Raw genomic sequence first — 107414 nt, forward strand, 5'->3', positions numbered from 1 at the left:
GCGGCAGGCACAGAAAGCCGATCCCCATCAGCACCACCGCGCCGGCGAACTGTTTCGGGATGTCGATCTTCCAGCCCTGCTCGCGCAGGCGGGCGAACCAGGCCGCCAGCAGGGGGCCGCCGATCACGATCACGATGCAATTGATGTTCTGGATCCATTGCGGTTGCATCTCGACGCCCAGCACCATGCGGTCGACGTTGTGCTCGGCAAAGATCTGCAGGCCGTTGGGCGCCATCTGGTACAGCGCCCAGAAGGTCAGCGAGCCCACCGCCAGGATCAGGTAGGCGAACATGTTCTTGCGTTCGCGGCGATCGGGGTTGCGCAGGGCCAGCCAGGCGATGATGGCGAACACGCAGGCGGAAAAGCCCTTGATCAGCGCGCCCGTCGACACCGGGTGCTGCAGCAGCAGCCACACGGCCGGCACGATCAGCGCGACGATGGCGGCGCCGGCCAGCAGGCGCAGGCGCCACTGGGGTGGCGTGGCGCTCATCAGGGGCGTGCTGATGTCGGCCAGGGTTTTCCAGTTCAGTATCGTCAGTCCGATGGCGAGCACGTTGCCGATGGCGGCGAAGATGAACAGGGCGCTGTAATTTTCGTTGGCCTGGAAGAAGCCGGCGCCCGTGAAGCCGACAAAAAAGCCGATATTCATGCCGGCGTAATTCCACAGGAACGCCGCTTCGCGGCGCTTGTCGGACGGCGCGAAGCGCTGGGTGAGCATCATGTTGACGCAGGTGACGTTCAGGCCGCTACCGGTGAGGAAGAAGGCCAGGCCGGCGTACAGCATCGCCATCGAACCGAGCGCAATGAGGGCGCAGCCGGCAATTTGCAGCAGCATGCCCACCACGAACAGGTTGCGGTTCGACATGAAGCGACCACCCAGGTAGCCGCCGAACAGGTGCAGGCCGTAGTTGAAGGCGCCGAACACGCCCATCACCACGGCGGCGTCCTTGACGGGGAAGTGGAGGTGCTTGGTGGCGTACAGCACCAGCGAGGAATACAGCACGGCGAAGGCCAGGGTGCAAAAAATCTGGATGAAAAACAGGGTGGCGGTGCCGGGCACGGCGCGCGCCAGGCGGCGTTGGATAAAAGTCAAACGGTTCTCCTGAAAGGACGCGGCCAGCCGGAAGCGAGCGCGAGAAAAAGGGGGATTCTACGTCAGCCGGCCGGGAACGCCGCCACCGCCTGCTCGGCCAGCGCCAGCAGGCGTGCCCGCGGCACGCCGTCGCGCGCCAGCACCGACATGCCCTGGATGACGCCGATGGCCAGGTCGGCCAGCGCCTGCGCATCGGTGGCGACGGGCAGGCGCCCGGTGCTGCGGTCCGCTTCGATGCGCCGGCGTACGATCTGGCCCACTTCGCCGCGCACCGCCGCCACCGCCGCCTGCACGGGCGCGGCCGCGCGCGAGCCGCTCGCGGTGGCGCTCGCCAGCAGGCAACCGGGCGGCGTGGCCGCGTCCGTAAATGCGCACGCCGAGGCGCGCAGCATGGCGGCGATGCCGTCGCGCGCGCTGGGCGCGGCCGCGAGCGCGGCGCCAATGGCCGCGCTGTCGCCCGCGTACAGGCGCATCGCTTCGAGGAACAGCGCCTGCTTGTCGCCGAACGCCGCATACAGGCTGGGCGCCGTCACGCCCATGGCCGACGTCAGTTCGGCCACCGAAGTGGTCTCGTAACCGTGGCGCCAGAAGGCATGCATGGCGCGCTCGAGGGCGGCGGCGCGGTCGAAGGAGAGGGGGCGGCCGATTTTTTTGCGGGGTTCTTTCATAACGATCTTTATAAAACATATTGACGGGTTTGCGCAAGCATGCCAGACTTTAATAACGATCACTATGAAAAAAAATACCATGGACCTCACCAGCTACCGCACCGTTGGCCGTTCCGGCCTTGTCGTGAGCCCCTTCGCCCTTGGCACCATGACTTTCGGCGCCCCGCGCTGGGGCGTGGCCGACCTCGATGCGCGGCGCCTGTTCGACAGTTATCTCGACCAGGGCGGCAATTTCATCGACACGGCCGACATTTACGCGGGCGGCGCCAGCGAGCAACTGCTGGGCCGCTTCCTCCGCGAGGGCCAGGTGCGCGAGCAGGTGGTGCTGTCGACCAAGTTCGGCTTCAATGACGCGGCCAGCCCGCTGGTAGCGGGCAAGCAGCGGGCGGGCAACCCGAATGCGGGCGGGGCCGGCGCCAAGAACATCCACCGGGCGCTCGACGGCTCCCTCAAGCGCCTGGGCACCGATTACATCGACTTGTACTGGATGCATATCTGGGACGGTGTCACGCCCGTCGAAGAAATCCTGCAGACGCTGGGCGACCTGGTGCGGCTGGGCAAAATCCGCTATTTCGGTTTTTCCGACATGCCCGCCTACCTGGCAATGAAGGCGGCCACCATCGCCGCCGAACGGCGCCTGCCGGGTCCGATCGCCATGCAGGTCGAATACTCGCTGGTGGCGCGCGACATCGAACGCGAGCACGTGCCGGTGGCGCTCGATACGGGCATGGCGGTGATGCCGTGGAGTCCGCTGGCGGGCGGCTTTTTGTCGGGCAAGTACACGCAGGGTGCGTCCCTGACCGCGGGCCGCCTGAGCGGTGCCAATCCTTTCGGCGACAGCAAATTCAGCGCCAGCAACTGGGCCATTCTTGCGCTCTTGCGCCAGGTGGCGGCCGAGCAGGAGCGCAGTTGCGCCGAAGTGGCGCTGGCCTGGACGCTGGCCCGGCCCGCGGTGGGCGCGGTGCTGATCGGTGCGAGCCGGCCGCAGCAGTTGCAGGCCAACCTGGACGCGCTGTCGTGCGTGCTCAGCGCCGACCAGGTGGCCCGCCTCGACGCTGCCAGCGCGACAGCGCCGGGATTTACTGATAGTCTTGCCAGCCCCGCCATCCGGCGCATGGTGTTTGGCGGTCACGCGGTGCGCGGCTGGGGCGAAGCTTGATGGCAGTAATGAACGAGGGAGATACAGGTGATTCGACTGGCTGCGTTATCCGACCTGGCGCCGCTGACCGCGCTCGAGCAGGCCAGCTTCGTGTGCGACGGCGTGGGCCGCCGCGCCATGGCCGGTTTCCTGCGTAGTGGAGCGGCGCTGGTGCTGCTCGACGAGGTGGGCGGGCAATTGCAGGGCCACCTGATCGTGCGCTTCAATGCGCGCCACCGGATCGCCCGCATCTATTCGATCGCGGTGGCCGCCCACGCCATGGGGCAAGGGGTGGGGCGCGCGCTGGTGGCGCGTGCCGAAGCGCTGGCGCGCGCGCGCGGCAGCGCATGCATGCGGCTGGAAATCAGCGTCGACAACGCCCCCTCGCAGGCCCTGTTCCGCGCCTGCGGCTACGCCGTGTTCGGCCACTACGATGATTACTACGAGGATGGCGGCGCCGCCTTGCGGCTGCAAAAGAGCCTGGCACAAGCGGGCCCGGCGCAAGGGGCGCTGGCCCGGTAACATCGCCTTGCAGCGCGTGCTGCGCATGTCGCGCATGCGCGATGCATCACTTCTTCGCCTGCCGAAAATGCGCTTCGAGTTCCTTGAAAGTCGGTCGCAGGTTGGCAGAAACGACCTTCCTGCCAAACTCGAGGGCCAGGGTGGGCGCATAGCCATTCATGCTGGCGATCATCGTTACTTTTACGCACTGAAACACCTTGGTCGACTCTTGCAGCTTTCGGTCGAGCAAACTTGCCAGCGGACTGAATACGCCGTACGCGAGCAAAATTCCCAGAAACGTGCCAACCAGGGCCGCGGCGATCAGATTACCAAGCTCCGAAGGGGGAATGCCAACCGATCCCATGGTATGGACCACACCCATGACTGCCGCAACAATACCAAAGGCAGGCAGCCCATCGGCGACCTTGTTTATCGCATGAATGGCAAGTTCGCCATCCTGGTGGTGCACGTCAATGTCGTTATCCATCAAATTTTCAATTTGAAATGGGTCCATGCTGCCCGATACCATTAATCTGAAATAGTCGCAAATGAACTCGATTAAATGGTGGTCCTTCATGATATTTGGATATTTCATGAACATCGCACTCTCTTCAGGCGAGTCAATATCAAATTCGATGGACATCAATCCCTCTTTGCGAACTCTGCTGAGAATGTCGTGCAAGAGCGAAAGTAAATCGATATAGAGCGCACTGGTCTGCTGTGGCGACTGGAATATGGTGCGAAGCGCTTTCACGGTTGCCTTGGTCGATTGCCCGTCATTTGCAATGGCAAATGCCCCCAGTGCACCACCTGCGATCATCAGTAATTCGTAAGGCTGGAAAAGAGCGGCAAGATGCCCGCCTTCCAAAGCAAAGCCGCCGAAAATCGCACCTAGCACGATTATTATGCCGAGAATTACCGCCACGCTGACCTCAATACATTCTTTAATAAGACATAGCGTAACATCGTGCCGTAGTGAAAGATATAGTCGAATCACGGCGGGTATTGCCGGCCATGGTCGCTTGCTCTACCATTGCCGGGCAATGCAGCCCATCCCCGTTCCCGAAAGGACCGCACTTGAAACTCCCCCCACCACTGCGCGCCGGCGTGATCGCCATCCTGTGCACCCTGGCCATCCCCGCCTTCGCCGCCGAACCGGTCTGGGTCGCCAGGAGCAATGACAACGCCAGGCTGCTGCTCACCGTCATGGCCCGGTATGCGCCCGAGAGCGCCAGTTCGCTGGGCGTGGATGGCTTCGACGAGCAGATCACCGATTATTCGCGCGACCAGTTCGAGGCGCAAAACCGCGACCAGCGGGCGGCGATTGCGGAAATGCAGCGGCGCCGCAAGGGCGAGGCCGATCCGAAAGTCCGCCAGGATCTCGATATCCTGATCGGCAGCGCGACCGACCAGTTGCGCTCGGCCGCCTTGCAGCGCAAGTATTTTGTGCCGTTCAACGACCTGACCCAGGCCATCTTCGAAGTGGTCAACCAGACCCTCGATCCGCGCATCCCCAAGCAGCGCCAGGCCAGCTTGCTGGTGCGACTGCAAAAATATGCGGGCCTGGCGCGCGGCTACCGGCCGGCGACGGAACTGGCCAATGAGCGCTTGCAAGAGCGCCTGGCCAGCCACAAGCATTTGCTGGGGCCGTTCAAGGACGAAGTGGAGCAGTCGCTCAACAACGCACCGACCTTGATTGCCGGTATCAAGGAACTGCTGGGCAAGAGCGACATCAAGGGCTGGGAAGTGCCGTTTGCCGCCCTGGAAAAGCAGCTGACCGTGTACAACCAGCAGGTGCGCGCGCAGATCCTGCCGCGCGCCCGCCCCGATCATCGCCTGCCGCCGGAAGTGTATGCGGACAATCTGCGCCAGTTCGGCGTCGACATCGCGCCGCTGGAACTGAAGGCAAGGGCCTTGACCTCGTTTGCGGAAATCCGCAACCAGATGACCATCACCGCCGGCCTGATCGCCAGCGAGCGCAAGCTGCCCCAGGCCGACTACCGCTTCGTCATGGCGGCGCTGAAAAAGCAGCAGATCGCCGCCGACCAGGTGATGCCCCTGTACGCCGCGCGGCTGGCGCAGATCGAGGCGGCCGTGCGCGAACACGGGATTGTCACGCTGCCCAACCGCAAGGCCAGCATCCGGCTGGCGACGGACGCCGAAAACGCCGCCTCGCCGGCGCCCCACATGAATCCGCCCCGGCTGATCGGCAACACGGGCGAGTATGGCGAATTCATCCTCACCACCGCGGTGCCGCCGGCCAAGGGCGGCAAGGCGCTGGTCATGGACGACTTCACCCACGACGCCGGCACCTGGTCGATCACCGCGCACGAAGCGCGGCCCGGGCACGAGCTGCAGTTTGCCAAGATGATCGAGTCGGGCGTGTCGACCGCGCGCGCCGTGTTCGCCTTTAACAGCGTCAACGTGGAAGGCTGGGCCTTGTACGCGGAAGCGGAAATGCAGGCGTATGAACCGCAGGATGGCCAGCTGTTCGCCTTGCAGGCGCGCATGATGCGCGCCGCCCGCGCCTTCCTCGACCCCATGGTCAACCTCGGCGAAATCACGCCGGAGCAGGTCAAATCGTTCCTGATGGACGAAGTGGGCTTGTCCGAAGCGCTGGCCACGCAAGAGATGCAGCGCTACACCTACCGGGCGCCGGGCCAGGCGACCGCGTATTTTTATGGCTACCAGCGCTTGATGGAAACACGGCAGGCGGCCGAAGTGGCGCTGCGCAAGAAATTCGACCGCAAGGCCTTCAATGACTTCGTGCTGGCGCAGGGCATGTTGCCGCCGGCCTTGTTGCGCAAGGCCGTGATGGACGATTTCGTGCCGGCCATGCTGCAACGCTGAGCGTGCCGCCGCCAGCACGCTGGCGGCGCTTTCGCTACAATCGGCAGTACCGGTCTTCTCGACCCGATCGACATCACGGAGCGCACATCATGTCAGGCTACAGCATCAATATCGAAGAAAAAACCCTCGCCGGCGACAACTTTCGCGAGGTGCTCTACACCACCGCGCGCAGCCAGCTCGTCATCATGACCTTGCAGCCGAACCAGGACATCGGCATGGAGCACCACACGGGGCACGACCAGTTCATCCGCATCGAGCAGGGCAGCGGCATTGCCATTCTCGACGGCGAGGAACATGCGCTGGAAGATGGCACGGCCCTGGTGATTCCCGCCGGGACCGAGCACAACGTCATCAACACCTCGCCCACGGACAAGCTCAAGCTCTATACCCTGTACACGCCGCCCGAGCATCCGGACGGCATCGTGCATGCAAGCAAGGCCGAGGCCGACGAGTACGAGCGGCAGCACGGCCATTGATGGTCAGGCGGCGCGCCGGCGCGCCGCCGCCTCGGCCAGGTACTCGCTGATCCAGTACAGCAGCGCAGCGGCGGGGAAGGCCATGCCGGTGAGCAGGGCGGCGTGCCAGCCGTGGCTGGCGTACATCCAGCCGCCCAGTGCCGAGCCGAGCGCGCCGCCGGCGAAAAACACGGCAAAGTAAAGGCCGTTCAAGCGGCTGCGCACGGCCGCGCCCAGGCTGAAAATCGCGCGCTGGCCCAGCACCAGGTTGGCGGCCACACCCATGTCGAGCACGATCGAGGCGGCCACCAGCAGCGCCAGCCCCAGCGTGCGCGCTTCGGGCGCCAGCATCGGCAGCACAAAGCCGGCGATGCCCAGGGCCAGCGCCGCCGCCGTCGCCAGCAGGGTGTGGCCGCGGTCGGCCAGTCGCCCGGCGATGGGCGAGGCCACCGCCCCGGCCATGCCGACCAGGGCAAACACGGCGATGCCCGTTTGCGACAGGTGAAAGCGGGGACCGGCCAGCATCAGCGGCGTCACCGTCCAGAACAGGCTGAAGGCGCCGAACAGGCCCGCATGGTAGGCGGCGCGGCGGCGCAGCACGGGGGTGCTCAGGAATAAATGCCACAGCGAACCGATCAATTGAAAGTAGGGCATGGGCGCGCTCGGCTGGCGCACTGGCAACTTCCAGCGCAGCACGAAGGCGAGGATGACGATCAGCACGGCGGCGCCGCCGAACACCACGTGCCAGTTGGCGTGATCGGCGATCAGCGAGGCCACGGGGCGGGCCAGCATAATGCCCAGCAACAAGCCGCTGACCACCTTGCCCACCGCCTGGCCCCGCGTGCTTTCCTTCGACAGATGGGCGGCGAACGGCACCAGCACCTGCGCCACCACGGAACCGAGGCCAATGGCCAGTGCGGCGGCCAGGAACAGGGCGGCGCTGCTGGCGAAGGCAGCCACCGCCAGGGCGGCGGCCGTCAACAGCAAGCCGGTGAACACCAGGCGGCGGTTTTCCAGCAAATCTCCCAGCGGCACGATGAACAGCAGCCCCAGCGTGTAGCCGATCTGCGTGAGTGTGACGATCAGGCCGGCGGCGCCGGGCGACAGGCCGGTGGCGACGCTGATGGGGCCGACCAGGGTCTGGGCGTAGTACAGATTGGCGACGATCAAGCCGCAGGCGGTGGCAAGCAATAACAGCATGCCTGAGGAAATGTCGGTGTCGTCCTTGGGGGCGTGCGGGTGGTGCATGGTGCTCTCCGGTGAGGTGGCGCCGCCCGCGATGGCGTCGGGGCGGCAGGGTCGGGTGCGATCGGCTCGCTTGAATTTTTTTCTTGCGTGTTTCTAAATGGATGGGGCCATTGTAAGGAATGTTCTGGCAAAGATAATTAGGGCATAATCGGCCTATACATTTCATTTTTTGTGAACAATAGAAGGCGCAGCCCGTGGACAAGCTCAAGGCCATGCAAAGCTTCGTCCGTATCGTCGAAGCGAACAGCTTTTCCAAGGCGGCCGAGACGCTCGGCTTGCCGCGCGCGGCGTTGACGGCGACCTTGAAAAATCTCGAGGCCTATCTCGGCGTACAACTGTTGCAGCGCACCACCCGGCGCCTGTCGCTGACCCAGGATGGCGCCGACTATTTCCGCCAGTGCCTGGACATCCTGGGCGCCGTCGATGCCGCCGAAGCGGGGTTCCGCGGGCCTGGCGCCCTGCACCCGAAGGGCAAGCTGCGCGTCGATTTGCCGGCGGCCGTTGGCCATGCGCTGGTGCTGCCGCGGCTGGGCGAGTTTCACCAGGCCTACCCGGACGTCGAACTGAACATCAGCATCACCGACCGCCTGGTCGACCTGACCCAGGAAGGCATCGACTGCGCCGTGCGGGTGGGCCAGTTGCAGGATTCGGCCCTGGTGGGACGCAGAATCGGCAATATGCGTTTTGTTACCTGCGCCACCCCCGCCTACCTGGCCCGGCGGGGCACCCCGCGTCACCTCGACGACCTGGCCGGACACGCCAGCGTTGTGCATTTTTCCGGCCGCACGGGGCGCGCCTTCGACTGGGAATTCGTGGTCGCCGGTGCGCCCGTCAAGGTGGCCATGCGGGGCCCGGTGGCCGTCAACGATGCCGAAGCGAACGTGTGCTGCGCCCTGCAGCACTTTGGCCTGGCCCAGTTGGGCGCCTACCAGGTCCGCCAGTATCTCGACAGCGGGGCGCTGGTCGAGGTACTGGCCGACACGCCGCCCACCCCCATGCCGATGTCGCTGCTGTATCCGCAGGGACGGATGGGTTCGCCCAAGGTGCGCGTGTTTGCCGACTGGGTGGCCGGCCTGTTTGCCGCCAATCCCGACTTGCAGGCGGCCGAACTGGCGGCGCCGGGCGCGGGAGCGGCGGCATGAACGGCACCGGCCAGCACGCCGTCGGCCATGCCGCCGATGGCGGGCAAGGTGGCGGGCATGGTAGTGGAGAAGGTGGCGGGCAAGGTAGCGGGCAAGGTAGCGGGCAAGGCGGCACTGCCGCGGGCGCGCTGGGTTTTTTACTGACCCGCCACTGGCGCGACACGGCCGCCGGCACCGAGGTCGAGTTGTGGCTGGCCACCGATGCGGGGCCCCGCTGCCTGCGCCTGCCGCCCCACGAATCGGTGGCCTTCGTGCCGGCCGAGCAGGGCGAGCGGGCGCAATCGATCATCGATGGCGAAGCCGGCTGCGCGCTGCGCCCCTTGCAGCTGATCGATTTTTCCCATCGCCCCGTGCTGGGCCTGTATTGCACGCGCTACCGCAGCCTGGGCAAACTGGCGCGCCGCCTGCGCGAGCATGGCGTCGATGTGTACGAAGCGGACGTGCGCCCGCCCGAGCGCTACCTGATGGAGCGTTTCATCACGGCGCCCGTGTGGTTTGCCGGCACGCCGGCGCCGCACGCGCCGACGCTGCTGCTCGACGCCCGCATCAAGCCGGTGACGGGCTACCGCCCGCGCCTGTCGCTGGTCTCGCTCGACATCGAGACCAGCGAAAAGGGCGAGTTGTACTGTATCGGCCTGGAAGGCTGCGGCGCACGCACGGTGCTGATGCTGGGCCCGCCAACGGCCGAACATGGCGCCCCCGCCCACGCCACCGTCAACGCCACCGCCACCGCCACCGTCACCGCCAACGGCCCCGTCGACTTCGACCTGCGCTACTACCCCAGCCGCGCCGCCCTGATCGAGGGGTTGAATGGCTGGATGGCACAGCACGACCCGGACGTCATCGTGGGCTGGAACGTGATCCAGTTCGATCTGCGGGTGTTGCAAAAGCAAGCCGAGCGCTACCAGGTGCCGCTGCGGCTGGGGCGGGGCGGGGCCGTGATGGAGGGCCGGGAGCAGGGCGGCGGTGGCCGGCAGGGCCATTATTTTGCCAGCGCCCCCGGCCGCCTGCTCATTGACGGCATCGAAGCCTTGCGCTCGGCCACCTGGACTTTTTCGTCGATGAGCCTGGAAAACGTGTCGCGCCAACTGCTGGGCGAAGGCAAGGCGATCGACAACCCCTATGACCGCATGGCCGAAATCAATCCCCTCTTTGCCGAAGACAAGACGGCCCTGGCGCGCTACAACCTGCGCGATTGCGAACTGGTGACGCGTATTTTTGCGAAGACCGATTTGCTCACCTTTTTGCTCGAGCGCGCCAGCGTGACGGGCTTGCCGGCCGACCGCAGCGGCGGTTCGGTGGCCGCGTTCGAGCATTTGTACATGCCGCTGATGCACCGCCAGGGCTACGTGGCGCCCAATCTGGGCGATGTGCGCAATGAAGACAGCCCGGGCGGCTTCGTGATGGACTCGCGCGCCGGCCTGTACGACTCGGTGCTGGTGCTCGACTATAAAAGCTTGTACCCGTCGATTATCCGCACCTTTCTGATCGATCCGGTGGGCCTGGTGGCCGGTTTGCAGGAGGCCGGCGCCGCCGGCGCCACCGTGGCCGGCTTTCGCGGCGCGCGCTTTTCGCGCACCAGGCACTGCCTGCCGGCGATTGTCACGCAGATTTCGGAGGGCCGCGACGCCGCCAAGCGCGAACGCAACCAGCCCCTGTCGCAGGCCTTGAAAATTATCATGAATGCCATGTATGGCGTGCTCGGCTCGAGTGGCTGCCGCTTTTTCGACCCCCGCCTGGCCTCGTCGATTACCCTGCGCGGCCATGAAATCATGCACCTGACGCGCAAGCTGATCGAGGACCAGGGCTACCAGGTAATTTATGGCGACACCGACTCGACATTTGTATGGCTGGGGCATGCGCACTCCGAGGAAGAGGCGGGCCGCATCGGTCGCGCCCTGGTCGCCTTGGTCAATCAATGGTTGGACCAGCATGTGCGCGAACAGTTCAACCTGGCCAGTGCCCTCGAATTGCAGTTCGAGACCCATTACCGGCGCTTTCTGATGCCCACCATCCGCGGCTCGGACGAGGGCAGCAAGAAGCGCTATGCGGGGCTGGTGCGGCGCCCCGATGGCAGCGAGCAGATGGTCTACAAGGGCCTGGAAACGGTGCGCAGCGACTGGACCGCGCTGGCGCAGCAGTTTCAGCAGGCCCTGTATCTGAAGATCTTCCGGGGCGAACCGTACCAGGAGTACGTGCGCGACTATGCGCTGCGCACGGCCGCCGGCGAATTCGACGATCTGCTGATCTACCGCAAGCGACTGCGCCGCCCGCTCGACGACTACGAGCGCAACGTGCCGCCCCAGGTCCGCGCCGCCCGCCTCGCCGACGAGTTCAACCGTGCCCATGGCCGGCCCCTGCAATACCAGAACCGCGCCGTGATCGGCTACGTGATGACGGTCAACGGGCCCGAGCCGCTCGAGGCGCGCCGCTCGCCGATCGATTACCAGCACTACCTGAGCCGCCAGTTGCAGCCCGTGGCCGACGCCATTTTGCCCTTCGTCGGCGACGATTTCAGCACCCTCACCAGTGGCCAGCGCACCCTGTTCTGAGGTGCCGGCCTGCCTGGCCGTTCAACAGTACATCCGATTGGCCGGCGCCCGCGTATAAGGTCATGGCGGGCCGTGCCGGTTCGCCGTATGCCGGGAGCGACCCGGTGCGTATCATCGGAGGCGGCACTTGTACCTGTTTCATATCGCGCCCTGGGGCGCCTGTCAAATTGACACCAACACGTCGGGCAAGCACGGCTTCGGCCTGCCCAAGCTATTCAAGATCAGCAGCCGCGAAGGCAGTTTCGTCGGCAGCTATACCGTGCGCTTCAAGAATCGTCTCGAGCAGACCCTGGCGTCGGCCGAGTGCAACAACGCGATGCTGATCCGCCTGGCCATCACCCAGTTCAGCACCTGGCAGGGCGACCACGCTGACGATGTCGAGTTTGATCTCGACGCCACGCTGGCGCCCTACACGGGCGAGGTCAGCAACCGCCACGGCCGCGTGCTGTCGGCCACCAGCCTGCTGCCGCGCGAGCGGCCGCCGCCCGCCGGCGTGTGCTGAAGACGCCCCATTCCTCGTCTGTCATTCACCTGACATATTAGAGGGTCAGAATGATTGCTTTTAAGAATCATTAACCTGGCGGGTGACGAGATGAAACAAATCAAGGTGGGCGCACGGATTGTGGCGTCGTTTGCCCTGCTGCTGGCGATTATGGCGGGCATGACGGCGGTGGCCGTGTGGCGCTTGCAGGCGGCCGATGCGGCAACGGCCAGCCTGGTGCGCGATACCCTGGCGCGGCGCCAGCTGGCCGCCGATATCCTGGCCAGCGCGCGCCTGAACGGCTTGCGGGTGGCGGCGGTGGCGCGCAGCGATTCGCTCGAGGTGGGCGACTACTTCATGAACGACCTGGCCGCCGGTGAGCGGGACCAGGCGGCGCTGCAGGGGCGCCTGGCGGGCCTGGTTCGTGCGCCGGCCGAAGCGGCCCTGCTGGCGCGCGCCGGCGCGGCCCGCGCCGCCAACCTCGAGGTGCGCGCGGCGCTGCTGAAAATGAAGGAAACGGGCCGCACGGGCGAGGTGGCGCAACTGGCCGAAGGCAAGCTCGAACAGACGTTCCAGGCCGCGACGGCGGCGCTGGCGGCGCACCTGGCGCTGCTCGACCGCGAGGCCGCGCGCCTGGCGACGGCCTCGAATGCGCAGTTCGTCGACGGCCGCAATCTGCTGCTGGGCCTGGGGGCGCTGGCGCTGCTGGCCGGCGCCGCCCTGGCCTGGGGACTGACCCGCTCGATCATGTTGCCCTTGCGCCACGCCGGCGCCGTCATCGCCCGCGTGGCGGCTGGCGACTTGCGTCCCCTGGCGGACCCGTCGCCCGCCAGGGGCGACGAATTCGGCCAGTTGACGAGCGCACTGGCGGACATGCGCGCCAGGCTGGCGCACACGGTGGGCACCGTCCGCGGCGGCGCGGTCGCGCTCGACCTGGCCAGCGCCGCCATCGCCAGCGGCAACGCCGAACTGGCCCGGCGGACCGAGCAGCAAGCGGCCGCGCTGGAAGAGACGACCGCCTCGGTCGAACAGCTCAGTATGGCGCTGCGCCAGAGCAGCGCGCACGCGCAGCACGCCACGGCGCTGGCGCACGGGGCCTCGCAGGTGGCGGCCGACGGCGGCCGCGCGGTGGCCGAGGTGGTCGTGAGCATGGCGGCGATCGGCGCGGCCGCCACCCGCATCGTCGACATCACCGCCGTCATCGACGGTATCGCGTTCCAGACCAATCTGCTGGCGCTGAACGCGGCGGTGGAAGCGGCCCGTGCCGGCGAGCAGGGACGCGGCTTCGGCGTCGTCGCCAGCGAAGTGCGCAACCTGGCCCAGCGCACCTCGGCGGCCGCGCGCGAAATCAAGCTGCTGATCGACGCCTCGGCCCAGCGCATCGACAGCGGCCGGCGCCAGACCGACACGGCCGGCGCCACGATGGATGAGATTGTCGCCCGCGTTGCCGAGGTGACGGCGGTGATCGGCGCCATCAGCCTGTCCGGCGCCGAGCAGGCCGGCGGCATCGATCAGATCAGCGGCGCCGTCGTCGACATCGATGCCATGACCCAGCAGAACGCCGCCATGGTGGCGCAGGCTGCCGACTCGGCCGCCGCGCTGCACGGGCAGGCGGCGGCGCTGGCCGCCACCGCCGCCACGTTCCTGCTCGAGCACGCACCGGCGTCGCCCCTGAAACTGGTGCCGGTGCTCGAGCCGACCGGCAAAGCTGCTGGCAGGCCGCATCCGGCCGCCACGCACAGCCATCGTAGCGCCCGTCGATGACCGCCTGATGACGGCGCCGTGCGTGCGGCCCGGACGACAGGGGCGGCGATAGCGCCGAAACCAGCACCGGGCATTGCGCCCGCACAAGCCCCGGAACGGTTCCCGCCTTCCGGGGCTTGTTTGCGCTGGCTCAAAGTATTTCCGCACGGCTAAATCAAGATGCTGGGGTGTCCGCACTGACGCGGCCCTCCTTATTGATTGGAATTGCCATGACGATCCGTGTTCATTGCCTGGCCGCCGCCGTTGCCGGCGCCCTGGCCGCCATGCCCGTGTTGATGGCGCCCGCCGCGGCGGCCCAGCTGATGAGTCCCGCCAATACCCAGGCGGGCGCCGTCACTGCCAGCCTGGCGGCCATGCTGACGGCGCAAAACGCCGCCCACGGCCTCGACGCCAACCACGGCGTGGCCTTCGTGCGCCAGCACCCGGGTGCCCAGGGCACCCAGGTCAGCCGCTTCGACCACACTTACAAGGGGGTGCGCATTTTCGGCGCCGACGCCATCGTCGTCACCGACAGCAGCGGCAAGGCGCTCAGCGTGACGCAATCGGAGCGGGGCCAGAACCTGGGCAAGGGCGCCGCCAACCGGCTGGGACCGTCAACGGCCGATTTCGACGTCACCCCGGCGCTCTCGACCAAGGCCGCCATCGATGCCGCCCTGCGCACCTTGCCGGCCGGCGCCGCCAGCGCGACGCACCAGAGTCCGCCGACGGCCGAACTGATCATCTACCCCGTGATCAAGACCGAGCGCCTGTCGACGGCGCTGACCAAGAGCGATGCCGAACTCAATGCGCTCGACGTGCGCGACGTCGTCGAATCGTACGAACTGGCCTACCTCGTGCATACCCGCATGACGCTGGGCAAGAAGCCGCTGTTCTACGACACCGTCATCAGCGCCCGCGACGGCCATGTGCTGCACCAGTGGAGCATGCTGCAAACCGTGGTCGGGGTGGGCAACAGCCAGTACAACGGCACCGTCGCCATCAACACCACCCTGGTCAAGGGCAGCTACCAGATGATCGACGCCTCGCGCGGCATTGGCGGCACCTATGGCGCCATGGCCATCACCAATGCCGACCACGGCAGCTCGGCGGGCAGCGTCTACAGCAACGCCAGCAACACCTGGGGCGACGGCAAGCAGTACATTGCCGGCGGCTCCACCACCAACGCCAACGGCCAGACCGCCGCCGTCAACGCCCTGTGGGGCTTGATGAATACCTACGACATGCTCAAGGGGACCCTGGGCTGGCTCTCGCTCGACGGCCACAACACGGCCACCTACATCGCCGCCCACGTCAACACGGGCTATGACAACGCCTATTACAGCGATACCTGCAAGTGCATGTTCATCGGCGACGGCTCAAGTTTTTACAGCCTCGGCTCGATCGACGTGATCGGCCACGAAATGGGCCACGGCGTCACTGCTGCCACCTCCAATCTGACCTACTCGGGCGAGTCGGGCGGCCTGAACGAATCGAGTTCCGACATCAACGGCGAGATGGTCGAAGCGTACGCACGCGCGGGCGGCACGGGCTCGACCATCCCGCCGGGCGGCAATGACTGGGGCATGGGCAAGGAAATTTCGAAAAATGGCACGCCCTTGCGCTATATGTTCAAGCCCAGCAAGGACGGCTCCAGCCCGGACGCCTGGAGTACCTCGCTCAAGCGCCTGGACGTGCACTACAGCAGCGGCCCCAACAATCGGATGTTTTATTTCCTGTCGCAGGGCTCGAACGCGGCCTCGAACAGCGATTTTTATTCGAAATACCTGGTCAGGAAGCCGGCGGCGATGAGCGGTATCGGCTCGGACAAGGCCTACCGCATCTGGTTCAAGGCGGCCACCACCAAGTTTACTGCCAGCACCAACTACGCCGACGCGCGCGCCAAGGTGATGCTCGCCGCGCAAGAGTTGTACGGCGCCGGCAGCAAAGAGGTCAAGGCCGTGCAGCGCGCCTACGCGGCGATCAATGTGGGGCCAGATATCGACGAGTAGCGCATGGCGCCACGCTGTCAATCGCCCATCAGGGGATACGGATTGATCGCGGTGCCCTTCCACCATTGCCTGGCGGGGGTCAGTTCGACGACGGCGAAATGCAGGTGCGGCGCGGCCGGGTCGGAGTTGCCGGTGACGCCCACGTAGCCGATCAGCTGGCCCCGCTTGAGCAGCATGCCTTCCTTGATGCCATCGGCGTAGCGGTCCAGGTGCGCATAGTAATAGGCGTGGGTGGCGCTGGGGTCGAACTGGTAGATGGTCAGACCGCCCGGCTTGCTGTTGAACAGCTTGACGAGCTTGCCGTCGGCCACGGCCAGCACCCGGGCGCCCTTGGGCGCCATGATGTCGAGCGCTTCGTGGTGGCGTTCGCTGCCGCGGGGCTGGTTGAAATTGTCTGACAGACTGGCGTACTTGATGCCTTCCACGGGCACGACCAGGCGGCCGACAACGGGTGCACCAACCGCTGCCACCGCGGGCAGGTTTTTCAGCGCCGCGGCGTCCGCGGCCGACGGTTTGAGGGGCAGATCGAGTTCATTCAGATCGGTCGGCACCACGGGCGCCGGCGGCAGCGCCGCATCGATCGCCGCCGCCGACGTGGGCGCCGGCGGGGCGGACGGGGCGACCAGGGCAGGGCCGGCGTTGTCCGGCACCACCACGGTGCTGACGGGGGCCGCATGCGGCACCTGGCGCAGGTACACGAACAGCCCGGCGGCGCCCAGTACGGCGCCGATGATCAAGGTCAGCAACCACTTCATGCAATTCTCCTGGTGTATTGTTGGTACGAAGCGGGGGCGCTCATTTTTGCAGGACCACCTGGGTGCCGGCGCCGACCGAGCCGATCAGGGCAGCGACGTCCCAGTTGGTCAGGCGAATGCAGCCGTGCGACTGGGTCTTGCCGATCGACGAGGGCACCGGGGTGCCGTGGATACCGTAGTGTTCCTTGGACAAGTCGATCCAGGCGACGCCGACCGGATTGTTGGGACCGGCCGGGATCTTCGCCTTGGCCTCGCCCGGCTTGGCATCCCAGAACAGTTTCGGGTTGTACCAGAACACCGGGTGTTCCGAGACGCCGTTGACTTTCCATTCGCCCAGCGGCAAGGGATCGTGGTCGCTGCCGGTGGACGAGGGAAACTGGGCGATGATCTTGCCGGCCGTGTCGTACAGGGCCAGGGTGCGCGCGGCGCGGCTGACGACGATCTTGCCACCCTTGGGCAGCGGTTCGGTGCCCTCGACATTGGGAACCACGATCTGTTCGCCCGCGCGGCTGAAATCCTTGCCCGGATTGAGGCGCTTGAGCAAGCTCATGCTGACGTGAAAACGTTCGCCCAGCGCTTCCTCGACGCTGGCATAGCCCAGGCTGGCCATCTTTGCCTTGGCCGCCATGGCTTCGGGGATGGGCTGGAACGGTCCGGCGACATCGGCCTCGAGCAGCGTGTAGGTGATCAGGGCGTCGCTGGGGTCGGCGTTGAGCGCAGCCCAGGTGGCGTCGTTGAGGCTGCCGTCGGCGGCGATCTCGCGGGCCTGCTGGAAGCCGGCGATGGCCGCTTTCAGGTTGCTGCCGGCGGCGCCGTCGATTTCACCGGAAGAAAAATGGGCGCGGTCAAGCAGCACTTGGGCGCGCAGGATGGCGGCGGTGGCAGGCTTGGCAGCGCTGGTGGATCTGGCTGGCGTTGCCGAACCGGCGCCAGCGCCATCCTTGCCGGCGGCGTTGACCAGTTCCGGCGCCAGCGTCGCGGCCGCCTGGCCGGCGGCCAGGGCGGGGGAAAGCGGGCTCAGGCTAGCAGCGAGCAGGGCGGCGGTGAGGGGGGAAACGGGAAATTTCAAGGCGGTGTCCTGGGAACGAATCGGTTGTCACCAGATTAGTTCCTTCAGGACAGAGAGTCTGTGCGCCAGCGTACTAAGCGCTGCCGCCTCCGGGCGCGATCAACCGTTCAGGGCCGCCATGTCCGGGGTCGACATCAGCTTGTCGATATCGACCAGGATCAGCATGCGCTCATCGAGCGTGCCCAGGCCGATCAGGTAGTCGCTGCCCACTTCGCCGCCCATGTCGGGGGCCGGGCGGATCTGGCCGGCCGTCAGGGTGGTGACGTCGGAGACCCGGTCGACCACCATGCCGATCACCTTGCCGGACAAATTGAGGACGATCACGATGGTCGAGGCGTCGTAGGTGGGCGTGCCCAGTTTGAGCTTGATGCGCATGTCGACGATCGGCACGATCACGCCGCGCAGATTCATGACGCCCTTGAAGAACACGGGCGCGTTGGCGATGTGGGTGACCGCTTCGTAACCACGGATCTCCTGCACTTTCAGGATGTCGAGGCCGTACTCTTCGTCGCCCATGGTGAAGGCGAGGAACTCCTGGCCCGATTCATCGTGGACGGGCGGGGCGTGGTGGAGGGTGGCGTTTTGGGCGGAATTATTGCTGAGCATGGTTGTCCTGCGAAGAAGTCAAGCGGGTGAGGCGCGCAAGCGATGGCTGCGGGCGGACCTGGGTCGCGTACAGCGCGGCCATACCCCAGTTTAACTTGCTCTGTAGGAATAACAACCGCGCACCCGCAATTCAATCGATCCTGTTGCGCTTCGGCAACGAATCCGCCTCATCCAGCGCCAGTGCGCGAAGAATCGCCGGCAGGATCAGGCGGAACGACGGCGAACCCGCCGCCACTTCGTCGTAGTGGCTGGCGCCGGGCAGGATGATGACCTCGGCGCGGTCGCCGGCGGCCCTGGCGCGGGCGGCGTAGTCGTGGGCCACGCGGGGTGGCGAGACGGTGTCGAGTTCGCCCGTGATCAGGGTGGTGTGGCTGCCGTTCGGGATCAGTTCGGCCGCATTGGTATCAGCAAACACATCGGGCCGCTGCGCGCTGGGCAGGCCGGTCAGGTCGACCAGGTCGCGCTCGCAACTGCTTTTGATCAGGGCCTGCTCGCGGCGCAGGTCGGCCAGGCCGCCCAGGCTGATGATCTGGCTCACTGGCACGATGGCGCTCTGGAACAGGGGGCTGGAGGCGGCGATCCTGCTCCGGCCTGCCAGCCACTGCACCAGTTGGCCGCCGGCCGAGTGGCCGATCGCGACCATGCGCCGCAGGTCGAGTTGCTGCGCCGTGGCCTGGGCGCCCAGCAGATCGAGGGCGGCATTGAGGTCCTGGTAGGTGCCGGGATAGCCGCCGCCGGCCTCGTCGACGCGGCGGTATTCGACGTTCCAGACGGCGATGCCGTGGCCCTGCAAGGCCCCGGCCAGGTTGCGCAATTGCACGATGCCGCCATATTGCCTGGTCCAGCAGCCGCCGTGCACCAGCACGGCGACGGGAAACGGTCCGGGGCCGGACGGGCGGAACAGTTCGGCATACTGGGATGGCGCCTTGCCGTAGGCCAGCGTCAGGGTGGGCGCCGGCCCGCTCAGGGCCAGGTAATCGGCCAGCTTCATGGGCTCGGCGTGGGCGAGGCCGGCGCACAGCAGCGCGGGCAGGAGGGGACGCAGGGAAGGGGGCATGGTGGGCCGGTCGAAGGAGCGTGCAGTTGTGCCAATAGCGGTATCGCACTATACCGAGCTTGCGGCCTGGCCGGCAAGCGCCTGGCGCGGCGCGCGCACGATTGGGCCGGGGGCCCAACGGGCGCTTCGTGCTAGTGTGGCCCACACCCACAGGAGCGACGACATGACATTAAGCAATGAAAACCAGGAAAACACGATGAGCAATGAATACCGTGGCTTCCGCATCGACGTCCAGGCCATGCAGGATTGCGAAGACCGCTGGGACTTCGACTACACGCTCACGCCGCTCGACGGCAAGGGCGAAGTACGGCGCCGCAGCCACACCGTCAACGGCCAGGCCACCGAGGCGGCGGCGCGCGTGGCGGCCATCGAAGTGGCGCGGATCGAGATCGACAATGTGCTGGCCATGCAGGCCGGCTGAGCGAAAACGCAACAGCGGGCAAAGCCTTGATGCTGAGCAAGTATAGGGGCAGCGCCGTTTGCTACGATTCATTACACCCGCAAGGGGACAAGAGAGTGACAATGAGCAAGCGATTTACTGAGCAGTATCAGCATGACCGCGTCGCGCCGTCGGCGCTGCGGGCCCATTCGACGCCCGATCCCGACCTGCCGCCACCGGGACCGAATCCCGATCCGGACGACGTGCCGCCACCCGATCATGCGCCCATCCAGGAGCCGACCCGGCCGGCGCCACCGATCAAGGCCTGAGCCGAGGGCGGTGTTATTTGGAATTAAAATTTTTCCATTAAACAATTGTTTTAAGATAAGTTTCGTTGCTGCGAAACTACACAATATGAATAAAGGCGGGCGCCGGCGGGCGTTGTTGTACGGCAGTCCTATAATGAATTTGTCAGATCAACCAATAAAATATGGAGACTTTCATGGGCAACTCGCTGCACAACAAGATCCGGCTGGGCCGTCCATCGCCGCTCGCCTCGCGCAAGGTGCAAGCCCTGATCGCCCTGGGCGCGGTGATTCCCTTGAGCTGGTTGATCCTGAGCGCGATGCGCTGATCCCAGCGTCTGTCGGCATTGCCGCCTTGCCGCCACCGCGCGGCGCGGTTACCATGGGCGCCGACCCTGGCTTAATGAAAGCGGCAATGAAAAACGAAAAACTGACCACCGACGAATACGACGCGCTGGGCCACCTCGAACGGGGGCCGGCGCCGGAGCGTGTGAACGCTTGCGTGGGCCGCAACGCCAAGCGTTTGTCTGGTCTGAAATTGTTGCAGTATGGTCGCGATGGCCGTGTGGGCCTGACGGAAAAAGGCCAGGAAATGTTGTTCCTGCGCCGCTGCGTGGGGGCGCTGCGCGACCTGACGACCGATCCTGCCGCCGCGGTGCCGGCGGACGTGGCCAGCTTCCTGGGCAAGAAGTCGCACATCGTGCCGCGTGCCGAGGGTGGTTTCACGATCACCGACAAGGGCCGCGAATCGCTGGCCGACATCGACGCGCGCGCCTGAGACAGGCGTGTGGCAGCAGCATAAAAAAACCGGCGCACGCCGGTTTTTTTATTTGCTTGAACCACCGTGCTCAGACCACCTGGCGGCGGCGATTCGGGTAGACCAGCGTGCGGATCGCCAGTTCCGCCGGCACATTCATCGCCGATAAGAACTCAGCCGCCCGTTGCAGTCCGACGGTGGGAATCGACGCGATCGCCTGGTTGATGACATCGCGGGTGCGGAAATCGTTGCGGATTTGCTTGACGCCGTTGCGCTGTTGCGGGGCGGTGCTGAGGGTCATGTTGATTCTCTTGGCATGTTCGTAGGATGGACTTCGCGGAAACATCTGATGCATTCCTCACGTTGACGCAAATCATAAACCAAATTGCACAAATGATGTCGAGATGCTATGCAAGTTTCAAAATAAACTTATAAATCAATTATCAAAAACCCATCCCCCCAAAAGTCCGCAGTCCGCAGTCAACCCCGCCCCCGAGGCAAACGCCGCTTCCCCTCGGGTTTGCGTCCAAAAATCATCTGGCTTCGCCAGTGATTTTTACCTGACTGTTCCTGCGCCGGTAAGCCGCCGTTGCTTTTCTTCCTGGCAGGACTGGCCTCACCGGTCCTGCCAGCAATTCAATCCACACAAAAGCAGGTTTTCACTTTTGTGTGCGCACCAGCTCCTCGAACAACGGCCCCGGCAGTGGCTTGCTGAAAAAATACCCCTGCATCTGGTCGCAATCGTGGCGCCGCAGGTAGTCGAGCTGGTCGGCCGTTTCCACGCCCTCGGCGATCACCAACAACTTCAGGTTGTGGGCCAGGCTGATGATCGAGGCGACAATTGCCGCGTCGTTCGAGTCGCGCGCGATGGCGGCGACGAAGGAGCGGTCGATCTTGAGCACATCGATGGGAAAACGTGACAGGTAGGACAGCGAGGAGTAGCCGGTGCCGAAGTCGTCGATCGACAGCTTCACGCCCAGCGCCTTCATGTTGTAGAGCAGTTCGACCGCCTCGCCGACCTCGCTCATGAACAGGCTTTCCGTCAGTTCGATTTCCAGGCAGGCGGGATTGAGCCCCGTTTCACGCAGCACGCCGCGCAGCTCGTCGAGCAGGCTGGCGGCGCCGAACTGGCGCGCCGACAGGTTCACCGCCACCCGCAGCGCGCCCATGCCGCTGTCGTGCCAGGCCTTGGTCTGGCGGCAGGCGGTGCGCAGCACCCAGGCGCCGATCGGCACGATCAGGCCCGTCTCTTCGGCCACGCTGATGAAGCGGCTGGGCGCGACCATGCCCATTTCCGGATGCTGCCAGCGGATCAGGGCTTCCATGCCGACGATACGGCCGCTCTGCAAGTCCACCTGCGGCTGGTAGTGCAGCACGAATTCGTTGCGCTCGAGCGCGCTGCGCAGGGCGCTTTCGATGCGCACCCGCTCGGTCGCTTCCTCGTTCATCGCCGCGGTGTAGAACTGATAATTGTTGCGGCCCAGTTTTTTGGCGCGGTACATGGCGATGTCGGCCATCTCGATCAGGCTGTCGGCGGGTGCGCCGTCGAGCGGATACACCGACACCCCGATCGAGCAGGTGACAAAAAACTCCTGGATGCCCAACAGCACCGGCTGGGCCACCGAATCCATCAGGCGCTGCACGATGTCGACCGACAGCGCGTCGTCGTCGTGCTCGGTGAGCAGCACCACGAATTCGTCGCCCGACAGGCGCGCCACGGTGTCGGTCTCGCGCAGGGCGCCGCGCAGGCGCGCCGCCACCGTCATCAACAGCACGTCGCCGGCCTTGTGGCCCATCGAGTCGTTGACGAATTTGAAGCGGTCCAGGTCGATCAGCATGACCCACACGGGGCGGCCGCTGCGGCCTGAATAGGCCACCGCCTGGCCCAGGCGGTCCTGCAGCAGGCTGCGATTGGGCAGGCCGGTGAGCACGTCATGCTGGGCCACGTGCTGGATCGCCTGCTCGGCGCGTTTGCGCGCGGTGATGTCGGTGCCGGTGCCGCGGTAGCCGGCGAAGCGGCCGGCGTCGTCGAACAGCGGTTCGCCGTTCACGCTGAACCAGCGCATGTCGCCGTCCTCGCCCGGCATGGCGTATTCAAAGCCGGTGTAGCCCTGGCGCGCGGCCACTTGGGCCAGGTGGGCGCGCCCGCTGTCGCTGGCGAGTTGATCGTGGGCGCTCTCCCAGTGGGTCCTGCCGAGCAAGCGGCCGGCCTTGACCCCGGCTTTTTCGCTGAAGCCGCCCGTGATCGCCGTGAAGCGGCAGTGGGCGTCCTGCTCCCAGTACCAGTCGGACGACATCGAGACCAACTGGCGGAAGCGCTGTTCGCTTTCCTGCAGCGCCTTCTCGGTGTGCTGGCGGTCGTTGACGTCGTCGATCAGGCGCTGGTTCGACAGCTTCAGGTCGACGGTACGCTCGTCGACCAGCATTTCCACGCGCCGCGAGCGCTGCGCGAGCGACTGCATCAGGACCGTCAGCAGCAGCGTGAGCATGGTGCCACCGACGGCCACCAGCAGCGCGCCCAGGTGCTCGGACACGATGGGGCGCGCGCGCGCGGCGATGTCGATGCGCCAGGTCTGGCCGCCCACATCGAGCTGCCTGACCAGTTGCCGCGGGGCCGCCATGACGGGCCAGGCGTGCTCCGGCGCCGGCATCGCCGCGCCCGGGAACACCGTCTCCAGGCGGCCATCGCTGGCGGCCGCCGCCACGCGCAAGCGCAAGCCGTCGTCCACCGGCGGGCTTGACAGGATAAGCTCCACCAGTTCGGCCGCGCGCATGCTCACGGCGCTGCTGCCGACCAGGGCGGCGCGGCGCGCCGCCGGCGTGGCCAGGTCGGCGCCGCGCCGGTACACCGGCATCACCAGCAGAAAGCCGCGCTGGGGCAGCGGCCCGGTCGACAGCGCCAGCAGACCGGTGGCGGCGGGGCGGCCGTTGTCGATGGCGCGCGCCAGCGCCGCCTCGAACGGCTTGCTGCGGCTCGAATCGAAGCCCAGCGCGACCTCGTTGCCCGCGTACGGCTCCATGTACGTGACCGGGGTGTAGGCGGCGTGCCGCAGCGCCGTCTGCAGGCGGCCGTCGCGCATTTCGACGATGCCGGCGCCGGCGCCGGGATGGGCCAGCGCCAGCTCGGTCTCGAAACCGGCCCGCTCGGCGTGGTCGATGCGGCGGTGGAAGGAGATCGACTTGATGAACGGGTTCCGGGCCAGCAGCGGGCGGGTGAAATCGTGGAACTGCTCCCGCGAGACCGCCGAGACGCTCTGGAACAGCGCGTTGGTGACGGCTGCCAGTTCGACTGCCTGATCGAGGCCGCGGCCGATGGCGGCGCTGCGGATGCCGGCCTGCTGCTCGAAGGCGAGCGCCTGCTTGTCCTGTTCCAGGTGCAGCACGCCAACAGCGAGGATGGTGGTGGCGGCAAAGCCGCCAGCGAGCGTCAGAACGGTTGAAACTGCAAGCCAGTGTGGTCGGCGGCGGTGCGGCAAGTCCAAGAAAGTCCCTGTGAAACAGGGCGCCGGCAGGCGCCCTGGGTGAGCAATGCAGCAGTGTGTCACAGTGCATGGTGATCGGCAACGATATGCGGTGTGTGCGTGCCCTGGGCCTTTAGCGGCGCGGCCGCCGCCACGCATGGCGGCCGATCAGCCAGGCCAGTACCAGCCGCACCAGCAGGCGGTTGCGCAGCGCGCCGCCCACGCCGGGGTGGCGCGCCAGCCAGCGCTGCACGGCCAGCGCGCGGACCGGCGGCGTTTCGGCGTCGTCGGCGAGCGGGGCGCGCACGGCGAACACGATGCGGTTGTTGCCGGCCACCCCGGCCAGGCGGGCCACGCGGCCGCCGAACACCAGCGCCAGCCGGCCCAGCATGGGACCGTACTGGGGGTCGTAGCTGAAGATGTTCGCCACCAGCACGCCGCCGTCGACCAGCGCGCGCCGGCAGTGGGCATAAAAGCGCGACGACACCAGCGCCGGCGGCAGGCCGGCCGCGTCGAAGCCGTCCAGCACCAGCACGTCGACGGCGCCGGCCAGGCCGGCGATGTAGGCGCAGGCGTCGCCATGGACGACCTGGAAGCGGGCATCGTCGGGCGGCACGCAAAACTGTTCGCGCAGGGCGATCACGTCGGCGCGCAGTTCGACGACGGTGATGCGGGTGTCGGGGAAATGGCGGTGGCAGAACTTGGCCAGTGAACCACCGCCCAGGCCGACCATCAGGATGTGGCGGGGGCGCGGCACGAACAGGGCGAACAGCATCATTGCCCGCACATAGGCCAGCATCAGGCGCGCCGGGCGCGACAGACGCATTTGGCTTTGCACTTCGCCGGGGCGGAAGGCCAGCGTGCGGATGTCGCCCGTGGTCGTCACCAGCGGGGCGCCAGCGGCAACCGGCCGGACGGGTGGGGAGCGCGAAGGGGACGGGGCCATTGCTGCAGTATAGGGCAAGCCGGCGCGGCGGCACCGGCGCCGCTTGTTGCGGCAGCACCGTTTCTGCTAAGCTGCTTCATCGCCTCTGGAGAAGCCATGTTCCTCGACCACCCCACTCTGACCGCCACCAACAGCCAAACCGAACCGGACCGCATCGAGCGGCTCAACCGCGTGTATGGCTACGTCATGGCGCTGGCCGACCGCGACGGTCTCCTGCGGCTGGTGGAAAAAGTCAGCCAGCTGCATGACCACAAGGGCACCCTGATCGTGTTCTGGATCGACGCCCCGGATGAGTCCGAGAAAGCCCTGTTCAGCGTGGCCTGGGGCAGCCGCATCGGCGATGGCACCAGCAACGTCGAACACGAAATCTGAGCGGGCGCGGCGTGGACATTTCGACCATGCTGCTGGCGCTGGCGCTGGGCAACCTGAGCCTGTCGGCCGCGCTGTTTTTTTTCGAGCATGGCCGCGCCCAGTCGACCGCCATGCGCACCTGGGGCAGCGCGCGCCATTTGCAGGGCGCCGCCTGGCTGCTGCTGTACCTGCGCCTGGGCGGCATCCTGCCCGACGCGCTCTGCATCCCGCTTGGCTATTGCCTGCTGTTTGTCGGCGTCGCCCTGGAGGCGGGCGCCCTGTGGGAGGCCAATGGCAAGCCGCAGTGGCGGCGTGCCACGCTGTGGGCGCTGGTGCTGGCGGTGTGCCTGTTCGTGGCCTGTTACGCCATCGATCCGGGCCCCTTGCGGCAGCTCGCCGGCACCCTGATCCTGGGCGCCGCCTACCTGTCGTCAGCGGCCGCATTTGCCTGGAACTGGCGCGGCGCCAGCCTGCTGCGCCGCTTCCTCGCCGTGACGGTGGGCGTGCTGGCGCTGCTGGTGGCCGCGCGCGCCCTGATGGTGCTGGTCGCGCCCGGTGGCTGGGGCTGGATCAGCAATGGCCTGCTGCAGCTGTGGTCCTCGGTGGCGTTCTACCTGCTCATGCTGCTGGGCGCCTTCGGCTTCCTGCTGCTGGGCCGCGAGCGCCTGCAGCAGGATCTTGATCGCCTCGAAGTGATCGACGTCACCACCGACGTGCCGAACCGGCGCGGCTTCTTCATGGCCCTGGCGCCCTGGCTGGCGCTGGCGCGCCGCCCCGGCGTGCCGACCGCGCTGGTGGTGTTCGACCTGGACAATTTCAAGCGCGTCAACGACAGTTACGGCCACGCCGCCGGCGACACCGCCCTGCGCGCCGTGATCGACGTCTGCAAGCATCACCTGCGCGAAGCCGACCAGCTGGGCCGCCTGGTCGGCCTCGAATTCGCCATTCTGCTGCCGCGCACCGAGCTGCCCGCCGCCTTGCTCGTGGCCGAGCGGATCCGCGCGGCGGTGGCCGCCACGCCGGCCAAGAGTGCGCGCGCCATGGTGGCCGTCACGGCCAGCTTTGGCGTGACGCTCGTGCGCGCCGACGACAGCACCACCAGCCTGTTCAAGCGCGCCGACGAGGCCCTGCAGGCGGCCAAGCAGGCCGGCCGCAATTGCGTGGTGGCCGCCAATGAGCAGCAAACCATTTAGTCTTTTTACGCGGTCGTCATCAAGCTGTCATCTGGCCCTGTTACAGTAATACGGTTATGACGCCACGCCCGAGCGGCGCCGCGCAGTCAAACGAGGATGCCCATGTACGCAGCAGTCGATCTAGGTTCAAACAGTTTTCGCCTGCATATCGGCAAGCACGACGGCGAGGCGATCCGCGTCGTCAAGAGCTTGCGCGAACCGATCCGCCTGGGCGCCGGGCTCGATAAATCGGGCAATTTAACGGCGCCGGCGATGCAAGCGGCATTAAATTGCCTCGCTTCGTTCCGCGCCGTGCTGGCGGGGTTTTCGCTCGACGCCGTGCGCGTGGTCGGCACGGCCGCGCTGCGCCTGGCCAACAACGCCGACCAGTTCCTGCCGCTCGCCGAGCAGGCCATCGGCCATCCCATCGAGATCATCTCGGGCGAGGAAGAAGGGCGCCTCATTTACATGGGCGTGGCCAACGCGCTGGCCGCCCCCAACGAGCGGCGCCTGGTGATCGATATCGGCGGCGGCTCCACCGAAGTCATCCTGGGAAAAGGCCTCGACATCGAGCGCGTCGAGTCATTCAGTGTCGGTACGGTGCGCCAGAGCCTGTCGTTTTTTCCCGGTGGTCGCATCGAGGCGGGCGCTTTTGAAGCGGCCATCCTGTCGGCGCGCAGCCAGTTCGAGGATGCCGCGCCGCCGTTTCACCGGCAGTTCTGGCGCAACGCCTATGGCTCCTCCGGCACCATCCGTTCGCTGGCCGAAGTCATCACCCGCAACGGTATCGGCGACGGCCGCCTGAGCCTGGTTTCCCTGCAGGCGCTCAAGCAGCGCTTCATCGCCATCGGCGAGGTCGCCCGCATCGACCTGCCGGGTCTGAAGGCAGACCGCGCCGGCACCGTCATTGGTGGCCTGGCGATCCTCATCGCGGTGATGACGGAGATGGCGGTGGAGGTGCTGCTGCCGGTCGAGGCGGGCTTGCGCATGGGCGTCATGTGGGACCTGTACGCGCGCGCCATGCACCGCGACCGCCGCGACGAATCGGTGCGCGCGATGGTGGCGCAGTTTCACGCCGATCCGCTGCGCGCCGAACAGGTGGCGGTGGAGGCGGGCGCCCTGTACGTCCAGCTCAAGCCAGCCGGCGACGGCTATGCCAAACTGCTCGACTGGAGCGCGCGCCTGCACGAAATCGGCATGCTGGTGTCGCACACGGGTTATCACAAGCACGCCGCCTACATCATTGAAAACGCCGATTTGCCGGGGTTCACCACGCGCGAGCAAAAAGCCATGGCGCGCCTGGTGGTGGCGCAAAAGGGCAATCTGCGCAAGATCGGCGACGCCCTGAGCGAGCCCGATTTCGCCAAGGCGGTGCTGGCGCTGCGACTGGCGATCCTGTTGATGCACGCGCGCATCGAGGCCGATTTCACCGAACTGCGCGTGCGCATGAAAAGCCGTATCGAGCTCGACATCCGGCGCGGCTGGGTGGTGCACCATCCGACCCTGTCGTACTGGATCGAGAAAGAGCGCGAGTGGTGGGATGAGGTGGACGTCGACTTCGTCGTCAGGATCGGTGCCTGACATGCTGGAAAATGCCGCTTGTCAAAAATAAAAAGCTATACTGTTTAATTCATTTATTGCCAACTTCCGGAGAGCCCGATGCGCAAGCCTGCAAGCCCTAAAAAAACCACTACCACGCCAGAGACCAGCGTCGCCGCCAAGCCGGTGCCGAAAGCCGTCACACCGGCCCTCAAAGCCCCTGCCAAGCCGGTGGCCAAGCCAGCGCCGAAGCCGGCCGTGAAAGCGCCTGCGGCGGCATCAGCGGCGGCACCAGCGGCGGTGGCAAAGCCGGCGCCGAAGAGCGCCGCCAAGCCAGTGGCCGCCAAAACAGTGGCCGCCAAAACGGTGGCCGCCAAAACGGTGGCCGCCAAAGCGGTGGCGGTGAAAAAAGCCGACGTGAAAAAAACCGACGTGAAAAAAGTCGCTGCCAAGCCAGTGAAAGCGGCCAGGCCGAAAGCGGCGCCCGCCGAGGAGCCTGTGCGTGCCAAGGCGGCCGCTTCGACCCTGGTGCGCGACAGTTTCACCATGCCGGCGCACGAGTACGAAGTGCTGGGCAAAGTAAAAAAAGCCTGCCTGAAGGCGGGCTTTGAAATCAAGAAAAGTGAATTGCTGCGCATCGGCGTGGCCTTGATCAGCCAGATGGACATGGCCACCTTGCAGCGCGTGCTGGGCGACCTGCCGCAGCTGAAAACCGGGCGGCCGAAGAAAGTCTGAGCGGTGCCGGCGCCATGGGCGCCAGCGCGCAGGCCGCCGTCAAAGCGGCCTGCCGGGCGTCTCAATGCATCGAGGCGCTGGCCAGTTCTTTCAGGTCACGAATACTGAGCTCCGATTTTTCATGCATGCGCAGCAAGATCGTCGCGCCCACCGCCAGCTTGCGGTGGCGGATCTTGCTGACGATCGGCGGTTGCACTTCCAGCACGCGGCACAGTTCCGCGTCATTTTTCAACTGCATTTTTTCAATCAGGGTGTCGAGCAGCCGGTTTGGCACAAAACTCGACGGTTCGAGCGCGCGCGCCCGGTTCATCGCTTCGATCAATTCCTGCTTTTTCTGTCGTACGTTCATGGTGTCCTCACTTAACTCGAGCTGGCGCTTCGATTCGGGGCGCCTGACAACATCATCACCCTGGTAGCGCATCGCCGTGCCATCGTTGCGACGTGGCGGCGAAGGCGTGCCCGTGAGTATTGTCATGCGCTTTTGATTGCATTGACCGCACGGCGTTACATTGTGTGATTATTGCAGCCGCTTGGTTAATTGCAATAATACTAGTTTCATACTCTTTCGGCAGTTTTTCGAGGTACTATAATCACAAATACCCACTTTATCGTAACTTTAAGGCAACAAACTTAAGCCGGAATGTGACAATACGAGGATTTTGTCCGCTTGCGCCGCTGCTGCGTGAGAATGTGTGACCATGATGGCGCTGGCGCCCGTTGCCTTGATCTCGCGCCGCAGCAGGGCCAGGATGGTGTCGGCGGTTTCCGGGTCGAGGTTGCCGGTGGGTTCGTCGGCCAGCACCAGGGCGGGCCGGTGCGCCAGTGCCCGCGCGATCGCCACCCGCTGCATTTCGCCGCCCGAAAGCTGGCGGGGGAAGTCGTCGCCGCGACCTTGCAGGCCGACGGCGTCGAGCATCTCGGTGGCGCGGGCGATGCCTTGACCGTTCAGCAGCAGCGGCAGGGCGACGTTTTGTGCCAGCGTCAGGTGCGGCAGCACGTGGAAAGCCTGGAAGATGAAACCCATGCGGGTGCGCCGCAGGCTGGTGGCGGCATCGTCGTCGAGTCCGGCCATGGCCTGGCCGTCGACGATGACGGCGCCGCTGTCGGCGCTGTCGAGGCCGGCAATCAGGTTGAGCAGGGTCGACTTGCCCACCCCCGACTCGCCCATGATGGCGACGAATTCGCCGGCGGCGAAGGTGTGCGACAGGCCGTGCAGGACGGGGCGGCCGTTATAGGATTTGCGTAGCTTGCGAAGTTCGAGCATGTTGGCGATCAAACAAACGTGAACCCCTACTTTTGTTTGGCTTGGTCAGGCAAAAATCCCCGGCGCAGCCGGGTTTTTTGGGGGGCACGCACACCCGGGTCGGATCACAGATCGCCTCGGGGCGTGAGTCCGGCGATCTGCGCGCTCTCCGTATCGGGGGTGTCCCTGACCGACCAGGCCAACGTAGGGGCCACGTTGGCCTGGTTTATTTCGTGAGACTTCTGCGCAAGGCAAAACTGATGCCGTCCACCAGCGCCACCAGCAGCAGCATGGCGATGATCACGGTGGCAGCGTCCTGCATCTGGAACAGGGACAGATGATACTTGAGCATCTGGCCCAGGCCGCCCGCGCCCACCACGCCCAGCACGGCGGCGGCGCGGATGTTGTTCTCCCAGCGGTACAGGGTGTACGACAGCATCTGCGGCAAGGTCTGCTGGAAGGTGGCGTAGAAAAACGCCGGCAGCGCCTGCGCGCCGTTGGTGAGCAGGGTCTGCTGGGGCAGCGGTTCGGCGTTTTCCAGGGCGTCGGCGAACAGGCGCCCCAGCACGCCACTGGTATGCAAGGCCAGCGCCAGGGTGCCGCCGAACGGCCCCAGGCCCGCCGCCACCAGCATCATCGAGGCCCACACCAGCTCCGGAATCGAGCGCAGCACATTGAGCACGGCGCGCGTGGCCGCGCGCGGCGCGGCGCCGAACTTGCCTGCCGCCGGCAAGGCCAGCAGCAGGCCGGCGCCCACCGCCAGCAGGGTGCCCAGCGCCGACATCGACAAGGTCTCGAGGGCCGCAGTGGCCGTCTTGCGCAGGAATGGCAGCGCCACTTCGGGCGGCGCGAAGCCGCCCAAAAATTCGGCCGTGCTGGCCCAGGCGCTGGCGGTGAAGAACTCGGCAAACTGCAGGGGCAGGCTGGCGAAGCTGGCCAGCACCAGCGCCAGCAGGCCCAGCATCAGGAACCAGGTCGACAGGTGGCGCCGCGGCGCCGGCGGCAGGGTTGGCTTGGCTGGCATGTTCATCCCAGCCGCCGGCGCAGCATTTTCGACACCACGTCGGCCAGCGCCACCAGCAGCACGAACACGATGAGCATCGTCGCCACTTCGCCGCCGGCCATGTTGCGGGTCGATTCATCCATGCGCTGACCGAGGCCGCCGGCGCCGACGAAGCCCATCACGGCCGAGCCGCGGATCGCGCACTCCCAGCGGTACACGCTGTAGGACACCAGTTCGGCGGCCGACTCGGGCAGGGCGCCGTACAGCAGCGTGGCCAGGCGGCCACTGCCGTTGGTAAGCAGGGTGTCGGCCGCGTGGGCGTCGGACGACTCGAGAATTTCGGCGTAGACCTTGCCCAGCATGCCGCTGTAGGTGAGGGCGATGGCCAGCACGCCGGCGGTGGGCCCCAGCCCGATGATGCGCACGAACAGCAGCGCCCACACCAGTTCGGGCACGCTGCGCAGCAGCACCAGCAGCCAGCGCACGAGCTGGCGCAGCAGGCGGGCGGCGGGGCGCATGCGGCCCGTGCCCAGCCGCGAAATGGACAGGCGCTCGGTGACGATCAGGGTGGCGGGAATGGCGCCCAGCAGGGCCAGCGTGAGGCCGGCGCTGGCCATGGCGACGGTCTGCCAGGTGTTGATCAGCACCAGGTGGAGAAATTCGGCGTCCAGTTGCGGATGCAGGAAGGCGGCGAGAAAGCGCCGGGTGGCCACCAGGCTTTGGGCGTCGAACAGCAGCCATGGCTTGAATTCGGCGTACACCAGCATGGGCCAGAGCAGCACTGCGAACAGCAGCGCCGCTTGCAGGCGCTGGCGCAGGGCGGGGTCGGGGGGCGCGCGGCGCGCCGGCAATGCGGTGTTCATGGTGTTACAGGCAGGCGCCGACGGCCAGTGGGGCGTCGGCCAGCAGCGCCGGTGGCGGCGGCGACGACAGCGCTTCGTTCTGGTACAGCGCGGCGATCTGGGCGTCGCTGACCTGCTCGCGCGGCAAATCGAACACGATACGGCCTGCGCGCAGGCCGACAATGCGGGGAAAGTGGGTGCGCGCGATGTCGACCTGGTGCAGGCTGCACACCAGCGTGGCGTTGCGCGCGCGCGCTTCCTGCTGCAGCGTGGCCAGGGTCAGCTGCGACAGGGTCGGGTCGAGCGCCGACAAAGGCTCGTCGACCAAAAATGCGGTGGCGTTCGACAGCAGCAGGCGCGCCAGGCCGCAGCGCTGGCGTTCACCGCCCGACAGGCGATCGACGCGCGCATACAGTTTGTCGCCCAGGCCAAAACGCTGCAGGGCGTCGAACGCAGCCTGCGGATCGGCCGGCTTGACGAGCGAGACCAGCGCCTGCCACAGCGTCCACTGTGGCAGGCGCGCCGCCAGCACCGCCGTCACCACGCGCTGGCGCGGGGGAAGTGGCGGCGTTTGCGGCGCCAGGCACTGGCGCGCGCGCAGGCGGTGGCGGGCCCCTTCGCTCAAGGCCCACGGGTCCTGGCCGAACACCTGCAGCACGCCGCTGTCGGGCGTGCGGGTGCACGACAAGGTCGCCAGCAAGGTGGTCTTGCCGGCGCCGGACGGGCCGATGATGGCCACCTGCTCGCCCTGGGCGACGACCAGATCGATCGCCTGCAGGGCCGGGGCGCCGTGGCCACCGGCCAGGTGACGCACGGTTAACTGCTCGAGCCGGTAGGTCATCGCGATGCCTGTCAACGCTTACTTGAGCAAGCCGGCGTTTTGCGCCGCTTTTTCGATGTCGCCGTAGTTGCTTGCCTTGGTGGGGATGAACTTGCTGGCGCGTTGCAGTTCCAGGATTTCCTTGCCTTCAGGGGTGGACTTGTCCAGCGCCAGGAAGGCGTCGGTGATTTTTTTCTGCAGCGCCGCGTTCATGTCGGTGCGCACGCTCCAGTTGTAATCGTAGTAGCCAGGGGTGGTGTAGAACACGCGCACGACGGCTGGATCGACCTTTTTCTCGGCGACCAGTTTTTCCCACACGGAGATATTGAGCGCGCCGGCATCGACCTTGCCGCCACCAACTGCGGCGACGGTGGCGTCATGGGCGCCGGAGAAGGCGATGCGCTTGAGATCGGTATCCGGGTTGATCTTTGCTGCCAGCAAGTAGTAACGGGGCATCAGGTGGCCGGAGGTGGACGACTCGGAGCCGAACGACAGGGTCTTGCCCTTGAGGTCTTCCAGCTTGTTGATGTCCTTGTTGGTGGTGACGAACACCGACTTGAATTTTTCATCTTCGGCGCGCTGCACCAGCGGCGTGATGGCGCCCTTGCTGCGCACATTCGCTTGCACGAAGGTGAAGCCGCCGAACCAGACCATGTCGATGCGCTTGTTGATCAGGCCTTCGACGGAGGCGGCGTAGTCGGTCACGGGGGTGAATTCGACTTTCAGGCCGGTGGCCTTGGCCAGGTAGTCGCCCAGCGGCTTGAACTTGCGCTGCAATTCAGTCGGGTTTTCGTCAGGAATGGCCGACACGCGCAGCACGCCCGGGGTGTTTTGCGCGGCAACGCTGGTGGCGGCAAACAGCAGGCCGGCGGCGGCGGTGGCGCCGAGCAGGTTCTTGAGGGTGCGGAAGGCGGAAAAGTGGCGCATAAGGCCTTTCTGACGAGAGGTGAATTGAAGCGCCAAAAGGTTCGCGCCGGGACTGGCACGATACGATGGGGCAGGCGCCGATAAATGTGACTATTCAGCTATCATAACAAAATCCAGCGCGAATCCGGCCGGCCCGCAGGCTCCGTGCGTGGCTGCGCGGTGCGCCCATGGCGCGTTATCGCTTGTTTGACCGCCGCTTCGACCTTCCCACTGACGTTGACTCTTCTTGATTATGCCGCCTGATACGACGACCGTTTCGCCCCATGTACAGCCAGAGCGCGCAGCAGCGCGGGGCGCCGCCGCAGTGCTCGCCGAAATCAGTGCGGGACTGGCGGCGAACCACGCCCATGTCTCGCCCAAGTTTCTCTACGACGCACTCGGTTCGCGCCTGTTCGAAGCCATCTGCGAATTGCCCGAGTACTATCCGACGCGCACCGAGGCCGGCATCTTCGCCGCCCACGGCGAGGCCATCGCGCGCGCCATCGGCCCCGGCGCCACCCTGATCGATCTGGGCGCCGGCAACTGCGCCAAGGCAGCATCGCTGTTCCCCCTGCTGCAGCCGGCCCAGTATGTGGCGATCGACATCTCCGCCGACTTCCTGCGCGAATCGATTGAGCGCCTGCAACAGCGCTTTCCCCGGATCGACATGCTGGGCCTGGGCCAGGATTTTTCCGCCGGCCTGGACTTGCCGGCCAGCGTGCGCACGGCGCAGCGCCTGTTCTTCTATCCCGGCTCGTCGATCGGCAATTTCACCCCCGATGAGGCGGGCGCCTTCCTGCGCCGCGCGCGCGCGCAGTGCGATACGGACGGCGGCTTGCTGATCGGCATCGACCTGGTCAAGGACAGCGACGTGCTCGACGCCGCCTACGACGACGCGCTGGGCGTGACCGCCGCCTTCAACCTGAACCTGCTGCGCCATCTGAACGTACTCGCCGGCGCCGACTTCGACGTGCGCCAGTGGCGCCACCGGGGCAGCTTCAACGCCGCGCAGTCGCGCATCGAAATGCACCTCGAGGCGCGCCACGATCTCACCGTCCACTGGCAGGGCGGCCAGCGCAGTTTTCAGGCGCACGAGCGCATCCACACGGAAAACAGCTATAAATATCGCCAGAGCGCCGCCGTCGGCCTGCTCGAACAGGCGGGGTTTCAGGCCAGCGAGGTGTGGACCGACCCGCAGGGCTGGTTCGCCGTCATCCACGCGCGCGCGATCGGCAACTAGCATGACGGCCCGTGACGACCTGTCGTGCCGCCAGCGCTTTGCCAGCGTGCGCCAGCGTTCCTTCGCGCTGGCGGCGCCCCTGTCGGACGAAGACTGCGGCGCCCAGTCGATGGCCGACGCCAGCCCCGTCAAGTGGCACCTGGCGCACACCACCTGGTTTTTCGAAACCTTCATCCTGGAAGCGCGCGAGCCCGGCTTCAAGCCCTACCACCCGGCCTTTCGCTTCCTGTTCAACTCCTACTACAACGGCATCGGCGCGCGCCATCCGCGCGCCCAGCGGGGCCTGCTCACGCGCCCGTCGATGGCCGAGGTGCGCGCCTGGCGCGCCGATGTCGACCGCCGCATCGACGCCTTGCTCGACATCCATGGCGACTGCGCGCAACTGGCCGCCCTGATCGAACTGGGGCTGCAGCACGAACAGCAGCACCAGGAATTGCTGCTCACCGATGTGCAGCACCTGTTGTCGCACAATGCCATGCATCCGGCCTATGCGGAAGGCGCGGTGGCGGCCGCGGTGGCCTCGCCGATGGCGCTGATCGCCTTCGACGGCGGCGTCACCACCATCGGCCACGCGGGCGACGGTTTTTGCTTCGACAACGAATTGCCCCGCCACCGCCAGTTCCTCGAGCCGTTTTCGCTGGCCGACCGGCTCGTCACGAACGGCGAATTTGCCGCCTTTATCGACGCCGGCGGCTACCGCGACGCCACGCTGTGGCTGGCCGAAGGCTGGGACGCGGTCGCCAGCGGCCAGTGGCAGCATCCGCTGTACTGGCAGCGCGACGGGCAGGGCCAGTGGTGCGAATTCACCTTGCACGGCTTGCAGGCGCTCGATCCGCACCAGGCCGTCACCAGCGTGTCGCTGTACGAGGCGGACGCCTACGCCAACTGGCGCGGCATGCGCCTGCCCACCGAGGCCGAGTGGGAACATGGCGCCGCCAGCGACGCCCTGCGCCAGTTGTTCGGTCACTGCTGGCAATGGACCAGCAGCAGCTACGCGCCGTACCCCGGTTACGCCACCGCGCCGGGCGCGCTGGGCGAGTACAACGGCAAGTTCATGCTCAACCAGTATGTCTTGCGCGGATCGTCCTCGGCCACCCCGGCCGGGCACTCGCGCCCCAGTTACCGCAACTTTTTTCCGGCGGGGGCGCGCTGGCAGATGAGCGGCATCCGGCTGGCAAAGTGATCCCCTGAACGCTCGCATGTCTCTTCACTTACCCCAACTCGCGCACCTGTCGCCGGCCAAGTTGCTCAACCGGCGCGCCAACACCTACATCCTGGCCCACCCGCTGGCCTTCGCCTGGCAAGTGCTCAAAGCCTTCCGCGCCAACCAGGGCCTGCTGCTCGCCGGCGCCGTCGCCTACTACGCGCTGCTGTCGATCGTGCCGTTCCTGATGCTGGTGGTGGTGGTGCTGTCGCACTTCATCGACCAGCAGGTGCTGCTGGCGACCTTGATGCGCTACCTCGAATACCTGGTGCCCAGCCAGAGCCGTTCGATCACCGCCGAAGTGGCCCATTTCCTCGACAACCGCGAACTGATCACGTGGGTGCTGGGCGCGACCATGGTGTTTTTCAGTTCGCTGGCGTTTACCGTGCTGGAAAACGCCATGAGCGTCATCTTCGTGCACCGGGTGTCCGTCAAGCGCCGCCATTACCTGGTCTCGGCCATCCTGCCCTACTGTTATATCGTCGCGCTGGGGGCAGGGGTGCTGCTGGTGACGCTGGTGGCCGGCTCCCTGCAGGTGATCGGCACCGAGAGCGTGCGCCTGTTCGGCGCCGACTGGTCGCTCCAGGGCGTCTCGGGGGCGCTGCTGTACCTGCTCGGGCTGGGCGGCGAAATCCTCGTGCTCACCTCGATCTACCTGGTCATGCCGGTGGGACGGCTGTCGTATGCGCATGCGCTGATCGGCGGCGTCACCGCCGCGCTGCTGTGGGAAATCGCCCGCCACGTGCTGGTCTGGTATTTCACCACCCTGTCGCAGGTGAACGTGGTGTACGGCTCAATGACGACGGCCATCGTTGTCATGTTCAGCCTGGAGATCGGCGCCACCTTGCTGCTGATGGGCGCCCAGGTGATCGCCGAGTACGAGCAGGTGGGGCGCGATGGCGGCCCCGTCGAGCCGGTGCCCCTGATCACGCCGGCGGCGAAATAAGGCAAATACTTTGCTGCATCGCACAAAACCCTGCTATACTTCGCTTTGTGGTGACGGCAATTGCTTCTAGCAACAGTGTCACCCAGCCAGGGCCTTGCGCCTCGGTCGCCGCGGGTGTAACGCGGCAGCCGTAGCAAGTCGCAAAATGCCAGGTTTTGTAATTCCGGATACGTTGGTCGATTTACATATCACCGCACCACGCAGATAGCATGGGCGCCTGAGACACGATTAAAGCATTGGTACTACATTGGAATAGAGCTCGCCTTGGCGAGCTTTTTTTTCGTGTAAATTTTCGTCTGGAGCGCACTGAGCAGTACTCAAAATAGATGAACGGTGCGCTGTGGCAAGCTCAGGGATGGTAAAGTCATCACATTTCGAACTGTCAGTGATCCCATGAAACCATACCGCGCCATCGTTTTCGATCTTTACGGCACTTTGTACGACGTCCACTCGGTGGCGGCCGTGTGCGATCAGGCCTTTCCCGGCAAGGGCATGGCGCTGTCGCAACTGTGGCGCCAGAAGCAGCTGGAATACACCTGGCTGCGCAGCCTGATGGACAAATACCTCAATTTTGAAGTGGTCACGGGCGACGCCCTCGGTTTCGCCTGCGCCGCGCTGGGCCTGCCGCTGGAAGAAGACATGGCGATCGTCCTCAACGACCATTATTTGCGCCTGGCGCCGTACGGCGACACGGAGGCAGCGCTGCACCGCCTGAAAGATGCCGGCATTCCACTGGGAATCATCTCGAACGGGTCGCACAAATCGATCGCCCAGGTGGTCAACAATTCGGGCATCGGCTGGGCCTTCGATGAACTCATCAGCGCGGAAGACGTGCAGGTATTCAAGCCCCATCCGAAGCTGTACGACCTGTGCGAACGCCGCATGGGCTTGCCCCGCGATCAGATTCTGTTCGTCTCGGGCAATGGCTGGGATGCCAGCGCGGCCAGCCTGGCCGGCTTCGGCACCTGCTGGGTCAACCGTGCGCTGGGACCGTTTGACGTGCTGGGCGCGACGCCCACGGTGGTGACGGAAGAACTGGGGTCGATGGCCGACTGGATGCTGGAAAATTTCGAGCCGGCCCAGGCGGCGCCGGCCGAAGAAGGGCCGGCGGCAGCCTGACCGACCCGCTTCAAGCGCGCAGCTTGTAGCCGGTCTTGAAAATCCACCAGATGGCCAGCATGCACACGGCCAGGAAGGCCAGGCCCATGGCGACGCTGATGCCGATGCTGACGTCGGCGACGCCATAAAAACTCCAGCGAAAGCCGCTGATCAGGTAGACCACCGGGTTGAACAGGGCGATTTTCTGCCACATGGGCGGCAGCATCGACAGCGAGTAAAAACTGCCGCCCAGGAACGACAGGGGCGTTATGACCAGCATCGGCACGATCTGCACCTTCTCGAACCCATCGGCCCAGATGCCGATGATAAAGCCGAGCAGGCTGAAGGCGACGGCCGTGAGCACCATGAACAGCATCATCCAGAACGGGTGGGCGATCTCGAACTCGACGAAGCAGCGCGCGGTGATGAGGATGAGCACCCCGAGAATGACGGATTTGCTGGCGGCAGCACCGACGTAACCGAGCACAATTTCAAGGGCCGACACGGGCGCCGATAAAATCTCGTAGATGGTGCCGGAGAACTTCGGCATGTAGATGCCGAACGAGGCATTGGCCACGCTTTGCGTCATCAGGGACATCATGATCAGGCCGGGCACGATGAAGGCGCCGTAGCGCACCCCGTCGACTTCGACCATGCGCGAACCGATGGCGGCGCCGAACACGACAAAATACAGGGACGTCGAAATGACGGGCGAAGCGATACTCTGCATCAAAGTGCGCCAGGTGCGGGCCATTTCGAATTGGTAGAGGGCGCGGATGGCGTAGATATTCATGCGGCGGTGTTCCATCTCAGTTTTCGACCAGGTTGACGAAGATTTCTTCGAGAGAGCTTTGCTTGGACTGGATGTCCTTGAAGTCGATGCCGTGTTCCCCCAGGCGGCGAAACAGGGCGGTGATGCCGGTGTCGTCGCCGGCGGTGTCGAAGGTGTACACCAGTTCCAGGCCGTCGGCGGACAGGGACAGTTCCGGCGTGTGCGCGGCCAGCGCGGCGGGAAGCGCCGCCAGCGGGCGTTGCAGGTGCAGCGTCAGCTGCTTCTTGCCCAGCTTGTGCATCAGCACCTTCTTGTCTTCCACCAGGATGATCTCGCCCTTGCGGATCACGCCGATGCGGTCGGCCATTTCCTCGGCTTCCTCGATGTAGTGGGTGGTCAGAATGATGGTCACGCCTTGCTCGCGCAAGCCGCGCACCATCTCCCACATATCGCGCCGCAGGACCACGTCGACGCCGGCCGTGGGTTCGTCGAGAAACAGGATCTGCGGTTCGTGCGAGAGCGCCTTGGCGATCATCACGCGGCGCTTCATGCCGCCTGACAGGGTCATGATGCGGGCATCGCGCTTGTCCCACAGCGACAGCTGGCGCAGCAGTTTTTCAATGTGGGCGGGATTGGGCGGCTTGCCGAAAATGCCGCGGCTCAGGGCCACCGTGGCGCGCACCGATTCAAACGCGTCCGTGGCCAGCTCCTGCGGCACCAGGCCGATCTTGCTGCGCGCGGCGCGGTAATCCTTGATGATGTCGTGGCCATCGGCCAGCACGGTGCCGCTGCTGGGATTGATGATGCCGCAGATGGTGTTGATCAGGGTGGTCTTGCCGGCCCCGTTGGGGCCCAGCAGGGCGAAGATTTCGCCCTTGCGGATGTCGAGGTCGATCGACTTGAGCGCCTGGTGCCCTGATTCGTAGACTTTCGAGAGCTGTTTTACTGAAATAATCGATTCCATTGCGCGCTTTGCCGATGAGAAGACGTCGATTGTAGACGAACTACCCATCCGGCGTTGCGCGCGCTGGCAGGCCCGCCGGGCCTGCCAGGTGCCGGTCAGGCGGCGGCGCGCTGGTCGCTCAGGGCCAGCTGGCGGTTGACGGCGCTCAGGACCGCCTTGAACGAGGCGGTGACGATATTGCTGTCGATGCCGGCGCCAAACAGGGTCGGGCCGTTGGCCAGGCGCAGCTCGACATAGCAGGCCGCGCGCGCATTCGCGCCCGAGCCGATCGAGTGCTCATGGTAGTCCATTAGCTTGATGTCCAGGCCCAGGGCGGCGACGAAAGCGTCGATGGGACCGTTGCCGCCGCCCTTGCGGCTGATCGGGGCGCCGTTTTCCAGCAGGGCGATATCGATCTGCACCGGCTCGGCGTTGTTGGTGTCTTCGACCATCTTGTGGGCGGCGTAGGCGAACGGCGTGGTCTGGTCGAAATACTCGCGCTTGAAAATGGCGTGGATGTCGCTGGCGGCCACTTCGCGGCCGCTGGCGTCGGCGACTTTTTGCACGGCGCGGGAAAACTCGATCTGCAGGCGGCGCGGCAATTGCAAGCCGAATTCCTGCTCCAGCAGGTAGGCCATGCCGCCCTTGCCGGACTGGCTGTTGACGCGGATGACGGCGTCGTAGCTGCGGCCCAGGTCGGCCGGGTCGATCGGCAAATACGGCACTTCCCACAGGGCGTCCGCCTTCTGCTGGGCAAAGCCCTTCTTGATGGCATCCTGGTGCGAACCGGAAAAGGCCGTGAAGACCAGGTCGCCCACGTAGGGGTGGCGCGGGTGCACGGGCAATTGATTGCATTCTTCCACCACCTGGCGCACGGCGTCGATGTCGGAAAAATCCAGGCCCGGGTTGACGCCTTGCGTGTACAGGTTCAGCGCGAGCGTGACGAGGTCGACGTTGCCGGTGCGCTCGCCGTTGCCGAACAGGCAGCCCTCGACGCGGTCGGCGCCGGCCATCACGGCCAGTTCGGCCGAGGCGACGGCGGTGCCGCGGTCATTGTGCGGGTGCACGCTGATGATGAGGGCGTCGCGATTGTTCAGGTTGCGACCCATCCACTCGATCTGGTCGGCGTACACGTTCGGCGTGCTGCACTCGACCGTCGAGGGCAGGTTGAAAATCATCTTGTTGTCGACCGTGGGCTGCCAGGTGGCGGAGACGGCATTGCAGATGTCGCGCGAAAAATCGAGCTCGGTGGTGGAGAACGACTCCGGTGAATATTCAAAGCCCCATTGCGTTTCGGGATGCTGCGCCACCAGGTCCTTGACGAGCTGGGTGCCGGTGACGGCGATGTTGGTGATTTCTTCGCGCGTCATATTAAAGACCACGCGGCGGAACACGGGCGCCACCGAGTTGTACAGGTGGACGATGGCGCGCTTGGCGCCGACCGCCGAATCGACCGTGCGGCGGATCAGTTCTTCGCGCGACTGGGTCAGCACGATGATGGTCACGTCGTCGGGAATGCGGTTCTCGTCGATCAGCTTGCGGACGAAATCGAAGTCGGTCTGCGAGGCCGAGGGAAAGCCCACTTCGATCTCCTTCAGGCCCACCTGCACCAGCATCTCGAAGAAGCGCAATTTCTTTTCAGGGCTCATCGGCTCGATCAGCGCCTGGTTGCCGTCGCGCAGGTCGGTGCTCATCCAGATGGGCGGATGGGTGATGGTCTTGCCGGGCCAGGTGCGGTCGTCGAGTGCGATGGCGGGGAAGGGACGGTATTTGGCGGCGGGGTTTTGCATCATCATGGTGCTGCTCCTGAAATTGGGGAAAGGGACGCGGTCGAAAGCGAATGTGGCGACAGGCTGCCGGGCGGCCACGGAACGCCAGGCCCGGCAACCGGTCGCTAGGACTAGCGGCAGGCGCGTCGGTGCGGCGGCGCAGTCCCGGTTCGGCTGGGAGCGCACGGCGAAGACGGCGAATACGGTGGGGGTGGCGGTCTGGTACATCGGGTCACACTTTCCGGGGCGGCTGAGCGGGTCGAGCCTGGGAGCTTGGGTGCCTGGCGGGTGGCCGGGCAGCGCACTGCGGGTGAATTACGCGCGGGCAGCTAGTAGCGTCGCTAGCGATAGGACGCTGGCGAGCGGTAGGGAAGTGGGCAGATGCAAAGGCGAGGACATGCAATGAATGTACGACAGGCGTGCGCATTTTGTCAAGCGCGCCGACGGTCCGCCGTGGCGCGCCGCGCACACCACGCCCTTGCGTTAAGATGGCTGTTTGCGCAAGCAGCGTTGCCATAAAGGCAGTGTTTCGGGCCTGATCCTCCATCACGTATTTTGAAGGGATTCGATGCACCACAACCTCAGCCTCATCACCACCATCGCCGCCGCCCTCGGCTTCGGCCTCCTGTTCGGCATGCTCGCACTGAAACTGCGCCTGCCCGCGCTGGTCGGCTACCTGGCCGCCGGCGTGCTGATCGGCCCCGCCACGCCCGGCTTCGTCGCCGACGTCGACCTGGCCAGCCAGTTATCGGAAATTGGCGTGATGCTGCTGATGTTCGGCGTGGGCCTGCACTTTTCCATCAAGGACCTGATGGAGGTGAAAAAAGTGGCGCTGCCGGGCGCGATCCTGCAGATCGTCGTCGCCACCGCCATGGGCGCCGGCCTGGCCCACTGGTGGGGCTGGAGTTTCGGCGCCGGCCTGGTGTTCGGCCTGGCGCTGTCGGTGGCCAGCACGGTGGTGCTGCTGCGGGCGCTGGAAGACAAGGGCATCCTCGATTCGCTCAATGGCCGCATCGCCGTCGGCTGGCTGGTGGTGGAAGACCTGGTGACGGTGCTGATGCTGGTGCTGCTGCCGGCCCTGTCGGGCGTGCTGGGCGGCGAGGGCGGCGACAGCAGTCGCCCCCTGTGGCAGACCATCGCCATCACGCTCGGGCAGGTGGGCGCCTTCATCGCCTTCATGCTCATCGTGGGCCGCAAGCTGTTCCCGTGGCTGTTGTGGCGCGTGGCCAAGACGGGCTCGCGCGAGATGTTCACCCTGTGCGTGATCGCCGCCGCCGTCGGCATCGCCTACGGCTCGTCCGAGATTTTCGGCGTGTCGTTCGCGCTGGGCGCCTTCTTTGCCGGCATGGTGCTGCGCGAGTCGGAGTTGAGCCACCGCGCCGCCGAAGAATCGCTGCCCCTGCGCGACGCGTTTTCGGTGCTGTTCTTCGTCTCGGTGGGCATGCTGTTCGATCCGATGGTGATCGTGCAAAGGCCGCTGCAGGTGCTGGCGGTGATCGCCGTGATTATCTTTGGCAAATCGCTGGCGGCCGCGCTGCTGGTGGTGGCCTTGCGCTATCCTCTCAACACGGCCTTGACGGTGTCGGCCAGCCTGGCCCAGATCGGCGAGTTTTCCTTCATCCTGGCCGGTGTCGGCATGCAGTTGAAGCTGTTGCCGGCCGAAGGGCAGAGCCTGATCCTGGCCGGCGCCATCATCTCGATTGCCGTCAACCCGCTGCTGTTCGCCGCCGTCGAGCCCCTGCAAAAATGGATACGCTCGAAGTCCGACCTGGCGCGCCGCATGGAACGCAGCGAGGATCCGCTGGCCGGCCTGCCACCGACGACCGATCACGCCAAGCTGTCAGGTCAGATCGTGCTGGTCGGCTACGGCCGCGTCGGCAAGCGCATCGCCCGCGAACTGACGGCGCGCGGCGTGCATTTCGTCGTCGCCGAGCAAAATCGTGAACTGGTCGAGGAGTTGCGGCGCCAGGGCATCGCCGCCGTGGCGGGCGACGCCGGCGAAGCGGCCGTGCTGATCCAGGCGCACATCGCGCGTGCGGCCATGCTGGTGGTGGCCACGCCCGACACCTCGCGCGTGCGGCCATGCTGGTGGTGGCCACGCCCGACACCTCGCGCGTGCGCGCCATGCTGGAAACGGCACGCGCCCTGAACCCGTCCATCAAGACGGTGCTGCGCTCGCACAGCGAACCGGAAGCCGATCTGCTGCGCAAGGAAAACGCCGGCAAGGTGTTCTTCGGCGAGCACGTGCTGGCCGACAGCATGGCCGGCTACGTGCTCACCGAACTCGATGCGCTCGACCAGAAGGCCGCGGCGCAAAGCCACTGAGACCGGGCCGACGCTGCCAAGGCTCAGTCGAAGTAATTCAGGCCCAGTGCGGCCTTGACTTCGGACAGGGTCTGCGCCGCCGTTTCACGGGCCTTCTCGGTGCCGCGGCGCAGCACGTTGAGCATTTCGCCACGGTCGGCGGCCAGGCGCACGCGCTCGGCGCGGATCGGCGCGATCACTTCCTGCAGGCGCTCGTTGAGCATTTTCTTGAGCACGCTGTCACCGAGGCCGCCGCGGCGGTAGTGGGCCTTGAGCTCGTCGATTTTCGCCGTGTCCGTATCGAACGCGTCGAGGAAGGAAAACACCACGTTGCCCTCGACCTGGCCGGGATCGTCCACCCGCAGGTGATTGGGGTCCGTGTACATCATCTTGATGGCCTTGGTGATCTCGTCGGGCGAGGCGCCCAGCGCGATCGAATTGCCCAGCGATTTGCTCATCTTCGCCTTGCCGTCGGTGCCGGGCAGGCGCGACACGCTCGAGAGCACCGCTTTTGCTTCGACCAGCACTTCGCGTCCCACGGTGGCGTTGAACTTGCGCACCAGTTCATTGGTTTGCTCGATCATCGGCAACTGGTCGTCACCCACCGGCACCAGGGTCGCCTTGAAGGCGGTGATGTCGGCCGCCTGGCTGACCGGGTAGACCAGGAAGCCCGCCGGGATGTCGCGCTCGAAGCCGCGCAGCACGATTTCGGCCTTGATGGTGGGATTGCGCTCGAGCCGCGCCACCGTCACCAGGTTCATCAGGTACTGCGTCAGTTCGGCCAGTTCGATCACTTGCGACTGGATGAAAATGGTGGACTTGTTCGGGTCGATGCCGGCGGCGAGGTAGTCAAGCGCCACTTCGATGACGTTGTCCGTCACCTTCTGGTGCTTGCCGACGTTGTCCGTCATGGCCTGGGCATCGGCCAGCAGCAGGAACTGGCGGTGGGTGTGCTGCAGTTCGACGCGGGTGCGCAGCGAGCCCAGATAGTGGCCCAGGTGCAGCGGGCCGGTGGTGCGGTCGCCGGTCAGGATGATCGGGGGGGTGCTCAAGGCAGGTACGGGTGCGAGGGACATCGTGACTCCAGTGGAGTGAGGGCGCCGGTGCCGTGTGCATGCCGCTTGATGCGACGATGCCGCCAGGTCCGGCGGCATCACGTGATTAATCGTGCGTGTGAAAACGGGCCGCCAGGATCAGGCGCGCCACCAATAGGGGATCAATTGCAAGCTGGTGAGGGCGGTTTTCATGGCGGCGAGTATAGCACGCAGCGCGGGCTCAGGCGACCGTGACGCTGGCGGCGCCGGCCGCCATCGTGCCGATCACCGCCGCCTCGCCAAAGCCTTCGCGGCGGAACAGCGCCAGCACCGCGTCGACGCTGGCCGGGTCGACCGCCACCAGCAGGCCGCCCGAGGTTTGCGGATCGGTCAGCAAGGCCTGCTGGGCCGGCGTGACGGAGGCCGCCAGCGCCACGTCGCGGCCGTAGCCGTCCCAGTTGCGCCCCGACGCGCCCGTAAAAAAGCCGTCGTGGGCCAGTTGCTCGACCCCGGGCAGCAGGGGGATGTCGGCCATGCGCAAGTGGGCCGTGAGCTGGGCGCCGCGCGCCAGTTCGAGCAGGTGGCCCAACAGGCCAAAGCCGGTGACGTCGGTCAGCGCATGCACGCCGGCCATGTCGGCCAGCGCCTTGCCGGGTTTATTGAGCTTGGTGGTGTTGGCGATCATGGCCTGGTAGCCGTCATCGCCCAACACGCCTTTTTTCAGGGCCGCCGACAACACGCCCACGCCCAGCGGTTTGCTCAGAATGAGCACGTCGCCCGCCCTGGCGTCGGCGTTGCGCTTGACCTTCGACGGGTGCACCAGGCCCAGCACCACCAGGCCGTAAATCGGTTCGCTCGAATCGATGGTGTGGCCGCCGGCGATGGGAATGCCCGCCTCGGCGCAGATCGATTCGCCGCCCTTGATGATCAGGCCGATGGTCTCGATCGGCAGTTTATCGATCGGCATGCCCACCAGCGCCAGCGCCATGATGGGCGTGCCGCCCATGGCGTAGACGTCGGAGATGGCGTTGGTGGCGGCGATGCGGCCGAAGTCGAACGGATCGTCGACGATGGGCATGAAGAAATCGGTGGTGGCGATCAGCGCCTGCTCGTCGTTGAGCTTGTAGACGGCGGCGTCATCGGCCGTCTCAATGCCCACCAGTAGTTCCTTCGGCACGGGAAAGCCGCTCGAGTTTTTCAGGATTTCGGCCAGCACGCCGGGCGCGATCTTGCAGCCGCAGCCGCCGCCGTGCGAGAACGAGGTCAGTTTGATGGGTGGGTTGGCAGGGGTGGTCATGGTGCTTCCATTAAGGGGCCGGCGCGTGCGCCTGATCCCCGGGATTATCCACTAATTGCAGCAGCGCCGCTTGCTCGGCGGCGGGCGCGAACAGGGCGGCGCGCGCCGCGCACTGGGCCAGCAGCTGTGCGTAAAACGCGGTATCGAGCACGCAGCGGTCGATCAGCGCGGCCAGCGCGGCGGCGTCGCCGACGGGGAAGTAGCCGGCATAGTCCTCGCCGAGCATGCCGCGGTTGCCCGAGATATCGCTGGCCAGCACCGGCACGGCGCTGGTGACGGCTTCGATGATGACGTTGGCGCCGCCTTCCATGGTCGAGGCGATCACCATTACGTGGCTGCCCCGCAGCAGTTCGCGCGTGCGTTCGTGCGGCTGGTTGCCCAGCCAGCGGTAGCGCGGCGAGGCGCGCGCCGTGGCGGCGGCCAGTGCGCCCAGCGCGGGGTCGAGGGCGCCGCCCACGTGCAGCAGGCGCACGCCGGGCGCCTCGATCAGGCTGGCCGCGGCCATGAAGGTGGCGGGGTCCTTTTCGGCGCGCAGGTGGCCGATCATGATGCATTGCCACACCCCCGCCGGGGCCGGCAGCGGCGCCAGCGTGGGCGCCGACTGGTAGATCACGCGCGCCTTCGGCAGCAGGTGCGCGGGCAGCAGCGCCAGGCCGGCCGGCTGCAGCAGCACCAGGTTAGTCGCGCGCTCGAGCGAGGCGCGGGCGCTGGCGTCGCAGGCGATGTCGCGGTACAGGTCGGTGCCGGTGAGCACCAGCACCGACGGACGCAGCGGCCAGGCGGCGCTGAACGCGGCCAGCGCCGGCGCGGCGCGGCGCGCGTGCAGGGCGATGAGCAGGTCGGGGGCGGCGTCGCCGGCGCACCAGTCGTGCACGATGGTGGTGGCGTGGCGCGTGCCCAGCAACTGCGCCCAGCGGCTGGCCGTCTGCCAGTTGCCGTTGTTTTCCCGGCGCGAGGCGGGGCTGACGATCGTGATGGATTTGCTGAGCACCGGTGTCCTGTTAAAAATCGCTACAATCTGGCCATGAATCCCATTCCAGAACACCCGGCATTGTTCCGCCACGCCAGGCCGCAGCAACTGGCCGCATCCCTGCAGGAGGCGAGAAATTATACGCTGGCCCTGTTCGATGCCTGCGCCGCGCAGGGCCTCGACGTGCTGGCGCGCGTGCCGCACTTAAAAATCATCAATCCGCCCCTGTGGGAACTGGGCCATATCGCCTGGTTCGCCGAATGGTTCGTCTTGCGCGAGGCGATGTCGACCCACCCGGCGGCGGCCCAGCGGCCGTCCCTGCTGTCGAAGGGCGACGACTGGTTCGATTCGAACCTGGTGCCGCACCGCAGCCGCTGGACGCTCGATCTGCCGCCCGCGGGCGCCCTGAAAACCTATTGCCGCGAGGTGCTCGACCGGGTGCTCGACAAGCTCTCGCGCGAGGCCGGCGTCGATGCCGCCCTGTATCCGTACCGGCTGGCGCTGGCGCACGAAGACATGCATGGCGAAGCGCTGCTCTATACCCTGCAGACGCTGGGGGTGGCGGCGCCGGCCCTGATCGGGGCGGGCGCGGCGCCGGCGCCATCCCGTGCCGGCGTCGACATCGGCTACCCCGGCGGCACCGTGCTGCTGGGCGCGAGGGGGGGCGCCGGCTTCGCTTTCGACAATGAACAGCCCGCCCTTGCCTGCCACGTGGCGCCGTTCCGGATGGACGCGTCGCTCGTCACCAACGCCCAGTACATGGACTTCGTCGATGACGGCGGCTACCAGCAGCGCCAGTTCTGGAGCACGGCCGGCAGCGCCTGGCTGATGGGGCAGGAGCGCTCGTCACCGCGCTACTGGCAGCGCGACGGCGACGCCGCCCAATGGCGCACGGTGCGCTTCGGCCGCCCGGCGACGCTGGTCCTGGACGAGCCCGTGCGCCACGTCTGCCTGTACGAGGCGCAAGCCTACTGCGCCTGGGCGGGCCGGCGCCTGCCGCTGGAAGCGCAATGGGAGTACGCCGCCAGTTCGGCCATTCCCGGCATGCAGTGGGGCCAGTTGTGGGAGTGGACCGCCTCGCCGTTCGAGCCGTATCCGGGCTTTGTGCCCGACCGTTACGGCGACTATTCGGCGCCGTGGTTCGACAGCCACCAGGTGCTGCGCGGTGCGTCATGGGCCACACCGGCGCGGGCGCGTGACCGGCGCTTCCGGAATTTTTACATGCCAGAACGTGACGATATTTTCGTCGGTTTCAGAACCTGCGCGCCATGATTAATTTTTATGCAATGGCGTAGACGCTGCGTAGGTACATCGATACAATAGGCCGGCACCTTTCCGAAAAATAACTACATTGGGAGACAATGACATGGAAAAGGGTTTGATTGTATTGATGGTGTTGCTGTTGTGGGGCCCGGCAGTGTTGTATCTGGGCTATCGCTTTATCAAGATGTTCAATTCGCCCGACGGCGAGCGGCTGGCCCGGCGCGCTACCCAGGGGCCGTTCGTGCCCCTCAGTAGCGCAGATATTGCCGACGACGAAGCGCGCCGGCAAGCAGGGCAGCGTCCGGCGCCGCAGCGGTAATTTGCGTGTGCCACCTGGCTACGCCCGGAACAGCAGGGCGTAGCCAATCCCCGTCGCCAGCGCCAGAAATGGCAGCGCGTAGCAGTGAAACAGCGCCCAGGCGCGTGCCTCTCCCACCATCCTCAGCGCGATCAGGCTCGCCAGCGAGCCCACGGCCGTGCCGAAGCCGCCCACGCTGACGGCGTAAGCGAGCACCTTCCAGTCCTGCGAGTACGCCGCCAGCGCAATCGCCGCGGGCACGTTGCTGATCACTTGCGAGGCGCCGATGCCGGCAAAGTACAGGTGTTCCGGCCGGTCCAGGCCCAGTTGCGCCATCGCCGCCTGCACCTGCGGCAGGCCGGCCACCAGGCGCAGGTCGATAAACATCAGCACGAACACCAGCAGCAAGCCCCAGTCCAGCCGCGCCAGCACGGCCGGGCGCAGCATGGCCATGCTCGCCAGCACCACCAGCAGCGCCCAGCCGGCCTGGTGCAGGTCGGTGGCCACCAGGAAGGGCAGGTACAGCGTCAGCGCCACCCACAGCAGTCGATGATCGAGCTTGCCGTGGGGCACCTGGCGCGCCAGCGCGATGGGGCGGGCGCCAAAGGTGAGCGCCGTCAGCGCCAGCAAGATCAGGCTCAGCAGCGCCGCCAGCGGCAGCATGTGCAGCACGAACTGGCCGAACGAGACCTGGGATAGCTGCCACAGGAACAGGTTTTGCGGATTTCCGATGGGCGTCAGGGCCGAGCCCGCATTCACCGCCAGCGCCTCGAACACCACCAGGCGCGCGGCCGGCATGCCCGTCAGCTTGCACATGCCCAGCGTCAGGGGCACCACCACGAACAGGGCGACGTCATTGGTCAGCACGGTCGAGAGCAGCAAGGCGCTGGCCACCAGCAGCAGCGCTGCGCGCCGCTCGGTGGCCATGACCGCGACCAGGCGCCGGCCCAGCCAGGCCAGCACGCCGCTCAGTTCCAGGCCCTGGGTCAGGGCCAGCAGCCCCGTCAGCGCGGCAATGGTGGGCCAGTCGACCAGCGCGCCATACGCGCGCACGGGCGTGGGGCCGCACAGCGTCAGCGCCAGCAGGGCTGCCAGCAGGAGGTGCAGCAAGCGGTCCGCGCGCAAGGCCTGCCAGGCCAGCGCGGGCAGGCCTGGCAGGGCGGGGTGAGAGGCCGGTGGTGAGGTCATGGTGGGCAGTGGGGTGTCGACAGGACGCTACTGTGCCAGTTGTTGGCCTCGCCTGCACGCGCGCATCGGCCTTGCGCGTGCCCAAGACCGCGTTTCGTCATGACGGTAGGCTGGGCATCGAACTGTCACCGGGAGTCCCTCATGCGTTTATCGCTGCACTTGCTTGTTCAGTTTTGCCTCGCTGCCAGTATCAGCGCCGCCGCGCTGGCGCAGCAGGGGCCGTCCGGCGACCTCCATCACGCCAGCCTGCGCGACTGGAACCAGGCGGGCGAGGCGAACCGCTTTGCCACCGTCAGCGACCTGGTCGAGCGCATCCTCAATCTGCACGACCCCATCGCCGTGCGCCCGAAAGCGCGCCAGGTGCAGGTTTGCATCAACCGGGTGGCCGCCGATTTCCAGCAAGGCAGCCAGGCGGTGGCCGACACCGCCGTCGCCTGCATGGCCGAACTGGGCATGTTGTCCCGTTGAACGTGGCCATTTACGCTACCATACGCTTCTTTCATTGCAAGCAGATCGCACCCACCATGACTATTTTCGCCGCTTCCGTATTCGACGCCACCGTCCTCTTTGAAGATATGGAATTGTTCAAGGGCAAGGGCGCCGCCGGCATGTGGGCGGAAAAACTGGCAAAGGAGCTCGAAGTTCCCATCACCGTCGAAAAAATCGGCACTGGCTGGGCCCTGTGCGGCAAGCGCGACGGCGTCGATTGCGCCTGGGGCATCATGGGACAGCGCCTGAAGTCCATCGAGCGCAAGTAGGCGCCCGTCCGGGGCGGCGTCCCGCCCACTGAAAACATCGGAATTTTCCGAGTTGTGTGCGGCAGCCCACTTACCGGGCGTGACGCTTGGGGCATGCTGGCGGCACGAGGTAGCTGCGCTCAAGAAATGCGCAGACTGCTGTTCCCCAGCATCGTCACAGCGAGATCGCCATGCCCAGTTTTTCCCTCCCCAAGCCCCCCGTTACCGACCGCATCGCGCGCGAGCTCGAACGCGAGCGTCAGCAGCACGCCATCAACCAGGACGCCAAACAGCACCTGGGCGATGACGATGAACGTCACAAGGATGCCCGCGAGACCGCATTCTCCTCGACGGTAAGGCGCTTCAAGTAAGGGCCGGGCGGCGCAGACGCAGAAACTACAACGGCTACCGAGGTAGCCGTTGTAGTTTCTGGTGCCGGGCGCTTATTTGTAGAACGCCTCGACCTTGCCCTTCAGTTTGAGCAGCATGGGCTTGCCCTTGCGGTCGACCGTCTTGCCGGCGGTAACCTTGATCCAGCCTTCGCTCAGGCAATATTCGTCGACGTCGGTGCGTTCCTTGTCGTTGAAGCGGATTCCGATGTCGTGTTCGAACACCTTGGCGTCATGGAAAGGGCTGCTCGGGTCGATGGAGAGCCGGTCAGGCAATGGGGGGAGGGTGGTGGTATCGTTCATAGGGTGCAATTATCCACTAACTGGGGCGGTGGGACAACGGTGGCGTGCAGGCCAGCGGGGCAATACGGGTCGAAAAAAAAGCTGCCGAGGCAGCTTTTTTCAGGACGGGACGCGCTTAACGGTCGCCGTAGGTACGACGGGCGCCGTCGGCCGAACGGGGGGCCGAACCCTTGTAGCCGCCGCCTTCGCCGCTGCGCGGGGCATTGGGCTTGCTGAAGGTGCGTTGGCCTGGCTTGGCGGGCGCCGAGCGGTTGTCGCCCGGTTTCCAGCTGCCTGGACGCGCGGCCGAGCGGGGCGCCGAGGCGCTGCGTTTTGGCTCGAAACCTTCGATGGCGCTGACAGGGATCAATTGCTTGGTGAAACGCTCGATGCGCTTGACGTTCATGCCTTCGGCGTGATTGACCAGCGAGATCGCCTGGCCGTTACGGCCGGCACGACCGGTACGGCCGATGCGGTGGACGTAGTCTTCCGGGAATTTCGGCAGATCGTAGTTGAACACGTGGGTGATGTTCGGCACGTCAATACCGCGCGCGGCGACATCGGTTGCCACCAGCACCTTGACCTGGCCGCGGCGCAGGCTGTCCAGGGTGCGGTTGCGGGCGCCCTGGTGCATGTCGCCGTGCAAGGCGGCAGCCGAGAAACCGGCGATGTTCAGGCGGTCGGCGATGGTGTCGGCGTCACGCTTGGTGGCGGTGAACACGACAGCCTGGTCGAGCGTGTCGTCGCGCAGCAGGTGGTCGAGCAGGCGATTCTTGTGCGACAGATCGTCGACGAAGTGGACGCGCTGGGTGATGTTGTCGTGACGCGACTGCGAGCTGGTGATCTGCACGACCATCGGGTCGGTGGTGATGCGGCGCGCCATGTTGCCGACCATACCGTCGAGGGTGGCCGAGAACAGCATGGTCTGGCGACCGGCCGGGGTAGCGGCGATGATTTTTTCGATGTCGTCGATGAAACCCATGTCGAGCATGCGGTCGGCTTCGTCGAGCACGAGGATTTCCAGTTCGGAGAAATCGATCTTGCCCGATTCCATGTGGTCGATCAGGCGGCCCGGGGTGGCGACGATGATTTCAGGATTGCGTGCCAGCAGTTGCATCTGTTTTGGGTAAGGCATGCCGCCCAGGATCGAGACGGCCTTGATGCGGCGAATCTGCGTGCCGTATTTTTCGGTCGCGGCGGTCACTTGCAGGGCCAGTTCGCGGGTCGGGGTCAGCACCAGCATTTTTGGCTGGGCTGCCTTGAAACGGGGACGCTCGCCACGGGCGCGCGCCGATTGCGCTTCCTGGGCAGCGGTCTTGGCGGCAGGCGATTGCTCGGCGACGGCGAATTTGTGCAGGGCCGGCAGCATGAATGCGGCGGTCTTGCCCGAACCGGTCTGCGACGACACCAGCAGGTCACGGCCAGCGATGGCGGCAGGAACAGCTTGTTCCTGGACAGGGGTAGGGACGGTGTAACCGGCTTCGGTGACTGCCTGGACGATGGACGCGTGGAGGCCTAATGCTTCAAAACTCATTGTATTGATTTCTTTCGATTATTTATCAGCGCCCGAACTCATGCTCAGGGCGCAACATAGCAACGCCAACCAACAAACGAAATGACTCGGAAATGAAAGAAATTTCGGCACAAAAGCTTTGCGCCGGGACGGTGTCAGGTGCGACACACAAGGCGGGAGGGCTTTATTGAGGGCTACGGTCAAGGGACCGGCCCTGGCTTGCGAAGCTGCTAGGGTTACTGCCTGGGTCTTGCTTACTACATGGTTGGCGCTATTTGCCAACCTGGCTGCCGATCGTTCAACACCGCACTGGCGGGGTTGGTGATTCGTATTGCAGCGCACAAACGTCACTATACAGTAGTTTCACTGGATATGACAAGCGTCTGCTGCATGGCGCGCGCAGATTGATCCGTCTTGCAGCAGGGCACACGTCAAAACGGCCAGCATGGCTGGCCGTTTTGCAACGGTTAAGACCCTTAGCCGTCGTTTTTCTGACGCCGGTTTTGCTTGTCTGCCAGCACGGTCTTGCCGCCTTTGCCGCTGACCCGGTTCTTGATGGCGGCCACCGCTTCGGCGGCGCGCGCCTTGAGTTTTTGCGCGCCCGTCAGGGGGCGGTTGGCGGCAGCGCCACGACGTCCGCTGCGTTCGGCTTCGAAGGCCATCACCGCGTTGTCGACCACCTGTTCGGCGATGTCGCCCGTGGCCGAGCTGGAAATTTTCGGCACCAGGATGGTCGAGCCTGCTTTGAGCTGGGTCGATGCGGGGATATTGTTGGCCTGACGAATCACTTCCGGGGTGGTGGAGAAGCGCGATGCCAGGCTGGCGATGCTTTCGCGGGCGCCGGAAATTTTATGCGTCGTCCAGCTCGACAGGGCGTGGCCCCAGTTGGCCAGGTTGGCGGTGAATTTTTCCGCGTTTTCTTTCGGCAGCAAGATCTTGGTCTGTTCGCCGCCCGTGATGACGGGACGATTGAACTGGGGATTCAAGGCCTTGAATTCGTCCACCGACATTTCGGCGAGTTGGGCGGCCACGGTCAGGTCGATGTCGCTGGTCTTGTCGACGGCCGTAAAATACGCTTCGTTGCTGATCGGCGGCAGGCTGACGTTGTACTGGCCCGGATTGGCAATGATGTTCTTGACCGCTTGCAGCTTGGGCACGTAGTTGCGCGTTTCGGCCGGCATCAGCTCGGCCAGGCTTTCGAAATCGGTGGGCTTGCCCAGCGCCTGGTTTTTCTTGATGGCTTTCTGGACGTTGCCTTCACCCCAGTTGTAGGCGGCCAGCGCCAGTTGCCAGTCGCCGAACATGCCGTACAGCTTTTGCAGATAGCTCAAGGCGGCATCGGTCGAGGCCAGCACGCCGCGGCGTTCGTCCTTGAACATGTTTTGCTTGAGATTGAAATCCTTGCCCGTGCCAGGGACGAACTGCCACATGCCGGCCGCGTTGGCGCTCGACAGGGCGAGCGGGTTGAAGGCCGATTCGATGACGGGCAACAAGGCCAGTTCGGTCGGCATGCCGCGCTTTTCCAGTTCGGTGACGACGTGGAACAGGTAGCGCGAGGCGCGCGCCGAGGTGCGCGCGAGCGAGTCGGGGTGGGCGGCGTAGGCGTTGACGTGCTTGGCCACCAGCTCGTTGCTGATGTCGGGGATGGCGTAGCCGGTGCGGATGCGGCCCCACAGGTCCGCTTCCTTGTAATCGTCGACTTTGAGCGCGGCGCCGATGGGCTGCGAGGCGTAGCGTGCCGTGCCTGGATTGAACACGGGCGCGGAAGGATTGGCAATATCAGTGGCCTGGGACAGGGCGGGGGCGAGCATGAGAATCAGTGCTGCCGACGTAACGGTCTTGCAAGTCATTTTTTGCATGTGCTTCCATTGTGGCGTCCGCTGATCTGGACTGACGAAGGATAAGTGCCGAGTGTACGTACCACTTCTCGGATGAGTCAAGCCTTAATGCCGTTCAAATAGCAAATATTCTGACAACATCAAGGCTGCCGCGCTTTCCCCTTGAAAGGTGGGCGGACAGGGAGTATGGACGAAACGATGATATTTCTACATTGCGGACGGGCATATATTTACGCATATACCCCCGGGAGTATCGTGCCGGCAGCGCGCTGGCGCCGCGCGCCCGGGCGGCCCCGATAGCAGGCGCCGTATTATTTACTGCCAGCAAACAATGCAATACCAGTATGGACATACTGAGCCTTGCTTCAAAAATGGGTGAACACCATTGAATTTCTGGCCGATTCCCGGCATGGTAATGGCCGCCCGCATTGTTCGATGCTTTTATCTATTTTTCCGGCACCGCGCCGACACCGCCATCCATGACCGCCACCACCCTCCACGAAAACGCCACCCTCACCCGCAGCCAACTGGAAGAATCGATCGCCGGCGGCGCCGTGCCCACGTTTCGCCATTGCGACTTCAGCGGCGAGGACTTGTCGCGCCTGAACCTGCAGGGATGCCGCTTTGAGCATTGCCAGTTTGCCGAAACCTCGTTCTACGCCGCCCGGCTGGGCGACAGCAGCTGGCGCGCCTGTCGCGGGCGTGAAGCCGATTTCGAATCGGCCGACCTGGTCGACGCCCGCTTCGTCTCGTGCGACCTGAACAACAGCAAGTGGCGCCGCGCCAAGCTGGCCTCGGCAAGCTTCGACATGTCCAAGCTCACCGGCGCCAGTTTCGAGGAGGTCAGCCACCTGGGCCTGGTTTTCAAGAATACCTTGCTGGCCGGCGCCGACCTGCGCGGCATGTCGTTTCGCAAGGCCCATTTGCTCGAACTCGATTTTTCCGGCGCCGACCTGTCCGGCTGCGATTTTCGCGAGGCCGTGTTTGAAGGGGGCAGCCTGGGCCAGATTCAGATGCGCCAGACCCGCTTCGATGGCGCCGACCTGCGCAGCGTCAACCTGGCCGGCCTGGCGCTCACCGACGTCAAGCCGTTCAAGGGCGCGATGATCTCGGCGCGCCAGGCGGCCGACTTGCTGGCCGGCCTGGGGCTGCTGGTCGGCTAGGGCCTTGTCACGCTGATTAAATGGCGCAAGGATGCTTGCCGCGCCCGACCTGCCGTACAATTTACCTTTGGCGCGGCAATCGCCGCGTCCTTCCCACCGAAAGTGTTTCATGAGCAAAAATTCCCACCTCGATGACGAGCAGATCATCGGCGCCGTCGAACGCTGGGTCGAGCGCGCCGTCATCGGCCTGAACCTGTGCCCGTTCGCCAAGGCCGTGCAGGTCAAACGCCAGGTGCGCTACGTGGTGTCGAACGCGAGCACGCCCGAAGTCTTGCTTGAACAATTGATGAATGAGTTGCAGTTGCTCTCCGACAGCGATCCCGAGCAGGTCGACACCACTTTACTGATCCACCCCTGGGTGCTCGGCGATTTCCTCGACTTCAACGAGTTTCTCGACGTGGCCGATGCCGCCGTCGAAGACATGCACCTCGACGGCGAGCTGCAAATCGCCAGCTTCCACCCCGCTTACCAGTTCGCCGATACGGACATCAACGATATCGAAAACTACACCAACCGGGCCCCGTACCCGGTCCTGCAACTGCTGCGCGAAGAGAGCATCGACCGCGCGGTCGAGGCCTTCCCCGAAGCGGAAGCGATTTTCGAGAAGAATATCGCCACCATGGAAGCGCTGGGCCACGAAGGCTGGGACAAGCTCGACGTCGGGCCCCTGCCGTGACGGCCGTGACGGACAGCCCGGACACGCCGCTGGCCGCCGCCATGCCGCCACGCCCGGACACGCCGTGCGTGGCGGTGTGCTCGACGACGTTCGACGAGATCTGCCGCGGCTGCGGGCGCAGCGTCGTCGAGGTGGCGCACTGGGTGTCGATGGACGCCGCCGCCAAGGAACTGGTGTGGCAGCGCATCCTCGCGCAGGGCTACCCGCGGCGCAACAAGTAAGCGGTCGCCAGCCCCGCTGTTGACGCGCTTAAAAGCTGCCGATGAAGTCTTTCTTGCCGATTTCCACGCCGTTATGCCGCAAAATATCGTAAGCAGTGGTCGAATGGAAATAAAAGTGGGGCAGGGCGTAGTGGACCAGGTAAGTCTGGCCCTTCCACTGCTTGGCCTTGTCGCCGCTGCCGGTGGTGATGTCGCGCCCGGCGGAGGCTTCGATGCCGTCCTGTGGCACGCTGTCGACAAACGCCAGCGTCTTGGCGATACGCTCTTTCAGGTCGGCGAACGACACTTCGGTGTCGTCATACTTGGGCACCTCGACGCCGCCCAGGCGCGCCGCGGCGCCCTTGGCGAAGTCGCAGGCGATCTGCACCTGGCGGGCGAACGGGAACATGTCGGGATACAGGCGCGCCTGCAACAGGGCGTCCGGCTCGATCTTCCTGGCCACGGCGTGGGCTTCGGCCTTGTCGATGACGGCCGACAGGCCGCCGAGGATTTGTTTGAACACGGGCGCCGAAGCGTTGTACATGGAAAATGACATGGTAATTCCTTTAAGTAAAGTGCGGCGATGATAGCAAGGCCACGCCGATCTCGCTGGCGCGCTGCAACTCTGTGTCGCGTATTTACCCATTGAGCAATGTTTTGATGACGACGCTGTGAATTTACGTGATAATTACATCTTGGCAATTCTATGTCATCATTAACAGCTCACTTCGAACAAGGATGACGCCTGCGGGCGACGCGATGATGTTCCCATCCATGCATGGCTAACAAGACCACCCGCTCGCTGCGCGCCCGGCTGGGCGCGTTCTATGGCCTGTCCATCTATGGCGCCATGCTGCTCGTGATCGCGGGTGGCCTGGTGCTGCCCGCGATCGTCGGCAGTTACCTGCTGATCGGCGTGCAGGAGCAGAAGTCGGCGCGCGCGGCCCTGAATGAAGCGCTGGCACGCAACGCCGACATTCTCGCGCTGGGCATGCAGGAGTCGCTGTGGAACATGAATGCCGATTCGGCCCGCTCGCTGGGCGACTCCGTCATGCGCGATCCGTCGATGCTGGAAATTCGGGTGACGGGCCAGAACGACACCGCCTTCATGCACGTGCGCTCGTCGCGACCGGCCAGTGGCACGGTATTGACGGCCAGTCGCGAGATCCTGGTGCGGGGCGAGCGCATCGGCCAGGTCACGGTGGCCATGGACGACGCCCGCAGCCAGCAGGAGTTGCGCGGCAAACAATCGAATTTTGCGCTGGTGCTGGCCAGCCAGATCAGCATTTCCCTGCTGCTGATCGTGGTGTTCCTCAACAAGCGCCTGCTCAAGCCCCTGCGCACCCTGACCCAGTTTTCCGACCGCCTCTCGCGGGGCGACTTCGAAACGCCGCTGGCGCCGCTCGGCTCCGATGAACTGGGCCGACTGGGCAGCCAGATGGACCAGATGCGGGTCGCCATCAGCGAACTGTTCGACGATATCGGCAAGCGCGAGGAGCGCTTTCGCACCATCGTCAACCAGATGCCGGGCGCGGTGTTTCGCTTCCGGCCCGATGGCGCCATCGAATTTCTCAGCGACGCCATCGAAGAGATCAGCGGCTACCCGGCGGCGGCGCTGATCGGCGGTCCCACCGCGCGCTGGGCCGACATCATCGCGCCGCAGGACCGCCGCCGCCAGCGCCGCGCCATTGCCGCGGCGGTGGCCGCCAACCAGGCCTACGAGATCGAATACCGGATCATCGACGCCACCGGCGTCGAGCGCTGGGTGTCGGAAAACGGCCAGCCCCAGTGCGACGCCGGCGCCGTCTGGGTCGACGGCATCGTCGCCGATATCAGCGAGCGCAAACACAACGAGATGCGCATCGAGGGCCTGCTGGCCGAACAGGGCGCGATCCTCGACAACGTCATGTTCGGCGTGATGTTCGTGCGCCACCGCCGCGTGGTGTCGGTCAACCGCCGCTGCGAACAGTTGTTCGGCTATGCCAACGACAGCATGACGGGCGGCTCGACGGCCATGATTTTCCCCGCCGACGACGGCTTTGCGGTGGCCGGCCAGGACCAGTACGCGGTGCTAGCCGAAGGCAAGTACGTTACCGAGGAGCGCCAGTACCGCCACCGCGACGGCAGCCTGTTCTGGTGCATGGTGAGCGGCTTCGCGGTCGATCCCCTGCGGCCCCAGGAAGGCAGCATCTGGGTGTTCGCCGACATCACCGAGCGCAAGCTGGCCGAGGAAAAACTGCGCCTGTCGGCGACCGTGCTCGAGCATATCGCCGACGGCGTGATGGTCACCGACACGGCCGGACACATCGTCGCCGTCAACCCGGCGTTCACCGGCATCACCGGCTACACCGAAGCGGAGGTGGTGGGCTTGCCATCGAGCCTGTCGCGCCAGGGCCGCTACGACACGCCGTTCTACCGCGGCCTGTGGGATGAGCTGACCGCCACCGGCTTCGGCCGCGGCGAAATCTGGAATGTGCGGCGCGACGGCGTCACCTACCTGGAGTCGCTGACCGTCTCGGCGGTGCGCGACACCGCCGGCAACGTGACCCATTTCGTCGCCGTCTTCAGCGACATCACCAAGGTGAGACAGTCGCAGGACAAGCTCGATCACATGGCCCACCACGACCCGCTGACGGCCTTGCCGAACCGGGTGCTGTTCAACGACCGCCTGGCCCACGCGCTGCAGCGCGCCGCCCGCCTGCACGCGCAGCTGGCGATCCTGTTCATCGACCTGGACCGCTTCAAGAACGTCAACGACACGCTCGGCCACCAGGTCGGCGACGAGCTGCTCAAGCAGGTTGCGCTGGCGCTGGCGGCCCAGCTGCGCGAGGGCGACACCCTGGCGCGCCTGGGCGGCGACGAATTCATCGTGCTGCTCGAAGACGTCGACGCCGACGGCGCCGGCCGCGTCGCCGGCAAGCTCGTCGCCATGTTCGAGCAGCCCTTCATGGTCGCCGACTACGAGCTGTTCGTCACCGGCAGCGTGGGTATCAGCGTCTATCCGCTCGACACCAGCGATGCCAACCTGTTGATCCGCAATGCCGATGTCGCCATGTACCAGGCCAAGGCGCGCGGGCGCAACGGCTACCAGTTCTACGCGCCGTCGATGTCGGGCGAAGGCGTCGAGCGCCTGCGCCTGGAAGCGCTGCTGCGCCGCTCGATCGACAAGGGCGAGATCTTCCTCAATTACCAGCCGCAGGTGGACATGGAATCGGGCCGCCTGATCGGCGTCGAAGCGCTGGTGCGCTGGCAAAGCCCGGAGCTGGGCCTGGTGCCGCCTTGCCGCTTCATTCCCGTCGCCGAGGACACCGGCTTCATCAACCAGCTGGGCAAATGGGTGCTCGAAGAAGCGTGCCGCCAGATGATCGCCTGGGAACAGCATGGCCTGGTGGTGCCGAAAATGGCGGTCAACCTGTCGGTGCGCCAGTTCGAACGGGGCAGCATCGTCGGCATGGTTGCCGCCATCCTGCGCGAGACGGGCCTGGCGCCCCAGCGCCTGCAGCTGGAAGTGACGGAGTCGGTGATCATGAACACGGGCGACGCGCTGGCCTTCGTCAACGACCTGCACGGCATCGGCGTGGGCCTGGCGATCGACGACTTCGGCACCGGATACTCGTCGCTGGCCTACCTCAAGCAGCTGCCCGTGCAGACCCTGAAAATCGACCGCAGCTTCATCGAAGACATTTCAACCGACAGTAACGACGAGGCCATTACCATCGCTATCATCCAACTTGGCAAGAGCCTGAACCTGTCGGTGATTGCCGAAGGGGTCGAAACGGAAGAGCAGGCGATCTTCCTGCAGCGCCACGGCTGCCGCCACGCCCAGGGCTATTATTTTGCCCGGCCGGGGCGCGCCGAAGACCTGCTCGAGCACTGGCTGGTGACGCCGTGAGGGCCTTGTTCCGCGGCGCGCCGAAAAACCGCGCGCGGCGCGGCTTCCTGCTGGCCGGCCTGGCCGCCGGCGGCGCCCTGATCGTCGGCGTCGGCCTGCTGCCGCCGCGCCAGCGCCTGCGCACGGCGCAGCCGCTGCCGGTCAGGGATGGCGCGGTGGCGCTCAACGGCTGGCTGGCGATCGAAGCGGACGGCAGCGTGTCGGTGGTGGTGGCGCGCAGCGAAATGGGGCAGGGCGTGCACACGGCGCTGCCCATGCTGGTGGCCGAGGAACTCGACATGCCGCTGTCGATGGTGCGCCTGATGGCCGCGCCGATCGACAAGATCTACGCCAATGTGGCCTTGATGCGCGACATGCTGCCGTTCCATCCGGACCAGCGCGGCGCCCTGCGCGACGGCGCCGAGCACCTGCTGGCCAAGGCGGGGCGCGAACTGGGCCTGATGTTCACGGGCGGCTCGACCAGCGTCAGGGACGCCTGGGGACCGATGCGCGAAGCGGGCGCGCTGGCGCGCGCCATGCTGGTGGCGGCCGCCGCCGAGGGCTGGCAGGTGGCCCCGGCCAGCTGCACCACAGAGGGCGGCTTCGTGCGCCATCCGTCGGGCCGCACGGCCAGTTACGCCAGCCTGGCGGCGCGGGCGGCAACGGTCGATATCGATGCGGACGCGGTCGCCGTCAAGACGCCGGCCCAGTTCACCCTGATCGGCCGGCCGCAACCGCGCCGCGACAGTCCCGCCAAGGTGACCGGCGCGGCCCGCTTCGGCATCGACGCCCGTCCGCCCGGCCTGCTGTATGCGGCCGTGCGCATGGCGCCGGTGATCGGCGCCGGCGTCGGCACGGTCGATGCCAGCGCCGTGCGCGCGCGGCCGGGGGTGAAGGCGGTGATCAATTTTTCGGCGGCGCTGGGCAAGCATAGCGGCGCCGGCGCCGGCCTGGCCGTCATCGCCACCACCTGGTGGGGCGCGCACCAGGCGGCCGCCGCGCTGGCCGTCAGCTGGACTGCGGGCAGCGGCGATGCCGGCCCCGCCAGGCTGTCGACCGAGGCGATTTTCCAGCAATTTCGCGCGCGCCTGGACGCCAACGGCGGGCGCGGCGACGGCCACGTCTACCACAGCGCGGGCAGCCTGGACGCGCTCTCTGGCCCCGGCCTGACAACCCTCCGCGCCGAATACCGCGCGCCCTTCCTGGCCCACGCCGCCATGGAGCCGATCAACTGCACCGCCCAGGTCAGCGGCGGCAAGGTGAAGCTGTGGGCCTCGACCCAGGTGCCCAGCATCGCCGTCGACATGGCCGCCAAGGTGGCCGGGGTGGCGCGCGAGGACGTCACCATCGAGGTACTGCTGCTGGGCGGTGGTTTTGGGCGCCGCCTCGAAGTGGACATGGTGGCGCAGGCGGTGGCGGCGGCGGCGGCGGCCGACGGCATGCCGGTGCAACTGATCTGGACGCGCGAGGACGACATGATGCACGACGTCTACCGGCCGGCCGCGCTGGCGCGCTTTACGGGCAGCGTCGATGGCGCCGGCAAGGTGCACGGCTGGGACAACCATTCGGTGAGCGGCTCGATCGGCCACCAGTATTTCCCCCGCTCGCTGGGCCTGCCCGGGCTGGGCCCCGACAAGACCGCCGCCGAGGGCGAGTACGACATGGCTTACGACATCGCCAACCAGCGCATCGCCCACGAGATCGTCGCCAGCGCCGTCCCGATCGGCTATTTCCGCTCGGTGGGCCACTCGCACAACGCCTTCTTCAAGGAGAGTTTTGTCGATGAACTGGCGCATGCGGCCGGCCAGGACGGCGCCGCCTTCCGCCGCTCCCTGCTGCACAGGCAGCCGCGCCACCTGGCCGTGCTCGACGCCGCCCTGAAAGCGGCCGGCGCGGCCCCGGCCGGGCGTGCCCACGGCGTCGCCGTGCACGCCTGCTTCGGCAGCGTCGTCGCGCAGGTGGCGCAGGTGTCGATCGAGGATGGCGCCATCCGCGTGCACCGGGTGGTCTGCGCGATCGACTGCGGGCTGGCCGTCAACCCCAACATCATCGCCCAGCAGATGGAGTCGGCGGTGGTGTTCGGCCTGTCGGCGGCGCTGGGTGGGGAAATTACCGTCAAGGACGGCCGCATCGAACAGAGCAACTACCACGACTACCCGGTGCTGCGCATCGGCCAGGCGCCGCAGGTCGACACCATCATCATCGCCAGCGCCGCGCCGCCCGAAGGGGTGGGCGAGCCGGGCGTGCCGCCGGTGGCGCCGGCGGTGGCCAATGCGGTGTTCATCCTGACGGGGCAGCGCCTGCGCAGCCTGCCGCTGCGGCTGGCGCCGACCAGCTAGCGATCTAGCCCAGCAGGGTTTTCAGGTTGCCCAGCCGCTGCCAGTCGCGCCGCTCTGCGGTGCTGGTGGCCAGCCGGCCCAGGTCGTCGCTGGAGGTGGCCAGTTGCGCCGCCAGCAAGCGCTCGGCCAGCGCGGCGTCGGGCAGCACGGTGCCGAAAAACGCCACGGTGTCGTCGTGCTGGATCAGCAGGGTGGGGAAGTTGTCGATGTCGAGGTCGCCCACGATATCGGCCTGGTCTTCGATGTCGATCCAGACGAAGCGCAGAGCCGGATGGCGCGCCGCCAGCGCCTCGAACGTGGCCCGGTAAGTGCCGCAGGTGCCGCACCAGCCGGCACACAGGCAGGCGACGGTCCAGCCGCCTTCGGCCAGGCCGGCGGCGAGTTCGGAACGGTTGTCCTGGTCGAGAGTGAGGCTGTGCATGAGCGCATTCTACCGTGCCGGCGGTTTTTCGGCGGCGGCGGGGCGCCGCGACGCCCGCCGCGCAGGGTAAAATACGCCATGCTTACCATTCTCGCCATTGAAACTTCCTCCGAACTGGCTTCCTGCGCGTTGCTGCGCGAGGGTACCTTGCGCAGCCGCGAATCGTCCGGCGTGCGCACCCATTCGCAGTCGATTTTGCCGATGGTGCAAGATCTGCTGGCCGAAGCGGGCATCGTGCTGGCCGATTGCGACGCCATCGCCTACGGCGCCGGCCCCGGCTCCTTCACGGGCGTGCGCACCGCCGCCGGCATCGCCCAGGGCCTCGCCTTCGGCGCCGGCCTGCCGGTGGTGCCGGTGGTGACGCTGGCGGCGATGGCGCAGCGCTGCCGCGAGGCCAGCGGTGCCGACGAAGTGCTCGCCGTGCTCGACGCCCGCATGGGCGAAGTGTACTGGGCGCGCTACCGCCACGACGACGGTGCCGGCTGGCGCATCCTCGACGCGCCGGCGCTGGCCGCGCCCGGCGCGGTGCCGCCGGCCGTCACCGCCACCGCTTGCGGCAACGGCTTCACTGCCTACCCGGACGCCTTCGCGGACGCCGCCCTTGCTCTTGACGTCATGCCGCACGCCGGCGCGATTGCCGCGCTGGCCGCCATCGAGTTCGCCGCCGGCCGCTCGGTGGCCGCTGCCGACGCCCAGCCGCTCTACCTGCGCAACAAGATCGCGTTCACCAGCGCCGAGCGGCTCGTCATCAACGCCGACAAGGCGGCCGCCGCCGCTGCCGCCGCATGAGCGCGCCCGCCAGCGCGGCCGCGCAGGACGGTGTCGACCGCTTGACGTACGCGCCGATGGTCATGGCCGACCTCGACGCCGTGTTTGCCATCGAGCAGGCGGTCTACCCGCATCCCTGGACGCGCGGTAATTTCGTCGATTCGCTGGCATCCGGCTACAGCGCCTGGACGCTGCACGACGGCGATGCGCTGGCCGGCTACTTCCTGCTCATGCTGGCGGTCGACGAAGCGCACCTGCTCAACGTCGCCGTGGCCGGCGCGCGCCAGGGGCAGGGCATCGGTCGCTACCTGCTCGACAAGGTGGCCGCCTGCGCGCGCGGCCTGGGCGCCGAATCGGTGTTGCTGGAGGTGCGGCCGTCGAACCTGCGCGCGCTGGACGTCTACCGGCGCTATGGCTTTGCCGAAATCGGCCGCCGCAAGAATTACTATCCGGCCCACAATGGCCAGCGCGAAGAGGCGATCGTGATGCGGTTCGTGCTATGAGCGACCAGTCGCCACTGGCAGCGGGGCAGCCGGCCCCCTTGAGCGCGCGCGACGCCGCCTTCCTGGCCGAGATGGGCATCACGCCCCTGTGGCAGGCGCGCGCGGTCAGCGCGACCAGCGCGATCACCACCGACAGCACCGACAGCGGCGCGGCGCTGGCCAGCGCGGCGCCGCCCGTTGCGCTGGCGCCAGCGGCCCCGGTGGCGCCAGCGCCCGAAGCGGACGCGCCCCAGCTTGACGCGGACATCGGCCAGATGGACTGGCGCACCCTGAACAACGCCATCGCCGCCTGCGCCCGCTGCGGCTGCAAGGACGGCCGCAAGAGCGTGGCCGGCGACGGCGCGCGCGCGGCCGTGTGGATGGTGGTGGCGGGCGCCACCACCACGCAGGATGAAAGCGAGCGCCAGCCGCTGGCCGGCGCGCCCGGCAAACTGCTGGCCAATATGCTCAAGGCGGTGCAGCTCTCGCGCGAGGAAAACGTCTACGTTACCAACCTGGTCAAGTGCCGCCTGAGCAGCGCCAGCGGCGGCGAACGGGCGCCCACGGCCGACGAAATCCAGGCCTGCCGCCCCTTCGTCGAACGCGAACTGGCCCTGTGCGGCGCCGGCGTCGTGCTCACCCTGGGGCAGGTGGCCACCAACGCCTTGCTCGACCAGCCGGCCCAGCAAGCGCTGGCCGGCTCGCGCGGCGCGGTCCACCAGTTCAACGGCGCCGCCCTGGTGGCGACCCTGCACCCGGCCGAACTGCTGCGGCGCGGGGCCGACAAGGCGCAAGCCTGGGCCGACCTGTGCCTGGCGCGCGCCAGCCATGGACGGCCGCAGTGACGGCATCGCCATGCCCGGGCCGGACCTGAACGAGCGCGCCGCGCCCTACCAGGCCGGCTTCACCCGCCGCTGGGGTCATCTGCACAATCCCCACGTGCGCGCGCTGGCCTGGCTGCTCGATTCGCCCGACCTGCTCGATCCCGCTGCCGCCGAATGGGCCGGCAAGCTGGCCGCGCCCACGCCCATCACGGCCGACCTGCGCGAGTGGCTGGACCGGCTCGAGCGCGATCCGGCGCCCCTGCTGGCGGCGCTCGGTGCGCGCCCCCACACCCGCCTGGGCCTGTACGCCGAACAGCTGATGGCGTTTTATTACCAGGCGCACGGCCGCCTGGTGGCGCACGGCTTGCAGGTGCGCGCCAGCCGCAACGACACGGTGGGCGAATTCGACTTCCTGCTCGAGCTTGAGGGCGACGGCGAGGGAGCGCGGGCGGCGGGCGTCGAGCACATCGAGCTGGCCACCAAGTTCTACCTGCTGCAGGGCGACGCCGCCTCGCGCTTCGACACCCTGATCGGCCCCAACCTGGCCGACAGCCTGGGCGCCAAGATGCGCAAGATCCTCGGCAAGCAACTGGCGCTGGCGGACCATCCGGCGGCGCAGGCGCTGCTGGCGCGCCCCGTGCTGCGCGCCCGCGCGCTCGTCAAGGGCTGGCTGTTCTATCCGGCCCCGGCGACCCCGATGGCCGGCATCGCCAGCGGCCATTGCCGCGGTTTCTGGTGCCCGCTGGCCGCTGTGCCCGGCATGGCGGCGGCCGACTGGGTGATCCTGCCGCGCCTGCAATGGCTGGCGCCGTACCGCATCGAGGCGGATGCCGCCTTGCTCGACGGCGCCGGCCTGGCCGACGCCGTCGCCGCCGCGTTCGCGCTCAGCCCCGCGCCGGTGATGGTGGCGTCGATGGCGTCGATGGCGGCGTCGACGGGGGCGGCGCCGGGCGAGCTGGTCGAACAATGCCGCGGCTTCATCGTGCCCGACGACTGGCAGGCGCGCGCGCTGCAGCGCCAGCAGGGGCTCTAATAGTCCCTTCCTGGCCGAGTCCCTTCCTGGCCGGTTCCCGGCTGCGCCGCAGGCTGTTATACTTTCGCCCATGGGATTGAACACACTGCATCGCCGCCTCGCCGCCTGGCTCGCCTGCCTGGCGATGCTGTTTGGCGCGCTCGCGCCGACGCTGTCGCAAGCGAATGCCGCTGCCGCGCCGGCCGGTGGCTGGACGCAGATTTGCAGCGCCAGCGGCAGTCGCATGGTCCAGCTCGACATGGCCGATCCGTCCCAGGACCCCGTCCACCTCGAGCATTGCCCGTTCTGCGCCACCCACGCCGACGCTGTCGCCTTGCCGCCGGGCGCGGCCTGGTCGGTCCCGCTGCTGCTGCCTGCCGCGACTCACCCCGTCCTGTTCTACCAGTCGCCACGTCCGCTGGCGATCTGGCGCGCCGCGCAATCGCGCGCGCCCCCCGCCCTGGCCTGATGCCTTTGGCTGGCCGCGCCTTGCAAGGCGCGCCGCCCGAACAAACCTGCAGGCCGCGCGCCTGGCCGTCCCTTTCACTGCGGTGTGGGCACGGCCCGGTGCCGACGCGCCGCAGCATCCGACCACCCGGCGTTTGCCGCTACAGAATCCTTCCATGACCGCTCACCTCAGCCCTATCGCCAGCGCCTTGCTGCTGGCCTTTTCCGTCAACGCCTTTGCCCAGCAGGCGTCCGACCCGCCGGATAAAACCATCGGCACCGTCACCATCACGGGCGGCCGCCCCACCTCGCTGCCCACGCAGATCCCCACCACCATCGAGGGCATCACGGGCGCCCAGATCGAGCGCACCATCAACGCCAGCGACAGCGAGGACGCGCTGAAGTACCTGCCCAGCCTGCTCGTGCGCAAGCGCTACATCGGCGACTACAACCACGCCGTGCTCTCCACGCGCGCCTCCGGCACCGGCAACAGCGCCCGTTCGATGGTGTACGCCGACGGCATCCTGCTGTCGAACTACCTGGGCAACGGCGCCGGCTTCACGCCCCGCTGGGGCATGGTCACGCCCGAAGAGATCGAGCGGGTCGACGTGCTGTACGGCCCGTTCTCGGCCGCCTACGCCGGCAATTCGGTGGGCGCCGTGGTCGACTACATCACCCGCATGCCCAGCAAATTCGAGGCGCACGCCAAGCTGGGCTACGCCAGCCAACGCTTCGACCTGGCCGGCAGCGGCGAGCGCGACAGCGGCAAGCAGGCCAGCGCCTCCGTCGGCAACCGCCATGGCGACTTCTCCTGGTGGATCAATGTCAATCGTCTCGACAGCAACGGCCAGCCGCTGGTGTTCGCCACCCGCGCCTTCAGCGAAGGCGTCACGCCCGCCGCCGGCACCTCCGTCGTCAGCGGCGCCATCGCCGGCAAGAACACCAAGGGCCAGGACTGGTGGCTGCTGGGCACCACCACCAGCTACCACACGATGCAAGACCATGCCAAGGTCAAGCTGGCCTACGAGCTGACGCCCACCGTGCGTGCCAGTTACACGCTGGGCTGGTGGAGCAATGACACCGATGGCAGCGCCCGGACCTATCTGCGCGACAGCGCGGGCAAACCCGTCTACACCGGCAACGTCGTCATTGGCGCTCTCCAGTACAATCTGAACGCGGCCAGCCCCGTGTTCGCACCGAACCAGAACAGCCTCGAGCACCTGATGCAGGGCCTGTCCGTCAAGAGCAACACGCGCGGCGTGTTCGACTGGGAAGTGGCGGCCAGCGCCTACGATTACCGGCGCGACATCCTGCGCGCGCCCACCGTCGCGCTGCCCGCCGCCGCCAGTGGCGGGGCCGGGCGCATCACCGACATGGACGGCACCGGCTGGCACAACCTGAACCTGCGCGGCACCTGGCGCCCGTTCGGCATCGCCCGCGGCGCCGGCGCCCAGGTGATCGACTTCGGCTACCAGCAGGACGCCTACCGCCTGCGCACCCTGGTCAGTTCGACGGGCGACTGGCTCCATGGCGCCGCCGGTGCGCGCTTTTCCGCCTTTAATGGCAACACCGCCATGAAAAGCCTGTTCGCCCAGGACACCTGGACCATCTCGCCCACCTGGAAAACCACGCTGGGCCTGCGCTACGAGCGCTGGCAGGCCGATGGGGGCGAACTGGGCAACGTGGCCGCCATCGTGCCCTTCGGCGCCACCCGCAACGAGTCGTACCTCTCGCCGAAAGCGGCGCTGGCCTACCAGCTCCATCCCGACTGGGTGCTCAAGGCATCGACGGGACGCGCGGTGCGCATGCCCACCGTGGGCGAGCTGTACCAGGGTTCGATCGATGGCAATACCGTCATCAACACCAATTCCGCCCTGAAGCCGGAAAAGTCCTGGACCAGTGAACTGAGCGCCGAGCACATCACCTATAACGGCCTGCTGCGCGCCACCATGTTCATCGAACGCACCCGAGACGCCCTGTATTCGCAGGCGCTGACCTCGACCGTGTCGACGGTGCAGAACGTCGATGCCATCCACACGCGTGGGCTGGAAGTGGCGTGGCAGGCGGCCGACCTGGGCATCAAGGGGCTCGAGCTCAATAGCAGCGCCACCTTCACCGATTCCATCATCGCCGCCAACCGGGGCTTTGCCGCCAGCGTCGGCAAGCAGCAACCGCGGGTGCCCCGCTGGCGCGCCACCAGCGTCGCCACGTATCAACAGAACGACCGCCTCGCCTATACCCTGGCGGCGCGCTACAGCGGCGTGCAATACGGCCAGCTCGACAATAGCGATGTCAACGGCTTCAGTTACCTGGGCTTTTCCAAATTCTTCGTCGTCGATGCGCGCGTGCGCTTCAAGCTCGACAAGCAGTGGAGCGCCGCACTGGGGATCGATAACCTGAATAACTACAAGTACTGGGCGTTCCACCCCTACACCCAGCGCACCGTGGTGGCCGAGCTGAAGTTCGACCTGTGATGGCGAACGCTCACGCGCCAGGCCAGGCCAGGGCGGCGCGGCGCGCCATCTGGTGGCGCATCCATGTGTGGTCCGCGCTCATTGCCACGCCGTTCACGGCGGTGGCGGCACTGACGGGCATGCTGTACGTGCTCACGCCCCAGGTCGAGGCGTGGCGCTACGGCGCGCTCGACCGGGTGGCGGCGGGCGGCACGCCGCTGGCGCTGGACCAGTCGGTGGCCGCCGCCATCGCCGCCGCGCCGCCCGGCGCGCCCCTGCAGGCGGTGTATCCGCCGGCGGCGCCGGGCGCTTCCCTCAAGGCGGTGTTTGGCAAGGGGGCGGCCGGCGCGCACGCGGGCCATTCGGCGGCGCAGATGGCGCAGATGGAAAAAATGGCAAATTCGGCGCCCCGCGGCAGGCAGGCGGCGGCCCTGACGATCTACATCGATCCCGCCAGCGGTGCCGTGCTTGGCGCCGTGGCAGGCGAAGAGCGCTTCGGCAGCTGGGCCAGGCGCCTCCATTCGCGCCTGCTGCAAGGCGACGGCTGGCGCTGGATGATCGAACTGGCCGCCAGCGCCATGCTGGTCATGCTGCTCACCGGCGTGCTGCTGTGGTGGCCGGCCTCGCCGCGGCAAGCCTTGCCCCGCGCCGGCCTGCGCGGCCGCCCCGGCTGGAAGCAGTGGCACGCGGTGCCGGGCGCCGCGCTGGGCCTGCTCACGCTGGCGATCGTCGCCACCGGCCTGACCTGGAGCCAGTACGGCGGCCAGCAGATCCGCAGCACCCGCGACGCGCTGGGACAGGCGCCGCCGCGCGTGCCGACGGGCCTCGCGTCAGTGCTGCCGCACGGTCCGGCGCTGCTGGGCTGGCAGGCGGCCTGGGACCAGGCGCGCCGGCTGGCGCCCGAGGTGGCGCTGCAAATGACGCCGCCAGCGCTGCCCGACGGGGTCTGGCGCATCAGCGCCGCCGATCCGTCCCGACCCACCCGGCGCTTCGATCTGCTGCTAGACGCCTACAGCGGCCAGCCCCTGTTTTACGGGGGCTGGCAGCAACAGACGGCGTTCGGCAAGGCGACCGCCATCGGCATCCCGTTTCACCGGGGCGAGTTCGGCTGGTGGAACCAGGCGCTGCTGCTGGTATTCGGCGCCGGCGTGCTGTTTTCCCTGCTGTCGGGCTGGGTCATGTGGTTCCTGCGGCGCCGGCACGGAGGCCCACTGCTGCCGCCGGTGGCGCCGGGGGCGTGGCGCGCGGCCGCCATCCCCTTGCTGCTGACGGGTGCCGTGCTGACCTGGTTCGCGCCGCTGGCGGGCGTGGCGGCGGCTGCCGTGTGGGCGATCGAAGGGCTGCGCCTGCGCGCCCGTCGCTGAAACAGGCGCCGTCCGGCATTTTTAACGTGACGGCAACTGTTTGTGGGGCACAATGTTGGCGTTCTTATTCCAGGAGTTGACACATGACCACACCACCTTCCGCCCCCGTGGACGGCGACGATCCCGCCGTCTACCGCACCCTGCTCGAATCGACGCTGGCGATTCCCTGGCGACTTGACTGGGCCAGCATGCGCTTTACCTACATCGGCCCGCAGATCGAGCACTTGCTGGGCTGGAAAACGTCGAGCTGGCAGACGGTCAACGACTGGGCCGAGCGCATACACGCCGAGGACCGCCAGAAGACGGTCGATTATTGCGTGGCACAGTCGCAACTGGGGATCGACCACGAGGCCGATTACCGCGCCTTGCGGCACGACGGCGAAACGGTCTGGATCCGCGACGTGGTGCACGTGGTGCGGCGCGCTGACGGCGGCGTCGAGGCGCTGGTGGGCTTCATGTTCGACATCAGCGCGCGCAAGCAGGCCGAAGAAAAAATCCTGCAACTGCAGCGCGAGCTCGAAGTGCTGTCCTACCGCGACAGCCTGACCAATGTCGCCAATCGGCGCATGTTCGACGCCCTCTATCCCGTCGAATGGGCCAAGGCGCGCGCCAGCGGCGAGCCACTGTCGCTGCTGATGGTCGATATCGATTATTTTAAGCAATACAACGACCATTATGGCCACATGCAGGGCGACGAGTGCCTGCGCCGGGTCGCCCAGGCCATCGACGGCGGCGCCGCGCGGCCGCGCGACCTGTGCGCCCGCCTGGGTGGGGAGGAGTTCGTGCTGCTGCTGCCGGCCACCGACCAGGCTACCGCCCTGAAGGTGGCGGCGCGCTGCCGCACCTTGCTCGAGCGGCAAGAGATCGCCCACGCGCGCTCCGGGGTGGGCCGCCAGGTCACGGTCAGCATCGGTTGCGGCACCATTGTGCCCGGCGACGCCGACGACGCCGCCGTGTTCATGGACCGCATCGACCGTCGCCTGTACCAGGCCAAGTCGGCGGGGCGCGACCGCGTCTGCGACGCCGAGGCGTAGCGCCCGGCTGGAATGCCGGCGCCGGGCGGCGCCGGATCAGTGTTTGTGTTCGCCGATCAGGGCCAGCGAATCATGTTCGGCCTGGTTGGCGGCATGCTTGCGCTTGATCAGCCACATGGTGCCCGCCACCGAAAAGCCGAACAGGAGGATGATCACGTTCAGGTCCAGGTTCATGGAAATCATGATGGCGTAGACGGCCAGCATGGTCAGGATGGACAGGTTTTCATTGAAATTCTGCACGGCGATCGAGTGGCCGGCGCTCATCAGGACGTGGCCCCGGTGTTGCAGCAGGGCGTTCATGGGCACCACGAAAAAGCCCGACAGCACGCCGATCAGGATCAGCAGGGGATAGGCGAAGGCCACCGAGGTCACCAGCGTCATGCTCATCACGATCAGGCCCATGGCGATGCCCAGCGGGATCACCGTGAGCGACTTGCGCAGCGGGATCAGGCGCGCCGAGGCGGCCGCACCGAGGGCGATGCCAACGGCCACGACGCCGACCAGGCTGGTTGCTTTTTCATACGGCATGCCCAGCGATTTTTCCGCCCACTTGAGCACGATCAATTGCAAGGTGGCGCCGGCGCCCCAGAACAGCGTCGTCACGGCCAGCGAGATCTGGCCCAGCTTGTCTTTCCACAGGGTGGCCGAGCAGTTGGCAAAATCGGCGATCATGCGCACCGGGTTGCGTTCCTGGTGGTGGTAGACGGCGCCCGTGAGGGGAATGCGCAGGTTGAACAGGGTGGCCGCCACGTAGATGACGACGACCACGCACAGCGCCGCTTCGGTGGGCGTGTTGATGCCGGTGTCGATGAAGGGAACGTCGATGCCGAGCAGGTAGACGGAAGTGCGCTTGGCCACCAGCAGGCCGCCGAGCACGGTGCCGAAGATGATCGAGGAGACCGTCAGGCCCTCGATCCAGCCATTGGCGGCCACCAGCTTTTCCGGCGGCAGCAATTCGGTGAGGATGCCGTACTTGGCAGGTGAATACACGGCCGCGCCGAAGCCCACCACGGCGTAGGCCGCCAGCGGGTGCACATCGGCAAAAATGAGCAGGCAGCCGCCGATCTTGATCAGGTTGGCAATGAACATGACCCGGCCTTTCGGCAGGGCGTCGGCGAAGGCGCCGACGAATGCGGCGAGCAAGACGTAAAACAATACGAATGATAATTTCAGCAGCGGCGTCAACGAGGCCGGGGCGTTCATCGATGTCAGCAGGTCGATTGCAACGAAAAACAGTGCATTGTCTGCCAACGACGAAAAAAACTGCGCCGCCATGATGGTATAAAAACCACGGTTCATTCTAGAATTTCACTAATCTGGTCTGGGTTGCTTTATACCATGAACGGCCGCGAAGCCAAAGAAATCCGCCGTGCCCCCGTGCCGCCGGGCCGGCTCCGGTAAAATACCCGCTTTGTTCCACTTCGACGTTTCCCATGCCCCGGCCACTTAGCGCAACCATCCATCTCGACTCGATGCAGTACAACCTGATGCGGGCGCGCGCCTGCGCGCCGGGCGCGAAGATCTGGGCCGTGGTCAAGGCCAACGCCTACGGGCATGGCCTGGAACGGGGCTTGCGCGGTTTCGCCGAGGCGGACGGGCTGGCCCTGATCGAAACGGACAACGCCGTGCGCCTGCGCGAGTTGGGCTGGACCAGGCCGATCCTGCTGCTTGAAGGCATTTTCGACGGCAGCGACGTCGAATTACTGGCCGAACACGGCTTTGACAGCACCGTCCATTGTATCGAACAAGTGAAAATGCTCGAGTACACCCGGCTGGCCGGGCCCATCGACGTCCACCTTAAAATGAACACGGGCATGAACCGGCTGGGCTTTCGCCCCGAAGAGTACGCCGCTGCCCACGCCCGCCTGCGCGCCATTCCCGCCATTCGCAACATCACCCTGATGACCCATTTCGCCAACGCCGACGAGCTCGACAATCCGCGCCTGTCGGTGCGCGAACAGGTGCGCCGCTTTCAGTTGGGCGCGGCGGGCCTGGCGGGCGAACGCAGCCTGTCCAATTCTGGCGGCGTGCTGCAGCAGGCAGCGCTGATCGACGCGCTGTCGAACGACTGGGTGCGGCCCGGCATCATGCTCTACGGCGGCACCCCCGGCCAGCAGACGGCGGCTGGCTACAAATTGCTCCCCACCATGACGCTGGCCTCGGAAATCATCGGCCTGCAGCAATTGCAGGCGGACGACACGGTCGGCTATGGCAGCAGTTTCACCGCCAGCGGTCCCATGCTGGTGGGGGTGGTGGCCTGTGGCTACGCCGACGGCTACCCGCGCCACGCCCCCCATGGCACGCCGCTGCTGGTCGATGGCATGCGCACCAGCCTGGTCGGGCGGGTGTCAATGGACATGATGACGGTTGATCTGACGCACATCGCCAACGCCCGCGTGGGCAGCAAGGTGGTGCTGTGGGGCGATGGCTTGCCCATCGACGAGGTGGCCGACGCCGCCGGCACCATCGGCTACGAGCTCATGTGTGCGCTGGCGCCCCGCGTGCGCGTGCGCGAAGGCGCGCTGGGGCAGGCCGCCTGAGCACCGGCGCGCCCGCGCCGGCACGCTCGCCGAATTTCCGGCACACTGTTGCGCAACGCCCGGCGTTTCCACGCACGGGCCACTCTACTGATTATGGCCAAAGCTAAAACCAATTACACCTGCAGCGACTGCGGCGCCATCGCCAGCAAATGGAGCGGGCAGTGCACCTCCTGCCACCAGTGGAACACCCTGGTCGAAACCGCCGTCGAAACGCCGGGCGTGAACCGCCTGTCCAATCCCGTCCACCGCAGCCTGGCGCAGACGGCGCCCGTGCTGTCGCTGTCGGACATCGAAGCGACCGACGTGCCCCGCTTTGGCACCGGCATCGAGGAATTCGACCGCGTGCTCGGTGGCGGCCTGGTTGCCGGCGGCGTGGTGCTCATCGGCGGCGATCCCGGCATCGGCAAGTCGACCCTGCTGCTGCAGGCGCTGGCCAATATTTCCGCCGTCAAGTCCACCCTGTACGTGAGCGGCGAGGAGTCCGGCGCCCAGATCGCCCTGCGCGCGCGCCGCCTGCATGTCGAAGGCAGCGCCCTGAAGCTGCAGGCCGAAATCCAGCTCGAGAAAATTCTCGGCACCCTGGCCGACCTGAAACCGGAAGTGGCGGTGATCGATTCGATCCAGACCGTCTACTCCGACGCGCTCAGTTCGGCGCCGGGCTCGGTGGCCCAGGTGCGCGAATGCGCCGCCCAGCTGACCCGGGTGGCCAAGCAGACGGGCGTGACCATCATCCTGGTCGGCCACGTCACCAAGGAAGGCGCGCTGGCCGGTCCCCGCGTGCTCGAACACATCGTCGACACCGTGCTGTACTTCGAAGGCGACACCCAGTCCAGTTTCCGGCTGGTGCGGGCGATCAAGAACCGCTTCGGCGCCGTCAATGAGCTCGGCGTGTTCGCCATGACGGAGAAGGGCTTGAAGGGGGTGTCGAATCCATCGGCGCTGTTCCTGTCCAGCCACGACACCGCCGTGCCCGGTTCCTGTGTGATGGTCACCCAGGAGGGCACCCGGCCCCTGCTGGTGGAAATCCAGGCGCTGGTCGACACCAGCCACCTGCCCAACGCGCGCCGCCTGTCGGTGGGACTGGAGCAGAACCGCCTGGCCATGCTGCTGGCGGTGCTGCACCGGCACGCCGGCATCGCCGCCTTTGACCAGGACGTGTTCATCAACGCCGTCGGCGGCGTCAAGATCACCGAGCCGGCCGCCGACCTGGCCGTGCTGCTGGCAATCAACTCGTCGATGCGCAACAAGCCCCTGCCGCGGGGGCTGGTGGTGTTCGGCGAGGTGGGCCTGGCCGGCGAAATCCGCCCCGCGCCACGGGGGCAGGAACGCCTGCGCGAAGCGGCCAAGCTGGGTTTTTCGATCGCCATGATCCCCAAGTCGAACGCGCCGAAACAGAAGATCGAGGGCATGACCATCATCGCCGTCGAGCGCATCGATGAGGCTTTTAATAAATTGCGCGAGCTGGACTGACCAGCGCTGCGTTTTCACTCCAATAACAAGAAAGTCCTCGCATGGATACCTCTCCTTCAGCGAACGGCCCGGCCGCCGGCCCGGCCAGCGGCGCCGAGCAGCGCAATACACAACGCAAACTCCTCAAGGCGCGCGCCGTCCTCACCGTCAAGGGCGCGCCGCCGCTGGCCGTGCGCACGATCGACATCAGCGTGCAGGGCGCCAGCCTGAGTTTTCTGCAACCGCTGCCGGTCGGCCTGGCCGGCACGCTGTCGATCGATCTGATGATCGATGGCAAACTCAACACCGTCAGCATGCTGGCCAGGGCGACCTATTGCATTTATAGCGGTGGCCAGTACAAGGTGGGCTTCCAGTTCACCGGCATCGATCTGCCCACCGTGACCTTGCTGGCGAAGTTCGTGCGCTGAGCCGATGGCTGGCCTTGCTTGCCGCGGCATGTGCAAGGCATGCGGGCGGCTGCTCAGCGCTTGAGCGCTGGTCGACGCTCACGTCGGGGCCGTCATGGCGAGAAGCGGCCCGATACCCACCGGCTCTTCCTGAAGCAGGGGGACCACGGCGTAGCGCCTGGCATGGCGTGCCGCAAGCGCGCCAATTTCGGGCAACTCATTGCGTGCCCGCTGGCGCAGCAAGGGCGAGTGCGGCTGCGCCGCGGCGACGCTATTGTTCACGATCCATGCCCAAGGTGTGATTCCGGCACGCAGCAAGTCCGACTGCAAGGCTTCGGCCTCAAGAACCGGCGTGGTTTCGGCCAGTGTCACCAGGAGCACTTTGGTCTGTTTCTGATCTTGCAGCTGCATCATCGGCGTGACAAAGTGGACGCCCGTTTGCCCAAACTGGCGCGCCACATCCCGATGGTAAGCGCCGGTGGTGTCGAGCAACAGGAGCGTGTGGCCGGTGGGGGCCGTGTCCATCACGACAAATTGCTTGCCCGCTTCACGGATGGCGCGCGAGAATGCCTGGAATACGGCGATTTCTTCTGTGCATGGTGATCGCAAGTCCTCTTCCAGCAGGGCGCGGCCCGCCGCGTCGAGCCTGGCGCCCCGGGTGCGCATCACTTGCTCCCGATAGCGTGCCGTTTCAGCAAGCGGGTCAATGCGGCTGACTGTGAGATTGTCCAGCGTCCCCTTGATGGTGTCGACGAGGCGCCCTGCAGGGTCGGAGGTGGTCAGGTGAACCGCCAGGCCACGGTGGGCCAGTTGCACGGCGATCGCTGCGGCGATGGTCGTTTTGCCGACGCCACCCTTGCCCATCAACATCACCAGGCCATGGCCATCAAGCGCAATCTGCTCGACCAGGGCGCACAGGGTCGGCGCCGAGAAGGTGAACGGCGCATCGTCGTCCGTGAGCGCGGGCAGGGCGGCATCGGCAAACAGGCCGTGCAAGGCGGCCAGACCCACCAGGTTAAACGGTTTGAGGCTGACCAGGTCGCGTGGCAAGGCGTCGAGGTTTGCCGGAATCTTCGCCAGCGCAGTCTGTTCACGGTCAACGATGGCGAGGGCCAGGCGATCCTCCTTGGCCTCGCTGGCAGGCAACACGCCGTTGATGACAAGAAATTGGCGCGACATGCCAATGGCCGCCAGTTCCTCGTGCGTGCGCGCCGCTTCGCGCAGGGCCGCCGCCTGGGCACGGGCCACCAGCACCATGCGCGTACGCAATGGATCGGCCAGGGCGATGAGCGCCTCCTTGTATTGGCTGCGCTGCTTTTCCAGGCCCGCCAGCGGGCCGAGGCAGGAGGCGTCGCCGGTGCCGGTATCGAGGAAGCCGCTCCAGGCGCCGGGTAATTGCAGCAGGCGTATCGTATGACCGGTCGGCGCCGTATCGAAGACGATATGGTCGTATTGACGATCGAGGCTGGCGTCGGTGAGCAGGTCGGTGAATTCATCGAAGGCGGCAATTTCGGTCGTGCAGGCGCCGGACAACTGTTCTTCAATGCCGCGTACCACGGCATCGGGCAGCACCCCGCGCACGGGGCCGATGATACGATCGCGATAACGTTGTGCGGCGCAGTGGGGATCGATTTCCAGTGCCGCCAGGCGCGGTACGGCGGCAATAGCGGTGATCTGGTTACCAATCGTGATGGCAAATACCTGGCCGACATTCGACGCAGGATCGGTGCTGACAAGCAGCACGCGCTTTCCAGCGTCGGCCAGAAAAATGGCGGAGGAACAGGCAATCGAGGTTTTTCCGACGCCCCCTTTGCCGGTGAAGAAAAGAAACCGGGGTGGCTGCTCAAGAAATTTCATGAAGGACTCCCGCGTGGGGCGCAGCGGCTGCCGGGGCGGCGCTCGCTTGCGCTGGTGCCGGATCGATTGAGAAGGGTAGCACGGCGCGACGTCGATCCGGTGCCGCTTTCTGCAAAGCGCCGTTGCCTGCCGCTGGCGCGCCTCAGGGGGCGATCGTGCCGATGCGGTCGAGTTCGCGCTTGAGTGCGAGTTTTTCCAGTTTATCGATCGGCAGCGACTGAAAAATATCCAGGCGCATCTTGATTTCCCGGCAGACCTTTGCGAAGGCGGCGCGCTTTTCGGCATCCGTGCCTTCGACCGCGGCGGGGTCCGCAAAACCCCAGTGGGCCGTCAGTGGCTGACCTGGCCAGAACGGGCACACTTCACCGGCGGCCTTGTCGCACACGGTGATGACGAAATCCATGTGCGGCGCGTCCGCGCCCGCAAATTCGTCCCACGACTTGCTGCGAAGCTGGTCCAGCGGATGGCCAATCGCGGCGATCTGTTCGAGCGCAAGCGGGTGAACCTTGCCGGTGGGGTGGCTACCGGCACTGTACGTGTTGAACTGGCCGTGCTCCGCCGCATTGAGCATGGCCTCGGCCATGATGCTGCGCGCCGAATTGCCGGTACACAAAAAAAGTACGTTGTAAGTATCGTGTTTCATGGGGTCTCCCAAATGAGGTGCTGTGCGGCATTAAGGCATCAGGGTGCCGATGCGGTCCAGTTCTGCTTTCAGACGTGCACGGTCCTCTTGCAGTTCGGCCAGCGGCAGGGCCAGCAAGGCTTCGATCCGGCAGCGAAGAATGCGGTAGGCGAGCATGAACTGGGCGTCGATCTGCTCGTCTGATCCGGTGGCGTGGGCGGGATCCTCCACCCCCCAATGGGTGCGCAGCACGGGGCCCAGGTAGGCGGGGCAGGTTTCGCCGGCGGCGCTCGAGCACACGGTGATGACGATGTCTGGCGCGGCCGGCAGGTGGTCCCATGATTTGCTGACATAGCCTTGCGTCGCAATACCTTCACGGGCCAGCAGGGCCAGCGAGCGCGGATGCACGTAGCCGGCTGGCTGGCTGCCGGCGCTCATGGCCTTCCAGCCGGCCGGGGCCAGGTGATTGAAAGTCGCTTCGCCCAGGATCGAGCGGCAGGAATTGCCGGTGCAAAGAAATAAAACATTCATCGGTGTGTCCTCAGTGGTGAATCGGAACGTGCAGCAGGGGTGCGGTAGAACGCCGATACAATTCTACACTACTAGAATTATGGAAGTGTTGGAAAAATTTGTTGCTGCGATTGGCATGCAGGGTCTCGCTGCCAATTCTCGCAATAATTTTATACTTCCAGTACAATCGAAGTATTGCCTCGCCTTCAGGAGTTTTTATGGATACATCACAAGCGCTGGTCGCTCTTGCCGCCCTGGCCCAGGAGTCGCGCCTGGCGGTTTTTCGTCTGCTCGTCCAGGCAGGACCGCACGGCGGCATCGCCGCCACGAAAATCGCGGAGGCGCTGTGCATCCCGGGGTCGTCGCTATCGTTCCACCTCAAGGAGCTGACCCACGCCAACCTGGTGACTGCGCTGCAGGACGGCCGCTTCATCATTTACACGGCGCAGTTCGATACGATGAACGCCCTGTTGGGCTTTCTGAGCGAAAACTGCTGCAACGGCCTCGCCTGTACGCCAGGGCCGCTCGAGTGCCTTGCGTCGCCGCCAAAAGCGTCCGACGAAGGGTAAGCCTGGCTCGCCGGCATGTGCCGGCTGATCGTCTCTGTTTCTGCTCAGACGCCCGCTCGCCTTCTCCTCAAACAATTAAAGGACTGCCGTGTTGATCGCTTTTCTGATTTTTCTTGCCACGCTCATCCTGGTGATCTGGCAGCCCCGCGGGCTGGGCATCGGCTGGAGCGCCGCCGCCGGCGCCGCGCTGGCACTGCTGGCCGGCGTGATCGGGGTCGCCGACATTCCCGTCGTGTGGCACATCGTCTGGAATGCCACCGGCACCTTTGTCGCCGTCATCATCATCAGCCTGCTGCTCGACAAGGCCGGCTTGTTTGAATGGGCGGCCCTGCACGTGGCGCGCTGGGGGGGCGGCAGCGGCAAGCGCCTGTTCGCGCTGCTGGTGTTGCTGGGGGCGGCCGTGGCCGCGCTGTTTGCCAACGACGGCGCCGCCCTGATCCTCACCCCGATCGTCATCGCCATGCTGCGCGAACTGAAGTTTTCCGCCAAAGCGACGCTGGCCTTCGTCATGGCGGCCGGCTTCATCGCCGACACGGCCAGCCTGCCGCTGGTGGTGTCGAACCTGGTGAACATTGTGTCGGCCGGCTATTTTCAGATCGGTTTTGCCCGCTACGCCGCCGTCATGGCGCCCGTCAACCTGGTGGCGGTGGCGGCCAGCCTGGGCGTGCTGATGTGGTTCTTCCGCAAGGACATCCCGGCCGACTACGCGATGACGCAGCTCAAGGCGCCGGCCGCGGCGATTGTCGACCGCGCCACCTTCATGACGGGCTGGTGGGTGCTGGGCTTGCTGCTGGTGGGTTTTTTCTGGCTCGAGCGGCATGGCGTTCCCATCAGTGTGGTGGCCGCCGCCGGTGCGCTGCTGCTGTGGATCGTCGCCGCGCGCGGCCACCAGATTGCGACGCGCGAGGTGATCCGCAACGCCCCCTGGCAGGTGGTGATTTTCTCGCTGGGCATGTACCTGGTGGTGTATGGCTTGCGCAACGCCGGCCTGACCGGCTACCTGACGGTGCTGCTCGAAGCCTGCGCCGCCCACGGCGTGTGGGGCGCGGCGCTGGGCACGGGGCTGATCACGGCGCTGCTGTCGTCGATCATGAACAATATGCCCACGGTGCTGATCGGCGCCTTGTCGATCGACGCCACCAGCACCCAGGGCGCGGTGCGCGAAGCGATGATCTACGCCAACGTCATCGGCAGCGACCTGGGCCCGAAAATCACTCCCATCGGCAGCCTGGCGACCCTGCTCTGGCTGCACGTACTGGACACCAAGGGCATCCGCATCGGCTGGGGCATGTACTTTCGCGTGGGCATCGTGCTGACCTTGCCTGTGCTGTTGATCACCTTGGCGGCGCTGGCGCTGCGACTGTCCTGACGGAGACATGAAGATGGAAAAAATTGCCGATTTGCCCAATATCGATGCAGCCCTGCTCGAGCTGCCCACCGCCGCGCTCTTCGTGTCGCCGAGCGCGATCACGCACCCGCCCCGCATCCTGCTGTTGTATGGCTCGCTGCGCGAGCGTTCGTTCAGCCGCTTCCTGACGGAAGAGGCGGCCCGCATCCTGGTGCACCTGGGCGCCGAGGTGACCATTTTCGACCCGCGCGACTTGCCCATGACGGGCAGCGTGCCCGAGGACCATCCGAAGGTGGTCGAGTTGCGCGAGCTGTTCCTGTGGTCGGAAGGGCAGGTGTGGTGCAGCCCGGAACGGCACGGCGCCGTCACCGCCGTGATGAAGAACCAGATCGATGCGATTCCCCTGGAAATGGGCGCGATCCGCCCCAGCCAGGGCCGCACGCTGGCCGTCATGCAGGTGTGCGGCGGCTCGCAGTCGTTCAACGTGGTCAACGCGCTGCGCCTGCTGGGGCGCTGGATGCGCATGTTCACCATCCCGAACCAGTCCTCGGTGCCGATGGCCTACAAGCAATTCGACGAGCAGGGCCGCATGCGGCCCTCGGCTTATTACGACCGGGTGGTGGACGTGATGGAAGAGTTGTTCAAGATGACGCTGCTGCTGCGCGGCAGCAGCGCCTACCTGACCGACCGCTACAGCGAGCGCAATGAGCGGGCGCGGCGCGCCATCGACCGCCAGATCAGCCAGCTCTAGCTCCCGTGACGGCATCGGCTCACTATTGATCTAGATCATACCCGCCCTGGTTTCCGCTATTAGGCTGGTTTTTCGGGCTGCCTTGGCCAAGGGGCCACGGCGGCAGGGAAGACTGTTCAATTGAGGGGAGACCAAGCATGAACCACACCGAACGCGATCCGTATGGCATGTACAAATCACACCGGGGCAGCGCCGGACCCGGCCCGCGCCTGATGGGCGCCGACACCCTGATCGGCGACGATGTTCTCAACCGCATGGGTGAGAACCTGGGCGACATCAAGGAAATCATGATCGACATGCAAAGTGGCAAGGTGGCGTATGCCGTGCTGTCCTTCGGTGGCCTGCTGGGCATCGGCGAAAAACTGTTCGCCGTACCCTGGCAGGCACTGCAGCTCGACACGGCCAACAAGTGTTTTACGCTCGATGTGTCGAAAGACCAGCTCAAGGGCGCACCCGGTTTTGACCCGGCTGCCTGGCCGGACATGGAAGACGTGCAGTGGCAAAACGATGTCAGCGCGTTCTACGGCACGGCCACGGGCGTGCGCCATTGAGGCGAGGGCGGGGCCGGCCACGCCGTTCCGCCCTTACTTGCCGGCCAGTTCGGCCGTCAACACCGCCTTCAAATAAATACTGTCGGGGTCTTTCGGCTCGCGCTGGACGATCCACCAGGCGCTGCCTTTTTTCATTTCCCAGTACTGGGGCTGGCCGCACAGCAGCAGGGCTGCGACCTGGCCCAGCGTGGGCTGGTGCCCCACCACCAGCACCGGCTCGCGGCTGTTGGGCCAGTTGGCCGCCTGCAGCACCGCTTCGGGCGAGGCGTCCGGCGCCAGCGCATTGACCACCTTGAACTTGCGGCCCAGCGGTTCGACCGTCTGCAGGGTGCGCACGGCGGGGCTGACGAGGATCTTGCACCCTTCGGGCAACTGCGAATCGAGCCACTCGGCCATGCGGCGCGCTTGTTTCTGGCCCTTCGGGGTGAGGATGCGCGCCATGTCCGGCGCGCTGTCTTCGGCTTCGGCGTGGCGCCACAAGATCAAGTCCATGCTGTTCTCCCCAGGTAAAGACGCTACAGTATCAGGTATCGATGCTGCTCTCGGTGCTGCCGAGTAAGTCCATCAGGTAGCGCTGCGCCGAAAACTCGTTCTGGCGCGCGCGCGTGCGGCGGCGGTGATAATTGCCGTCGGCGTCGAGCTCCCAGGCGTTGGAGTTGTCTTTCAGGTAGGGGTTCAATCCTTCCGTGATGACGCGGCGCTTGAGCGCCTTGTCGAGCACGGGAAAGGCCACCTCGATGCGGCGGAACAGGTTGCGGCTCATCCAGTCGGCGCTGGCCAGGTGCACATCGTGCGCGAGGTCGTTGCGGAAATAATAAATCCGGCTGTGCTCGAGGAAGCGGCCGATGATCGAGCGTACCCGGATATTCTCCGACAGGCCCGGCACGCCCGGGCGCAAGGTACAGGCGCCGCGCACGATCAGGTCGATCTTGACGCCGTCGTGGGAGGCAGCGTAGAGGGCGCGGATGAGCGACTCGTCGACCATGGCGTTGACCTTGACGATGATGCGCCCCTGGCGGCCCGCCTTGGCGATGCGCGCCTCGTTGCGGATCGCCTTGACCAGTTCGCTCTGGAGGGCGAACGGCGCCAGCCACAGGTGCGTCAGTTTATGGGGCTTGGTCAGGCTGGTCAGGTGGATGAACACTTCGTTGACTTCGGCGCCCATCTGCCGGTTGGCGGTGAGCAAACCAAAATCGGTGTACAGGCGGGTGGTGGTGAGGTGGTAGTTGCCGGTGCCCAGGTGGGCGTAGTAGCGCAGCCCCTCGGCTTCGCGGCGGATCACCAGGGCCACCTTGGCGTGGGTTTTCAGGCCGACCACGCCGTACACGACCTGGGCGCCGGCCTGTTCGAGCTTGTCGGCCCAGTTGATGTTCGCCTCTTCGTCGAAGCGCGCCTTTAGTTCGACGATGACGATGACTTCCTTGCCGCGCCGCGCCGCCGTGACGAGCGCTTCCATCAGGTCCGAATCCATGCCGGTGCGGTAAATGGTCTGCTTGATGGCCACCACCTGCGGGTCGTTGGCGGCCACGCAGATGAAATCGATGACGGGCTGGAACGACTGGAACGGGTGGTGCAGCAGGATGTCGTGGCGGCTCATCTGCTCGAAAATGTCGAGATTGGCCATTTTCGGCGGCATGCCGGGAATGAAGGGTGTAAAGCGCAGGGCGGGCTGGCGCACCTGGTTGATCATTTCCGCCAGGCGCACCAGGTTGACGGGGCCGTCGACGGGGTAGAGGCGGCTCGGTGACAGATTGAACTGGTCGAGCAGGAACTGCGACAGCTCGTCCGGGCAGTTCTTGGCCACTTCGAGCCGCACGGCCGTGCCGAACTGCCGGCCTTGCAATTCGCCCTTCAAGGCCTGGCGCAGGTTTTTCACTTCGCCCTCGTCGACCCACAGGTCGCTGTCGCGGGTGACCCGGAACTGCGAATAGGCCAGCACGTCGCGACCGGTGAACATCTCGTCCATGTGGGCGTGGATGACGGAGCTGAGCAGGCAGAACGACTGGCCGCCGCCGCGCGTGAGGTGCTCGGGCAGTTCGATCACGCGGGGCAGCACGCGCGGCGCCTTGACGATGGCAATCGCGGTGCCCCGGCCGAACGCATCCTTGCCCGACAGCGAAACGATGAAATTGAGACTTTTATTGCTGACCTGGGGGAAGGGGTGGGCGGGATCGAGCCCGATCGGGGTCAGCAGGGGCCGCACCTGCTGGTCGAAATATTGCTTGACCCAGGCCCGCTGCGCCTCGTTGCGGTCGTTGTGGCGCACCAGGTGCACGCCGCGCTGGCGCAGTTGCGGCAGCACTTCCGTGTTGAGGATGTCGTACTGTTGCTTGACCAGCGCGTGGCACTCGGCGCCGATGCGCTCGAACATGACGGCCAGCGCCGGGTCCGGATGCAGGGCGTCCTGGGCCAGCAGGCTGGCCATGCGCACTTCGAAAAATTCATCGAGGTTGTTGCTGACAATGCACAGATAACGGAGCCGCTCGAGCAGCGGCAGGCGCTTGTCCTCCGCCTGCGCCAGCACGCGGCGGTTGAACATCAGCAGTGAGACCTCGCGGTCGAGGAATATGACAGGTTTCGGCAGTACGACTGGCGGTGGGGCTTTGGAAGTCATTGGCGGGGCGGCGCGTGCTCAATTTATCAACAGCCCATTCTATCGGTTAAATATGACAAAGGCGTGACCTCGATGAATCGGGTGCTGCGGCGCCTGCCTGCTACCCAACTGGGATATCATAGGCGCGCAGCAATTATTTCAACAAGTTTGGTCTTGTCATAAACGTGTCATATTCGGGCGGTAGACTGCGCAGCATTCACCCGTCCTACCATCCACCCCAAAGGAATTGATATGCGCATGAAACAGCTGTTCGCCTCGATGTTGATCGGTTCTGCCACCATCTTCACCTCGTCCGCCACCCTGGCCGCCGACATGACCGGCGCCGGCGCGACGTTCCCGTATCCGATCTACGCCAAGTGGGCGGAAATGTACAAGAAAAGCACCGGCAACGGCCTGAACTACCAATCGGTGGGCTCGGGTGCCGGCATCAAGCAGATCAAGGCCAAGACGGTCGACTTCGGCGCCTCCGACATGCCTTTGCCAGCAGCTGAACTCGATGCCGACGGCCTCGTGCAATTTCCCGCCATCATGGGCGGCGTGGTCACCGTGGTCAACCTGGACGGCATCGCCCCCGGCGCCATGAAGCTGACGGGCCAGGTCGTCGGTGACATCTACCTGGGCAAGATCACCAAGTGGAATGCCCCGGAAATCGTCGCCTTGAATCCTGGCATGAAGCTGCCAGCCGACGACATCACCGTGGTGCACCGCGCCGACGGTTCGGGCACGTCCTTCCTGTTCACCGACTTCCTGTCGAAAACCAATCCTGAGTTCAAGACCAAGATCGGTTCCGGCACCGCCGTCAAATGGGCACTGGGCCTGGGCGGCAAGGGCAACGATGGCGTCGCCGCCAACGTGCAGCGCATCAAGGGTTCGATTGGCTACGTCGAGTGGGCTTATGCCAAGAAAAACAAGATGTCGCACACCCAGCTGAAAAACAAGGACGGCGTGTTCCTGCAGCCGGACGACGACAACTTCAAGGCCGCCGCCGCCAGCGCCGAGTGGACCAAGACCCCCGGCTTCGCCGTCGTGCTGACGGACGCGGGCGGCAAGCAAAGCTGGCCGATCACGGGCGTGTCCTACATCCTGATGCACAAGTCGCAAGCTGACGGCGCCAAGGGCAAGGAAGTGTTGAAATTCTTTGACTGGGCCTACAAGAACGGCACCGCTGCCGCTGCTGAACTGGACTACGTGCCAATGCCAGCAAGCGTCACCAAGCTGGTCGAAGACAGCTGGAAAGCCAACCTGAAAGATGCATCGGGCAAGGCAATCTGGTAATCGATTTACCTAGTTAGACAACTTCGCGACCGCACCGTTTGCCCATAAAGCAGGCGGTGCGGTTGCGAGCACATAAAGACTCTTCCCCATGAGTGCGAATTCTCCAGCAGCCCTGGCTGACATGCAGGCGACCGAACCTTCGGTCAGCCATGCCGCGATGGTTTCGACCATGCGCAAGCAGCGCATGCAAGATTTCCTGTTCCATAAAGTCACGATGCTGTTTGCCGCATCGGTCTTGCTGGTGCTAATCGGCATCATCGTGTCACTGATTATCGGCGCCATCCCCGCCTTCCGCGAATTCGGCCCCGGCTTCATTACCCGCGTCGAATGGGACCCCGTCAACGACCAGTATGGCGCCTTGATCGCCATCACGGGCACCCTGGTCACCTCTTTCATTGCCCTGCTGATCGCCTTTCCCATCAGCTTCGGCATTGCCCTGTTTCTCACGGAAATTTGCCCCGTCTGGCTGCGCCGGCCGATGGGCACCGCCGTCGAACTGCTCGCCGGCGTGCCTTCCATCATCTACGGCATGTGGGGCCTGTTCGTGTTCGCGCCCCTGTTCGGCGACTACGTGCAACCGTTTCTCAAGCAGACGCTGGGCGCGCTGCCCATCATCGGCAAGCTGTTTTCCGGCCCCACCATGGGCATGGGCATCCTCACCGCCGGCCTGATCCTGGCGGTCATGATCATCCCCTTCATCTCCTCCGTCATGCGCGACGTGTTTGAAATCGTGCCGGCCGTGCTCAAGGAATCGGCCTACGGCCTGGGCTGCACCAAGTGGGAAGTGGTGCGCAAGATCGTGCTGCCTTACACCAAGACGGGCGTGGTGGGCGGCGTCATGCTGGGCTTGGGCCGCGCGCTGGGCGAGACCATGGCCGTCACCTTTGTGATCGGCAATGCGAATACCCTGTCCTGGTCGCTGTTCTCGGCCGGCAATTCGATCTCCTCGACGCTGGCCAATGAATTCGCCGAGGCCTCCAATCCGCTGCACGTGTCGTCCCTGTTCGCGCTGGCGCTGATCCTGTTCGCCATCACCTTTATCGTCCTGTCCGCCGCCAAGCTGATGCTGGCCGGTATGTCCCGCAAGGAGGGCATTCAATGAACCCGGCCATGACCCACGCCGCCAACAACCCCGTGTACCGGCGCCGCCTGCTGCGCCACCGCATCGGCATCGCCCTGTCCGTGTTTGCCATGTCGCTCGGCCTGGCCGTGCTCACCTGGATCCTGATCACCCTGCTGATCAAGGGTTTCGGTGGCTTGACCGCGACCATCCTGACGAACGACACGCCGGCCCCGGCCAGCGAAGGTGGCGGCTTGCGCAATGCCATCTTCGGCAGCCTGATGATGGTGACCCTGTCGACGGCGATCAGCACGCCGATCGGCATTTTCGCCGGCATGTACCTGGCCGAATTTGGCGAGCGCAACAAGTTTGCCAATGTCACCCGTTTCGTCACCGACATCATGCTGTCGGCGCCGTCGATCGTCATCGGCCTGTTCGTGTACGCGCTCTACGTGGCCCAGGTCAAGCACTTTTCGGGCTGGGCCGGCACCATCGCCCTGTCGCTCATCGCCGTGCCGGTGGTGGTGCGCACGACCGACAATATGCTGCGGCTGGTGCCCAACAGCCTGCTCGAAGCGGCCTTTGCGCTGGGCGCGCCGCGCTGGAAGGTGGCCACCATGGTGCGCCTGCGCGCCGTCAAGGCGGGTGTGGTCACGGGCGTGCTGCTGGCGCTGGCGCGTATTTCCGGCGAGACGGCGCCCCTGCTGTTCACGGCCCTCAACAACCAGTTCTTCAGCTCCGACATGAACGCGCCGCTGGCCAACCTGCCGGTGGTGATCTACGGCTTCGCCATGAGCCCGTACGACAACTGGCGCAATCTGGCCTGGGCCGGGGCGCTGATCGTCACCTTCAGCGTGCTGCTGCTCAATATTCTGTCGCGCACCGTATTCAGCCAAAAAACGCCGAATTGATCGAAAGACTCACATGACACTGCCTATGCCTACCGCGATTCCCACCGTCAGCCCACGCGCCAAGACCATCGAGATCTCGGGCCTGAATTTTTTCTACGGTAAGGCCCAGAGCCTCACCAACGTCAACCTCGACATCCACGAGAAGCAGGTGACGGCCTTCATCGGCCCGTCCGGCTGCGGCAAGTCGACCTTGCTGCGCACCTTGAACCGGATGTACGATTTGTACCCGGGCCAGCGTGCCGAAGGGTCGATCATGTACCGGGGCCACAACATTCTCGATGCGGACCAGGACGTCAACATGTTGCGCGCCAAGGTGGGCATGGTTTTTCAGAAGCCGACGCCGTTTCCCATGTCAATCTATGACAACATTGCCTTTGGCGTGCGCCTGTACGAAAACCTGTCGAAAGGCGAAATGGACGAGCGCGTCGAATGGGCCCTGAAAAAAGCCGCCCTGTGGAACGAAGCGAAGGACAAGCTCAGTAAAAGCGGCCTGTCGCTGTCGGGCGGCCAGCAGCAGCGCCTGTGCATCGCCCGCGGCGTCGCCGTCAAGCCCGATGTGCTGCTGCTCGACGAGCCCACCTCGGCGCTCGACCCCATCTCGACGGCCAAGGTGGAAGAACTGATCAGCGAACTCAAGCAGGATTACACGATTGCCATCGTCACCCACAATATGCAGCAGGCGGCCCGCTGTTCGGACTACACGGCGTATATGTATCTTGGAGAACTGGTGGAATTCGGCGAGACGGACCAGTTGTTCATGAATCCGGCCCGTAAGGAAACCCAGGACTACATCACCGGCCGCTTCGGCTGATCACGCGCAGAACACGCACCATACCAATACGACGGAGAGCAGCAATGATAGGCGAGCATTCATCCAAACAATACGACAACGAACTCGAAGCGATCCGCTCGAAAGTTCTGCTGATGGGCGGCATCGTTGAAACCCAGTTCACGGACGCCATGAACTGTTTCCGCGTGGGCGACATCGAGCAGTCCGACCGCGTGATCGGCGAGGACGATGCCGTCAACCAGTTGGAAGTGTCGCTCGACGATGCCTGCAGCCACCTGATCGTGCGCCGCCAGCCCGCCGCCAACGACCTGCGCACCGTGATGGCCACCATCAAGGTGATTACCGACCTTGAGCGCATCGGCGACGAGGCGGCAAAAATCGCCCGCATGAGCAAGTCGCTGCACACGCGCGGCGTGGTCGGCATCAATCACTTTGAAACGGTGCGCTCGATCGCCGGCCTGACCTCGGACATGCTGCACGACGCGCTCGACGCCTTCGCCCGCCTCGACGGCAAGCAGGCGATGGCGCTGATCGCCCAGGACGAGATCATCGACCACGAATTTCGCGCCATCATGCGCACCCTGATCACGTTCATGATGGAAGACCCGCGCACCATTTCGTCCGCCCTCGACACCCTGTGGGTGGCCAAGGCGATCGAGCGGATCGGCGACCATGCGAAAAATATCGCCGAATACGTCATTTATGTCGTCGAGGGCAAGGATATCCGCCACTCGAAACCCTCGGCGTCCGCGCTGGGCACGGGGGTGTAAGCGGCAATGGCAAGCGCGATCTCAAGTACGGAACGGGCAATGGTGCGCGAGCTTGCCCATGATGCGACAACGGTATTGATCGTTGAGGACGAGCCGGCGATTATCGAACTGGTTAAATTTTCCCTGCGCGAAGCGGCCTGGGAACTGGTGGCCGTGCAAAGCTGCGCCGAAGCCTGGGAGTTTCTGGCCGGCCACACGCCCAAGCTGATCCTGCTCGACTGGATGCTGCCCGACCAGACCGGACTGCGCCTGCTGGCGCGTATCCGCGCCGACCGGAATTTTCAAAAAATCCCCGTCATCATGCTCACCGCCAAGAGCATGGAAGAGGACAAGATCGCCGGCCTGAACAATGGCGCCGACGATTACGTGACCAAGCCGTTTTCGCCCCGCGAATTGCTGGCGCGCGTCAAAGCCTTGATGCGCCGCAATGCGCCCGAGCTGGCCGAGCAGTCGCTGCGGGTGGGCACGGTGCTGCTCGATCCGGTCAGCAATAGCGTGTCGATCAGCGGCGAACGCATCGACATCGGCCAGGCCGAATTCAAGCTGCTCAAATTCTTGATGGCCCATCCGGAGCGGGTATTTTCGCGCAGCCAGCTGCTCGACAAGGTGTGGGGCAACCACGCCGTGATCGAAGAGCGCACCGTCGACGTCCACGTGCTGCGCCTGCGCAAGGCCCTCAAGGACGCCGAAGGCCTGGTGCGCACGGTGCGCAGTGTTGGTTACATGTTGTCGGAAAAATAATGAATCCTCGGCTGCTGTTCTGGGTGCCCGCCTTGTTGCGCCTGCTGATGTTATTGGGCCTGGCCGGCCTGGCCTGGTCGATGGCGGGGGTGGTGGCCGGCCTGTCGGTGGCGGTGCTGCTGCTGCTGTTCCAGATCCTGCTGCAGCTGTCGTACCTGCAGCAACTGAGCAACTGGCTCGACGATTTCAACAGCGCCAAGCTGCCCGACGGCTGGGGCGCCTGGACCGATGTGTTTTCGCGCCTGTACCGCCTGCGCCGCGACGACGAGCGCAGCCAGGCCGAACTGACCGAGTGGCTGGCCCGCTTTCGCCAGGCGATGCACCTGCTGCCCGACGGCGTGGCCATCATGGACGACGTCCTGTTTCTCGAGTGGTGCAACCCGGCCGCCGAGCGCCACCTGGGCCTGACGCTCGCGCGCGACAAGGGTATGCGCGTGACCAACCTGGTGCGCCATCCCGACTTCATCGATTACATCGTGCTGGGGCGCTACGAGCAGCCGCTCACGCTGTCCCTGCGCGACCGCAAGCTGATCGTGCAGATCATCCCGTTTGAAAACCGCCGCCAGATCCTCGTCACCCACGACGCCACCGAGTCGGCCCGCATCGAGGAAATGCGCCGCGATTTCATCGCCAACGCCTCGCACGAATTGCGCACGCCCCTGACCGTGATCGTCGGTTTCCTGGAAATCGCTTCGACCACGCCGGACCTGGACGTGGCCAGCCGCCAGGCCCACCTGAAGCTGATGACGGAGCAGGGCCACCGCATGCAGCGGCTGATCGAGGACATGCTGACCTTGTCGCGGCTCGAATCGGTCGACTACCCGCTGCGGCCGGAACCGGTGGCGGTGAAGGCGGTGATCGAGGATGTGCTGGAGGAGGCGAGGGCGCTGTCGGGCGGCCAGCATGCCATCAGCGCCAGCATCGAGGGACCCGACGTGGTGGGCAGCGCCGACGAGTTGCGCAGCGCCTTTGCCAACCTGGCCTCGAACGCGGTGCGCTACACGGCGCCCGGCGGCGCGGTGCAATTGCGCTGGCGCGACATGCCCGAGGGGCCGCAGTTTTCCGTCACCGATACGGGCATCGGCATCGACCAGCTGCATATCGCCCGCCTCACCGAGCGCTTCTACCGCGTCGACAAGAGCCGCTCGCGCGAGACCCAGGGCACCGGGCTGGGGCTGGCCATCGTCAAGCACGTGCTGCTGCGGCACCGGGCCAGCCTGAGCATCCATTCGGAGCCGGGCAAGGGCAGCACTTTCACGGTGATGTTCCCGAAACGTTAATCGGCAGGGGCGTCGCCCCTACGCTACAATTACAGGCTGATCCACACTCGAACAGCCAATGACTTCACGCCGTCTCTCCCTGCTCGCCGTCGGCGCCCTGTTGCTGGCCGGTTGCCGCGCCAGCGCCCCGTTGGTGCCGGACACGCCGCTGGCCGTGGCCCCGCCCGCCGTCCTCGCACCACCCCGTAAAATCAAGATTGGCCTGGCCCTGGGCGGCGGCGCCGCGCGCGGCTTCGCCCACATCGGCGTCATCAAGGCCCTCGAAGCGCAAGGCATCTATGCCGACATCGTCGTCGGCACCAGCGCCGGCAGCGTGGTGGGCGCCCTGTACGCGGCCGGCAACAACGGTTTCGCCCTGCAGCGGGTGGCCATGGAGATGGACGAGGCGACCATTTCCGACTGGGCCATTCCCCTGTTCGGCAAGGTGTCCGGGGTGCTCAAGGGCGACGCCCTGCAGAATTACGTCAACAAGGCGGTGCGCAACGCGCCCATGGAGAAGCTGAAAATCCCGTTCGGCGCCGTCGCCACCGACCTCAACAGTGGTCAGCCCATCCTGTTCCAGCGGGGTAATACCGGCCAGGCCGTGCGCGCCTCATCGAGCGTGCCCAGCGTGTTCCAGCCCGTGAAAATCGGCAACCGCACCTATGTCGACGGCGGCCTGGTGGCGCCCGTGCCGGTGCGCTTCGCCCGCGAGATGGGGGCCGATTTCATCATCGCCGTGAATATCTCGACGCAAACGGACAGCCAAGCAACGCTCAGCTCGCTGGAAGTGCTGATGCAGACCTTCAGCATCATGGGCCAGCGCCTGAACCACTACGAACTGAAAGACGCCGACATTGTCATTACCCCCAGCCTGGGCAGCATGGGCGGCGGCGATTTCAATGCGCGCAACCTGGCCATCCTGGCCGGCGAGCAGGCGGCCGCGGCCGTCATGCCGCAACTCAAGGCCAAGCTCAAGGCCCGCCAACAACCGTAATAACGTTTTTTTCTTTTTACTCAAGGACCTGGCATGAAAACCAAACCCGTACTGACCCTCGACGACGCCAAGAAAATCGCCGCTGCCTGTGAAGCCGAAGCGAACGCCCACAACTGGGCCGTGGTGATTGCCATCGTCGACGACGGCGGCCACCTGATCTGGCTGCAGCGGCTGGACGGCGTGGCGCCGATTTCCTCCCACATCGGGCCGGCCAAGGCAAGAACGGCGGCGCTGGGCTGCCGTGAAAGCAAAATCTACGAAGACATCATCAACAACGGCCGCGTGTCCTTCCTGTCGGCGCCGGAACTCGAAGGCATGCTCGAGGGCGGCGTGCCCATCATGGTCGACGGCCAGTGCGTGGGCGCGGTGGGTGTGTCGGGCGTGAAATCGGCGGAAGATGCGCAGGTCGCCAAGGCGGGCATCGCCGCCCTGGGCCTGTAAATGCCCATTGCGATACGGTATTAATTCAATTTAATTAATTCTGTATCGCATTACCGGGCGTGAATGTCGGCGCTCTCGGGCATCGAATCGGGCGCGCCGCTGCGCACCAGCCAGGCTTGCAGATTGGTCATGTCGCGCACCAGGATTTCGCTGCCTTCGACAAAGCCGATCTGCACCACGCTGTCGGCGGGGCAGGTGACTTTGTTGACCGTGGGCGCCTGCTCGACCATCCGGCTGTAGGCCTTGAAGATCTTGTCCTGCCAGGCGTGCAGGGCGGGGTCGCGGAAGCGGTTGTTCTCGAAGTAGAGCGTGACGGTGCGGTCGGCGTTGCCGAAGCCGACCATGCCGGAGCCATTCTTGAGTGCTTCCTTGACCACCTCGACGGCATCAAGGTGCGGCACGAATACGGCGGCCCGCCCGCCCGGAAGGGGGCGTTCCATCGGGGTATCGAAGCCAAATGTCGTCATTGCCTGATTCTCCTGTTGTGACTGGCGTCATGCGCCATCTGCCCCCATTATCTCACGTCCGCTGGCCTACAATGTTACGGCGTGGATTGCCGAAGGCCGCCGCTTGCGCTATAATCCGGAGGTTTAGCCATTCCACATCTACCGTAGCGACGACCCACCATCCCATCATTGCATCGACGTCTGCCCCGAGTGAAACTGGCTCGGCTTGACGGGCGTCGGCCTGACGTGGCGCAGCTACGGTAACTTTATCAGGAGTTACCCTTGCCGCCATTTTTTTCTGGCCCTGCCGTCCCCGCCATCCTGGCGCTTGCCGACGGCACGATCTTTAAAGGGATCGCCATCGGCGCTGCCGGCCACACCACCGGTGAGGTGGTTTTCAATACCGCCATGACCGGCTATCAGGAAATCCTGACCGATCCCAGCTACACCCGCCAGATCGTCACCCTGACCTATCCCCACGTGGGCAACTACGGCATCAATGCCGAAGATGTCGAAGGGTCGAAAGTGCACGCCGCCGGCCTGATCATTCGTGACCTGCCCCTGCTGGCCTCGAACTTCCGCTCCACCCAATCGCTGTCGGACTACCTGAAGGCGGAAAACATCGTCGCCATCGCCGGCATCGATACCCGCAAGCTGACCCGCCTGCTGCGCGAGAAGGGCGCCCAGAGCGGCGCCATCCTCACCGGCACCCAGGGCAACGAGCCGTCGGTGGCGCAGGCGCTCGACCTGGCCCGCTCCTTCCCCGGCCTGGCCGGCATGGACCTGGCCAAGGTGGTCTCGACCAAGGCTGCCTACGAGTGGACCGAGACCGAATGGGTGCTGGGCGAGGGCTACGGCAAGCAGGACGCGCCGCAGTACCACGTGGTGGCGTTCGACTACGGCGTCAAGCGCAACATCCTGCGCATGCTGGCCCAGCGCGGCTGCCGCATCACGGTGCTGCCCGCACAGGCGAGCGCCGCCGACGCGCTGGCCCTGAACCCGGACGGCATCTTCCTCGCCAACGGTCCGGGCGACCCGCAACCGTGCGACTACGCCATCGCCGCCACGGCCGAACTGATCGAACGGGGCATCCCCACCTTCGGCATTTGCCTGGGCCACCAGATCATGGCGCTGGCCTCCGGCGCGACCACCCTGAAGATGAAGTTCGGCCACCACGGCGCCAATCACCCGGTGCAGGACCTCGACTCGAAACAGGTGCTGATCACCTCGCAAAACCACGGTTTCGCCGTTGACGCGGCCACCCTGCCAGCGAACTGCCGCGTGACCCACGTGTCGCTGTTCGACGGCTCGCTGCAGGGCTTTGCCCGCACCGACAAGCCGGCGTTCTGCTTCCAGGGCCACCCTGAAGCCTCGCCCGGCCCGACCGACGTCGCCTACCTGTTTGACCGCTTCATCAGCCTGATGCAAGCGGCGGGTAAAGAACAAAAGCACGAGAGTAAATAATATGCCAAAGCGTAGTGACATTAAAAGCATCCTGATCATTGGCGCCGGCCCGATCATCATCGGCCAGGCCTGCGAATTCGATTACTCCGGGGCGCAAGCCTGCAAGGCGCTGCGCGAAGAAGGCTACAAAGTCATCCTCGTCAACAGCAACCCGGCCACCATCATGACGGACCCGGAGATGGCCGATGTCACCTACATCGAGCCGATCACCTGGAAGGTCGTCGAGAGCATCATCGCCAAGGAGCGTCCCGACGCCATCCTGCCCACCATGGGCGGCCAGACGGCGCTCAATTGCGCGCTCGACCTGCACAACAACGGCATCCTCGCCAAGTACAACGTCGAACTGATCGGCGCTTCGCCCGAAGCGATCGACAAGGCCGAGGACCGCTCCAAGTTCAAGCAGGCGATGACGAAGATCGGCCTCGGTTCGGCCCGCAGCGGCGTCGCTCACAACATGGAAGAATCATGGGTGGTGCAGCGCGAGATGGGTTTTCCGACCATCATCCGGCCCTCGTTCACCATGGGCGGCACCGGCGGCGGCATCGCCTACAACGAAGAAGAATTCGAGACCATCTGCAAGCGCGGCCTGGAAGCGTCGCCCACCACCGAACTGCTGATTGAAGAATCGCTGATCGGCTGGAAAGAGTACGAGATGGAAGTGGTGCGCGACAAGGCGGACAACTGCATCATCATCTGCTCGATCGAAAACCTCGATCCGATGGGCGTGCACACGGGCGACTCGATCACGGTCGCGCCGGCGCAAACGCTGACGGACAAGGAATACCAGATCATGCGCAACGCCTCGCTGGCGGTGCTGCGCGAGATCGGCGTCGACACGGGCGGCTCGAACGTGCAGTTCGCCATCAATCCCGAAGACGGTCGCATGATCGTCATCGAGATGAATCCGCGGGTGTCGCGCTCGTCCGCGCTGGCGTCGAAAGCGACGGGCTTCCCGATCGCCAAGATCGCTGCAAAGCTGGCCGTGGGCTTCACCCTCGACGAGCTGCGCAACGAGATCACGGGCGGCGCCACGCCGGCCAGCTTCGAGCCGGCCATCGATTACGTCGTGGTGAAAATCCCCCGCTTCACGTTTGAAAAATTCCCCACCGCCGACCAGCACCTGACGACCCAAATGAAGTCGGTGGGCGAAGTGATGGCGATCGGCCGCACCTTCCAGGAGTCGTTCCAGAAGGCCCTGCGCGGGCTGGAAGTGGGCGTCGATGGCCTGAACGAAAAAACCCGCGACCGCGAGACGATCGAAGAAGAGCTGGGCGAGCCGGGACCGGAACGCATCTGGTACGTGGGCGACGCCTTCGCCCAGGGCTTCACGCTCGAGGAAGTGCACGCGCTGACCCACATCGATCCGTGGTTCCTGGTGCAGATCAAGGAAATCGTCGACATCGAACTGTGGCTGGACAACCAGCAGCTCGACGCGCTCGACAAGCCCATGCTCTACAAGTTGAAGCAGAAGGGCTTTTCGGACCGCCGCCTGGCCTTCCTGCTGCACGTGACCGACACCGCCGTGCGCGAACGCCGCCACAGCATGGGCATCCGCCCCGTCTATAAACGGGTCGACACCTGCGCCGCCGAATTTGCCACCAACACGGCGTATATGTACTCGACCTACGAGGAAGAGTGCGAATCGAAGCCGACCGACCGCAAGAAGATCATGGTGCTCGGCGGTGGTCCGAACCGCATCGGCCAGGGTATCGAATTCGACTACTGCTGCGTGCACGCGGCGCTGGCGATGCGCGAAGACGGCTACGAGACCATCATGGTCAACTGTAATCCCGAGACCGTTTCGACCGACTACGACACCTCCGACCGCCTGTATTTCGAGTCGCTCACGCTGGAAGACGTGCTCGAAATCGTCGCCCTCGAAAAGCCGGTGGGCGTGATCGTCCAGTACGGCGGCCAGACCCCCTTGAAGCTGGCGCTGGACCTCGAGCGCAACGGCGTGCCCATCATCGGCACCTCGCCCGACATGATCGATGCGGCCGAAGACCGCGAGCGCTTCCAGCAACTGCTGCAAACGCTGGGCCTGCGCCAGCCGCCCAACCGCACCGCGCGCACCGAGCCGGAAGCGCTGGAGCTGGCCAAGGAAATCGGCTATCCGCTGGTGGTGCGTCCTTCGTACGTGCTCGGTGGCCGGGCCATGGAAATCGTCCACGAACAACGCGACCTCGAGCGCTACATGCGCGAAGCGGTCAAGGTGTCGCACGATTCGCCGGTGCTGCTCGACCGCTTCCTCAACGACGCCATCGAGTGCGACGTCGACTGCATCTCCGACGGCGAGACCACCTTCATCGGCGGCGTGATGGAACACATCGAACAGGCGGGCGTGCACTCGGGCGACTCGGCCTGCTCGCTGCCACCGTATTCGCTGTCGCAGGCGACCATCGATGAACTCAAGCGCCAGACCGCCCTGATGGCCAAGGGCCTCAATGTCATCGGCCTGATGAACGTGCAGTTCGCGATTCAGAAACACGAGGTCGACGGCGTGATGGTCGACACCGTGTTCGTGCTCGAAGTGAACCCGCGCGCCTCGCGCACCGTGCCCTTCGTGTCGAAAGCGACCGGCCTGCAACTGGCGAAGATCGCGGCGCGCTGCATGGTCGGGCAAACCCTGGCGCAGCAGGGCATCACCAAGGAGGTGGTGCCGCCGTTCTTCAGCGTCAAGGAAGCGGTGTTCCCGTTCGTCAAATTCCCCGGTGTCGACACCATTCTCGGCCCCGAGATGAAGTCGACCGGTGAAGTGATGGGCGTTGGCATGACGTTCGGCGAAGCGTTCGTCAAGTCGCAGCTGGGCGCCGGCGTCAAGCTGCCCGAATCGGGCAAGGTGTTCCTGTCGGTGAAGGCGTCCGACAAGCCGCGTACCGTGGCGGTGGCGCGCAACCTGGTCGAGCGGGGCTTCCAGCTGGTGGCCACCAAGGGCACCGCGGCCGTCATCGCCGCCGCCGGCATTCCCGTCAGCGCCGTCAACAAGGTGCTCGAGGGGCGTCCGCACATCGTCGACATGATCAAGAATCACGAGATCGCCATGGTGGTCAACACGGTCGAGGAAAAGCGCAGCGCCATCGTCGATTCGCGCGCCATCCGTACCTCGGCGCTGCACGCCCGCGTGGTCACCTACACCACCATCGCCGGCGCGGAAGCGGCCGTCGAGGGCATGCGCCACCTGAACGAGTTGCACGTCTACGATTTACAAGGTCTGCATAAAACCTTAAACTAGGCCGCATGCGGTAGTCCTAAGCTATACTCCTGCTGTACCTCTTGACCACAGAGTTCGCGCGATTTGCGTCGTGCGCCTCTGTGGTTTTCATTTTGGGTCACGCCACTCCTCACACCATAGAAGCACACACCATGAACACATCCGTTCCATTGACCAAATTTGGCGCTGAACTTCTCAAGGAAGAACTGCATCAACTGAAAACCAAAGAGCGCCGCATCGTCATCGACGCCATCTCCGAGGCGCGCTCGCACGGGGATCTGTCCGAAAACGCCGAGTACGACGCCGCCAAGGAGCGCCAGGCCTTCGTCGAAGGGCGCATCGCCGAACTCGAAGGTAAACTGGGCGCCGCCCAGATCATCGATCCGGTCACCCTCGACGCCGAAGGGCGCGTGGTGTTTGCCGCCACGGTCGATCTGGAAGACCTGGAAAACGGCCAGAAAGTGACCTACCAGATCGTCGGCATGGACGAAGCGGACCTGAAGCTGTCGAAGGTGTCGGTGACCTCGCCGATCGCCCGCGCCCTGATCGGCAAGTACGCCGGCGACGTCGTCGAAGTGCAGGCGCCGTCGGGCCCGCGCGAGTACGAAATTCTCGAAGTCAAATACATCTGATCCGCATGGCCCGGCTATTGTCACCCCTGCGCCTGCTGGTGGCCGCCCTGTGGGCCGGCAGCCTGTGGACGATCGGCTACGTGGTGGCGCCCACGCTGTTCCTGTCCTTGCACGACAACGTGCTGGCCGGGACCATCGTCGGCTTCCTGCTGCGCAGCCAGGCGTGGCTGGCAATCGCCTGCGCGCTGCTGCTGTTCGTGTTGGTGGGGCGGGGTGAGCTGGCCCCGGCCCGGCGCAAGTCGGTCCTGTCGATCGTCGGCGCGATGCTCGCCTGCGCCTTGGTGATCTACCTGGGCTTGCAGCCGGTGATGGCGCAGTTGAAGCTCGACGCCGGCGCGGCCGGCCTGGCCGGCACGCCGCAGGGGCGCAGTTTCGGCATGCTGCATGGCCTGTCGCAGCTGTTCTATCTGGTCGAGAGCGTGCTGGCGGGGGCGCTGCTGCTCAAGCTGCGCTGAAAAAAAGCCCTGCGCCGCGGTGAGCGGGGCAGGGCAGACGGTCAGAGGACGCTGGCGTTCGATTAGCGACCGAGGGCGCCTTTTTTCGGGCTGGTCTGGCGCGGCTTGGCGCGCTTGATGGTGCCGCCTTCGGTGACCCGTTCATTTCCTTTGATCATGACCTTGGTGACGCTGGGGCGCTTGGTGCCGCTGGCGCTGGCCTTGACGATGGTCACTTCGCGCATGCCTTTGCCGGCCTTGCTCGAGCGTTCCTTGAGCGCTTCGACTTTCGGGCGGTACACCACCAGCAGCTTGCCGATGTGCTGGACGGGGTGGGCGCCCAGGTCGGTGGTGATTTGCTCGTACATGGCCACGCGCGCTTCGCGGTCATCGCCGGCGACGCGGATCTTGATCAGGCCATGGGAGTCCAGGCTGGCCGAGATTTCCTTCAAGACGGATTCGGTCAGACCCGACTCGCCGATCATGACGACTGGCTTGAGCCCGTGGGCTTCGGCGCGCAGTTCGCTGCGCTCGGCGGGGGTAAGTTTTTGCATATTTTTGGACAAACCTTAGTTAAACCTTTTAAAAGCAGTATTCTACGCGAATGAAGAAGAAAAAATTAAACAAGAATTGGTTGCATGACCATATCAACGACCCTTACGTCAAGTTGGCGCAAAAAGAGGGTTACCGCGCGCGCGCGGCGTTCAAGCTCAAAGAGATCGACGAAACGGAAAAACTGATCAAGCCCGGCCAGGTCATCGTCGACCTGGGCAGCACTCCCGGCAGCTGGAGCCAGTACGTGCGCCGCAAGCTGTCGGGCAAGGAAGGGGGCGGCATTGATGGCACCATGATCGGCCTGGATATGCTGCCGATGGAGCCCATCGCCGACGTCCATTTCATCCTGGGCGACTTCCGCGAAGGCCGCGTGCTGCGCGAACTGGCCGTGATCCTGGCCGGGCGCCAGGTCGACGTGGTGCTGTCGGACATGGCGCCGAACCTGTCGGGCATACCCACCGCCGACTCGGCGCGCATGGAACACCTGATCGACCTGGCCATCGAATTTTCGCAACTGCACCTCAAGCCCAGTGGTGCGCTGGTCGTTAAATGTTTCAAGGACATGGGTTTTTCGCAAATCGTTGAAAAATTCCGCGCCGAGTTCAAGGTCGTCAAGCAGGTCAAGCCAAAGGCGAGTCGCGATAAATCGTCGGAAATTTTCCTCGTTGGCAAGGGCTTGAAGAATCCTGGCGTGCAAACCCGGGTGGAAGAGGAAGAAATTGATCTGATGGATCAATCGCGCTCTTGATTTTTGCCCGCGCTGGCCGCACATCTGCCAAAGTTCCGGTGTTTACGCAGTGCCAGGCAGGGTCCCGGCAGCCGGAGCGGTTGATTTGAGTGGTTTTTTATGCGGTCGCTGGGGCGTGCGTGGCATGGCCCGGCTATTGCGAGTAAAATCGGTGTACTACACTTGGGTACAGGATGCGTCAGCATCGAAGGAGTTTTCGTGAATAACATGTTTTCCAAATCCGCCATCTGGGTGGTCGTTGCCTTACTGCTGTTCATGCTGTTCAAGCAGTTTGACAATCACAGCACCGCCGGCGGCAGCAAGACCATCGCGTACTCCGAACTGCTCGACGACATCAAGGCGCGTCGGCTGAAGGACGTCGTCATCGAAGGACAGAACATCACCGCCTTGCGCGCCGACGACACCAAGGTGCGCGCCACCGCCACCCCGCTCGACAAGGGTCTGGTCAGCGACATGGTCGCCAACGGCGTCCACTTCGACATCAAACCGCCCGAGGAAGCCGGCTTCCTGCAGCAAATTTTCATCTCCTGGTTCCCCATGCTGCTGCTGATCGGCGTGTGGGTGTTCTTCATGCGCCAGATGCAGGGCGGCGGCAAGGGCGGCGCCTTCTCCTTCGGTAAATCGAAGGCCCGCATGATGGACGAAACGAATAACACCGTTACCTTCGCTGACGTCGCCGGTTGCGACGAAGCGAAAGAAGAAGTCAACGAAATCGTCGACTTCCTCAAGGACCCCACCAAGTTCCAGAAACTGGGCGGCCGCATTCCCCGCGGTGTGCTCATGGTCGGCCCACCGGGCACCGGCAAGACGCTGCTGGCGCGCGCCATTGCCGGCGAAGCGAAAGTACCGTTCTTTTCCATCTCCGGTTCCGACTTCGTTGAAATGTTTGTCGGCGTGGGCGCCAGTCGCGTGCGCGACATGTTCGAAAACGCGAAAAAGCACTCGCCCTGCATCATTTTCATCGATGAGATCGACGCCGTCGGTCGTCACCGTGGCGCCGGCATGGGTGGCGGGAACGACGAGCGCGAACAGACGCTCAACCAGTTGCTGGTCGAAATGGATGGCTTTGAAGCGAGCTCCGGCGTCATCGTCGTCGCCGCGACCAACCGCGCCGATGTGCTCGACAAAGCGCTGCTGCGTCCGGGCCGTTTCGACCGCCAGGTGATGGTCGGCCTGCCGGACATCCGCGGTCGTGAGCAGATTCTCAATGTCCACATGCGCAAAGTGCCTATCAGCACCGACGTCAAGGCCGACATCCTGGCCCGCGGCACGCCGGGTTTCTCGGGCGCCGACCTGGCCAACCTGGTCAACGAAGCGGCCCTGTTCGCCGCCCGTCGCAGCAAGCGCCTGGTGGAAATGAGCGACTTCGAAGATGCCAAGGACAAGATCTACATGGGTCCCGAGCGCAAATCGATGGTCATGCGCGAGGAAGAACGTCGCAACACGGCCTATCACGAGTCGGGCCACGCCGTCATCGCCAAGCTGTTGCCGAAGGCGGATCCCGTCCACAAGGTCACCATCATGCCGCGCGGCTATGCCCTTGGCCTGACCTGGCAGTTGCCCGAACACGACGCACTGTCCGGCTACAAGGACAAAATGCTGGAAGAAATCTCGATCCTGTTCGGTGGCCGTATCGCTGAAGAAATTTTTGTCGGCCAGATGTCCACGGGCGCCTCGAACGACTTCTCGCGTGCCACCAAGTTGGCCCGCTCGATGGTCACCCGCTTCGGCATGTCTGACAGCATGGGTGTGATGGTCTACGAAGACAGCGAAAACGAAGGTTTCTTCGGTGGCGCCACCAAGACCATTTCGGAAGCGACCCAGCAAAAGGTCGATGCCGAGATCCGCAACATTCTTGACACGCAATACGCGCTGGCCCGCCGCCTGCTGGAAGAAAACCGCGACAAGGTCGAAGCCATGACGCGTGCGCTGCTCGACTGGGAAACCATCGACGCCGACCAGATCAACGACATCATGGCCGGTAACGAACCACGCACGCCCACGTCGACCAATTTGACCAAGCGCACGCCGCCTCCGGGCGACAGCGGCACGGGCGGTGTATCGCCCAACGCCACCGCGCCTGCCTGATGGTTGCTGGCGCGTCAATGAGCGCTTGAAGTTGAAAAGGCATCCTCGGGTGCCTTTTTTTCATTCGAGCATGCCCCTGGCAGTTTTCATCCCGGTGTAAATTACGATGCGACATTTTTTGCAATGCGGCCGCTTTGGCTATTCCCTCGGTGCGGACGCCGGCACGGGCGGCGATGCCGCCTCGGCGCTGGTGATGGGCATACTCAACGTCACCCCGGACTCGTTCTCCGATGGCGGGCGCTTCCAGTCGCTCGAGTTTGCCATCTCGCGCGCCGAAGAGATGGTGGCCGACGGCGCCGACATGATCGACATCGGCGGCGAGTCGACCCGTCCCGGGTCGGCGCCCGTGTCGGTGGAAGAAGAATTGCAGCGAGTAATGCCAGCCCTGTACGCCTTGCGGGGCCTGGGCAAACCTTTGTCGGTGGACACGTTGAAGCCGGCGGTGATGCGCGAGGCGGTCATCGCCGGCGCCGACATGATCAACGACGTCAACGGATTTCGCGCGCCCGGCGCCATCGACGCCGTGCGGGACAGCGACTGCGGCCTGTGCATCATGCATATGGTGGCAACGCCCGCCACCATGCAGCAGCAGGCGCAGTACACCGACGTCGTCGCCGAGGTAATCGACTTCCTGGCGGGGCGCATCGAAGCTTTGACCCGGGCGGGAATTGCCCGTAACAGATTGTGTATCGACCCCGGCTTTGGTTTTGGCAAAACCGTGGCCCATAATGTGGCCTTGCTAAGAAACATAGGCCGCATCGAACGGGAGCTGGACTTGCCCGTACTGGCTGGGCTGTCGCGCAAATCGATGATTGGCGCCATCACCGGCCGTCCCGTCGAGCAGCGCCTGGCCGGCAGCCTGGCCGGCGCATTGGCTGCGGTGGCGCAGGGCGCGGCCCTGATTCGCGTTCATGATGTGTCTGAGACCGTCGATGCCCTGAAAGTGTGGCAGCAGGCGGGCACCCAATAACTGACGAAGAGAAGAGAACAATATGGGACGTAAATATTTTGGTACCGATGGCATCCGTGGCCTGGTTGGCGTCGCGCCGATCACCCCTGACTTCGTCATGCGCCTGGGCTACGCCGCCGGCAAGGTACTGGCCAAGAGCCCGCCCGCGGGCGGCCGTCCGACGGTGCTGATCGGCAAGGACACCCGCATCTCCGGCTACATGCTGGAAGCGGCGCTGGAATCGGGCTTTGCCGCCGCCGGCGTCGACGTGATGCTGGCCGGTCCCATGCCGACCCCGGCCATTGCTTACCTCACGCGTGCGCTGCGCCTGGCGGCCGGCGTGGTCATTTCCGCGTCGCACAACCCGTTTCAGGACAACGGCATCAAATTCTTTTCCGAGCACGGCACCAAGTTGCCGGACCAGGTCGAGGCGGAGATCGAGGCGGCCATCGACTTGCCGATGGAGTGCGTGCCTCCCCAGCGCCTGGGCCGCGCCAAGCGCCTGTTCGACGCCCAGGGCCGCTACATTGAATTTTGCAAGGGCACCTTCCCGAACGAGCTCGACCTGCACGGCATGAAGATCGTCGTCGACTGCGCCCACGGCGCCGCCTACCACATCGCGCCGCCCGTGTTTCACGAACTGGGCGCCGAGGTGATCGCCATTGGTGCCAGCCCGGACGGTTTCAATATCAACGCCGGCTTTGGCGCCACCGCCCCGGCAGCGCTGGCCGCTGCCGTTGTCGAGCACAAGGCCGACCTGGGCATCGCCCTCGATGGCGACGCCGACCGCCTGATCATGTGCGACGCGACCGGCCGGATCTACAACGGTGACGAGTTGCTGTACGTGATGGTGCTGGACCGCCTGGCGACGGGGCCGGTGGCCGGCGCCGTGGGTACATTGATGACGAACATGGCGCTGGAAGTCAAATTCAAGCAGTTGGGCGTGGGCTTTGCACGTGCCAAGGTGGGCGACCGCTATGTGCTGGAAGTGATGAGAGAGAAGGGCTGGCTGTTCGGCGGCGAAGGGTCCGGCCACCTGCTGGCCCTGGACAAGCACTCCACCGGCGACGGCATCGTGTCTGCCTTGCAAGTGCTGTCGGCCTTGAAACGCTGCGGCAAGTCGCTCGCCGAATGCTGCGCCGACCTGGTACTGTTCCCGCAGACCCTGATCAACGTCAAGGTGCCGGCCGGCTTCGACTGGACCAAGAATCCGAACATGGTTGCCGAAAAAGAGGCGGTCGAACGCGAACTGGGCGACACCGGCCGGGTGCTGATCCGCGCCTCCGGCACGGAGCCTTTGATCCGCGTGATGGTGGAAGCGAAGGACAAGACCGTGGCCCACAGCCTGGCGCGGCGCATCGCCGATCACGTCCCGACACCCTTGGCCGCGTGAGTTCGGCTGAAGATGCGGCTGTCGCATTGACGATGGCCCGTCTTCCCGCTATAATATTGTTTTCGGAGTGTGGCGCAGTCCGGTAGCGCACCTGGTTTGGGACCAGGGGGTCCAAGGTTCGAATCCTTGTACTCCGACCAAAGTTTCAAGGACGGGCTGTCATGCAAGTGACAGCCCGTTTTCATTTCTGGCGACGGTTCAGTCGCTGTATCAAGTCACATTCTGCCCATAGCTCAGTTGGATAGAGCATCAGCCTTCTAAGCTGAGGGTCACAGGTTCGATTCCTGTTGGGCAGACCAAAAAATCTTTTTAAATCAATGGGTTACAGTCGGTTAGTTGATTGGATAACCTGTTTTCTAAGTAACTTAATTTTCCAAGTAAGCGATAAGCAAGCATCCTGCCGCCGTTGTGTGGTGGCTACGCTGCTGCGTTCGTCCACTCATCGTCCATACCGATCCTTGCCGCAATCAGTTCGTCCGCCTGGATGTTAGAGAATTTCGGCAGTAGGGCGACTGCTTCGGTCAGCAGCCGGAATGCGATTTGTAGCATTCCGCTTGTGACGCTGTCCGGGGCTTCGTGGTGGTAGCGAAGGTCCGGGCCAGAGTGGCGAACACTTAATGTCGTCAGATCGTTGTGAGCATATCCGCATAGAAGCCGGTAGCTGGCGTAAGACTCTCCAAGTCCAGCCTTCATCAACTTGTCTTCGATCTTCTGTGTTCTGAATCCTTTTTCTTTCAGCAGGTCGCGCTCCAATACGGAAGCGGCGGCGGCGGCTTTTACGGTATCAGCCGAGACGCTGTGATCCTGCATGTCAGGGTAGGCGGCTATCCGCTCAAAGGTGTTCGCGGTGCTTTTGGCACTTTCAAACGCTATCTGGTCAAGGTGGGTAGCATCCTCCACAAGTATGCTCAAATCCGCCATGCCTTCCAGCATCGAACGAACGAGGATGGGCGAATGGGAAGAAAACCCGTTCTCGATAAGGCACGTAGTGGCGTCGAAGAGTTCGCAGATGGTCAGGCACAGATGGGCCGCTGCCCGTGCTTGTTCAGTCTTGGTGACCTTTGCACGAAGGATAAATTCATCGTACTGCTGCTTAACCGAACCAGCGGCAACGAGCATTTTTTGGATGTCAGGCATGGAATGTTTAAGGTTGTCAGATTGGAATGCCATCGTACCGTAGCTGTGGTCACAAAAACCAAAAAAATCCAGCAGCCTTGCCCGTGTCATTCGGGAGGGTGCTGGATTCGGAAAAGTATCGGAGGTCGAACGGGCGACTTAATGGCCGCGTGGGCCTAGGGAAATAAAATCTGTCCCAGCTAAAATATTAAAGCTGGGACTGGCTGGCGCTGGTGCCCCACACCCGGAGTTTGCCCGGTGTTGTGTGTGGCGTGGCGGCTTACGCTGCGGCTTTAATAGTGGCGTACAGGGTGGCACGGCTGATACCGAAGTCAGCGGCAAGCTTGGTCTTGCTCTCGCCTGCTGCTGCACGGCTGCAGAGGTCGGCTACTTGGTCGGCGGACAGCTTGGCGAAACGTCCCATGTGCTTACCCTCTGCACGGGCCTTCGCCTGTCCCTCTTCCCGGCGTTCGTTAATCATGGACAACTCGAAGGCAGAGACAGCGCCCAGCATGGTCAGGAGCATCTGGTTCATCGTGTTGGCCTTGTCGCCGGTGAAGGTCAAGCCTTCCTTCTTGAACACAATCGCTATGCCCTTATCCGTCATCTGCTTGACCAATGCGAGCAAGTCGGCGGTGTTGCGGGCAAGGCGGCTGATTTCGTGGACAACTACGGTGTCGCCCTTGCGGACGTGGGCAAGCGTGGCGGTAAGGGCCGGGCGATCCGTCGTGCTACCGCTGCACTTATCGGTGAAGGTCTGATCCAGCGACACACCGTCAAGCTGGCGTGCAGAGTTCTGGCCTACCGAACTGATCCTGATGTATCCCACTGTCGGTAGTTGTCAACAAAGATGTCGCGTCAGTTCATGCGGCCAGCTTCAATAATTCAGGCGCAGCCCTTTCTGGATTGAGCCACACCTCGTCCTTCAGTTTCCAATTGCGCGTGGCGCCG

General features: G+C 65.2%; 102 protein-coding genes, 2 tRNA genes and 1 pseudogene (1 of these 105 cut by a window edge). 66 read left to right on the plus strand and 39 right to left on the minus strand.

The window, feature by feature from the left end; genetic code table 11:
- Both ACP7EY_RS04875 and ACP7EY_RS04880 read right to left on the minus strand, forming a co-directional pair.
- Positions 1 to 1093: the 5' portion of a peptide MFS transporter gene (locus tag ACP7EY_RS04875; RefSeq protein WP_426191048.1), read on the minus strand. Its footprint begins 431 nt before the window's first position; the window shows 1093 of its 1524 coding nt (coding positions 1–1093); it begins with the start codon at positions 1091 to 1093; the stop codon falls past the left edge of the window.
- 62 nt (positions 1094 to 1155) lie between these two features.
- On the minus strand, positions 1156 to 1761 hold the full coding sequence (locus ACP7EY_RS04880) for a TetR/AcrR family transcriptional regulator (RefSeq protein ID WP_426191050.1): 606 nt from the start codon (positions 1759 to 1761) through the stop codon (positions 1156 to 1158).
- A 64-nt stretch (positions 1762 to 1825) separates the two neighbouring features.
- On the opposite strand from ACP7EY_RS04880, the gene ACP7EY_RS04885 reads away from it, so the two are divergent.
- Together ACP7EY_RS04885 and ACP7EY_RS04890 are read left to right on the plus strand one after the other, a co-directional pair.
- Positions 1826 to 2920 (plus strand): aldo/keto reductase, encoded by a 1095-nt coding sequence (locus tag ACP7EY_RS04885; protein ID WP_426191052.1) that lies wholly within the window; start codon positions 1826 to 1828, stop codon positions 2918 to 2920.
- Between the two features lie 27 nt (positions 2921 to 2947).
- Entirely contained in the window at positions 2948 to 3421 is a 474-nt protein-coding gene (locus tag ACP7EY_RS04890) for a GNAT family N-acetyltransferase (RefSeq protein WP_426191054.1), read from the plus strand.
- 46 nt (positions 3422 to 3467) lie between these two features.
- On the opposite strand, the gene motA is transcribed toward ACP7EY_RS04890, so the two are convergent.
- A complete protein-coding gene (gene motA, locus ACP7EY_RS04895) occupies positions 3468 to 4325 on the minus strand; it encodes a flagellar motor stator protein MotA (RefSeq protein WP_426191056.1) in 858 nt (285 codons plus the stop codon).
- A gap of 152 nt (positions 4326 to 4477) precedes the next feature.
- On the opposite strand from motA, the gene ACP7EY_RS04900 reads away from it, so the two are divergent.
- A complete protein-coding gene (locus tag ACP7EY_RS04900) occupies positions 4478 to 6250 on the plus strand; it encodes a DUF885 domain-containing protein (protein WP_426191058.1) in 1773 nt (590 codons plus the stop codon).
- Between the two features lie 89 nt (positions 6251 to 6339).
- Positions 6340 to 6726, plus strand: coding sequence for a cupin domain-containing protein (locus ACP7EY_RS04905; protein WP_426191060.1), 387 nt, complete (start codon positions 6340 to 6342; stop codon positions 6724 to 6726).
- A gap of 3 nt (positions 6727 to 6729) precedes the next feature.
- On the opposite strand, the gene ACP7EY_RS04910 is transcribed toward ACP7EY_RS04905, so the two are convergent.
- Complete coding sequence (locus ACP7EY_RS04910; RefSeq protein WP_426191062.1) at positions 6730 to 7953, minus strand: MFS transporter; 1224 nt, start codon at positions 7951 to 7953, stop codon at positions 6730 to 6732.
- A gap of 194 nt (positions 7954 to 8147) precedes the next feature.
- On the opposite strand from ACP7EY_RS04910, the gene ACP7EY_RS04915 reads away from it, so the two are divergent.
- The 5 genes from ACP7EY_RS04915 to ACP7EY_RS04935 all read left to right on the plus strand — a co-directional run bounded on the left by ACP7EY_RS04915 (position 8148) and on the right by ACP7EY_RS04935 (position 15880).
- The gene (locus tag ACP7EY_RS04915) at positions 8148 to 9095 is read left to right on the plus strand and encodes a LysR substrate-binding domain-containing protein (protein WP_426191064.1); all 948 of its coding nucleotides are present in this window, start codon (positions 8148 to 8150) and stop codon (positions 9093 to 9095) included.
- On the plus strand, positions 9092 to 11647 hold the full coding sequence (locus tag ACP7EY_RS04920; RefSeq protein WP_426191066.1) for a DNA polymerase II: 2556 nt from the start codon (positions 9092 to 9094) through the stop codon (positions 11645 to 11647). Before ACP7EY_RS04915 ends, ACP7EY_RS04920 begins: the two co-directional genes overlap by 4 nt.
- Before the next feature lie 127 nt (positions 11648 to 11774).
- Entirely contained in the window at positions 11775 to 12149 is a 375-nt protein-coding gene (locus tag ACP7EY_RS04925; protein ID WP_426191068.1) for a hypothetical protein, read from the plus strand.
- Between the two features lie 90 nt (positions 12150 to 12239).
- On the plus strand, positions 12240 to 13892 hold the full coding sequence (locus ACP7EY_RS04930) for a methyl-accepting chemotaxis protein (protein ID WP_426191070.1): 1653 nt from the start codon (positions 12240 to 12242) through the stop codon (positions 13890 to 13892).
- A gap of 209 nt (positions 13893 to 14101) precedes the next feature.
- Complete coding sequence (locus ACP7EY_RS04935) at positions 14102 to 15880, plus strand: M4 family metallopeptidase (protein ID WP_426191072.1); 1779 nt, start codon at positions 14102 to 14104, stop codon at positions 15878 to 15880.
- Positions 15881 to 15897: 17 nt separating this feature from the next.
- Here the strand turns inward: ACP7EY_RS04935 and ACP7EY_RS04940 are convergent, their stop codons facing one another.
- The 4 genes from ACP7EY_RS04940 to ACP7EY_RS04955 form a co-directional block, all read right to left on the minus strand.
- Positions 15898 to 16635: a M23 family metallopeptidase gene (locus tag ACP7EY_RS04940; protein WP_426191074.1), complete on the minus strand. Its 738-nt coding sequence runs from the start codon at positions 16633 to 16635 to the stop codon at positions 15898 to 15900.
- 40 nt (positions 16636 to 16675) lie between these two features.
- A complete protein-coding gene (locus ACP7EY_RS04945; protein ID WP_426191076.1) occupies positions 16676 to 17704 on the minus strand; it encodes a L,D-transpeptidase family protein in 1029 nt (342 codons plus the stop codon).
- A 99-nt stretch (positions 17705 to 17803) separates the two neighbouring features.
- On the minus strand, positions 17804 to 18310 hold the full coding sequence (locus ACP7EY_RS04950) for a chemotaxis protein CheW (RefSeq protein WP_426191078.1): 507 nt from the start codon (positions 18308 to 18310) through the stop codon (positions 17804 to 17806).
- A gap of 130 nt (positions 18311 to 18440) precedes the next feature.
- Positions 18441 to 19367 (minus strand): alpha/beta hydrolase family protein, encoded by a 927-nt coding sequence (locus tag ACP7EY_RS04955; RefSeq protein ID WP_426191080.1) that lies wholly within the window; start codon positions 19365 to 19367, stop codon positions 18441 to 18443.
- A gap of 163 nt (positions 19368 to 19530) precedes the next feature.
- Here ACP7EY_RS04955 and ACP7EY_RS04960 point away from each other — a divergent pair, with 163 nt between their 5' ends.
- The 4 genes from ACP7EY_RS04960 to ACP7EY_RS04975 all read left to right on the plus strand — a co-directional run bounded on the left by ACP7EY_RS04960 (position 19531) and on the right by ACP7EY_RS04975 (position 20829).
- Positions 19531 to 19788 (plus strand): hypothetical protein, encoded by a 258-nt coding sequence (locus tag ACP7EY_RS04960; RefSeq protein ID WP_426191082.1) that lies wholly within the window; start codon positions 19531 to 19533, stop codon positions 19786 to 19788.
- A gap of 101 nt (positions 19789 to 19889) precedes the next feature.
- Positions 19890 to 20075 (plus strand): hypothetical protein, encoded by a 186-nt coding sequence (locus ACP7EY_RS04965; protein WP_426191084.1) that lies wholly within the window; start codon positions 19890 to 19892, stop codon positions 20073 to 20075.
- A 173-nt stretch (positions 20076 to 20248) separates the two neighbouring features.
- Positions 20249 to 20380 carry a hypothetical protein gene (locus tag ACP7EY_RS04970; RefSeq protein ID WP_426191086.1) on the plus strand — a complete coding sequence of 44 codons (132 nt, stop codon included), beginning with the start codon at positions 20249 to 20251 and terminating at the stop codon, positions 20378 to 20380.
- Between the two features lie 86 nt (positions 20381 to 20466).
- Entirely contained in the window at positions 20467 to 20829 is a 363-nt protein-coding gene (locus ACP7EY_RS04975) for a hypothetical protein (RefSeq protein WP_426191087.1), read from the plus strand.
- A 70-nt stretch (positions 20830 to 20899) separates the two neighbouring features.
- Here ACP7EY_RS04975 and ACP7EY_RS04980 read toward each other — a convergent pair whose 3' ends face one another.
- The 3 genes from ACP7EY_RS04980 to ACP7EY_RS04990 form a co-directional block, all read right to left on the minus strand.
- Entirely contained in the window at positions 20900 to 21109 is a 210-nt protein-coding gene (locus ACP7EY_RS04980; RefSeq protein WP_426191089.1) for a hypothetical protein, read from the minus strand.
- Between the two features lie 358 nt (positions 21110 to 21467).
- Positions 21468 to 24290, minus strand: coding sequence for a bifunctional diguanylate cyclase/phosphodiesterase (locus ACP7EY_RS04985; RefSeq protein ID WP_426191091.1), 2823 nt, complete (start codon positions 24288 to 24290; stop codon positions 21468 to 21470).
- 112 nt (positions 24291 to 24402) lie between these two features.
- Positions 24403 to 25215 carry a transferase spermidine synthase gene (locus tag ACP7EY_RS04990; protein ID WP_426191093.1) on the minus strand — a complete coding sequence of 271 codons (813 nt, stop codon included), beginning with the start codon at positions 25213 to 25215 and terminating at the stop codon, positions 24403 to 24405.
- Positions 25216 to 25311: 96 nt separating this feature from the next.
- Here ACP7EY_RS04990 and ACP7EY_RS04995 point away from each other — a divergent pair, with 96 nt between their 5' ends.
- The 4 genes from ACP7EY_RS04995 (at position 25312) to ACP7EY_RS05010 (ending at position 29012) form a co-directional block, all read left to right on the plus strand.
- On the plus strand, positions 25312 to 25587 hold the full coding sequence (locus ACP7EY_RS04995) for a hypothetical protein (RefSeq protein WP_426191095.1): 276 nt from the start codon (positions 25312 to 25314) through the stop codon (positions 25585 to 25587).
- An 11-nt stretch (positions 25588 to 25598) separates the two neighbouring features.
- Positions 25599 to 26759, plus strand: coding sequence for a GGDEF domain-containing protein (locus tag ACP7EY_RS05000; RefSeq protein WP_426191097.1), 1161 nt, complete (start codon positions 25599 to 25601; stop codon positions 26757 to 26759).
- 102 nt (positions 26760 to 26861) lie between these two features.
- Positions 26862 to 28319 carry a Ppx/GppA phosphatase family protein gene (locus ACP7EY_RS05005; protein ID WP_426191099.1) on the plus strand — a complete coding sequence of 486 codons (1458 nt, stop codon included), beginning with the start codon at positions 26862 to 26864 and terminating at the stop codon, positions 28317 to 28319.
- Between the two features lie 78 nt (positions 28320 to 28397).
- Positions 28398 to 29012 (plus strand): hypothetical protein, encoded by a 615-nt coding sequence (locus tag ACP7EY_RS05010; protein WP_426191101.1) that lies wholly within the window; start codon positions 28398 to 28400, stop codon positions 29010 to 29012.
- A gap of 61 nt (positions 29013 to 29073) precedes the next feature.
- On the opposite strand, the gene ACP7EY_RS05015 is transcribed toward ACP7EY_RS05010, so the two are convergent.
- The 6 genes from ACP7EY_RS05015 to ACP7EY_RS05040 all read right to left on the minus strand — a co-directional run bounded on the left by ACP7EY_RS05015 (position 29074) and on the right by ACP7EY_RS05040 (position 33847).
- Complete coding sequence (locus ACP7EY_RS05015) at positions 29074 to 29361, minus strand: hypothetical protein (protein WP_426191236.1); 288 nt, start codon at positions 29359 to 29361, stop codon at positions 29074 to 29076.
- A gap of 267 nt (positions 29362 to 29628) precedes the next feature.
- Positions 29629 to 30276, minus strand: coding sequence for an ABC transporter ATP-binding protein (locus ACP7EY_RS05020; protein WP_426191103.1), 648 nt, complete (start codon positions 30274 to 30276; stop codon positions 29629 to 29631).
- A 205-nt stretch (positions 30277 to 30481) separates the two neighbouring features.
- A complete protein-coding gene (phnE, locus tag ACP7EY_RS05025; RefSeq protein WP_426191105.1) occupies positions 30482 to 31285 on the minus strand; it encodes a phosphonate ABC transporter, permease protein PhnE in 804 nt (267 codons plus the stop codon).
- On the minus strand, positions 31282 to 32121 hold the full coding sequence (locus ACP7EY_RS05030) for a PhnE/PtxC family ABC transporter permease (RefSeq protein ID WP_426191107.1): 840 nt from the start codon (positions 32119 to 32121) through the stop codon (positions 31282 to 31284). Before ACP7EY_RS05030 ends, phnE begins: the two co-directional genes overlap by 4 nt.
- Before the next feature lie 4 nt (positions 32122 to 32125).
- The gene (locus ACP7EY_RS05035) at positions 32126 to 32941 is read right to left on the minus strand and encodes a phosphonate ABC transporter ATP-binding protein (protein WP_426191109.1); all 816 of its coding nucleotides are present in this window, start codon (positions 32939 to 32941) and stop codon (positions 32126 to 32128) included.
- Positions 32942 to 32959: 18 nt separating this feature from the next.
- Complete coding sequence (locus tag ACP7EY_RS05040) at positions 32960 to 33847, minus strand: putative selenate ABC transporter substrate-binding protein (protein ID WP_426191111.1); 888 nt, start codon at positions 33845 to 33847, stop codon at positions 32960 to 32962.
- 304 nt (positions 33848 to 34151) lie between these two features.
- On the opposite strand from ACP7EY_RS05040, the gene egtD reads away from it, so the two are divergent.
- The 4 genes from egtD to ACP7EY_RS05060 all read left to right on the plus strand — a co-directional run bounded on the left by egtD (position 34152) and on the right by ACP7EY_RS05060 (position 38335).
- Positions 34152 to 35066, plus strand: coding sequence for an L-histidine N(alpha)-methyltransferase (gene egtD / locus ACP7EY_RS05045; RefSeq protein WP_426191113.1), 915 nt, complete (start codon positions 34152 to 34154; stop codon positions 35064 to 35066).
- 1 nt (position 35067) lies between these two features.
- Positions 35068 to 36249 carry an ergothioneine biosynthesis protein EgtB gene (gene egtB / locus ACP7EY_RS05050; RefSeq protein ID WP_426191115.1) on the plus strand — a complete coding sequence of 394 codons (1182 nt, stop codon included), beginning with the start codon at positions 35068 to 35070 and terminating at the stop codon, positions 36247 to 36249.
- Positions 36250 to 36265: 16 nt separating this feature from the next.
- Complete coding sequence (locus ACP7EY_RS05055; protein WP_426191117.1) at positions 36266 to 37216, plus strand: YihY/virulence factor BrkB family protein; 951 nt, start codon at positions 36266 to 36268, stop codon at positions 37214 to 37216.
- A gap of 393 nt (positions 37217 to 37609) precedes the next feature.
- Positions 37610 to 38335: a haloacid dehalogenase type II gene (locus ACP7EY_RS05060; protein ID WP_426191119.1), complete on the plus strand. Its 726-nt coding sequence runs from the start codon at positions 37610 to 37612 to the stop codon at positions 38333 to 38335.
- Positions 38336 to 38345: 10 nt separating this feature from the next.
- Here ACP7EY_RS05060 and ACP7EY_RS05065 read toward each other — a convergent pair whose 3' ends face one another.
- From ACP7EY_RS05065 to leuA, 3 genes are all read right to left on the minus strand, one after another.
- Entirely contained in the window at positions 38346 to 39107 is a 762-nt protein-coding gene (locus ACP7EY_RS05065) for an ABC transporter permease (RefSeq protein WP_426191121.1), read from the minus strand.
- Positions 39108 to 39123: 16 nt separating this feature from the next.
- On the minus strand, positions 39124 to 40050 hold the full coding sequence (locus tag ACP7EY_RS05070) for an ABC transporter ATP-binding protein (protein ID WP_426191123.1): 927 nt from the start codon (positions 40048 to 40050) through the stop codon (positions 39124 to 39126).
- Positions 40051 to 40145: 95 nt separating this feature from the next.
- Positions 40146 to 41825 (minus strand): 2-isopropylmalate synthase, encoded by a 1680-nt coding sequence (leuA, locus tag ACP7EY_RS05075; protein WP_426191125.1) that lies wholly within the window; start codon positions 41823 to 41825, stop codon positions 40146 to 40148.
- 541 nt (positions 41826 to 42366) lie between these two features.
- Between leuA and ybaL the strand changes: the two are divergent.
- A pseudogene (ybaL, locus tag ACP7EY_RS05080) lies at positions 42367 to 44123 on the plus strand (YbaL family putative K(+) efflux transporter).
- 23 nt (positions 44124 to 44146) lie between these two features.
- Here ybaL and trpS read toward each other — a convergent pair.
- The 3 genes from trpS to senB form a co-directional block, all read right to left on the minus strand.
- On the minus strand, positions 44147 to 45178 hold the full coding sequence (trpS, locus tag ACP7EY_RS05085; RefSeq protein ID WP_426191127.1) for a tryptophan--tRNA ligase: 1032 nt from the start codon (positions 45176 to 45178) through the stop codon (positions 44147 to 44149).
- Positions 45179 to 45377: 199 nt separating this feature from the next.
- On the minus strand, positions 45378 to 46433 hold the full coding sequence (selD, locus tag ACP7EY_RS05090; protein WP_426191129.1) for a selenide, water dikinase SelD: 1056 nt from the start codon (positions 46431 to 46433) through the stop codon (positions 45378 to 45380).
- Between the two features lie 10 nt (positions 46434 to 46443).
- A complete protein-coding gene (gene senB, locus ACP7EY_RS05095) occupies positions 46444 to 47424 on the minus strand; it encodes a selenoneine biosynthesis selenosugar synthase SenB (protein ID WP_426191131.1) in 981 nt (326 codons plus the stop codon).
- 33 nt (positions 47425 to 47457) lie between these two features.
- On the opposite strand from senB, the gene senA reads away from it, so the two are divergent.
- On the plus strand, positions 47458 to 48675 hold the full coding sequence (gene senA, locus ACP7EY_RS05100) for a selenoneine synthase SenA (RefSeq protein WP_426191133.1): 1218 nt from the start codon (positions 47458 to 47460) through the stop codon (positions 48673 to 48675).
- Positions 48676 to 48769: 94 nt separating this feature from the next.
- Positions 48770 to 48985, plus strand: coding sequence for a hypothetical protein (locus ACP7EY_RS05105; protein ID WP_426191135.1), 216 nt, complete (start codon positions 48770 to 48772; stop codon positions 48983 to 48985).
- Positions 48986 to 49003: 18 nt separating this feature from the next.
- Here ACP7EY_RS05105 and ACP7EY_RS05110 read toward each other — a convergent pair whose 3' ends face one another.
- Entirely contained in the window at positions 49004 to 50152 is a 1149-nt protein-coding gene (locus ACP7EY_RS05110) for an SLC13 family permease (RefSeq protein ID WP_426191137.1), read from the minus strand.
- A 141-nt stretch (positions 50153 to 50293) separates the two neighbouring features.
- Between ACP7EY_RS05110 and ACP7EY_RS05115 the strand changes: the two genes are divergently transcribed.
- The 3 genes from ACP7EY_RS05115 (at position 50294) to ACP7EY_RS05125 (ending at position 51260) form a co-directional block, all read left to right on the plus strand.
- Positions 50294 to 50620, plus strand: a complete 327-nt coding sequence (locus tag ACP7EY_RS05115; protein ID WP_426191138.1) for a hypothetical protein — start codon at positions 50294 to 50296, stop codon at positions 50618 to 50620.
- Between the two features lie 56 nt (positions 50621 to 50676).
- Complete coding sequence (locus ACP7EY_RS05120; protein ID WP_426191140.1) at positions 50677 to 50910, plus strand: hypothetical protein; 234 nt, start codon at positions 50677 to 50679, stop codon at positions 50908 to 50910.
- Between the two features lie 170 nt (positions 50911 to 51080).
- Positions 51081 to 51260 carry a hypothetical protein gene (locus ACP7EY_RS05125; protein ID WP_426191142.1) on the plus strand — a complete coding sequence of 60 codons (180 nt, stop codon included), beginning with the start codon at positions 51081 to 51083 and terminating at the stop codon, positions 51258 to 51260.
- Between the two features lie 72 nt (positions 51261 to 51332).
- On the opposite strand, the gene ACP7EY_RS05130 is transcribed toward ACP7EY_RS05125, so the two are convergent.
- From ACP7EY_RS05130 to ACP7EY_RS05140, 3 genes are all read right to left on the minus strand, one after another.
- On the minus strand, positions 51333 to 51581 hold the full coding sequence (locus ACP7EY_RS05130; RefSeq protein WP_426191144.1) for a DUF3297 family protein: 249 nt from the start codon (positions 51579 to 51581) through the stop codon (positions 51333 to 51335).
- A gap of 115 nt (positions 51582 to 51696) precedes the next feature.
- Positions 51697 to 53094 carry a DEAD/DEAH box helicase gene (locus ACP7EY_RS05135; RefSeq protein ID WP_426191145.1) on the minus strand — a complete coding sequence of 466 codons (1398 nt, stop codon included), beginning with the start codon at positions 53092 to 53094 and terminating at the stop codon, positions 51697 to 51699.
- A gap of 455 nt (positions 53095 to 53549) precedes the next feature.
- A complete protein-coding gene (locus ACP7EY_RS05140; protein ID WP_426191147.1) occupies positions 53550 to 54932 on the minus strand; it encodes a transglycosylase SLT domain-containing protein in 1383 nt (460 codons plus the stop codon).
- Positions 54933 to 55390: 458 nt separating this feature from the next.
- Here ACP7EY_RS05140 and ACP7EY_RS05145 point away from each other — a divergent pair, with 458 nt between their 5' ends.
- From ACP7EY_RS05145 to ACP7EY_RS05155, 3 genes are all read left to right on the plus strand, one after another.
- Positions 55391 to 56074, plus strand: a complete 684-nt coding sequence (locus ACP7EY_RS05145) for a pentapeptide repeat-containing protein (protein ID WP_426191149.1) — start codon at positions 55391 to 55393, stop codon at positions 56072 to 56074.
- A 109-nt stretch (positions 56075 to 56183) separates the two neighbouring features.
- Positions 56184 to 56750, plus strand: a complete 567-nt coding sequence (locus tag ACP7EY_RS05150; protein ID WP_426191151.1) for a DUF1415 domain-containing protein — start codon at positions 56184 to 56186, stop codon at positions 56748 to 56750.
- Between the two features lie 41 nt (positions 56751 to 56791).
- On the plus strand, positions 56792 to 56971 hold the full coding sequence (locus ACP7EY_RS05155) for a DUF1289 domain-containing protein (protein ID WP_426191238.1): 180 nt from the start codon (positions 56792 to 56794) through the stop codon (positions 56969 to 56971).
- Between the two features lie 28 nt (positions 56972 to 56999).
- Here the strand turns inward: ACP7EY_RS05155 and ACP7EY_RS05160 are convergent, their stop codons facing one another.
- The gene (locus ACP7EY_RS05160; RefSeq protein ID WP_426191153.1) at positions 57000 to 57506 is read right to left on the minus strand and encodes a DUF1993 domain-containing protein; all 507 of its coding nucleotides are present in this window, start codon (positions 57504 to 57506) and stop codon (positions 57000 to 57002) included.
- Positions 57507 to 57728: 222 nt separating this feature from the next.
- On the opposite strand from ACP7EY_RS05160, the gene ACP7EY_RS05165 reads away from it, so the two are divergent.
- Together ACP7EY_RS05165 and ACP7EY_RS05170 are read left to right on the plus strand one after the other, a co-directional pair.
- Positions 57729 to 60842, plus strand: coding sequence for an EAL domain-containing protein (locus ACP7EY_RS05165; RefSeq protein WP_426191155.1), 3114 nt, complete (start codon positions 57729 to 57731; stop codon positions 60840 to 60842).
- Entirely contained in the window at positions 60839 to 63160 is a 2322-nt protein-coding gene (locus tag ACP7EY_RS05170; RefSeq protein ID WP_426191157.1) for a molybdopterin cofactor-binding domain-containing protein, read from the plus strand. Before ACP7EY_RS05165 ends, ACP7EY_RS05170 begins: the two co-directional genes overlap by 4 nt.
- 4 nt (positions 63161 to 63164) lie before the next feature.
- On the opposite strand, the gene ACP7EY_RS05175 is transcribed toward ACP7EY_RS05170, so the two are convergent.
- The gene (locus ACP7EY_RS05175) at positions 63165 to 63581 is read right to left on the minus strand and encodes a thioredoxin family protein (RefSeq protein ID WP_426191159.1); all 417 of its coding nucleotides are present in this window, start codon (positions 63579 to 63581) and stop codon (positions 63165 to 63167) included.
- A gap of 78 nt (positions 63582 to 63659) precedes the next feature.
- On the opposite strand from ACP7EY_RS05175, the gene tsaB reads away from it, so the two are divergent.
- The 8 genes from tsaB to ACP7EY_RS05215 all read left to right on the plus strand — a co-directional run bounded on the left by tsaB (position 63660) and on the right by ACP7EY_RS05215 (position 71965).
- The gene (tsaB, locus tag ACP7EY_RS05180) at positions 63660 to 64370 is read left to right on the plus strand and encodes a tRNA (adenosine(37)-N6)-threonylcarbamoyltransferase complex dimerization subunit type 1 TsaB (RefSeq protein ID WP_426191161.1); all 711 of its coding nucleotides are present in this window, start codon (positions 63660 to 63662) and stop codon (positions 64368 to 64370) included.
- Positions 64367 to 64852: a ribosomal protein S18-alanine N-acetyltransferase gene (gene rimI, locus ACP7EY_RS05185; protein ID WP_426191163.1), complete on the plus strand. Its 486-nt coding sequence runs from the start codon at positions 64367 to 64369 to the stop codon at positions 64850 to 64852. Before tsaB ends, rimI begins: the two co-directional genes overlap by 4 nt.
- The gene (locus ACP7EY_RS05190; RefSeq protein ID WP_426191165.1) at positions 64849 to 65676 is read left to right on the plus strand and encodes a uracil-DNA glycosylase; all 828 of its coding nucleotides are present in this window, start codon (positions 64849 to 64851) and stop codon (positions 65674 to 65676) included. The genes rimI and ACP7EY_RS05190 overlap by 4 nt, the downstream gene beginning before the upstream one ends.
- Positions 65660 to 66688: a DUF1853 family protein gene (locus ACP7EY_RS05195; protein ID WP_426191167.1), complete on the plus strand. Its 1029-nt coding sequence runs from the start codon at positions 65660 to 65662 to the stop codon at positions 66686 to 66688. Before ACP7EY_RS05190 ends, ACP7EY_RS05195 begins: the two co-directional genes overlap by 17 nt.
- 70 nt (positions 66689 to 66758) lie before the next feature.
- Entirely contained in the window at positions 66759 to 67136 is a 378-nt protein-coding gene (locus tag ACP7EY_RS05200) for a DUF2946 domain-containing protein (RefSeq protein WP_426191169.1), read from the plus strand.
- Positions 67137 to 67290: 154 nt separating this feature from the next.
- On the plus strand, positions 67291 to 69588 hold the full coding sequence (locus ACP7EY_RS05205) for a TonB-dependent receptor (RefSeq protein WP_426191171.1): 2298 nt from the start codon (positions 67291 to 67293) through the stop codon (positions 69586 to 69588).
- Positions 69588 to 70931 carry a PepSY-associated TM helix domain-containing protein gene (locus ACP7EY_RS05210; RefSeq protein ID WP_426191172.1) on the plus strand — a complete coding sequence of 448 codons (1344 nt, stop codon included), beginning with the start codon at positions 69588 to 69590 and terminating at the stop codon, positions 70929 to 70931. The genes ACP7EY_RS05205 and ACP7EY_RS05210 overlap by 1 nt, the downstream gene beginning before the upstream one ends.
- Positions 70932 to 71014: 83 nt before the next feature.
- On the plus strand, positions 71015 to 71965 hold the full coding sequence (locus ACP7EY_RS05215; protein WP_426191174.1) for a diguanylate cyclase: 951 nt from the start codon (positions 71015 to 71017) through the stop codon (positions 71963 to 71965).
- 36 nt (positions 71966 to 72001) lie between these two features.
- Here the strand turns inward: ACP7EY_RS05215 and lplT are convergent, their stop codons facing one another.
- A complete protein-coding gene (lplT, locus tag ACP7EY_RS05220) occupies positions 72002 to 73264 on the minus strand; it encodes a lysophospholipid transporter LplT (protein ID WP_426191176.1) in 1263 nt (420 codons plus the stop codon).
- 134 nt (positions 73265 to 73398) lie between these two features.
- On the opposite strand from lplT, the gene alr reads away from it, so the two are divergent.
- The 3 genes from alr (at position 73399) to ACP7EY_RS05235 (ending at position 76382) form a co-directional block, all read left to right on the plus strand.
- Positions 73399 to 74505 (plus strand): alanine racemase, encoded by a 1107-nt coding sequence (gene alr / locus ACP7EY_RS05225; RefSeq protein ID WP_426191178.1) that lies wholly within the window; start codon positions 73399 to 73401, stop codon positions 74503 to 74505.
- Positions 74506 to 74598: 93 nt separating this feature from the next.
- Positions 74599 to 75975 (plus strand): DNA repair protein RadA, encoded by a 1377-nt coding sequence (gene radA, locus ACP7EY_RS05230; RefSeq protein WP_426191180.1) that lies wholly within the window; start codon positions 74599 to 74601, stop codon positions 75973 to 75975.
- A gap of 41 nt (positions 75976 to 76016) precedes the next feature.
- Entirely contained in the window at positions 76017 to 76382 is a 366-nt protein-coding gene (locus ACP7EY_RS05235) for a PilZ domain-containing protein (RefSeq protein ID WP_426191182.1), read from the plus strand.
- A 78-nt stretch (positions 76383 to 76460) separates the two neighbouring features.
- Here the strand turns inward: ACP7EY_RS05235 and arsA are convergent, their stop codons facing one another.
- The 3 genes from arsA to ACP7EY_RS05250 form a co-directional block, all read right to left on the minus strand.
- On the minus strand, positions 76461 to 78218 hold the full coding sequence (gene arsA, locus ACP7EY_RS05240; RefSeq protein ID WP_426191240.1) for an arsenical pump-driving ATPase: 1758 nt from the start codon (positions 78216 to 78218) through the stop codon (positions 76461 to 76463).
- Between the two features lie 142 nt (positions 78219 to 78360).
- Complete coding sequence (locus ACP7EY_RS05245; protein WP_426191242.1) at positions 78361 to 78861, minus strand: arsenate reductase ArsC; 501 nt, start codon at positions 78859 to 78861, stop codon at positions 78361 to 78363.
- A 30-nt stretch (positions 78862 to 78891) separates the two neighbouring features.
- Positions 78892 to 79371: an arsenate reductase ArsC gene (locus ACP7EY_RS05250; RefSeq protein WP_426191184.1), complete on the minus strand. Its 480-nt coding sequence runs from the start codon at positions 79369 to 79371 to the stop codon at positions 78892 to 78894.
- Positions 79372 to 79568: 197 nt separating this feature from the next.
- Between ACP7EY_RS05250 and ACP7EY_RS05255 the strand changes: the two genes are divergently transcribed.
- The 4 genes from ACP7EY_RS05255 to ACP7EY_RS05270 all read left to right on the plus strand — a co-directional run bounded on the left by ACP7EY_RS05255 (position 79569) and on the right by ACP7EY_RS05270 (position 82569).
- Positions 79569 to 79919, plus strand: coding sequence for an ArsR/SmtB family transcription factor (locus ACP7EY_RS05255; protein WP_426191186.1), 351 nt, complete (start codon positions 79569 to 79571; stop codon positions 79917 to 79919).
- Positions 79920 to 80007: 88 nt separating this feature from the next.
- A complete protein-coding gene (locus ACP7EY_RS05260) occupies positions 80008 to 81288 on the plus strand; it encodes an arsenic transporter (protein ID WP_426191188.1) in 1281 nt (426 codons plus the stop codon).
- A 13-nt stretch (positions 81289 to 81301) separates the two neighbouring features.
- Positions 81302 to 82018 (plus strand): arsenical resistance protein ArsH, encoded by a 717-nt coding sequence (gene arsH / locus ACP7EY_RS05265; RefSeq protein WP_426191244.1) that lies wholly within the window; start codon positions 81302 to 81304, stop codon positions 82016 to 82018.
- Between the two features lie 137 nt (positions 82019 to 82155).
- Positions 82156 to 82569 (plus strand): PRC-barrel domain-containing protein, encoded by a 414-nt coding sequence (locus ACP7EY_RS05270; RefSeq protein ID WP_426191190.1) that lies wholly within the window; start codon positions 82156 to 82158, stop codon positions 82567 to 82569.
- 33 nt (positions 82570 to 82602) lie between these two features.
- On the opposite strand, the gene sixA is transcribed toward ACP7EY_RS05270, so the two are convergent.
- A complete protein-coding gene (gene sixA, locus ACP7EY_RS05275) occupies positions 82603 to 83061 on the minus strand; it encodes a phosphohistidine phosphatase SixA (RefSeq protein ID WP_426191192.1) in 459 nt (152 codons plus the stop codon).
- A gap of 31 nt (positions 83062 to 83092) precedes the next feature.
- Positions 83093 to 85183, minus strand: a complete 2091-nt coding sequence (ppk1, locus tag ACP7EY_RS05280) for a polyphosphate kinase 1 (protein ID WP_426191194.1) — start codon at positions 85181 to 85183, stop codon at positions 83093 to 83095.
- Positions 85184 to 85414: 231 nt separating this feature from the next.
- Here ppk1 and pstS point away from each other — a divergent pair, with 231 nt between their 5' ends.
- The 9 genes from pstS to ACP7EY_RS05325 all read left to right on the plus strand — a co-directional run bounded on the left by pstS (position 85415) and on the right by ACP7EY_RS05325 (position 93427).
- A complete protein-coding gene (pstS, locus tag ACP7EY_RS05285) occupies positions 85415 to 86458 on the plus strand; it encodes a phosphate ABC transporter substrate-binding protein PstS (RefSeq protein ID WP_426191196.1) in 1044 nt (347 codons plus the stop codon).
- A 121-nt stretch (positions 86459 to 86579) separates the two neighbouring features.
- Positions 86580 to 87560, plus strand: coding sequence for a phosphate ABC transporter permease subunit PstC (gene pstC, locus ACP7EY_RS05290; RefSeq protein WP_426191246.1), 981 nt, complete (start codon positions 86580 to 86582; stop codon positions 87558 to 87560).
- Complete coding sequence (pstA, locus tag ACP7EY_RS05295) at positions 87557 to 88429, plus strand: phosphate ABC transporter permease PstA (protein WP_426191198.1); 873 nt, start codon at positions 87557 to 87559, stop codon at positions 88427 to 88429. Before pstC ends, pstA begins: the two co-directional genes overlap by 4 nt.
- Before the next feature lie 25 nt (positions 88430 to 88454).
- The gene (gene pstB / locus ACP7EY_RS05300; RefSeq protein ID WP_426191248.1) at positions 88455 to 89240 is read left to right on the plus strand and encodes a phosphate ABC transporter ATP-binding protein PstB; all 786 of its coding nucleotides are present in this window, start codon (positions 88455 to 88457) and stop codon (positions 89238 to 89240) included.
- 44 nt (positions 89241 to 89284) lie between these two features.
- Positions 89285 to 89989 carry a phosphate signaling complex protein PhoU gene (phoU, locus tag ACP7EY_RS05305; protein ID WP_426191200.1) on the plus strand — a complete coding sequence of 235 codons (705 nt, stop codon included), beginning with the start codon at positions 89285 to 89287 and terminating at the stop codon, positions 89987 to 89989.
- Positions 89990 to 90028: 39 nt separating this feature from the next.
- A complete protein-coding gene (locus ACP7EY_RS05310) occupies positions 90029 to 90730 on the plus strand; it encodes a response regulator (RefSeq protein WP_426191202.1) in 702 nt (233 codons plus the stop codon).
- Entirely contained in the window at positions 90730 to 92010 is a 1281-nt protein-coding gene (gene phoR, locus ACP7EY_RS05315) for a phosphate regulon sensor histidine kinase PhoR (protein WP_426191204.1), read from the plus strand. The genes ACP7EY_RS05310 and phoR overlap by 1 nt, the downstream gene beginning before the upstream one ends.
- 58 nt (positions 92011 to 92068) lie before the next feature.
- The gene (locus ACP7EY_RS05320) at positions 92069 to 92986 is read left to right on the plus strand and encodes a patatin-like phospholipase family protein (RefSeq protein ID WP_426191206.1); all 918 of its coding nucleotides are present in this window, start codon (positions 92069 to 92071) and stop codon (positions 92984 to 92986) included.
- Positions 92987 to 93019: 33 nt separating this feature from the next.
- A complete protein-coding gene (locus ACP7EY_RS05325) occupies positions 93020 to 93427 on the plus strand; it encodes a GlcG/HbpS family heme-binding protein (protein ID WP_426191208.1) in 408 nt (135 codons plus the stop codon).
- 50 nt (positions 93428 to 93477) lie between these two features.
- Here ACP7EY_RS05325 and ACP7EY_RS05330 read toward each other — a convergent pair whose 3' ends face one another.
- On the minus strand, positions 93478 to 93894 hold the full coding sequence (locus tag ACP7EY_RS05330; RefSeq protein WP_426191210.1) for a hypothetical protein: 417 nt from the start codon (positions 93892 to 93894) through the stop codon (positions 93478 to 93480).
- Positions 93895 to 94155: 261 nt separating this feature from the next.
- Here ACP7EY_RS05330 and carA point away from each other — a divergent pair, with 261 nt between their 5' ends.
- The 4 genes from carA to ACP7EY_RS05350 all read left to right on the plus strand — a co-directional run bounded on the left by carA (position 94156) and on the right by ACP7EY_RS05350 (position 99635).
- The gene (gene carA / locus ACP7EY_RS05335) at positions 94156 to 95337 is read left to right on the plus strand and encodes a glutamine-hydrolyzing carbamoyl-phosphate synthase small subunit (RefSeq protein ID WP_426191212.1); all 1182 of its coding nucleotides are present in this window, start codon (positions 94156 to 94158) and stop codon (positions 95335 to 95337) included.
- 1 nt (position 95338) lies between these two features.
- Positions 95339 to 98569, plus strand: a complete 3231-nt coding sequence (gene carB, locus ACP7EY_RS05340) for a carbamoyl-phosphate synthase large subunit (protein WP_426191214.1) — start codon at positions 95339 to 95341, stop codon at positions 98567 to 98569.
- A 131-nt stretch (positions 98570 to 98700) separates the two neighbouring features.
- On the plus strand, positions 98701 to 99180 hold the full coding sequence (greA, locus tag ACP7EY_RS05345) for a transcription elongation factor GreA (RefSeq protein ID WP_426191216.1): 480 nt from the start codon (positions 98701 to 98703) through the stop codon (positions 99178 to 99180).
- A gap of 5 nt (positions 99181 to 99185) precedes the next feature.
- A complete protein-coding gene (locus ACP7EY_RS05350; protein ID WP_426191218.1) occupies positions 99186 to 99635 on the plus strand; it encodes a DUF4149 domain-containing protein in 450 nt (149 codons plus the stop codon).
- Positions 99636 to 99697: 62 nt separating this feature from the next.
- Here the strand turns inward: ACP7EY_RS05350 and ACP7EY_RS05355 are convergent, their stop codons facing one another.
- On the minus strand, positions 99698 to 100168 hold the full coding sequence (locus ACP7EY_RS05355; protein WP_426191220.1) for a YhbY family RNA-binding protein: 471 nt from the start codon (positions 100166 to 100168) through the stop codon (positions 99698 to 99700).
- A gap of 50 nt (positions 100169 to 100218) precedes the next feature.
- Between ACP7EY_RS05355 and ACP7EY_RS05360 the strand changes: the two genes are divergently transcribed.
- The 6 genes from ACP7EY_RS05360 (at position 100219) to ACP7EY_RS05385 (ending at position 105646) form a co-directional block, all read left to right on the plus strand.
- A complete protein-coding gene (locus ACP7EY_RS05360) occupies positions 100219 to 100917 on the plus strand; it encodes an RlmE family RNA methyltransferase (protein WP_426191222.1) in 699 nt (232 codons plus the stop codon).
- Positions 100918 to 101124: 207 nt separating this feature from the next.
- The gene (gene ftsH, locus ACP7EY_RS05365) at positions 101125 to 103005 is read left to right on the plus strand and encodes an ATP-dependent zinc metalloprotease FtsH (protein ID WP_426191224.1); all 1881 of its coding nucleotides are present in this window, start codon (positions 101125 to 101127) and stop codon (positions 103003 to 103005) included.
- A 106-nt stretch (positions 103006 to 103111) separates the two neighbouring features.
- Positions 103112 to 103975, plus strand: coding sequence for a dihydropteroate synthase (folP, locus tag ACP7EY_RS05370; RefSeq protein WP_426191226.1), 864 nt, complete (start codon positions 103112 to 103114; stop codon positions 103973 to 103975).
- Positions 103976 to 103997: 22 nt separating this feature from the next.
- The gene (glmM, locus tag ACP7EY_RS05375) at positions 103998 to 105347 is read left to right on the plus strand and encodes a phosphoglucosamine mutase (protein WP_426191228.1); all 1350 of its coding nucleotides are present in this window, start codon (positions 103998 to 104000) and stop codon (positions 105345 to 105347) included.
- Between the two features lie 63 nt (positions 105348 to 105410).
- A tRNA-Pro gene (locus tag ACP7EY_RS05380) sits at positions 105411 to 105487 on the plus strand.
- 82 nt (positions 105488 to 105569) lie between these two features.
- Positions 105570 to 105646, plus strand: a tRNA-Arg gene (locus ACP7EY_RS05385).
- Positions 105647 to 105764: 118 nt separating this feature from the next.
- On the opposite strand, the gene ACP7EY_RS05390 is transcribed toward ACP7EY_RS05385, so the two are convergent.
- A complete protein-coding gene (locus tag ACP7EY_RS05390; RefSeq protein ID WP_426191230.1) occupies positions 105765 to 106484 on the minus strand; it encodes a DUF5677 domain-containing protein in 720 nt (239 codons plus the stop codon).
- 259 nt (positions 106485 to 106743) lie between these two features.
- On the minus strand, positions 106744 to 107292 hold the full coding sequence (locus ACP7EY_RS05395; RefSeq protein ID WP_426191232.1) for a recombinase family protein: 549 nt from the start codon (positions 107290 to 107292) through the stop codon (positions 106744 to 106746).
- Positions 107293 to 107414 lie beyond the last annotated feature (122 nt).

It is taken from the genome of Massilia sp. DWR3-1-1 (assembly GCF_049898325.1).
Lineage (GTDB): Bacteria > Pseudomonadota > Gammaproteobacteria > Burkholderiales > Burkholderiaceae_D > JAFCUW01.

Bases quoted from the DNA above. Each gene is read 5' to 3' on its own strand.
- ACP7EY_RS04880 (WP_426191050.1), bottom strand. From the start codon at position 1,761: ATGAAAGAACCCCGCAAAAAAATCGGCCGCCCCCTCTCCTTCGACCGC.
- ACP7EY_RS04885 (WP_426191052.1), top strand. From the start codon at position 1,826: ATGAAAAAAAATACCATGGACCTCACCAGCTACCGCACCGTTGGCCGT.
- ACP7EY_RS04905 (WP_426191060.1), top strand. From the start codon at position 6,340: ATGTCAGGCTACAGCATCAATATCGAAGAAAAAACCCTCGCCGGCGAC.
- ACP7EY_RS04910 (WP_426191062.1), bottom strand. From the start codon at position 7,953: ATGCACCACCCGCACGCCCCCAAGGACGACACCGACATTTCCTCAGGC.
- ACP7EY_RS04920 (WP_426191066.1), top strand. From the start codon at position 9,092: ATGAACGGCACCGGCCAGCACGCCGTCGGCCATGCCGCCGATGGCGGG.
- ACP7EY_RS04930 (WP_426191070.1), top strand. From the start codon at position 12,240: ATGAAACAAATCAAGGTGGGCGCACGGATTGTGGCGTCGTTTGCCCTG.
- ACP7EY_RS04935 (WP_426191072.1), top strand. From the start codon at position 14,102: ATGACGATCCGTGTTCATTGCCTGGCCGCCGCCGTTGCCGGCGCCCTG.
- ACP7EY_RS04940 (WP_426191074.1), bottom strand. From the start codon at position 16,635: ATGAAGTGGTTGCTGACCTTGATCATCGGCGCCGTACTGGGCGCCGCC.
- ACP7EY_RS04950 (WP_426191078.1), bottom strand. From the start codon at position 18,310: ATGCTCAGCAATAATTCCGCCCAAAACGCCACCCTCCACCACGCCCCG.
- ACP7EY_RS04955 (WP_426191080.1), bottom strand. From the start codon at position 19,367: ATGCCCCCTTCCCTGCGTCCCCTCCTGCCCGCGCTGCTGTGCGCCGGC.
- ACP7EY_RS04960 (WP_426191082.1), top strand. From the start codon at position 19,531: ATGACATTAAGCAATGAAAACCAGGAAAACACGATGAGCAATGAATAC.
- ACP7EY_RS04965 (WP_426191084.1), top strand. From the start codon at position 19,890: ATGAGCAAGCGATTTACTGAGCAGTATCAGCATGACCGCGTCGCGCCG.
- ACP7EY_RS04970 (WP_426191086.1), top strand. From the start codon at position 20,249: ATGGGCAACTCGCTGCACAACAAGATCCGGCTGGGCCGTCCATCGCCG.
- ACP7EY_RS04975 (WP_426191087.1), top strand. From the start codon at position 20,467: ATGAAAAACGAAAAACTGACCACCGACGAATACGACGCGCTGGGCCAC.
- ACP7EY_RS04980 (WP_426191089.1), bottom strand. From the start codon at position 21,109: ATGACCCTCAGCACCGCCCCGCAACAGCGCAACGGCGTCAAGCAAATC.
- ACP7EY_RS04990 (WP_426191093.1), bottom strand. From the start codon at position 25,215: ATGGCCCCGTCCCCTTCGCGCTCCCCACCCGTCCGGCCGGTTGCCGCT.
- ACP7EY_RS04995 (WP_426191095.1), top strand. From the start codon at position 25,312: ATGTTCCTCGACCACCCCACTCTGACCGCCACCAACAGCCAAACCGAA.
- ACP7EY_RS05005 (WP_426191099.1), top strand. From the start codon at position 26,862: ATGTACGCAGCAGTCGATCTAGGTTCAAACAGTTTTCGCCTGCATATC.
- ACP7EY_RS05010 (WP_426191101.1), top strand. From the start codon at position 28,398: ATGCGCAAGCCTGCAAGCCCTAAAAAAACCACTACCACGCCAGAGACC.
- ACP7EY_RS05015 (WP_426191236.1), bottom strand. From the start codon at position 29,361: ATGAACGTACGACAGAAAAAGCAGGAATTGATCGAAGCGATGAACCGG.
- ACP7EY_RS05020 (WP_426191103.1), bottom strand. From the start codon at position 30,276: ATGCTCGAACTTCGCAAGCTACGCAAATCCTATAACGGCCGCCCCGTC.
- phnE (WP_426191105.1), bottom strand. From the start codon at position 31,285: ATGAACATGCCAGCCAAGCCAACCCTGCCGCCGGCGCCGCGGCGCCAC.
- ACP7EY_RS05030 (WP_426191107.1), bottom strand. From the start codon at position 32,121: ATGAACACCGCATTGCCGGCGCGCCGCGCGCCCCCCGACCCCGCCCTG.
- ACP7EY_RS05035 (WP_426191109.1), bottom strand. From the start codon at position 32,941: ATGACCTACCGGCTCGAGCAGTTAACCGTGCGTCACCTGGCCGGTGGC.
- ACP7EY_RS05040 (WP_426191111.1), bottom strand. From the start codon at position 33,847: ATGCGCCACTTTTCCGCCTTCCGCACCCTCAAGAACCTGCTCGGCGCC.
- egtB (WP_426191115.1), top strand. From the start codon at position 35,068: ATGACGGCCCGTGACGACCTGTCGTGCCGCCAGCGCTTTGCCAGCGTG.
- ACP7EY_RS05055 (WP_426191117.1), top strand. From the start codon at position 36,266: ATGTCTCTTCACTTACCCCAACTCGCGCACCTGTCGCCGGCCAAGTTG.
- ACP7EY_RS05060 (WP_426191119.1), top strand. From the start codon at position 37,610: ATGAAACCATACCGCGCCATCGTTTTCGATCTTTACGGCACTTTGTAC.
- ACP7EY_RS05065 (WP_426191121.1), bottom strand. From the start codon at position 39,107: ATGAATATCTACGCCATCCGCGCCCTCTACCAATTCGAAATGGCCCGC.
- ACP7EY_RS05070 (WP_426191123.1), bottom strand. From the start codon at position 40,050: ATGGAATCGATTATTTCAGTAAAACAGCTCTCGAAAGTCTACGAATCA.
- leuA (WP_426191125.1), bottom strand. From the start codon at position 41,825: ATGATGATGCAAAACCCCGCCGCCAAATACCGTCCCTTCCCCGCCATC.
- trpS (WP_426191127.1), bottom strand. From the start codon at position 45,178: ATGTCCCTCGCACCCGTACCTGCCTTGAGCACCCCCCCGATCATCCTG.
- selD (WP_426191129.1), bottom strand. From the start codon at position 46,433: ATGACCACCCCTGCCAACCCACCCATCAAACTGACCTCGTTCTCGCAC.
- senA (WP_426191133.1), top strand. From the start codon at position 47,458: ATGAATCCCATTCCAGAACACCCGGCATTGTTCCGCCACGCCAGGCCG.
- ACP7EY_RS05105 (WP_426191135.1), top strand. From the start codon at position 48,770: ATGGAAAAGGGTTTGATTGTATTGATGGTGTTGCTGTTGTGGGGCCCG.
- ACP7EY_RS05110 (WP_426191137.1), bottom strand. From the start codon at position 50,152: ATGACCTCACCACCGGCCTCTCACCCCGCCCTGCCAGGCCTGCCCGCG.
- ACP7EY_RS05115 (WP_426191138.1), top strand. From the start codon at position 50,294: ATGCGTTTATCGCTGCACTTGCTTGTTCAGTTTTGCCTCGCTGCCAGT.
- ACP7EY_RS05120 (WP_426191140.1), top strand. From the start codon at position 50,677: ATGACTATTTTCGCCGCTTCCGTATTCGACGCCACCGTCCTCTTTGAA.
- ACP7EY_RS05125 (WP_426191142.1), top strand. From the start codon at position 51,081: ATGCCCAGTTTTTCCCTCCCCAAGCCCCCCGTTACCGACCGCATCGCG.
- ACP7EY_RS05130 (WP_426191144.1), bottom strand. From the start codon at position 51,581: ATGAACGATACCACCACCCTCCCCCCATTGCCTGACCGGCTCTCCATC.
- ACP7EY_RS05135 (WP_426191145.1), bottom strand. From the start codon at position 53,094: ATGAGTTTTGAAGCATTAGGCCTCCACGCGTCCATCGTCCAGGCAGTC.
- ACP7EY_RS05140 (WP_426191147.1), bottom strand. From the start codon at position 54,932: ATGCAAAAAATGACTTGCAAGACCGTTACGTCGGCAGCACTGATTCTC.
- ACP7EY_RS05145 (WP_426191149.1), top strand. From the start codon at position 55,391: ATGACCGCCACCACCCTCCACGAAAACGCCACCCTCACCCGCAGCCAA.
- ACP7EY_RS05150 (WP_426191151.1), top strand. From the start codon at position 56,184: ATGAGCAAAAATTCCCACCTCGATGACGAGCAGATCATCGGCGCCGTC.
- ACP7EY_RS05155 (WP_426191238.1), top strand. From the start codon at position 56,792: ATGCCGCCACGCCCGGACACGCCGTGCGTGGCGGTGTGCTCGACGACG.
- ACP7EY_RS05160 (WP_426191153.1), bottom strand. From the start codon at position 57,506: ATGTCATTTTCCATGTACAACGCTTCGGCGCCCGTGTTCAAACAAATC.
- ACP7EY_RS05165 (WP_426191155.1), top strand. From the start codon at position 57,729: ATGGCTAACAAGACCACCCGCTCGCTGCGCGCCCGGCTGGGCGCGTTC.
- ACP7EY_RS05175 (WP_426191159.1), bottom strand. From the start codon at position 63,581: ATGCACAGCCTCACTCTCGACCAGGACAACCGTTCCGAACTCGCCGCC.
- tsaB (WP_426191161.1), top strand. From the start codon at position 63,660: ATGCTTACCATTCTCGCCATTGAAACTTCCTCCGAACTGGCTTCCTGC.
- rimI (WP_426191163.1), top strand. From the start codon at position 64,367: ATGAGCGCGCCCGCCAGCGCGGCCGCGCAGGACGGTGTCGACCGCTTG.
- ACP7EY_RS05190 (WP_426191165.1), top strand. From the start codon at position 64,849: ATGAGCGACCAGTCGCCACTGGCAGCGGGGCAGCCGGCCCCCTTGAGC.
- ACP7EY_RS05195 (WP_426191167.1), top strand. From the start codon at position 65,660: ATGGACGGCCGCAGTGACGGCATCGCCATGCCCGGGCCGGACCTGAAC.
- ACP7EY_RS05200 (WP_426191169.1), top strand. From the start codon at position 66,759: ATGGGATTGAACACACTGCATCGCCGCCTCGCCGCCTGGCTCGCCTGC.
- ACP7EY_RS05205 (WP_426191171.1), top strand. From the start codon at position 67,291: ATGACCGCTCACCTCAGCCCTATCGCCAGCGCCTTGCTGCTGGCCTTT.
- ACP7EY_RS05210 (WP_426191172.1), top strand. From the start codon at position 69,588: ATGGCGAACGCTCACGCGCCAGGCCAGGCCAGGGCGGCGCGGCGCGCC.
- ACP7EY_RS05215 (WP_426191174.1), top strand. From the start codon at position 71,015: ATGACCACACCACCTTCCGCCCCCGTGGACGGCGACGATCCCGCCGTC.
- lplT (WP_426191176.1), bottom strand. From the start codon at position 73,264: ATGAACCGTGGTTTTTATACCATCATGGCGGCGCAGTTTTTTTCGTCG.
- alr (WP_426191178.1), top strand. From the start codon at position 73,399: ATGCCCCGGCCACTTAGCGCAACCATCCATCTCGACTCGATGCAGTAC.
- radA (WP_426191180.1), top strand. From the start codon at position 74,599: ATGGCCAAAGCTAAAACCAATTACACCTGCAGCGACTGCGGCGCCATC.
- ACP7EY_RS05235 (WP_426191182.1), top strand. From the start codon at position 76,017: ATGGATACCTCTCCTTCAGCGAACGGCCCGGCCGCCGGCCCGGCCAGC.
- arsA (WP_426191240.1), bottom strand. From the start codon at position 78,218: ATGAAATTTCTTGAGCAGCCACCCCGGTTTCTTTTCTTCACCGGCAAA.
- ACP7EY_RS05245 (WP_426191242.1), bottom strand. From the start codon at position 78,861: ATGAAACACGATACTTACAACGTACTTTTTTTGTGTACCGGCAATTCG.
- ACP7EY_RS05250 (WP_426191184.1), bottom strand. From the start codon at position 79,371: ATGAATGTTTTATTTCTTTGCACCGGCAATTCCTGCCGCTCGATCCTG.
- ACP7EY_RS05255 (WP_426191186.1), top strand. From the start codon at position 79,569: ATGGATACATCACAAGCGCTGGTCGCTCTTGCCGCCCTGGCCCAGGAG.
- arsH (WP_426191244.1), top strand. From the start codon at position 81,302: ATGGAAAAAATTGCCGATTTGCCCAATATCGATGCAGCCCTGCTCGAG.
- ACP7EY_RS05270 (WP_426191190.1), top strand. From the start codon at position 82,156: ATGAACCACACCGAACGCGATCCGTATGGCATGTACAAATCACACCGG.
- sixA (WP_426191192.1), bottom strand. From the start codon at position 83,061: ATGGACTTGATCTTGTGGCGCCACGCCGAAGCCGAAGACAGCGCGCCG.
- ppk1 (WP_426191194.1), bottom strand. From the start codon at position 85,183: ATGACTTCCAAAGCCCCACCGCCAGTCGTACTGCCGAAACCTGTCATA.
- pstS (WP_426191196.1), top strand. From the start codon at position 85,415: ATGCGCATGAAACAGCTGTTCGCCTCGATGTTGATCGGTTCTGCCACC.
- pstC (WP_426191246.1), top strand. From the start codon at position 86,580: ATGCAGGCGACCGAACCTTCGGTCAGCCATGCCGCGATGGTTTCGACC.
- pstA (WP_426191198.1), top strand. From the start codon at position 87,557: ATGAACCCGGCCATGACCCACGCCGCCAACAACCCCGTGTACCGGCGC.
- pstB (WP_426191248.1), top strand. From the start codon at position 88,455: ATGCCTACCGCGATTCCCACCGTCAGCCCACGCGCCAAGACCATCGAG.
- phoU (WP_426191200.1), top strand. From the start codon at position 89,285: ATGATAGGCGAGCATTCATCCAAACAATACGACAACGAACTCGAAGCG.
- ACP7EY_RS05310 (WP_426191202.1), top strand. From the start codon at position 90,029: ATGGTGCGCGAGCTTGCCCATGATGCGACAACGGTATTGATCGTTGAG.
- phoR (WP_426191204.1), top strand. From the start codon at position 90,730: ATGAATCCTCGGCTGCTGTTCTGGGTGCCCGCCTTGTTGCGCCTGCTG.
- ACP7EY_RS05320 (WP_426191206.1), top strand. From the start codon at position 92,069: ATGACTTCACGCCGTCTCTCCCTGCTCGCCGTCGGCGCCCTGTTGCTG.
- ACP7EY_RS05325 (WP_426191208.1), top strand. From the start codon at position 93,020: ATGAAAACCAAACCCGTACTGACCCTCGACGACGCCAAGAAAATCGCC.
- ACP7EY_RS05330 (WP_426191210.1), bottom strand. From the start codon at position 93,894: ATGACGACATTTGGCTTCGATACCCCGATGGAACGCCCCCTTCCGGGC.
- carB (WP_426191214.1), top strand. From the start codon at position 95,339: ATGCCAAAGCGTAGTGACATTAAAAGCATCCTGATCATTGGCGCCGGC.
- greA (WP_426191216.1), top strand. From the start codon at position 98,701: ATGAACACATCCGTTCCATTGACCAAATTTGGCGCTGAACTTCTCAAG.
- ACP7EY_RS05350 (WP_426191218.1), top strand. From the start codon at position 99,186: ATGGCCCGGCTATTGTCACCCCTGCGCCTGCTGGTGGCCGCCCTGTGG.
- ACP7EY_RS05355 (WP_426191220.1), bottom strand. From the start codon at position 100,168: ATGCAAAAACTTACCCCCGCCGAGCGCAGCGAACTGCGCGCCGAAGCC.
- ACP7EY_RS05360 (WP_426191222.1), top strand. From the start codon at position 100,219: ATGAAGAAGAAAAAATTAAACAAGAATTGGTTGCATGACCATATCAAC.
- ftsH (WP_426191224.1), top strand. From the start codon at position 101,125: ATGTTTTCCAAATCCGCCATCTGGGTGGTCGTTGCCTTACTGCTGTTC.
- folP (WP_426191226.1), top strand. From the start codon at position 103,112: ATGCGACATTTTTTGCAATGCGGCCGCTTTGGCTATTCCCTCGGTGCG.
- glmM (WP_426191228.1), top strand. From the start codon at position 103,998: ATGGGACGTAAATATTTTGGTACCGATGGCATCCGTGGCCTGGTTGGC.
- ACP7EY_RS05390 (WP_426191230.1), bottom strand. From the start codon at position 106,484: ATGCCTGACATCCAAAAAATGCTCGTTGCCGCTGGTTCGGTTAAGCAG.